Origin of the sequence: Rhabdaerophilum sp. SD176, assembly GCF_030143245.1 — a bacterium.
GTDB lineage: Bacteria > Pseudomonadota > Alphaproteobacteria > Rhizobiales > Beijerinckiaceae > Rhabdaerophilum.
Genome location: NZ_JARJNS010000003.1, coordinates 170334 through 285676, shown reverse-complemented (window position 1 = coordinate 285676; position 115343 = coordinate 170334). Strand labels below are relative to the sequence as shown.

Sequence of the window (115343 nt, the reverse complement as noted above, 5' to 3'; positions counted from 1 at the left end):
TCGAACAGATCATGCGCGGCATCACGATGCCCGGCCTTGGCGAGCCGGACGATATCCACCAGCATTTCCGGGAAGGCATAGCCGGTATTGGAGCCGTCAGCGCCGCGATCCATCTCGAAATCGAGAAAGAGACCACCATTGGCCGTCATGATCGAGACAGGCCTCAGACTGCCCTCTGCCTGCCATTTGCGCAGGGTGCTGATCTTCTCGAGGCCGGGCCAGTCCTCTGCCTTGAGCATCACGCAGGAGGGATTGTCGGTGATGATGCGGCGGATGACCCCCGGCGTCATGACGACATTGGTGATCAGCGGGTAATCCTGGATCACGAAGGGGATGTCGCGGCCGATCGCCTGCACGGCATCGGCATAATAGCCGACGATCTGGTCATCGGTGCGGAGCGTGTTCGGCGGCGCGATCATGACCGCAGCTGCCCCGGCCTCGACCGCTTCGCGCGCGAGCGCCCGCATGGCCGCGAAACCGGGCGCGGAAACGCCGACAATGATCGGCCGGCCAGCCATCACCGCCACCGTCCGGCGAAGCATCTCGAGCGATTCAGCCGCTTCGAGCTTGGGTGCCTCGCCCATGATGCCGAGGATGGTCACGCCCTCGGAACCGACGGCGAGGTAATGGGCGAGCAGCCGTTCGAGGCTGGCCCAGTCGATCTCGCCGCCGGGCAGGAACGGCGTCGGCGCGATGGGAAAGACCCCCGTGAAGGCCTCATGGGAGATCATTCGCCCCTCCCTTTCGTGGCCTCGTAGCGCGCCTTGGTCTCGGCATTCATCGGGTAGAGCCCCGGCAGCGGGATGCCCCTGTTCACCTCGTCCATGATCCAGGCTTCCATCCGCTCCTGCTCGACGGCGAGCGGCACGATGGCCTCGACCAGCGCCTCGGGGATCAGCACCGCGCCGTCATCATCGGCCACGATGACATCATTCGGGAAGATGGCGACGCCGCCGCAGCCGATCGGGCGCTGCCAGTCGACGAAGGTCAGACCGGCCACGGAAGGCGGTGCCGCGGCACCGCTGCACCAGACCGGGAGGCCCGTGCCGAGCACGCCGGCGAGATCCCGGACGACGCCGTCCGTGATGAGGGCCGTCACCTTGCGGTGCTGCATCCGGGCGCAGAGGATATCCCCGAAAATCCCGGCATCCTGCACGCCCATCGAATCCACCACGGCGATCACACCTTCCGGCATGGCCTCGATGGCGCCACGGGTGGAGATCGGCGAGGACCAGCTTTCCGGCGTGGCGAGATCCTCGCGCGCCGGCACGAAGCGCAGCGTGAAGGCGCGGCCGACAAGGCGCGGCTGGCCGGTGCGGATCGGCATGGCACCGCGCAGCCAGACATTGCGCAGGCCCTTCTTGAGCAGGATCGTGGTGAGGGTGGCCGTGGTGATGGCGGCAAGGGCCGTGCGGATCTCGGCCGCGAGCGGCTTCACGGCCGGCATGTCGAACGTAACGGACATCGGGTTTCCTGACATTCAGATGTTGGGGAGCGCGCCGCCATCAACCCGGATGACCGAGCCGGTGACGTAGGAGGCGCGCGGAGAGGCAAGGAAGACAGCCATATCGGCGAATTCGCGCGGGTCGCCGTAGCGGCCAACGGGGATCGTCGCCTGGCTGGCGGCCGAGACCTCCTCGACGGGGCGCCCTTCGCGCTTGGCCTGGCCGGCATCGATCGAGCGGACGCGGTCGGTGAGGATGCGGCCGGGCGCGAGCACGTTGACGGTAATCCCGTCCCGCGCGACCTCGCGGCTCAGTGTCTTGGACCAGCCGACGAGCGAGGCACGGAGCGTGTTCGACATGCCGAGATTGGGAATCGGTGCCACGACACCCATCGAGGTCGAGGTGAGGATCCGCCCCCAGCCGCGCTGTCGCATGCCCGGCAGCACCCGGTCCGTGATGGCCAGCACGCAGAGCACCATGGACTGGAAATGCGCCTGCCAGGTTGCGATCGACTGCCCGGCTGCCGGCGAGGGCGGCGGGCCGCCGGTATTGTTCACCAGAATATCGATCGGGCCCAGCTTCGCCTCGATCTCCGCAATGGCGGGCTCGATCCGGTCGAGATCGGCCAGATCCCAGACGAGCGGCAGCACTTCGCCGCCCTTTGCGCGGATCGCTGCCGCCGTGGCCTCAAGCTTGTCTGCCTTCGTGCCCGTGATCGCCACGCGGGCGCCTTCCTCCGCCAACACTTCGGCAATGGCGGCGCCAAGGCCGCCCGAGGCCGCGGTGACCAGAGCCACCTTGCCCTTCAATCCCAGATCCATGGAACATCCTTCCTTATTCCGCCGTAACGGCTTTCTGCCTTTCTAGCGGGCAGGCAGTGCCGCCGGAAAGGGCAAAACGCGAAATCCGCGCGGGCATTGGTGCCCGCGGGGCGCGCCTTTCGTTGCGGGAATCAATCAATTCCGGCCAAAATTGCCGGATCATGAGCCCGCAAGACCGGTTGTTGCAGACGAAACCGCCTCAACCCTGCCGGGAAGCGCGCATTTTGACACGGCACTGGCATGGCGATTGCCAGAATGAAAACCCGTGTCTAGTCTTTTGCCATCCGCTGCCGGGACAACAACAAAATCCCCGGTGGCCCGAATGTCCCGGCCCAGCCGGGTTGTCCAGGGGAGACCATCATGACGACGTTCCGCAAATCGCTGTGGCTTGCGCTCATCGCCTCGACCTTCGCAGTCGGCGTGGCCGAAGCCCGCACGCTCAAATGGGCCCGCTCGGGGGATTCGCTGACCCTCGATCCGCATGCCCAGAACGAAGGGCCGACGCATACGCTCAGCCACCAGATCTACGAGCCGCTGATCATCCGCGACCATACCGGCAAGCAGATGCCGGCGCTCGCGACCTCGTGGAAGGTGACGTCTGATCCGACAGTCTGGGAATTCAAGCTGCGCACCGGCGTGAAGTTCCATGACGGTGCCGATTTCGACGCGGATGACGTGGTGTTCTCGCTCGAGCGCGCCATGCAGCCGACCTCGGACATGAAAGGCCTGCTGACCTCGGTCGAGAAGGTCACCAAGGTCGACGCGCATACGGTCCATATCAAGACCAAGGCGCCGAACCCGCTGCTGCCGAACAATCTCGGCGACCTCTTCATGATGGACAAGGGCTGGTCCGAGAAGAACAACGTCACGAAGGTCCAGGACTTCAAGAACAAGGAAGAGAATTTTGCGGTCCGCAATGCGAACGGCACCGGCGCCTTCACGCTTGTGAGCCGCGAGCCGGACGTGAAGACCGTGCTGAAGCGCAACGACAATTACTGGGGCAAGAGCCAGGTTCCGCTGGAAATCACGGAAGTCGTCTACACGCCGATCAAGGCCGATGCGACCCGCGTCGCCGCCCTGCTTTCGGGCGAGGTGGATTTTGTGCAGGACCTGCCGGTGCAGGATATCGAGCGCCTCCGCAAGGATACGAAGCTGCGCGTCAATTCCGGCCCCGAGAACCGCACGATCTTCTTCGGCTTCAATATCGGCGACAAGGACCTGACCTCGGACAATGTCGAGGGCAAAAACCCGTTCGCGGATGTCCGCGTCCGCCAGGCCATGAACATGGTGGTCAACCGCCAGGCCATCCAGCGCGTCGTGATGCGCGGTGAGTCCGTGCCGACCGGCGTGATCGCCCCGCCCTTCGTCAATGGCTGGACGAAGGAACTCGACACACCGCCGAAAGTCGATGTCGCTGCTGCCAAGAAGCTGATGGCGGATGCTGGCTATCCGAACGGCTTCTCCGTGACGCTGCATTGCCCGAATGACCGCTATGTCAACGACGAAGCCATCTGCCAGGCCGCCGTGGGCATGTGGGGCCAGATCGGGATCAAGGTGAACCTTGTCAGCCAGTCGAAGTCGATCCACTTCACGCTGATCCAGAAGCAGCCGCCGCAGACGGATTTCTACCTTCTGGGCTGGGGCGTTCCGACCTTCGACTCGGACTATATCTTCTCGTTCCTCTATCATACCCGCGCCGGCAGCCGCGGCAGCTGGAACGCGACGCGCTACACCAATCCGGAAGTCGATGCGATGATCCAGACGCTCTCGGCGGAAACCGACCTCGCCAAGCGCAACGCGACCATCGCCAAGATCTGGTCGGTCCTGCACAAGGATGTCGTCTACATCCCGCTGCATCACCAGACCCTTGCCTATGGCATGAAGAGCGACCTCGATATCCCGGTCGATGTGTCGAACCAGCCGAAGCTGAAGATGATCTCGTTCAAGCGCAGCTAATCCTGCGGACAGGCGCGGCTCGCCCCGGGTGAGCCGCGCCGTTTTTTGAGAGTCTCATGTTTGCTTTCGCCATCCGCTCGCTGGCCCAGGGCGTGCTCGTCCTGGTCACGGTCGCGTTCATCGCTTTTTCCATGTTCCGCTTCGTGGGCGACCCCGTCGTCAACATGCTCGGCCAGGAAGCGACCCAGCAGGACCGACAGGAACTGACCGAAAGGCTCGGCCTTAACGATCCCTGGCCGATCCAGTTCGCTCGCTTTCTCGGCAACGCCGCGCAGGGTGAGTTCGGCGTCTCCTACCGGCAGGGCCGCAAGGTGTCGGACCTGATCAAGGAGCGCCTGCCCGCCACGCTGGAACTCGCCGTGCTTTCCGCCATCTTCGCCACCGGGCTTGGCGTGCTGCTCGGCGTCTATGCCGCCATCAATCGGACCGGCTTCGTCAGCAATGTGATCATGACAACCTCGCTGATCGGCGTGTCGCTGCCGACCTTCCTCATCGGGATCGGGTTGATCTACATCTTCGCGGTCGAATTACGCTGGCTGCCCTCGTTCGGTCGGGGGGATGTTGTCCGACTTGGCTGGTGGAGCACCGGGCTGCTTACGGAATCCGGGCGGAAATCCCTTATCCTGCCGGTCCTCACGCTGGGCTTCTTCCAGCTGACGCTGATCATGCGCCTTGTCCGCGCAGAGATGCTGGAAGTGATGCGGGCCGATTTCATCCGCTTTGCCCGGGCGCGCGGCATTGCCGACCGCTCCATTGAATTGCGCCATGCCCTGCGCAACACGCTCATTCCCGTGGTCACCATTGCCGGCCTGCAACTCGGCTCGGTGATTGCCTTCGCCATCGTCACAGAGACGGTGTTCCAGTGGCCGGGCCTCGGCGCGCTGTTCGTCAACGCCGTGCAATTCGCCGATGTGCCGGTCATGTCGGCCTATCTGATGTTCGTGGCCGCCGTCTTCGTCATCGTGAACCTGACGGTGGATCTCCTCTATTTCATCCTCGATCCGCGCCTGCGCTCCGGGCGCCGCGTGGCGAAAGGACATTGACCATGGCCGACATGCCCTCCCCCGCCACGCCCGATGATGGGATCGACCGCCGTTCTGCTTTCGCACGCTTTCTCGACAGCGACCTGTTCTTCGCCTTCAAAAGTTCGCCGGTGGCGATGGTCTCCTTCGTGGTGTCTGTCGTGATGATCGGCGCAGCTTTGCTGGCGCCGCTCATCTCGACGCAGAACCCGTTCAACCCGGCCGAACTGAACCTCATGGAGGGGATGACCAAGCCGGGCACGGCCAATGAATTCACCGGCAAGAGCTTCATCTTCGGCACCGATCCGCAGGGCCGGGACATGTATTCCGCCGTACTTTACGGAACGCGGGTCTCGCTCCTGGTCGGTGCGGCCTCGGTGCTGTTCTCGGCGACGATCGGTGTGTTTCTCGGGCTGATGGCCGGCTATCTCGGTGGCCGGACAGAGGCTGTGATCATGCGCGTCGCCGATATCCAGCTTTCCTTCCCGGCCATCCTGATCGCGTTGCTGGTCTTCGGTGTCGCCCGCGGCATCATTCCACCCGCGCAGCAGGAGGGGGCGACGCTGATCCTGCTGATTGTCGCGATCGGGCTTTCGAACTGGGCGCAATATGCGCGCACGGTGCGCGGCTCGACGCTGATCGAAAAAGGCAAGGAATACGTGCAGGCCGCCCGCGTGATCGGGCGCTCGCCGCTCGTCATCATGGTCCGCCATATCCTGCCGAACGTGATGGGGCCGGTGCTGGTGATCGCAACGATCAACCTGGCGCTCGCGATCATCGAGGAAGCCACCCTCTCCTTCCTCGGCGTCGGCATGCCGCCGACCCAGCCTTCGCTTGGCACGCTGATCCGGATTGGCCAGCAATTCCTGTTTTCCGGCGAATGGTGGATCCTGTTTTTCCCGGCGATGACGCTGGTGATCCTTGCCCTCGCGATCAACATGCTGGGCGATTGGCTGCGCGATGCGCTTAACCCGAGGCTGCAGTGATGGCGACGGGCGACACTGCAATGGAGCCAGTTCTCTCGGTCCGCAATCTCAGCCTCGAATTCGTGACGCGGCGCGGCGTGCTGCGGGCGCTGAACGAGATCTCTTTCGATATTGCCCGCGGCGAAGTGCTCGGCGTCGTCGGCGAATCCGGCGCCGGCAAGTCCCTGACCGGAACGGCGATCATCGGGTTGATCGACAAGCCTGGCCGGCTTTCGGGCGGCGAAATCTGGCTCAAGGGCCAGCGGATTGACAATATCGGCCATGACGGCCTGCGGAAAATCCGCGGGCGGCGGATCGGCATGATCTTCCAGGATCCGCTGACCTCGCTCAACCCGCTCTTCCGGGTGGGCGACCAGATTGCCGAAACCGTTCTCACGCATATGCCGGTCAGCAAGGCGGAAGCGCGGGCTCGCGCCCTGGCCCTGTTGACCGAAGTCGGCATTCCCGCGCCGGAGAGCCGGATCGATGCCTATCCGCATGAATTCTCCGGTGGCATGCGGCAGCGTGTGGTGATCGCGTTGGCGCTGGCGGCCGAACCGGATCTTATCATTGCAGACGAACCAACCACGGCCCTTGATGTCTCGGTGCAGGCACAGATCATTACCTTGCTCAAGCGTCTCTGCCGGACGCGCGGGACCTCCGTCATGCTGATCACGCATGATATGGGCGTGATCGCCGAGACCGCCGACCGGGTGGCGGTAATGTATGCTGGCCGGATCGTCGAGATCGGCCCGGTTGCGGATGTGATCCGCCAGCCGAAGCATCCCTATGCCACAGGGTTGATGGGGGCCATTCCCGCCCTCGGCGCGAAGGTTCAGCGGCTGACGCAGATTTCCGGTGCGATGCCGCGGCTCAACGCCATTCCGGCAGGCTGTGCGTTCCGACCGCGCTGCACCGAGGCGATCGGGAAATGCGCCGAAGCCGTTCCTCCGCTGGTGCCCGTCGGCGCCACATCAGCGCGGTGCTGGCTGCATGAAGCGCAGGTCGAGCGGAGTGCGTCCCATGGTTGAGCCCGTGCTCCGTGTCGAGAATGTTCGCCGGCTTTTCGATGTTTCGAAACCGTGGCTTGAACGGGTCATCGCGCGCGAGAAACCTCAATTCCTGCGGGCCGTGGACGAAGTGTCCTTCGAGATCCGCCCGGGCGAGACTTTTGCTCTCGTCGGCGAATCCGGTTCCGGCAAATCCACCGTTGCCAAGATGGTGGTCGGCCTGCTGCCGCCCAGCGAAGGTGCGGTGCATTTTTCGGCCTCGATGGGCGGCGCGCGGGTTCGACCCGGCGCGATCCAGATGATTTTCCAGGATCCCTATGCGAGCCTCAATCCGCGCTGGCGGATCCGCGATATCATCGCCGAGCCGATGGAAGCGTTGAACCACCCGGCCGACCCGGCCGCGCGGGCGGCCCGCGTTGCCGATCTGCTCACGTTGGTCGGTCTCTCCCCGCTCGACGGCGAGAAGTATCCGCACCAGTTTTCCGGTGGCCAGCGGCAGCGTGTTGCGATCGCACGAGCCCTCTCATCGGAACCGCAATTCCTGGTCTGTGACGAACCGACTTCTGCGCTCGATGTGTCGGTGCAGGCGCAGATCCTCAATCTGATGCGCGATCTGCAGGAAAGGCTGGGCCTGACCTATCTCTTCATCTCGCATAATCTCGCGGTGGTCCGGCACATGGCCCACCGGATTGGCGTGATGTATCTCGGCCGCCTGGTTGAAGTGCAGGAGACGGAGGCGCTTTTTGCCGCGCCGCGCCATCCCTACACGCGGCTGCTGATTGATGCGGTGCCGGATCTCGAGCAGATCGGCCGGGACCGGGTGCCCGTGCAGGGTGAGGTGCCGAGCCCGATCAACCCGCCTTCCGGCTGCACTTTCCACCCGCGCTGCCCGCTGGCGATGGAGATCTGCATGCGCGAAGTGCCGGGCTTTGACGGCTCGGTGGCCTGCCATGCCGCGAAAGGCCAGGCAATGGCCAGCAGCCCGCCGCTCTCCTGACGGCTCAGGGCCTGAGGGTGGCTTCGACCGCTGCGCCAAGGGCCAAGAGCCGCCGGTCCTGCATCGGCGCGCCGAGCAGCATCAACCCGACCGGCAGGCCGGAGACGGGCAAGGGCAGGGAAAGCGCCGGGCAATCGAAGAAATTGGCCGGGCTGGTATTGCGCAAGGCCAGCACGTTCTTGCGGGCGAACAGTTCCGGATCGGCTTCCAAAGCGGCGATGACCGGAGCCTGAAGCGCGCAGGTTGGCAGGATAAGCGCATCGAAGGGGGCGATTCGGCGAGCGAACTCGCCCTTGAGCCGGTCGCGCTCGCGCAGCGCAGTGATGTAAGCGGGCGCGGATATACTGGCGCCCGGCCGGATCCGCGCAAGGACCCGCGCGTCGAAATCCGCGGCCCGGCTCTGGAGCCATTCGTGGTGGATTTCGGCGGCCTCGCAGGCGGCAATCGGTGCGCCGGCAAGAACACCGCGCATGGCAAGAACAAGATCATCAATCGACAGTTCGCGCATATGCGCACCGAATTCACTGAGCCGGCTTATGGCTTCTTCGAAGGCATCTGCCACGGCCGGCTCGGTTTCCTCGAACAGGAGCCCGCGCGGGATGCCGAGCCGCAGGCCCATAACCGAAACGTCCGGCAAGGACTCGGGGTCGGCTCCGGCGAGGATTGCATCCATGGCGGCGCAGGTCGCGACATCCGGCCCCAGAGGACCGATGGAATCGAGCGTGTAGGAGAGCGGGAACGCACCGGCCTTTGAAACGCGGCTGCTGGTCGGCTTGAAGCCGACAATCCCGTTAAAGGCGGCGGGAATGCGGGTGGAGCCACCGGTATCTGTGCCGAGGGTGAGATCGGCCAGACCGAGCGCAACGGAAACCGCGCCGCCAGATGTCGAGCCACCGGGCACGCGGGCGGGATCAACCGCATTGCCCGGTGTCCCGTAATGCGGGTTCAGCCCGATGCCGGAAAAGGCGAATTCGCTCATATTGGTCCGGCCGATGAGGATGGCGCCGGCGCGCCGCAGGGCGGCCACCGTCGGCGCATCGGAACCGGCGGGCGCGTTGTCCTTCAGGATGACGGAGCCGGCGGTTGTGACCTGCCCGGCCATGTCGAACAGGTCCTTGATCGAGATGATCCGGCCATCGAGCGGGCCAAGCGCGATTCCGGCCTTGCGGCGCAGGTCCGCGGCATCGGCCTCGGCACGGGCACTGTCTGGCAGGAGCCGTGTGAAGAGATGGCGTGCGCGCGGTTCCGCGGCGGCCGCAAGTTTCTGTTCAAGGCGCTCGCGGTGAAGGGGGCTCGACATCGGACCTGCTCGGCTCGGGGGGAGGACGATCAGGCTATAGCCGATGGCGAGCCCCGGTTGAAGGCCCATCACAGGGCGGCGAGTCGGGCCTTCAATCCCTCGAAGCGGGCAAGCTGGTCCGGCAGCAGGTTCCGCTCGCTGTCCCGCCGGACAAAAATCTTGAACATGGCCTCGCCCTCGCCGTTGAAAAACTGGATCGAGCAAGAGCGCCGGCCGTGAAAGGCGCGGTCCACCAGATAGATGGCCCTGCAATTCGCGGCGCGGATATGCCCGCCGATCGGGCTGTCGCCATGGATGTTGTAATAGCCCTGGCCGAAGGTTCCGGCGGGCAGGCTGCCCTCGCATTCCAGCACGATATCGGCCGTATGGACGATGAAGAGGATCTCGCCCCAAGTGCCGACCTCGCGCCAGATTGCCTCGAACTGCTCGCTCGGGGCAAAGAGGCGCTGCGCCTCCGGCATGGCCTCAAGCGCAACCTGGGTCGGAACGCCGGCTTCGCGTGCCATGGCCTCGACGACACCATCCGGCTTCTTCGCGATCATGTCGCGCAGCAGGGCCATGCGATCCGCCATGTCAGCCGCTGCCGGCCGGAGAGGAGTGACATTGCTCATGAAGCTTACTCCGCCGCAGCGCGCGGGTTGCGGTTGTCATCCAGCAGGATAACCTCGAACCCTTCGAATTCCGGGTGGCCGATCGAGACCGGGCGGCCCTGCCCTGCGCGGGCATGGGCCTTGCGGAACTGCTCGGACTGGGTCCAGGCGGTGAATTCCGCCTTGCCTGCCCAGACCGTGTGCGAGGCATAGAGCGTGTGATCGTCCCGTTCGGGGCCCTTGAGCAGCGAGAATTCGATAAAGCCCGGCAATTCGTGGAGATAGCTCTCGCGCGAACGCCAGATGGTTTCGAATTCGGCCTCGTTGCCCTTGGCAACACGGAATCGGTTCATGGCGATAAACATGGCAGGTCCTTTCCTTGCTTCAGTGGAGTTCGTAGCCAATGGAAAGCCGGAAGCTGACCGTTGCAGGCCCCCCTTCCGGCAATGCGGGGAAGGGCTGCGCGCGGCGAACCGCGGCAAGCGTCGCAGCGTCGAGTACGGCATGGCCGGAGCCTTTGACGACAGCGACAGAGGCCACCCGCCCATCCCGCGAAATGACAAGGGCGATGGTTGTCCGGCCGGTCTGGCCGCGATCCTGCGCGGCCTCCGGATAGGATTTCTGCCGCTCGATCAATGCGCGCACGCGCGCTCCATAGGCTGCCGTCAAGGCCGATCCGGCGACACTTCCGGCACCACCAGTGCCCGCACGGCTTGCCGCCTGCCGGTTTGCGGCCTGCTGGCCGGCGCCTTCACGCCCCCGGCCCGGACCATCTACCGGGCGGTTGGCAACCGGCTGGCTGCGTTTCGGGTTGGGCACTGACGCGCGCTTCGGCACCACTGGCGGCTTGGCCTCCATTCTTGGCTTGAGTTCCGATCGCGGCCCCGGCGGGATGGCGATCTCGGCTGGTCCGACGGGCGGAGGCTCTGAAAGGACGATGTCCGGTGCGGACGGCACGGGCGCGAGGATCACCGGTTCCGGGACAGGCGGAACATCCGGCACCAGGGCTGGCGGCACAGGTTCCGGCAGAACGGTGTCGATCGCGGGCGGATCCGGCAGGGCCAGCAAAACCGGTTCAGCGCGCGCGCCTTCGACTGTCGCGAGTGCTTCAGCCTCGCCGACAAGGGTTACCTCCATCACAGCCGGCGCGCCGCCGCGCTCCGCTTCGTCAGCCGGCGGGACGGGCAGGATGATCAGTGCGGCAGCAGCCATGCCGGCATGGAAGAGCGTGGAAAGAACTAGCCCCAGCCCGGTGCGCCGGATAAGCCGTGGCACCGGGCAGGGCCTTTCCCGCGTCTCGGGCAGCGGTCCCGGCAACGGTTCCGGGAGGGGCTCGGGTTGACGCGCCGGCAGGATAGGCCAGGCGCAGCCCCCCCCTGGCAATGCCGGAGCCCGACGAAGCGCGAGGCCCGTCTCCGCTGCCAGAGCGAACGCGCCGCCTGTCATCTCACATCCCCAGCCGGGTGGAGAAGCCGAACTTGGCGACAAGGCCGGGGCTGCGATCGCTGTCGCGATAGCGCTTGTAGCGGACATCACCGATGTTATCGACTTGCGCGAAGGCACGCATATCCTTCGCGAACTCGTAGCTGGCGAAAACATCAACCAGCGCATAGGCCTTGCTGGCATTCGCTGCCACGGAGGCGGCCGGCAGGCGGCGTTGCTTGTCCACCAAAGTAAGCCGGCTTCCGATCAGGAGTTTTTCCTCAAGGAACCGCAGCCCGCCGCCGACAATGACCTTGTCGGGATAGACCGATTCCAGCGGCGTGTTCGCGCTGAGATTGTCGCCGCGGATGCTCGACCCGGCGAGCGAGACATACCAGCGCCGGGCATCATAGACGAACTCGCCCTCAATGCCGCGCAGGCGGGCGCGCGCCACATTCGAGTAGCGGAAGGTGGCATCCGCACAGCCCGCCGGAATGGCCGGGTTGCCGCAATCATTGCCGGGGTCGGAGAAGACGCCCTCGATGAAGTTCCGGACCCGGTTCTCGAAGATCGAGACCTTGCCGCGGAAGGCATCGCCCGGCAGGAAAACGTTGTCGTATTTTAGGTTGATGCCGGCCTCGAGGGTTCTGCCGATTTCCGGCCGGAGGTTCGGGTTCGGAATGAAGGTGAAGGTCGAAGGCGCCGGATGGGCACCGTTGACCAGCGTTTCGGTAATGGCCGGAGCCCGGTAGCCCTCGGCATAGGTGATGTAGGGCTGGATGCCTTGGATCGGCGTCACACCCACGGTGATCTTGGGCGAAAGACGCTGGCCATCAGACGCGTTTCCGCCACCGCTGAGGGAATAGCCATCATAGCGGAGCGCGGCGATCACATCGACAATCGACCAGGTGAAGTGGTTCTGGACGAAGCCGCCGTAAACCTGCCGGCGGCCACCAGGCGTCGTCTCGTCGCCGTTGGAGAACGGATCGAAGGTGCGGACACGGTCCTGGAACCAGTCGACACCATAGGTCGAGGCCAGCTTGACCGGCCCGACATTGAAGCGGGACGTGTTATGGGCGTCGATACCGATTGTCTCGATCTTGAAATAGCGCGCATTGCCGATCTGCGCTGGCGTGCCACTGATCCGGACCTGATCGGTATCCGTCGTCGTGCGGTAGATGGTCGTGCTGAGACTGACCCAGTCATTATCCGGCCGCGAGAACGTGTAGCGCGCGACGAGATTGGTGGTCTCGACATCATTGGTCCGGCGCGGCGCGGAAGCGGTGCCGAGACCATTTGCGAATTCGTATTTCTGATACTGGCCGGAGAGCTTGATCGTGTGCCCGTCGCCCGGAGTGAGGACGATCTTCGCAAGGCCGGAACCAAGATCCTGCCCGGAATCGCGGATCGAAAAGCCGCCACCATCCTTATAGGGATTGAGATCACGGAAGCTCAGGCCGATCAGCGCCGAGGCCCAGTCAACGGGGCGGGCAGCGCCGATCACCGAGCCGTAGACGCCATTCTGGCGGCCGCCGAGCAGGGCAGTGAAGCCCAGTTCTCCCGCAACCTTTTCACGCGGGCGGAGGATATCCCTGGGTTCGATCGTCTCGAAGGAAACCACGCCGCCGATGGCACCGGAACCGTAGATATTGGCCACCGGGCCGCGTGTGACATCGATGGTCCGGATAAAGGCCGGATCGAGGAAGAACGCGCCATTGGCATTGTGACCGGAGCGCTGGAAATTCTGGCGGGCCCCGTCCACTGTCACCGCAACGCGGCCAAAATCCTGCAACCCGCGCACATTGACCGCCGTCGCCGGATCATTCGGATTTTCCTGCGTCGTCACGCCCGGAGTCTGGCTCAGGATCGTCCCGATGCGCTGCGGGTTCTGGCGGCGGATTTCCTGCCGGTTGGTCACCGAAACGGAGGCGAGCGAATCCACCGCGCGCTCCTCCTGCCTTGTCGCTGTCACGCTGATATCATCCAGCGCTGTCGTTCCCGGCGAAGTGCCTTGCTGCGCCTGAACCGCCGGCGACGCCGCCACGCCGATGACGAGCGAAACCGAGGCCATCAGCCTCTGTCGAAATCCGAATCCCATCTGTCTGCCCCAAACCCGTTTCTGATGACGTCTGGCTGGCTGGCAGGCCGCATTCGGCGGGGCGCTGGCTGGCTGGTTGCGGCAGGTCTCATCGCCTCCGCTTGACCGGCTCTATATATTCTGACATCTGAAGTCAATTAATCTTATGATTTTCCTCATGTTTTGAGGATTTCTAAACTGCTTCCCACTCTGGAATACCTCCAAATGACCCAAAATCTTCTTGAATCTCATCCTGCTGAAAGAGCCGGCGCCGCGCCGCGCCGCGATCCGTTGCCGGTCGATCCCGTCTCCGGACTTGGCCTCGTCAATGTCGCCGACCTTCTCGGTGCCGAGCGGGAGGCCATCCTTCTCCATAATGGCGACCGCTATCGCCTGCGGATCACCGCCAATAACCGGCTCATCCTGACCAAGTGAGGCTCACCATGCGCGCCACTCTGCAGAAACACGCTCTCGCCCTTCTCGCCACGCTCGCGCTGGGCGCATCTCAAGTGGCAGCCGAGCCCAAGCGCATCGTCGCGGCGGGCGGGGTCGTTACCGAGACAATCCATGCTCTCGGAGAGGCTGGCCGGCTGGTCGGGGTCGATTCGACCTCGCTCTATCCGGCCGATGCGTTACAGCGCCTGCCGAATGTCGGCTATGTCCGCGCGCTTTCGGCCGAGGGTGTGCTTTCACTCAGGCCGGATCTCGTACTGGCCATCGACGGGGCCGGCCCGCCGGACGTGCTGGCATTGATCCGGCAGTCCGGCATTCCTGTCCAGCTCCTGACCGAGGAGCCCAGCGAGGCCGGCGTGCTCGCGCGGATCCGCATGATCGGCGCTGTGGTCGGACAGAAGGCTGCGGCCGATTCCCTGGCTGACCGGATCGCCCTTGGCTTTGCCCGGCTGGCAGAGGACCGCGCGCGGATCTCCCGGCCCAAACGCGTTCTGTTCGTACTGTCGATGCAGAATGGACGGGTGATGGTGGCCGGCCGCAACAGTTCCGCCGCGGCGATGATCGGCCTTGCCGGCGGCATCAACGCCGTCGAGACGCTGGAGGGTTTCAAGCCCGTCTCGGACGAAGGGATCATTGCCGCCGCGCCGGATGTCATCGTGATGATGCAACGGGGCGACCATGCTGTGGCCGCCGCCGATCTTTTCGCCCATCCCGCATTCCGGCTGACACCGGCGGCGGCTGATCGGGCACTGATTATGATGGATGGTCTCTACCTCCTCGGGTTTGGACCCCGAACAGCCGAAGCGGCCCGTGATCTGATGAGCCGGCTCTACCCGGCGGCCAATCGGGATCGTGCGGAAGCGGTTCCCCGGCCATGAGTGTGGGTCCGATGCGCAATGCTCTGGAGCCCGGGCGATCCGGTTCCGGCCGTGAAGGCGTCGTGGCCCTCCTTGGCACGGCCCGGCATCGCCGGGCGGTGCTCTGGGCGGCTTTCGGCGGCGCCGTGCTTGCGGGGCTGTTCTTCCTGTCCCTCTTCAAGGGCGCCGTGGCCCTGTCAGTCGATAGCCTGCTGAAAATTCTCGGCGGATTGATCGGCAACGGGAGCCTGCCCGACACGCGCGAGTCACTGATCCTTGCCAATATCCGTTTGCCCCGCGCCATGCTGGCCATGCTGGTCGGTGCGGCGCTTGCCGTTTCGGGCGCGATGCTGCAGGGGCTGTTCCGCAATCCATTGGCCGATCCGGGCCTGATCGGCGTTTCAGCCGGCGCTGCCCTTGCGGCCGGAATCACGATCGTTTTCGGCGAGAGGCTGCTGGCGCCCGCCTTCGGCAAGCTGCCCTTCGCGATTCTGCCGGTCGGCGCGTTTCTCGGCGGGCTCGGCTCGACCCTCGTTCTCTACGGGATCGCAACACGCGCCGGCCGGACTTCGATCGCGACCATGATGCTGGCCGGCGTGGCCTTGGGCGCATTGAGCGGCGCCATGTCCGGCTTTCTTGCCTATCTCTCGGACGACCGGCAATTGCGCGACCTCACCTTCTGGGCATTGGGCAGCTTTTCCGGCGCCAGCTGGACCAAGCTCGCCGCGGTCGCACCGGCCATGATCGCCATTCTCGTGGCAGCCCCCTTTCTCTCCCGGGGCCTCGACGCGCTGGCCCTCGGTGAGGCGGAGGCCTTCCATCTCGGGCTGCCGGTCCAGCGGGTGAAGGCGGCCGCCATCCTCATCGCCGCGGTGGCTGTCGGCACCTCGGTGGCAGTGGCGGGAATGATCGGTTTTGTCGGCCTTGTCGTGCCCCACATCCTGCGCCTGCTGCTCGGAGCCAGCCATCGCCTGCTCCTGCCCTTCAGCGCACTGGGTGGCGCGGTGCTGCTGCTCGCGGCGGATATCGTCGCACGGCTTGTCGTTGCGCCGGCCGAGCTTCCCATTGGCATCCTTACGGCGGCCATCGGCGCGCCGTTCTTCCTGTGGCTGCTGTTGCGGCGCCAAGCGAGGCCCTTCGAATGAACGCATGGCTGACAGCCGAGAATGCCGGCTACGCAACAGGGGGGCGCTGGCTCGTCGAGATGGCCGATCTCGCCTTGCATCCCGGGAAACTGACGGTCGTGATCGGCCCGAATGGCGCCGGAAAGAGCACCCTGCTCCGGCTGATGTCCGGCGAGCTGACGCCGCAGCGCGGCAGGGTTACCAGCCTCGGTGAGCCGATTGCGCAGGTGCCGGCCTGGCACATGGCGGCACGGCGCGTGGTGATGGCGCAGAGCGGGCGGCTTGGCTTCCCGTTCCGGGTGCACGAGGTTGTCGCCCTTGGCATCCTCGCGGTCGGCCGCCGGTTGACCCGGATCGAGCAGGATAATCTCGTCGAGGCGAGCCTCCGTTCGGCGGACATGCTTTCGCTTGCAGACCGGGATTTCCAGACGCTGTCGGGCGGCGAGCAGCAGCGCGTGCATTTCGCGCGGGCCCTCTGCCAGCTCGAGGCGGCCCGGCGGATCGAGACACGGCAGGTGCTGATGCTGGACGAGCCGATCGCCAGCCTCGATCTAGAACATCAATTTGCGCTGTTGGATGCCGCGCAAGCGCTGACGCGGCGGCCGGACAGCCCCGTGGCCGTGCTGGCCATCCTGCATGATCTCAACCTCGCTGCCTGCTATGCGGATCATCTCGTCGTGCTCAGGAGCGGGCGCATTGCCGCGCAGGGCCCTGCGTCCGAGATCCTGAACGAAACCCTGCTGGCGAAGGTGTTCGGCGTCCAACTGGACATTGCCTGGCATCATGGCCTCCCGGCGATCCTGCCGCAGGCGCGGCTCATGCCTGGCAATCCGGCCTAGGCTTCGAGGCGACGGCGCCCTTCATTGCTGAGGGAGGGGAGGTCGAGATCAGCCAAGGTCGTCGCCTCGAGCGGCTGGAAGAACCCACGATGGGCCTTGAAGAGCAGTGCCGAAATACCGGCGCTGACCGTGGAGGCGACGAGGAAGTTGACGGGACAATCCTTCGGCTCGAAGGCCCGGACAATCTCGCCGATATTGATCTCGTCTGGCGCGCGGGCGAGGCGGATGCCTCCATAACGGCCACGGCTGGTCTCGAGCAAGCGCCCCAACGCGAGGGCGTGGACCGTTTTCTGGATGTTGACGAACGATATCCCCGTGACATCGACCAGATCCGAAGCGCGGGTCAGGCGCGGCCAGCGCGTCGCCAGCTCGGCCATGATCCGGATCGCATCAAGCGTTTGCTGGTTGAGCCACATCGTTTCGCGATACCGCATAGCTATCGGAAACGGAAGCCGGAAGGGGCAGGAGAAAATCGTTCTCCGCAGGGCCCGAAGTTTGAAAGCCCAGGCTCCGGACCCCGAATTGGAAGAGAATGACGGGTATAGTATCCATTTTGTTCGGAATAACGAACAAATGCGCGGTCATTCCCGGCTGCGCGACGGACCCGGAACCCGCCATGTCCACGGCCAAGCTCCAACCCCTGCCAGCGATCCTGATCGCCAATGACCTGCTCACCGGGGACACCGTCTTCTTCACCGGTGATGGCTGGACCCGGCATCCAGGAGAGGCACTACTCGCGGGAGACGAAGCAGCGTCCATCCGGCTGGAGGCGGCCGGCCAAGAGGCGATGCAGCTGAACCGGGTGGTCGATGCCTATCTCGTCGATGTCGTTCTGTCCGAAGGCGGCATCCCCGTACCCCGCCATTTCCGCGAGCGTTTCCGCCTGCTCGGCCCGACGATCCGCCCGGATCTCGGCAAGCAGGCAGAGTTTCCTGGCCTTGCCGCGCAGGCCGGCCGCACGAGGTGACCCATGTATCGCTATGATGAGTTCGATGCCGCCTTTGTGCGCGATCGCGTGGCGCAGTTTTCGGCGCAGGTGCAGCGCCGTCTTGCGGGCGCGCTGACTGAGGACGAGTTCAAGCCGCTCCGCCTGCAGAACGGCGTTTACCTGCAGTTGCATGCCTACATGCTCCGGATCGCCATTCCCTATGGCACGCTCTCGGCGCGGCAGTTGCGGCAGCTCGCGCTGATCGGCGAGCGCTTCGACCGCAGCTATGGCCATTTCACGACGCGACAGAACCTGCAGTTCAACTGGATCCAGCTGAAGGACGTGCCGGAAATCCTGGCCCTGCTCGCCGATGTCGAGATGCATGCCATCCAGACCTCGGGCAATTGCATCCGGAATGTTACGGCGGACCAGTTTGCCGGCGTGGCGGCGGACGAGATCGAGGATCCCCGCCCGGTCGCCGAATTGATCCGGCAATGGTCAACCGCGCATCCGGAATTCAGTTTCCTGCCGCGCAAGTTCAAGATCGCGGTGACCGGCGCGGCCGAGGACCGGGCCGCCGTTTCCGTGCACGATATCGGGCTGCGCATTGTCCGGCATCCGGAAACCGGCGAAACAGGCTATGCAGTGCTGGTTGGCGGCGGTCTCGGTCGGACGCCAATGGTCGGCAAATGGGTGCGCGACTTCCTGCCGAAGCCGCATCTGCTCGCCTATCTGGAAGCGCTGATGCGTGTCTACAATGCCGAAGGGCGGCGGGACAACAAGTACAAGGCACGGGTGAAGATCCTCGTCCACGAGATCGGGATTGAGGCCTTCCGCGACAGGGTCGAGGCGGAGTTTGCACAGCTTGACCCGCTGCGGATCCAGGCAGATGCCGCAGAGGTTGGGCGGATCGAGCGGTACTTCGCACCGCCGGCCTATGCCGAGTTGCAGGACAATCCGCCGGCGCTCCGCCGGGCCCGGGCAGCCAACCCGGAATTCGATCGCTGGGTGGCGCAGAACGGTTTCCCGCACAAGGTGCCGGGCTATCAGGCCGTCACGCTTTCGCTGAAGGGCATCGGCGAGGCCCCGGGCGATATCACCTCGGCCGGGATGCGGCTCGTCGCCGAGCTCGCGGACCGCCATTCGTTCGGCGAGATCCGGGTCACACATGCTCAGAACCTCGTCCTGCCCAACGTACGACAGGACGAATTGTTCGACCTCTGGCATGCGCTGGCAGCCGGCGGCCTGGCCACGGCCAATGCGGGGCTGATCACCGATATCATCGCCTGCCCGGGGCTCGATTACTGCGCACTGGCCACAGCACGCTCCATCCCGATCGCTCAGGCGCTGGCGACACGGTTCGCTGCGCCGGATAGGCAGCAGGAAATCGGGCCGCTGGCCATCAAGATTTCCGGCTGCATCAATGCCTGCGGCCACCACCATGTCGGGCATATCGGCATTCTCGGGCTCGAGAAACGCGGCGAGGAATCCTACCAGATCACGCTTGGCGGCGATGCCGGCAATGCCAGCGCGATCGGCGAGATCCTGGGCCCCGGCCTCGGCGCCGACGAGGTTCCCGATGCGATCGAACGGCTGCTGGCGGTCTATCTCGACCATCGCCAGCCGGGCGAGCTCTTTGTCGATTCCGTGCGGCGGCTGGGCATCCAGCCGTTCAAGGCCGCCTTCAACGCGGAGTTGCGCCATGACGCTGCTTGACCGCCACGGGTTCCGGCCCGACCCTTTCCGGCGGCTCCCGGCAGCCGAGATTGCCGGCCATCCGGCGGTCATCGTGCCGCTGGCGGATGTTCAGGCGGGGCTGCTGGTCCGGGCTCTCGGCCAGCGCATCGGCATCGACATCGCCAACACGCTGCCTGCGGAGGACGCGACGGCGTTCGCCAACCAGGTCGACCTGATCGCCATTGCCTTTCCCGGCTTTGCCGATGGCCGCGGCTTCACACTGGCCCGGCGCCTGAGGCGCGCCGGCTTCCGCGGCATCCTCCGCGCTGTCGGCCCGCTCATTCCCGACCAGTTCGCCTATGCGATGGCCTGCGGTTTCGACGAGGTGGAACTGCCCGATGCGGTTGCCACCCGGCAGGGCGAGGCCGCCTGGCTCGCCGATCTGGCAATCTACAGCACCAGCTACCAGCGGGACTATGCGCGCGGGCAGAACATTCTCGAAGCCCGGCGTGAGGCCCGGACCGGCGGTGCGACATGACGGAGGCCAGCGCCAACCAACTGGCTCTCGCTCTGGGCGACCTGCCGCTTGCATCCCGGCTCAAGAGAATCCGGCAGACCTTCGAAGGCAAGCTGGTCTTCACCACCAGCCTTGGCCTCGAGGATCAGGTGCTCACCCATCTGATCTTCACGGAGGGACTCGATATCGAGGTGGCCACGCTCGATACCGGCCGGCTGTTCCCCGAAACCTACGCCCTCTGGTCCGATACGGAGATGCATTACGGGCGGCGGGTTCGTGGCTTTGCACCGGACCGGATCGCCATCGAGCGGCTGCTGGATGACCAGGGCATCAACGGCTTCCGTCTCTCGCCGGATGCCCGGAAAGCCTGCTGCCATGTGCGCAAGGTGGAGCCGCTCCAGCGCGTGCTGGCCGGTGCCGAGGGTTGGCTGACAGGCCTCCGCGCCAGCCAGTCCGCCTTCCGGCAGGGAACCGGCGCACTGCGTTTCGACCCGGAATTCGGACTCTGGAAAATCAACCCGCTTTTCGACCAGACGCGTGAAGACCTCGCCGAGCTCGCCGCGCGTTGGTCGATCCCCGTCAATCCGCTTCACGCGGCCGGCTTCCTCTCGATCGGCTGCCAGCCCTGCACCCGGGCGATTCTGCCAGGCGAAGACGAGCGGGCGGGCCGCTGGTGGTGGGAAGCGGATGCCAGCCGCGAATGCGGCCTCCATCTCGCACGGGCCAAACCCGACCCCGAAGGCCGGAGGGCCTGACATGCATGCGAACAGCCATCTGCGGCGCCTCGAAGCCGAGGCCATCTTCATTTTCCGCGAGGTCTTTGCCACCTGCGACAGGCCGGTCCTGCTCTATTCGATCGGCAAGGATTCGGCTGTGCTGCTGCATCTCGCGCTGAAGGCGTTTGCGCCGGGGCGGCTGCCCTTCCCGGTGCTGCATGTCGATACCGGCTGGAAGTTCCGCGAGATGATCGCCTTCCGCGACGAGACCGCAAGGCGCCTCGGGCTTGACCTGATCGTCCACACCAATCCGGACGGGCTGGCGGCAGGGATCGGCCCCCTCAGCCATGGGTCGGCTGTCCATACGGATGTGATGAAGACGCAGGCGCTGAAGCAGGCGCTGGACCGGCATGGCTTCGACGCGGCCTTCGGCGGCGCCCGGCGCGACGAGGAAAAGTCCCGCGCGAAGGAGCGCATTTTTTCGCTGCGCACGCCGGACCATCGCTGGGATCCGCGGTCGCAGCGCCCGGAACCCTGGCTGCTGTTCAATACCCGCAAGGCGCAGGGCGAAAGCTTCCGGGTCTTCCCGCTCTCGAACTGGACCGAAGCGGATGTCTGGGACTACATCGCGCTCGAAAACATCCCCGTCGTGCCGCTCTATTTCGCAAAGCCACGCCCCGTCGTGCAACGGAACGGCGCCCTGATCATGCGTGATGACGAGCGCCTGACGCTGTTGCCGGGCGAGGTGCTCGAAACCCGGATAATCCGGTTCCGGACTCTCGGCTGCTACCCGCTGACAGGGGCTGTCGAAAGCCGGGCGGACACGCTCGAGGCCGTGCTGGCGGAGATGCGCGAGAGTCGCGTTTCAGAACGGCAAGGCCGCGTGATCGACCATGATGCCACCAGCTCGATGGAAAAGAAGAAGCAGGAAGGATACTTCTGATGCTGCCCGCCATGCTTGCCGCGCGCCACCCCGAACCGGACATGCCGGACGTTGCCGCCGCGCTCCGCCCGGCCGAGCGCAGCCTGCTGCGCTTCATCACCTGCGGATCGGTGGATGATGGCAAGTCCACCTTGCTCGGCCGGCTCCTCTGGGAAACCGGCGCGGTCTACGAGGACCAGGCCGAGGCACTGGCGCGGGATTCCGAACGCTTCGGCACCGATGGCAAGAACCGTGATTTTGCACTGCTGGTTGATGGCCTTTCCGCCGAGCGCGAGCAGGGCATCACGATCGATGTCGCCTATCGCTATTTCGCGACGCCGCGCCGCGCCTTCATCGCAGCGGACACGCCCGGCCACGAACAATATACCCGTAACATGGCGACAGGCGCTTCGACGGCGGATGTGGCGATCCTGCTCGTGGATGCGCGCAAGGGGGTGCTGCCCCAGACGCGGCGGCATTCCTCTATCGTCTCGCTGGTGGGTGTGAGGGATGTGATCCTTGCCATGAACAAGATGGATCTTGTTGGCTTCGACGAAGCGGTTTTCCGACGGATCGAGGCCGAATATCGCGCCCTTGTCGCCCGGCTCGGCTTCCGTTCAATCCATGTCCTGCCGCTTGTCGCGCGGGATGGCGATACCCTCACCCGGCACTCCGGACGCATGCCCTGGTATGCCGGTCCGACGCTGCTCGACCTTCTGGAAACCCTCGAACCGGCGCTTCCGGTCGATGGCCGGTTCTTCCTCCCGGTCCAATGGGTGAACCGCCCGAATGCCGATTTCCGCGGCTTTTCCGGAACCGTCGCCAGCGGGCAGATCCGCGTCGGCGATCCCGTCACCATCCTGCCGCAGGGCCGGGCAAGCCGGATCGCGGAGATCCTGACGCCGGAAGGCGCCCGCAACGCGGCGAAAGCCGGCGAGGCTGTGACGGTCACCCTCGCGGACGAGACCGATGTGGCGCGCGGCGACGTGATCACGGTCGGGCATCGACCGCCTCATGGGACCGGAACGCTCACCGTGCGGCTGCTCGTTCTCGGCGAACGCGTGCTCGCGCCAGGCGACCGGCTGCTTCTCAAGCTCGGTTCGGCAACGGTTCCCGTCCGCTTCGAGGCCCTGACCCACGAACTCTCCGTGGAAGACCTGACGCCCCGGCCGGCCCGGCAGCTTGCCATGAACGGGATCGGCAAGGCCGTCCTCCGGCCCGAAGCGCCGCTCTTCGCCCTGCCCTACAATGAGTGCCAGCCGCTGGGCAGCTTCCTGCTGATCGATCCGATGACCCATGCCACTCTTGCCATGGGCGTCATCGAGACAGCATCCGGCCCTTCCCGCGAGGCTTCGCCGCGACATTCCGCGCCCGTGCATGCACTGCTGTTGCGGTTCTGGCCTTCGCACCGGCCGGAGCAGATCCGAAGCGCCATCACGATCCTGCTCTTCGCGCTGACAGGCTTCCTGTTGACGGGCACGCTGGCTGACGCGCTGATCCTCGCAGCCCTTGACGGGATCGGCCGACCGCTCCTCATCACGCTGCAGGAAAGGTTCTGGCCTCCCGGAGAAAAGCCGGCTCCTTCCATGGGTCCGGAGCCGGGCCTTGACGGAGGCGGCATATGAACCCGCCTCCCGCGCATCGCCACGAATGGGCTTTCCGCCTTCTCCTTCTGGCTCTCACGCTGCTCTGGCTGCTCCTCCCCTCCGCGCGGGCCTATGCTCTCGCGGCACAGGTGCTGGCATGATTCCGCACCGCGCCCCGACATCCCAGCCGCCGGCGCGGATTGCGCCGCTGGCGACGCTGCCGGTCTTCCACAAGCTGCAGGGCCGCTTCGTTGTGCTGGCCGGGCACTCGGACGGGGTGCGCTGGAAGGCGGAGTTGCTCGCTGCCGCCGGTGCTGAGGTGCGCCTGTTCGCGCCACCCGGTGCCTTTGCCGAGCCCTTTGCCGATGCGCGGATCCGCCTGCAGGACCGCCCCTGGAAGCCGGCCGATTTCGCCGGTGCTGCCCTCGCGATCGGGGATTTCGAGACCGATGACCAGGCCGGCGCCTTCGCCGCGGCTGCCCGGAAGGCTGGAATCCCGGTCAACCTGATCGATCGTCCCGCCTTCTGCGACTTCCAGTTCGGGGCGATCGTCAACCGCTCGCCGCTGGTCATCTCGATCTCGACCGACGGGGCGGCGCCCGTCTTCGGGCAGGCGATCCGCGCGCGGATCGAGGCCATGCTTCCGCCCGGCCTCGCCCATTGGGCTGCCGCTGCGCGAGACTGGCGGCGCTATGTCCAGGCCAGCCGCCCGGCCTATGCGCTCAGGCGCCTGTTCTGGGAGCGCTTCACCGAACGCGCCATGGCCGAGCCGGAGCGACGCCCGGATGCCGGTGACCGCCGCGACCTCCTGCGCGCCTTCGCGCGGGACAGGCAAGCCCCACCGGCCGGCCGGGTCAGCCTTGTGGGGGCGGGACCCGGCGATCCGGACTTGCTGACGCTGAAAGCGCTGCGTGCGCTGCATTCCGCCGACGTCATCCTGCATGACGATCTCGTCGCGCCGGAAATTCTCGATCTGGCCCGCCGTGAATCGGAACGGATCCGCGTCGGCAAGACCGGGCATGGCCCGTCTTGCCGGCAGGGCGACATCTCGGCGCTGATCGTGCGCGAGGCGCTGGCAGGCAAGCGCGTAGTCCGGCTCAAGGGCGGCGATCCGCTGATCTTCGGCCGCGCAACCGAAGAGATCGATGCCTGCCGCCGGGCCGGCGTGGCAGTAGACATTATCCCGGGGATATCCTCGGCACAGGGCGCGGCAGCGGTGCTCGGATTTTCGCTGACCGAGCGGAAAAAGGCGCGGCGGATCCAGTATGTGACCGGGCACGGAGAAGACGGGTTGCTTCCTGCCGACATGAACTGGGCCGCCATCGCCGACCCGGTTACCACAACGGTGGTCTACATGCCCCGGCGCACGCTCGAGGGCTTCGTCCGGGAAGCACTGGCCGCTGGGCTCGCCCCTGCCACCCCTGCCGTTGCTGTTGTCAACGCCACCCGCCCCACACAGATACATCGCTGCGCCCGGATCGATGCCCTGCCGGTGGCGCTCGGTGACTTGCCAGAAACCGGCCCGATGCTGGTGATGATCGGCGCTGTCATCCGGGAAATCCAATTGACCGATATTGAGATGAATCTCCCGCTTATTGCCGCTGAGTAGGGAATTTTTCTTATTATCATCAAAAATAACAGACAAAAAGGAAAAGCATTCCCTGATACATTCAGGCCCAAGAAGGGAGCCTGCCATGGATGCCATTGACCGGAAGATCCTCACAGTGCTCCAGGAGGATTGCACCGTCAGCCTTGCCGAGCTGTCGCACCGGGTCGGCCTGTCGCAGACGCCGTGCTGGAAACGTATTCAGCGGCTGGATGCGTCCGGGGTGATCACGCGGCGTGTCGCGCTGGTTTCGCCGGAGAAGATCGGCCTGGGCCTGACCGTCTTCGTGCAGATCGAGACCGGCGACCATTCCGGCCCGTGGCTGCAGAATTTCGCCCGCACCGTCTCCTCCATGCCGGAGGTGATGGACATCTACCGGATGGCCGGGGATGTCGATTACATGCTGCGCGTCGTGGTCCGCGACATGGCCGAGTTCGACGCCTTCTACAAGCGCCTGATCGAGGTGATCCCGCTCAAGAACGTCACCTCGCGCTTCGCGATGGAACGCGTGAAATCCACCACCAGCTACCGGGTGCCGGATCTGGCCTGACCTCGGGAAAGCCGGGGCGAAGCTGCCGCTGCGCCCCGGGGATCTCCCGTCATTCCGGCAGGATCCGGACGGCGCCCGTATCCGCACTCGACGCGAACAGGGCATAAGCCTTCAGCGCGGTTGTCACGTTGCGCTTGCGCGGCTTGGCCGGTTTCCAGCCGAGCCGGTCCTGCTCCGCACGCCGCGTGGCGAGTTCGGCATCGCTGACCTTGAGATGGATCGACCGGTTCGGGATGTCGATCTCGATGATGTCGCCATCCCGGACCAGCCCGATCGTGCCGCCCGAGGCCGCTTCCGGCGAGACATGGCCGATGGACAGGCCCGAGGTGCCGCCGGAGAAACGCCCATCTGTGACAAGCGCACAGGAGGTTCCGAGCTTCTTCGACTTGATGTAGCTGGTCGGGTAGAGCATTTCCTGCATGCCCGGCCCGCCCTTCGGCCCCTCGTAGCGGATCAGCACGACATCACCGGCCACAACGCCGCCATTGAGGATGCCGTCAATGGCCGAGTCCTGGCTCTCGAAAATGCGCGCGGTTCCGGAAAAGACCAGCACGGACGGGTCGACACCGGCCGTTTTCACGATGCAGCCTTTTTCGGCAAGGTTGCCGTAGAGCACGGCGAGGCCGCCATCCTTGGAGAAGGCGTGGCTGGCCTTGCGGATGACGCCCTTCTCGCGGTCGGTATCCAGTTCCTTCCAGCGGGCCGACTGGCTGAAGGCGGTCTGAGACGGCACGCCGCCGGGCGCGGCCTTGAAGAAGGTGGCCACGGATTCCGAATTCGACTGCGTGATATCCCAGCGGGCCAATGCGGCTGACATCGTTTCGGCATGCACTGTCCGGCACTCGCCGTGCAGATGGCCGGCCCGATGCAACTCGCCGAGGATGCTCATGATGCCGCCGGCGCGATGCACATCCTCGATATGGACATCGCCAACCGCCGGGGCGACCTTGCAGAGCACCGGCACTTTCCGCGAGAGGCGGTCGATATCCTTCATCGTGAAGTCGAGCCCGGCCTCGTGGGCCGCAGCCAGCAGGTGCAGCACTGTGTTCGTCGAGCCGCCCATGGCGATATCGAGCGTCATCGCGTTCTCGAATGCCTTGAACGTGGCGATATTGCGCGGCAGCACGCCTTCATCGTTCTGCTCGTAATAGCGGCGTGCCAGATCGACGATCAGGTGCCCGGCCTCGACGAAGAGGCGGCGGCGATCGGCATGGGTGGCGAGGACGGTGCCGTTGCCGGGCAGCGAGAGGCCGAGGGCTTCGGTCAGGCAGTTCATCGAATTGGCAGTGAACATGCCCGAGCAGGAGCCGCAGGTCGGGCAAGCCGATTGCTCAACCTTCTGCACGTCCTCGTCGGAGTAGCTGTCATCCGCCGCCCAGACCATGGCATCGACAAGGTCGACGGCCTTTTCCTTGCCCTTGACGGTCACCTTGCCGGCTTCCATCGGCCCGCCGGAGACGAAGACGACGGGAATGTTGAGACGTAAGGCCGCCATCAGCATGCCGGGCGTGATCTTGTCGCAGTTCGAGATGCAGACCAGCGCATCGGCGCAATGGGCATTGACCATGTACTCGATGCTGTCGGCGATGATTTCGCGCGAAGGCAGCGAATAAAGCATGCCGTCATGGCCCATGGCGATGCCATCATCGACGGCGATCGTGTTGAATTCCTTGGCCACACCGCCGGCCGCCTCGATCTCGCGCGCCACCAGCTGCCCGAGCGGATGGAGATGGACATGGCCGGGCACGAATTGCGTGAAGGAATTGGCGACAGCGATGATCGGCTTGCCGAAATCGCCATCCTTCATGCCGGTGGCGCGCCAGAGGCCGCGGGCACCGGCCATGTTGCGGCCATGGGTGGTTGTACGCGAACGATATGCGGGCATGGGGTTTCCTTCGTGAAGCAGGCCTTCGGGGCCGCTGGTCTTGTTTCACCCGCTTTAGGTGAAAAGCGGCCATCGGGCAATCTGGCGATCGGTTGCGCGGGTGCCCGAATCCCGCTACCCGGCCATCATTCACGACTTTGTTTTTGATTGGAGATTTTCAGAATGACATCTCACGCGCCGATCTATCTTTTCTCCTATGGCACACTGCAGACGCCGCAGGTCCAGATCAGCCAGTTCGGTCGCCTGCTTGCCGGCCAGCCCGACATTCTGCCAGGCTACCGCAAGGCGATGGTCGAGATTTCGGACCCGGCTGTGATCGCGGCGAGCGGCGAACGCTTCCATCCGATCCTCCTGCGGACAGGCCTTGAACTCGACGAAGTCACCGGAACGGTTTTCGAAATCACGGCCGAGGAACTTGCCGCCGCCGATGCCTACGAGGTCTCGGATTACCGGCGGATCGCTGTCCGCCTGCGTTCCGGCCTCGAAGCCTGGGTCTATGTAAAGGCCTGACTGTTCAGGCTGCTTTTGTCAGGCCACCTTGGGCTGGGCGAAGCCAAGCTTGCGGTTGAGCCCGTCGAGCAGCTTCTCGGCCGCGTCGGCGATGACGGTGCCCGGCGGGAAGATCGCCGCCGCCCCGGCATCGAGCAGGGCCTGGAAATCCTGCGGGGGGATGACACCACCCACCACGATCATGATATCGGGGCGGCCTTCCTTTTCCAGCGCGGCCTTCAGTGCCGGCACAAGGGTGAGATGCCCGGCGGCGAGCGACGAAACGCCGATAATATGCACATCACCCTGCACCGCCTGCGCCGCCGCTTCCTCCGGCGTCGCGAACAATGCCCCGATCTCGACATCAAAGCCAAGATCGGCAAAGGCCGAGGCAATCACCTTCTGGCCGCGATCATGGCCATCCTGCCCCATCTTCGCGACGAGGATCTTCGGACGCCTCCCGTCATTCTCGGCAAAGGCGCGGGTCATGCCCATGACACGCTGCACAGCGGCGTTCTTCTCACCGACAGCTTCACGGTAGATGCCTGAAATCGCCTTGACCTCGGCGCGATGCCGCGAGAAGGCGCGCTCAAGCGCAAGGCTGATCTCGCCGACCGTCGCCTTGGCTCGTGCGGCGGCAACGGCCAGTGCGAGAAGGTTGCCGGTCTTGCTGCGCGCCGCGTGTTCAAGGGCAGCGAGGCTCGCCCGGACGTCCTCGGGATTGCGCTCGGCGCGGAGCCGTTCGAGCTTGGCGATCTGCTGCGCGCGGACGGCCGCATTGTCGACCTTGAGCACGTCGATCGGCTTTTCATCGGTCAGAATGTACCGATTGACGCCGATGATCGTCTGCTCGCCGGAATCGATCCGGCCCTGTGTGCGGGCGGCAGCTTCCTCGATCCGGAGTTTGGGAATGCCGGCCTCGATGGCCTTCGCCATACCGCCGAGCTTTTCGACCTCCTCGATATGACCCCAGGCGCGGGTAGCAAGATCATGCGTGAGCTTCTCGACCATCCGCGAGCCGCCCCATGGGTCGATCAGGCGGTTGGTGCCGGCTTCCTGCTGGATCAGCAACTGGGTGTTCCGGGCGATGCGCGCCGAGAAGTCCGTCGGCAACGCGAGCGCCTCGTCGAGCGCGTTGGTATGCAGCGACTGCGTGTGCCCCTGCGTGGCCGCCATGGCCTCGATGCAGGTGCGGATCGCGTTGTTGAACACGTCCTGTGCGGTGAGGCTCCAGCCGGATGTCTGGCAATGGGTGCGCAGCGGCAGGGATTTCGGCGATTTCGGATCGAAACCCTTTACCAGCTTCGACCAGAGCAGGCGGGCGGCGCGCAGCTTGGCCACTTCCATGAAGAAGTTCATGCCGATGGCCCAGAAGAAGGAAAGGCGCGGGGCGAAGGTGTCGATGTCGAGCCCGGCTGCTCGGCCGGTGCGTATATACTCGATCCCGTCCGCCAGCGTGTACGCCAGTTCGAGATCCTGCGTCGCCCCGGCCTCTTGCATGTGGTAGCCGGAAATCGAGATCGAGTTGAATTTCGGCATATGCTCCGCCGTGTAGGCGAAAATGTCCGAGATGATGCGCAGCGAACCGTCCGGCGGGTAGATATAGGTGTTGCGGACCATGAACTCCTTGAGGATATCGTTCTGGATGGTCCCGGAAAGCTTCGCCGGCGCAACACCCTGTTCTTCTGCCGCCACGATGAACAGGGCAAGAACCGGCAGCACGGCGCCGTTCATCGTCATCGAGACGGACATCTGGTCGAGCGGGATGCCTTCGAACAGCGTCCGCATGTCGTAGATCGAGTCGATCGCCACGCCGGCCATGCCGACATCTCCCGCAACGCGCGGATGGTCGGAATCATAGCCGCGATGGGTGGCAAGATCGAAGGCGACCGACAGGCCCTTCTGCCCGGCCGCAAGGTTGCGGCGGTAGAAGGCGTTCGAATCCTCGGCCGTCGAGAAACCGGCATATTGGCGGATCGTCCAGGGCTGATTGACATACATGGTCGGATAGGGCCCCCGGACAAAGGGCGGCAGGCCGGGATGCGTGTCGAGGAAGTCAATCCCCGCCAGATCCGCCTCGGTGGTCAGGGCCGGGATGGCGATGCCCTCGGGCGTGAGCCAAGGCTCGACGGAAGCTGCCGGCGCCGGCTGGCCCGGGCGACGGAAGGCAAGGGAGGTGAAATCGGGCAGGCGGCTCATGGGTTTCTCCCTCAGGTGCCGATTGCATCGAGTGCAGCCTCGAGCGAGGCTAGCACATCACAGCCAACATACGAAAAGCCGCTGATCCCGGCGGCCCGGTAGGCAGCTTCGTCGGGTCCGGGGCGGCCGGCCAGCCAGACCTGCCGCGCACCCGCCGCATGCAAGGCCTTCGCCGCGGCAACGGCCAGGCTGTCCTCGCCGGCGTCTGACGGGCTGCGATAGACCTCATCGGACGAGGCAAGGCAGGCGAATGCCGCGCCGCTCGCCCGGAAGGCTGCGAGGAGCGCAGCGAGGTCCGTTTTCCCGCCCGCATCGGCAAAGCCGCCATTCCCCAGTCCCTCGATGCCGGCCACCTCGAAGAAGCTTTTTGCGAAGGTGGCGCGAGCCGTGAAATCGGCCACGCGCCCGAGATTGGCGAGGAAGACCCGGGGCGGCTTTCCATGCCCGAGCCGGATGGCGCGGTCTCTCAGATGTTCGAAGGGCTCGGCCAGCCGCAGGGAGGGCAACGCCCCCTCCGGCGCCGCATGCGGGCGTGCTTCCGCCAGGACAGCTGGCGGCGTTTCCGTGAGATCCGGGAACTCACTCACGCCGGTCAACGGCTGACGCCGGGTTGCCAGCAGCCGAAGCCGGGCATCGCGGGCATCACGCAGCATCTCGGCGACGAAGCCGTTCTCCAGCGCAGCAGGCATGCCGCGGAGCCGGTTGCCGGCCTGCCCTTCGAGAACACCGAAGAGCGACCAGGCTTTTTCGGCCAGCGCATCGGTCATCGCCTCGATGCTGCCCGCACCGGCTGCCGGATCCAGCATCCGGGCGAGGCTGGATTCGTCGAGCAGGATGAGGCTGGTATTCCGCGCGAGGCGGCGGGCTGCGGCATCCGCGAGCCCGAGCGGCGCGGTGAAAGGAAGGACCTCGATCGAATCCGCGCCACCGATCCCCGCCGCGAAGGCCGCAATCGTGTTGCGCAGCAGGTTCACATGGACATCGTGCCGCGTCAGCATTCGCCAGGCAGTCTCGGCATGGATGGCAACGGGTGCCGGGGAGAGCCCGCTGGCTTCCTCGATCCGGGCCCAGAGCAGGCGCAAGGCGCGCAGCTTGGCGATACCGAGGAAGAAATCATCATCGACGGCCAGCGTGAAGGAGAGCCAGTTGCTCGCTTCCTCAAGCGGAACGTTGGCCTCCTCGAGCGCGCGCAGATAGGTCACGCCCTGCGCAGCAAGAAGCGCCAGTTCCTGCGCCTCGGTGGCCCCAGCCTCGTGGAAGGGGCGGGAGTCGCACCGCAGGAAAGGCCCGGCAAAACCCTCCGCCCGACGCTGGCGGATGATCTCCAGCGCATTGGCCATCAACGTTCCGAAGGCCAGCGGGAAGTGCCCGAGCGCTGCAAAATCCGCCAGCGGCTGGAGACCGAAATCGACCTTGAGCGTTGCGCCCGGCAGGCGGCTGGCCTGGGCGAAGGCGGCGAAGGAATCAGCCAGCGCACGACCGCCGAACGGTGCCCCTTCCAGCCGCAGCGAAACGAGATCGCAATGAACGTTGCGCAGGGCCTGCGACCAGGTGGCCGGAGAGGGTTCACGCAGGCCGAAGCCGCGCGCCTGCGGAGAACCCGCGAGCGTCGCGGTAATCATATCCGCCCCGCCGAGCAGGTCCTCGTGTAGCAACCCATTGCCCCGATCGGCATCGGGATCGGCGATGCGGGCGGCAATCCGCCAGCGTTCGGCCCCGCGCGGGCCGGCAATGGCCTCGACATCCTTCCGCCGCGGATGCAGCGGAAGGACGGGCAAGCCATCCGATGTGCGCCCGACCATCACCTTCTCGAAATCGGCGCCCTTGAGCACCTGCTCGACCGCTTTGCGCCAGTCGGCTTCGGTTGTCGGCGGGAAGATGTTGTGGCGGGTTGCCGTCATGGGCTGTCTCCCTCGCGAGAAGGCTTAGCGATGCCAGCCCTTGGCTCGCGCAAAAGCGATGCCTGTGGCGACGACCAGAGCAGACTTGATGACCGTACCGACGAGGAACGGCATCAGCCCGACAGCGATGGCCTTCTCCATGCCGGTGAAGGTGGCGAGCCAGGCAAGGCCGCCGGCAAAGATCACGGCATGGGCAGCCAGCATCACCATGAAAGCGCTGAGGACATGGCGGGCCCAACCACGCTCGACGCACCAGCCGACCAGCATCGCCGCGAGCGGGAAAGCGGCGAGATAGCCGGCCGTCGGGCCGAGAAAGGGCTTCAAGCCGAAGGCACCTCCGGCGAGAACCGGCAGACCGGCCAACGCCTCTGCGAGATAGAGCAGGACCGAGGCACCGGCCAGACGCCAGCCGAGCAGGACGCCGAGCAGCAGGATGCCATAGGTCTGCATCGTCATCGGAACCGGAATCATCGGCACGCTGATCCACGAGCAGAGGGCGAGCAGGATGCTGCCGGCGAAAATGGCGGCGGCCTTCCGGAGCAGGGTGTAATCACCCTCGAAACGAAAGACGGGCATGGCAGCATGGGCAAGAGAAGATCGGGCATGCAAAGTCATGGTGAAATCCTTTCAGGAAATTGACGGCACAGGAGGCAGAAGCCGCGTGCCGGCAAAACCGGCAAGCGCGACCTGATCGCAGAGGTCATGCCAGGCGCAACCTGAACAGGCCGTGCGCAGCGTGCCCTCGGCAAAGGCGGCCCGCAATGCAGGCAGATGGTCGACAAGCCCGGGCAGTTCGGTGCCCGGCAGAAGCGCCTGCCCGAGGCAGGGCGCGAGATCGGCGGCGGCCTGCCGGTCGCGCCAGGCGATCCGGGGCTCTTGGCAATGGCAATCCGGTTCGCCGAGGCGCGGGCCGCAGATCGCGTCCGGCCCTTCGACAATACAGATCGGCGCACCCGCGGCGAGGCGTTCGATCACCCGGTCATAGCCGGCCACAAAAGCGGCGCTGTAGCCCTCCCCGCGGTAGGTGAGGCTGCACAGGAGATGGTGCGGCCGCAACGGGACGGGAGGCTGCACCGCAGCCATCAGGCAAATTCCATGATGACGGCATCGACGGCGAGGCTGTCGCCGGCCTTGGCCTTGAGCTTGCCGATTGTCACGTCCTTCTCGGCACGGAGAACATTTTCCATCTTCATGGCCTCGACGATGGCGAGGGTCTCGCCAGCCTTGACCTCCTGCCCCTCGGCCACGGCGATGCTCTTGACGAGGCCCGGCATCGGGCAAAGCAGAACCTTCGAGGTATCGGCCCCCTTCTTCTCGGGCATCAGCGCGGCAAGGGCGGCCTCACGCCGGGTGTACACACGGAAGGCCGCCGCGCCCCCCCCCTGCGCCAGCCGGACGCCGTTCGGAATCGGCGCGACATGCACTGCCAGTGCCTCGCCGTTGATCGTCCCGTTCCAGACGAGATCGCCCGCGCGCCAGCCAGAGTTGAGCGCCATCACCGTGCCGTCGTCAAAGCGGATGCAGAGCCCCTCACCCTGCGGCTCGACCACGAGATCGAGCCGGACGGCATCCGGCCCCTGCCCGACCAGCACGACACGGTCGGTCTCGAAGGTCACCGGGCGCATGGTCGACATCTGGCCGGAGATCTGCCGCTTGCGCGCGTTGAGCGCGTGGTCGATGGCCGCCGCGATCGCCGAAAGCCGGCGGGCGGCATCGCCCTGCGGCAGCGGGATCTGGAACCCTTCCGGGAATTCCTCGGCGATGAATCCGGTGGAGAGCGCGCCAGACTTCCAGCGCGGATGCGCCATCAGCGTGGCGAGGAAGGGGATGTTGTGCCGAATCCCGTCAATCGCAAAGCCATCCAGCGCCCGCGCCTGCGCCTCGATCGCCTCAAGCCGGGTCGGCGCATGGGTAACCAGCTTGGCGATCATCGGATCGTAGAACATCGAGATCTGGCCGCCTTCCTCCACACCGGTATCGTTGCGCACGGTCACAGGGCCGGTTTCGCCCTCCGCCGGCGGTCGATAGCGGGTGAGCCGGCCGATCGAGGGCAGGAAGTTGCGGGTCGGGTCCTCGGCATAGATGCGGCTCTCGACGGCCCAGCCCTGCAGGCGGACATCCTCCTGCCGATAGCGCAGGGCCTCGCCATAGGCGACGCGGATCATCTCCTCGACAAGGTCGAGCCCGGTGATCATTTCCGTCACCGGATGCTCCACCTGAAGGCGCGTGTTCATTTCGAGGAAGAAGAAGCTGCGGTCCTGCCCGGCGACGAATTCCACCGTGCCGGCGCTGTCATAGTTCACGGCCCTTGCAAGGGCGACGGCCTGAGCACCCATCTTCGCACGGGTCGCCTCGTCCAGCAGCGGCGAGGGCGCCTCCTCGACAACCTTCTGGTTGCGGCGCTGAACGGAGCATTCGCGCTCGCCGAGATGGATCACGTTGCCATGCTTGTCGCCGAGAACCTGGATCTCGATATGCCTGGGATTGACGATGAATTTCTCGACGAACATCCGGTCATCGCCGAAGGAGGATTTCGCCTCCGACCGCGAGCGCTCGAAGCCCTCGCGCACCTCGTCGGCATTCCAGGCGATGCGCATGCCCTTGCCACCGCCACCGGCCGAGGCTTTCAGCATGACAGGATAGCCGATCTCGTCGGCGATTTTCATCGCTTCCTCGGGCGTCTCGATCGTGCCGAGATAGCCGGGAACCGTCGAGACGCCGGCCGCCGCCGCCGCCTTTTTCGATTCGATCTTGTCGCCCATGGCCGCGATGGCATGCGGGTTCGGGCCGATGAAAGTGATGCCGGCTGCCTTCAGCGCGTGAGCGAAGGCCTCGCGCTCGGAAAGGAAGCCATAGCCTGGATGGACCGCCTCGGCGCCGGTCTTCCGGCACGCCTCGATGATCTTGTCGATGACAAGATAGGATTCGCTCGCTGCCGGCGGGCCGATATGGACGGCCTCATCCGCCATGGCCACATGCATGGCGTCCTTGTCGGCATCGGAATAGACCGCAACGGTGGCGATGCCCATCCGGCGCGCCGTCTTGATGACCCGGCAGGCGATTTCCCCGCGATTGGCGATCAGGATCTTCTTGAACATTCCCAAACTCCGAGGCCGCCCCGGCCTGCAAGAAATCTATTTCTCGTTCGCATTGGCTTTACGCGAACCGGTTCCTACTTCACTCGCCAATGCTCACAGCGGCATGTTGTCGTGCTTGCGCCAGGGCTGCTCGACCTTTTTGGTGCGCAGCATGGCGAGTGCCCGGGCGATGCGCGGCCGCGTCGAATGCGGCATGATCACCTCATCGATATAGCCGCGCTCGGCGGCAACGAAGGGCGAGAGGAACCGCTCTTCATATTCGCGGGTGCGCTTCTCGATTTCTTCCGGTGTCTGGCCGCGGAAGATGATCTCCACCGCGCCCTTGGCGCCCATGACGGCGATCTGCGCCGTCGGCCAGGCATAATTGACGTCGCCGCCAATATGCTTGGAGGCCATGACGTCATAAGCGCCGCCAAAGGCCTTGCGGGTGATGCAGGTAACGAGCGGCACCGTGCATTGGCTGTAGGCGAAGAGCAGCTTCGCGCCGTGCTTGATCAGCCCGCCATATTCCTGTGCCGTGCCCGGCAGGAAGCCCGGCACATCGACGAAGGTGACGATGGGAATTTCGAAAGCATCGCAGAAGCGGACGAAGCGCGCGGCCTTGCGGCTGGCATCGCTGTCGAGCACGCCGGCCAGCACCATCGGCTGGTTGGCGACAACGCCCACGGTGCGCCCCTCGATCCGGCCGAAACCGGTAATGATGTTGCCGGCATGCTTCTCCGAGATCTCGAAGAAATCGCCCTCGTCGACAACCTTGAGGATGAGCTCCTTCATATCATAGGGCTGGTTGGCATTGTCCGGAACCAGCGTGTCGAGGCTCATGTCGCGGCGAAGCGGATCATCCGCGCTCGGCCATTCCGGCGCGCCTTCCTGGTTGTTGGCAGGCAGGAAATCGATCAACCGGCGGATCTGCAGCAGGGCCTCGACATCGTTGTCGAAGGCACCGTCGGAGATCGAGGATTTCGTGGTGTGGACCGAGGCACCGCCCAGTTCCTCGTGGGTGACGATCTCGTTCGTCACGGTCTTCACGACATCCGGTCCGGTCACATACATGTAGGAGGTATCGCGGACCATGAAGATGAAGTCCGTCATGGCGGGGGAATAGACATCGCCGCCGGCACAGGGGCCCATGATCACCGAGATCTGCGGAATGACACCCGAAGCCGTGACGTTGCGCTTGAAGATGTCGGCATAGCCGGCGAGGCTCGCCACGCCTTCCTGGATGCGGGCGCCGCCGGAATCGTAAAGGCCGATGATCGGGGCGCGCATACGCAGGGCGAGTTCCTGGATCTTGCCGACCTTCTGGGCATGGGTCTCGGAGAGCGAGCCGCCGAGAACCGTGAAATCCTTCGCAAAGACGAAGACCTTGCGGCCATTGACCGTGCCCCAGCCGGTCACCACGCCATCTCCGGGCGGGCGGGGCTGCTTGTCCATGCCGAAATCGACGCAGCGATGTTCGACGAACATGTCGAATTCCTCGAAGGAGCCATGGTCGAGCAGCAATTCAAGCCGTTCGCGCGCCGTCAGCTTGCCCTTGGCATGCTGTGCCTCGATGCGCTTGAGGCCACCGCCGAGGCGGGCCTCCTGGCGGCGGGACTCGAGCCTGTCGAGGATTTCCTTCATGAACCTTCTCTCCCACGGCACAATCCGATGCCGGCAACCGATAGCAGGGTGCCGGCATCGGTCAATTCGGTCTTTTGACCAAGGTCAGCGCGGTTCGAGCGCAAAAACGACGAATTGCGTCACCTGGCCGTTGCGGTTGAAGTTGTTGTCAGAGGCAAAGACAAGAGTCTGTCGCCCATCCAACATTGGGCCGAGGGCAAGCGCCTCGATATTGTCGAGATCGAGCCCGAAATCACCCTCGCGCAGTGTCATCAACAATTCCTTGGCCAAAGGGATGACAGGCTCGCCCTCTTTCAGGCTGGCGCGGCCGAGCACATTGGTGCCGCCTTCTGGCCGGACACGGAAGAGGTGGATCATGTTCCCGGCGCCAAGGGCAAAAGTCCGCTCGACGACAATCAGCTGGCCATCCGGCATCATCAGGATCTCGGAGACGCCGTTATCCTCGACCGGAGGATTGCGCGTCGAAGCCAGACGGACGGGCTCGGTGCGGTAGGCGTATTCCGCGAGAGGCTGGCCGCTGGCGAAATCGAGCACCAGCAACCGGGAGAGCGAGCCTTCCTGCCGGTTGGCGACCGGGCCATCCTGCGCGAGGGCGTTCTCGGTGAGCGCGTAGAGACGGCGGCCATCGGGCGAAAAGGCGAGGCCTTCATGGGCGAGATTGCCAACCACACCACGGGTCTTGCCCGGATCGGGCATGTAGTAATCCGGCAGAGCGAACCGGCGAAGGGCACGTCCGTTCCTGTCCGCCTCGAAAAGGGCCGGCCGGCCCTGCTGGTCGCCCTCGGAGGCCCAGACCAGATTGCCGTTCGGCGCAATGCGGATGGCTTCCGGATCTGTCGCAAGGCGAGGGAACGGCTTGCCCGCCTCATCCGTCAATTCGATTGTCCGGAGAATTTCGAGCTTCGCGATCCCCCGGGCATCAATGCCGATATCCATCTCGTAGAGCCGGACGGGCCCACGCTCGGCGCGATCATCCGATAGCGCGAGATAGCGGCCGGTAGCCGGATCGCGCTCGAGGCCGGATATGCCGCCGAACTCGATTCCGCCGATATGGAGCCCGGTCGATATCCGGAACTCGCCGATCCGGCGCAGCGGTCCGGGGTTCTGAGCCAGCGCGAGGCCGGCGGTCAGCAGGCCGAGAGCCAGAACGGCCAGTTTGATTCCACGACGCATCGCGCCCTCCCCCGAAGGATTGAGAACCGGAGCGGGAACCGCGTCAGCGCGGAGCCTTGCCGGGCGTCCCGTTGAGGAACGTGACGATGGCCGAGAAATCGAGGCCGCCATGTCCCTGGGCCGCGAACAATTCGTAAAGCTGCGCCGCCGCCGCGCCAAGGGGCGTGACAGCTCCGCTGCCCTGCGCCGCCTGCTGGCTGAGCTTGAGATCCTTCAGCATCAGGTCGGCTGCAAAGCCGGGCGCATAGTCGCGGTTGGCCGGGGAAGTGGGCACAGGCCCCGGCACCGGACAATAGGTGTTGAGCGACCAGCATTGCCCGGACGAGGTGGAGGCCACATCGAACAGCGCCTGATCGGACAGGCCGAGCTTGCGCGCCAGCACAAAGGCCTCGCCGACACCGATCATCGAGATGCCGAGCAGCATGTTGTTGCAGATCTTGGCTGCCTGCCCGTTCCCGGCTCCGCCGCAATGGACGATCTTCTTGCCCATCGCCTCGAGGACCGGCTTCGCCCTGGCGAAAGCATCCGCACTTCCGCCGACCATGAAGGTCAACGTCCCGGCGGCTGCCCCGCCGACGCCCCCGGAGACCGGCGCATCGACTGCCAGCATACCGGCTGACGAGGCAGCCTCGCTCGCGGCACGGGCCGAGGCAATGTCGATCGTGGAGCAATCGATAAAGAGCGTGCCCCGCGCAGCCTTTGAGAGCAGGTTCATACGGCCGGAATAGGCATCGAGCACATGCTTGCCTGCCGGCAGCATGGTGACGACGATATCGGCCTTGCGCACCGCGACGTCCGCGTCGCCGGCGACGGTCAGCCCGACGGCGCGGCTGGCTTCGCAGGCCTCGGGGGAGAGGTCGAAACCGATCACCTCATGGCCGGCCTTCACCAGGTTGAGCGCCATCGGACGCCCCATATTGCCCAGACCCAGAAACCCGATCGTTGCCATGCATTCCTCCGCTCTTATGCCTGCTGGGCGATGAGGCTGCGCGCCACAATCAACCGCATGATTTCGTTTGTTCCCTCGAGGATCTGGTGAACCCGCAGATCCCGCACGATCTTCTCGATGCCGTATTCCGAGAGATAGCCATAGCCGCCGAGGATCTGCAGCGCACCATTGGCGACGTCGAAGCCCGTATCGGTGACGAAGCGCTTGGCCATGGCGATGCGGCTCGTCCGGTCGGCATCGTCGCGGTCGTAGGAAGCCGCAGCGGCATAGAGGAACAGCCGGGCGGCCTCGAGTTCGATGGCGAGATCCGCCAGCCGGAACTGGAGCGCCTGGAATTCGTTGAGCTTGCGCCCGAACGCCTTGCGCTCGCCCGCATAGGCCAGCGCCTTTTCGAGCGCCGCCTGGGCACCGCCGACCGAACAGGCGGCAATGTTGAGCCGCCCGCCATCGAGGCCGGACATGGCAATACGAAATCCGTCGCCTTCCTCGCCCAGCCGGTTGGCAGCCGGGATACGGCAGGATTCAAAAATGACCGCCCGGGTCGGCTGGGCGTTCCAGCCCATCTTGCGCTCGTTGGCGCCGAAACTCAGGCCGGGCGTGCCGCCTTCGACGACGAAGGTCGAGATGCCCTTTGGCCCGTCGGCCCCGGTCCGCGCCATGACCACGTAAAAGTCGGCCTCATTGCCGGCGCCGGAAATGAACTGCTTCTGGCCGTCGAGGACATAGTGATCCCCCTCGCGGCGGGCGCGTGTCGAGAGGGCGGCGGCATCCGAACCGGCGCCGGGCTCCGTCAGGCAGTAGCTCGCGCAGCGCTCCATGCTGACCAAAGCCGGCAGCCAGGCCTTGCGTTGGGCATCGTTGCCGTAGGTGTCGATCATCCAGGCGCACATATTGTGGATCGAGATATACGCGGCGACGGTGGGGCAGCCAGTCGACAGCGCCTCGAAGATGACGGCGGCGTCGAGCCGGGTCAGCCCGGATCCGCCGACATCGTCGCGGACATAGATTCCGCCCATGCCGAGCGCGGCAGCCTCGCGCATCACGTCAATCGGGAAATGCTTCTTCTCGTCCCATTCGAGGGCATGCGGCGCCAGTTTTTCCGCTGCAAAGGCCCGGGCCATATCCTGGATGGTGCGGGCATCGTCACTCAACTGGAACATGCAAGCCTCCCGATGGCGGTTGGCAAGGCTTACAAACTGCGAAGATCGAACGAAAGAGGGAAATTCGGCGAGCCGGCTCTGCAAAATTCGATATTTCGTCGCAGAAGCCGGGCCGTTCCGATCAAGCCGTCAGGGACTTCAACGCGAATCCCTCGTCGAGCCAGCCGGTCACGCCGCCGATCATCACCTTGACGCGGCAACCGAGTTCACCGAGCCGCAAGGCGGCCTTGTCAGTGCCGTTGCAATGCGGGCCGGCACAATAGACCACGAAAAGCGTGCTTTCCGGCCATTCCACCATTTTCCGGGCCGTCATCTTGCCACGTGGCAGGTTGATCGCACCCTCGATATGGCCGTTCGCGTACAGGGCAGGTCCGCGCACATCGAGCAGGACGAAGCCGGGTTCGGCCGACTGGAGGGCGTCATGCACGTCCCAGCAATCGGTTTCGAAGCGCAGCCTTTCGGCATAGCGGGCGCGGATCTCTTCGGGGCTGGCCACGGGAATTTCGGTCACGGCGCTCATCGCATTCTCCATCGGGTTCAGTTGCCCCGTGTATGCCGCGGAGGCTCCGTCCGGACGACTGGCCGGAGAGCCAAGCTGCGTCAGGATTCAGCCAAATTCCATCACGCCGCACGGGACGGTTGCCGGTCGCGAAAAAAACGGTCCCGGTATTGTCCGGGGCTGACCCCGAGGCGAAGGCGGAAATGATGACGCAGGGCCGCAACCGTGCGGAACCCTGTCGCCTCGGCAATGTCATCCAGCGAGCGGTCTTCGGGCGCCTCCAGCAATTCGCGCGCCCGGGCCAAGCGGAGTTGCAGCAGCCAGCTTCCCGGCGGCAGGCCGGTGGTTTCCTCGAACCGGCGTTGGAAGGTGCGAATGCTCATCCCGGCTCGGCTCGCGAGATCAGGCACTTTCTGATCCTCGTCGAGATGGGCCTGCATCCATTCCATCAACGCCGAGAGGCGCGCGCCTTCGCGCGGCTTCGGCACCGGGCGTTCGATGAACTGTGCCTGCCCGCCTTCCCGATGTGGCGCGACGACCAGTCTCCGCGCGACGCGATTGGCGACCTCCGCGCCGAAATCACGCCGGACGAGATGCAGGCAGAGATCGATGCCAGCCGCACTGCCGGCGGCCGTGAGGATGCGGTCCTCCTCGACATAGAGGACATCAGGCTCGAGGCGGGCCGCAGGAAAATGGTCGGCCATGGCGTCGAAATAACGCCAATGCGTCGTGGCGCGACGGCCATCCAGCAGGCCCGCCGCACCGAGGACGAAAGCGCCGGAGCAGAGCGAGGCGATTGCCGCGCCTCTCGCATGGGCCTGACGCAGGGCCTCGAGGAGCGGGCCGGGAACCGGCGCGGCAATGCCGCGCCATCCGGGGATGATGATGAGATCAGCTTCGGCGAGAATCTCGAGACCCGCAGCCGCCTCGACGACAAGGCCACTGGCGGAACGCAGCGGCCCCGGCTCGACGGCGCAGGGGCAGTAACGGTACCAGCCCGGCCCCATTTCCGGCCGCGGCAGACCGAAAACCTCGTATGCGATCGCGAATTCGAACGCGCACAGGCCGTCATAGGCCAGAACGGCAACCAGCGGCGATCGAGGCGTAACGGTCATGCGGATTCTCCTGACTGCTGGCGCTTTATGCCTCTTTGTCAGGATCCTGCCAAGCTTCGTTGCGCCAACCTTGCCGTGTCCGGGCCACTGTGACAGGCTGGCCTTCGAATCCGGAGATTTGTCAGCCCCATGTTTGAACAGAATGCGATCCTGGCGCATATCCGCCGCTGGGTGGAGATCGAGAGCCCGACGGAACGCCCCGATCAGGTCAACCGCCTCGTGGACATGGTTATGTCGGATCATACCGGCCTCCCAGTCACGCTCGAGCGCGTGCCCGGCACCGATGGCTGCGGCGACCACCTTATCGTCCGGTCGAACTGGGGGCAGGACAAGCCGGGCATTCTCGTGCTGAGCCATCTCGATACGGTGCATCCGATGGGCTTCCTCGCCGGGCGCCTGCCGTGGCGGGAGGAAGGGCCGATCGCCTTTGGTCCTGGCATCTACGACATGAAGTCCGGCGCCTGCATTGCCCATCACGCGCTGCGCGCCGCGGCGGCGGCCGGTGGCGGCCCTCTGGGGGTGACGCATCTCTATGTGTCGGACGAGGAAATCGGCAGCCCGACCTCCCGCTCGCTGATCGAGGCTTTGGGCCGGCAGGCGAAATATGTCCTTGTCACCGAACCCGCCCGCGATGGCGGCAAGATCGTCACGGCACGCAAGGGCGTCGGACGGTTCGATGTCCATATCCGCGGCCTGGCCTCACATGCCGGCGCGAAGCCGCATGAGGGCCGCAGCGCGATCCGTGAGCTGGGCCATGTGATCCTGGCACTGGAAGGCCTGTGCGACGAGGCGCGCGGCGTCACCGTCACCGTTGGCGTGGTCCAGGGTGGCACCAAGGCAAATGTCATTCCCGAAGAGGCTGTTGCTGCGGTCGATCTCCGTGTTCCCACCGCCGAACTGGCGGAGGAGCTGTGCGGAAAGATCCTCGGCCTGAAGCCGAAAACCGAGGGCGTGACGATTACCGTGACCGGCGGCATGAACCGCCCGCCCTTCGAACAGACGCCGGCAGCAAAAGCCCTGTTCGAGCATGCCGCACAGCAGGCGGCGGAGATCGGCTTCGAGCTGATCGGCATTCATACCGGCGGCGGTTCGGATGGCAATTTCACCGCACCGATGGCGGCAACACTCGATGGCCTCGGCGTCGATGGCAAGGGTGCGCATACGGATTACGAACAGATCGACTGCCGGACGATCGTGCCGCGTGCGGAATTGCTGCGCCGGCTTATGATGACGTTGGCCTGAGCGCAGCAGTGCCGGTTGACCCTGCCTACAGGCCGGAGCAGATCCATGCGGAACTTGGCGCCGCGTTCGCGGATCCGGTTAAGGCCGCGGATTTTCCGGCTACGATCCTGCGCTACCGGAATGATCGCTGGGCGCGGCGGGTCGGGCTGGCCGGGCTTGATGATGCGGAATGGATCGGCCATTTCGGCCGCTTCGATCCCCTGCCAGGCAGTTTCACCGCGCCGCTTGCCTTGCGCTATCACGGCCATCAGTTCCGAAGCTACAATCCCGATCTCGGGGACGGGCGCGGCTTCCTGTTCGCGCAGCTTCGCGATGATGCCGGCCGCCTGCTCGACCTTGGCACCAAGGGCAGCGGAACGACACCCTATTCGCGCCGTGGCGACGGACGGTTGACACTCAAGGGGGGCATCCGCGAAGTGCTGGCCACCGCCATGCTGGAAGCGCTCGGCGTGGAAACCTCGAAGAGCTTCTCGCTGATCGAGACCGGCGAGGCCCTCCACCGCAACGACGAGCCCTCCCCCACCCGGTCAGGCGTGCTCGTCCGGCTCTCGCACGGGCATATCCGGATCGGGACCTTCCAGCGCCTGCTGGCGGAAGAGGATACGGAAAGCCTCGCGCGGCTCGTCAGCCATTGCACGCGCCATTACCTGCCCGAGGCGCGGCGCGAGACCATGGCAGAGGAAGCCCTAGTCCTGTTCGACAGCGTCGCCGGCCGGACCGCACGGATGACCGCACAATGGTTCGCCGCCGGCTTCGTGCACGGGGTGCTCAATACCGACAACATCAACATTACCGGCGAGAGCTTCGATTACGGGCCCTACCGGTTCCTGCCCTTCTACGATCCGGGTTTCACGGCAGCCTATTTCGACCAGACCGGGCTCTATGCCTTCGGCCGGCAGGCCGACACGATTGCCTGGAATCTTGCTCGGCTGGCGGAATGCCTGATCCCGCTTACGCCGCAACCGGGGCTGGAGGCCGTGCTCGACACGTTCGGCGAACGCTTCTGGGACGAGCTTCGCGAGGCGCTGTTTCGCCGGCTTGGAATCGTGGTGGGCGACAGGGAGTCCGACACGGTACTGATCCGCACCCTGTTCACCGCCCTGCGCCAGACGCGGGCGCCCTTCGAGGCCGTGATGTTCGACCTCTATGGTGGGGCATCTCGGCTGGAGAAGGCGCTCGGCGGTCCCCGCGCGGCGCTCTATGCCGGGGCGGAGTTCGCCCCTGTCATCGCGCTCTGGCGCGACCGCGCTGCAGCGCCGGATGCCCGCTTGGAATCGGCCTATTTCGGTGCGGACGAGCCGGAGAGCCTGCTCTATGACGAGATCGAAGCCCTATGGGAACCGATCGCCGAGCGCGACAGCTGGATCGGCTTTGCGGCCAAGCTGACCGGGATCGAGCGCGTCCGCCTGGCCTATGGGTTTGCGCCCGACCCCTGACGATCAGGCGAGGCCTCGCAGGTGGATCAGTTCCCGCGCGGAGCGGAGATCTTCCGCGTAAAGAACGAGCGGCTGGCCGAGGCCGGCCCGCTGGAACATCTGCCGCACCTGCGCATTCGCCCCTGTGATCACAAAGACCGCACCGGCCTTGTGCAGCCGGTGGGCGAAGCGTTCGAGGCTCTTCGCGGCACTGGAGTCGGCGAGGGGTACATCCCGGAAATCGAAAATGAAGGCGCGCGGCGGGATGGGCAAGCGTTCGAGCAGAACCGACACATTGCCGGCCGCAGCAAAGAAGAAAGCGCCGGTCAACCGGTAGACCAGCACGTCGCCCTCCGGGAATTCCGGTTCGACAGGGTCTGCGCCGTCCTGCTCCGACGGTGGCGCGAGCCCCGCGACCTCAACTGATGTCGCCATGCGATGCATGAAAACGAAAGCGCCGAGCACGACGCCGACTCCGATGGCGATCGTCAGGTCAACAAGGATCGTCAGGACGAAAGTCGTCAGCAGGATCACCGCATCGGCCCGCGATGTCCGGAGCAGGGCAGCGAATTCGTGCTTCTCGGCCATGTTCCAGGCGACCACGGCCAGCACGGCGCCGAGGGCGGCGAGAGGGATATAGGCGGCGAGCGGCGCCGCGACGACCATGAAGGCCAGCAGGTAGACGGCATGGAGCATGCCGGAAACCGGGCCGCGGGCACCGGCGCGGACATTGGTTGCCGTCCGGGCGATCGTGCCGGTCACCGGCACGCCACCGAACAGGACGGAGGCGATGTTGGCTGCGCCCTGCGCGATCAGCTCCATGTCGGAGCGATGGCGCCCTCCGCTCATTCCGTCAGCGACAACGGCACTCAGCAGGGATTCTATCGAACCGAGCAGCGCGATGGCCAGGGCGGCGGGAAGCAGTTCGGCAAGGCGGGCCAGGGAAACCGGTGGCAGGGAGGGGCTGGGCAGGCTGCTGGGCACGCCGCCGAAGCGGCTGCCGATCGTGCCGATATCCAGCCCGAGAAGCCAGGCGACGAGGGCTGCCACCGCCACGGTAATCAGCAGGCCCGGCCAGCTGGGCCGCCAGCGCCGGAAGGCGAGGATCATCAGCACGGACAGCCCGGCGACCAGCATGGTCGGACCGCTGGCCGTGGGCAGGCTCGACCAGATGGCGGCGAGCTTGGGCAGGAGTGCCGCCGGCTCCTTCTCGATGGCCAGACCCAGCAATTCCTTGATCTGGCTGGCGAAGATGATCACGGCAATGCCCGCGGTGAACCCGACAGTGACCGGGAACGGGATGTAGCGGATGTAGCCGCCGAGGCGCAGGAACCCAACCGCGATCATCATCAGGCCGGCCATGATCGTGGCCAGGACAAGGCCGTCATAGCCATGGGCCTGGACGATGCCGGCGATCAGCACAATGAAGGCGCCGGCGGGGCCCCCGATCTGGTAGCGGCTGCCGCCAAGCGCGGAGATCAGGAAGCCGCCGACAATGGCAGTGTAGAGCCCGCGATCGGGGGAAAGGCCGCAGGCAATGGCAATGGCCATGGAGAGCGGCAGCGCGACGATGGCGACAGTGAGACCGGCAATTGCGTCGGCCCGGAAATCACGGGCGCTGTAGCCCTCACGCAGGACGGTCAGCAGCTTCGGCGTCAATGAGGGCAGAGCGGGGGCCTCGCGCCCCTCGATGGGGCTCATGAGGCAAGCCCGGCCTTGACCCGGAGCTGATGGGCGAGGCGGTTATGCTGCTCGACCTGTTTGGGAAGGTCGATCGTCTGCATCTCGCCCTTGCGGACGATAAGCCGGCCATTGATCATGCTGTAGCTCACCTTCGGTGGTGTGCAGAAGACCAGAGCTGCAACCGGATCGGCCTGTGCGCCGGCAAAGTCGAGACCGGTCACGTCGAAAGCGACGAGATCCGCCGCCATGCCGGGTGCCAGCGCGCCGATATCGTTGCGGCCGAGCACCCGCGCGCCGCCCAGCGTCGCAAGTGCGAGCGCCTCCCGTGCCGACATGGCGGCCGGGCCGAAACCGACCCGCTGGAGCAGCATGGCCTGTCTCGCCTCCGCCAGAAGATGGCCGGCATCGGCCGAGGCGGAGCCATCAACACCAAGGCCAACCGGCACGCCGGCCGCGCGCATCTTTCCCAGCGGAGCGATGCCGGAAGCGAGACGCATGTTCGAACACGGGCAATGGGCGACGCCGGTCCCCGTCCGACCGAAGAGACGGATGGCCTTGTCGTCGAGCTTGACGCAATGGGCATGCCAGACATCCGGGCCGACCCAGTCAAGGCTCTCGACATAATCCGCCGGATCCTTGCCGAAGACCTCGAGGGAATAGGCAATGTCGTTGTCGTTCTCGGCCAGATGCGTATGCAGCGACACGCCATAGTGCCTCGCCAGCTTCGCGCTTTCGCGCATCAGGTCCTCGCTGACGGTGAAGGGCGAGCAGGGCGCGATCACGATGCGCAGCATCGCAAAGCGCGAGGCATCGTGGTACTCCTCCACGAGGCGCTGCATCTCGCGCAGGATGGCGGGTTCCTCCTCGACAACATGATCAGGCGGCAGGCCACCCTTGGATTCGCCGACGCTCATGGCGCCACGGGCGGCGTGGAACCGGATGCCGACCCGGCGTGCCGCCGCGATCGCATCATCGAGCCGCGAGCCATTGGGATAGATGTAGAGGTGATCCGACGAGGTGGTGCAGCCCGAGAGAACCAGCTCTGTCATCGCCGTCACAGCCGAGACATGGATCATCTCCGGCGTCAGATGGGCCCAGATCGGGTAATGCGCCTTCAGCCAGCCGAAGAGCTCGGCATCCTGCCCGCCGGGCGTGGCCCGCGTCAGTGACTGGACCATATGGTGATGCGTATTGACGAGGCCCGGCAGCACGACATGCCCGGTCAGATCGATGACTGTTCCTGCTTCCGGCAGGGGCTCATCCGCCGCCCCGACCTGAATGATCTCCGGCCCATCAACAAGGACAAAGCCTCCCGGCAATTCCCGTCTTTGCGCATCCATCGTGGCGATGACCTGCGCATTCCTGAAGAGGATCCGACTCATGGTTCAACGCCCCCCGGCGACTCTTGCTACCAGAATGTCTGGTTCGCCGGCCAAGGTCCAGCATACTGATCGAGGATGATTCGCGAGGGATGATGCCAGTGACAGGGATAATCCGTGCCGTCGGCGCCATCAGCGGCACCTCGATGGACGCGATCGACGTGGCCGTGCTGGAAAGCGACGGACTTTCCCGCGTCCACACGCTCGGCGGCGGCGCCATGCCCTATCCACAGGATCTCAGGGCGAAGCTGCAGGCGGTGATCGCCGATCCCGCCCGCGCCGAAACCGGCAATCTCGATGCCCTCGAAGCCGAGGTAACCGAAGCCTTTGCCGGCGCGATCCGGGCGGTTCTGGCGCAGAAGGGGTTAGATCTCGGCACTGTCGATCTTGTCGGCCTGCATGGGCAGACGGTGTTCCATCGGCCGGAGAGACGTTTTACCCGCCAACTCGGCGATGGCGCGAGACTGGCGCATGCGCTCGAGCGGCCGGTGGTCAACCGCTTCCGGCACGCCGATGTCGCCGCCGGCGGCCAGGGCGCGCCCCTGGTGCCGCTCTATCATGCCGCGCTCGCAGCAGGCCTGGAACACCCGCTCGTGGTCCTCAATCTCGGCGGCGTGGCAAACATTACCTATCTCGACGGTGAAACGGTTCTCGCCTGCGATACCGGCCCGGCCTCGGCCCTGATCGACGATGCGATGATGCATCATTTCGGCGAGCCGTATGACCGGGACGGCGCGGTGGCACGCGGGGGGCGCGTTGAGGCGGCGCTGCTTGCCGACTGGCTGCAGCATCCTTTCTTCGTGCAGCCGCTGCCGAAATCGCTCGACCGCAACGATTTCCATCGCCTGACCAGGGCAGCCCGCGACCTTGCGCCAGCGGACGAGATCGCGACGCTGACCGCCTTCACCATCGCCGCAACGGCGGCCGTGGTCCGGCATCTGCCGAGACCGGCGCTCCGATGGCTGGTCACCGGCGGCGGCCGGCATAATCCCGTTTTCATGCGCGGCTTTGCCGAGCAGCTCGGCGTTCCCGTGGAACCGGTGGAGGCCGCAGGCTGGGATGGCGACCTGCTGGAGGCGGAATGTTTCGCCTATCTCGCGATCCGCTCGCGGCTCGGGCTTCCGTTGAGTCTGCCGGGAACAACGGGCGTGCCGGAACCGATGCCGGGCGGCGCGTTCTGGCCAGCCTGACTACCCGGCCCGGCGGACGCGCGGGCCGATCACATCGCGGATATGCCGGTCGATCATGTCACGGACGCGGCGATAAGCCTCGAGGCGCTGATCGCGCGTGCCTGTCTCTTGCGTGGCATCCTCGATCGGCCAATAGAGCAGTTCAACGGAGGTCGCGCGCAGAAGTTCCCGGGCGCGGGCATGGGCTTCCGGGGACAAGGCGACCACCAGATCGAAGCCTTCGCAATCGATCTCGTCGAGCGTGTGAGGTTCGTCACCCTCGAAATCGATGCCGAGCTCGCGCAGGGCGGAAAGGGCGAAACCGTCCCGATCGGCTTTCGAAAGGCCGGCGGAATCGACATACAGCGTGCGGCCGTAGCGCATGCGCGCCAACCCCTCGGCCATAGGCGAGCGGACGGCATTCATGGAGCAGACGAAGAGGACCGCCTGAATCGGTTGGGCTGTGGGTTCGCTCACCGGTCCTGCCCCTTCCAGGACAGGGCCGCGATCAGGGTAAAGAGCCGTCGAGCCGTCTTGTGGTCGATCTCGATCTTGCCTTCGAGCCGCTCGATAACGAGGCCTGCCCCTTCGTCATGGACACCCCGACGGCCCATATCGATCGCCTCGATCCGCTCCGGTGAGGCGGAGCGGATGGCCTCGTAATAACTCTCGCAGATCAGGAAATAATCCTTGATCACCTTGCGGAAGGGCGAGAGCGACAGCAGATGCGCCACGACCGGGCTGGCATCCTCACGCCGGATGTCAAAGGAAAGCCGGTTGGCCACCAGGCCAAGGGACAAGGTGTAGGGGCCGCCGGCATCGCCGGGGATGCCGAACACATTTTCCTCGACCAGGTCATAGATGGCGATGGCGCGCTCATGTTCCTGATCGGGCGTTCCGCGCTCGATCGAGGCCTCGTCGAGCGTGACCGCAACCAGGCGCCGCATGTCGGACCCTTCAGCGCCCATCACTCACCGCCGGTTCAGCCGGATCGCCACGGACCGGGCATGGGCATCAAGGCCCTCGGCCTCGCCCAAGGTGATGGCGGTCGGGCCCAGAACCGCCAGCTGGTCAGGACCGCAGCGGAGGATCGAGGAGCGCTTCATGAAGTCGAGCACGCCGAGCCCCGAGGCGAAGCGCGCGGAGCGGGCCGTCGGCAGGACATGGTTCGAGCCACCGACATAGTCGCCGATGGCTTCGGGCGTGTAGGCGCCGAGGAAGATTGCGCCGGCCTCGCGGATGCGAAGGGCAACGCCCTCCGGATCCCGCGTGTGGATCTCGAGATGCTCGGCGGCGAGGCGATTGGCGACGCGGGTTGCGTCGACCATGTCCTCGACAAGGATGATCGCCCCGTTGTCGCGCCAACTCGCCGCCGCGATATCCTTGCGGGAGAGCGTCGCAAGCTGGCCATTCACCGCGACGATCACCTCCTCGGCAAGATCGGGCTCGTTGGTGATCAGGATCGACTGCGCGGCGGTGTCGTGCTCCGCTTGGGCGAGCAAATCGGCGGCGATCCATTCGGCATTGGCGGAACGATCGGCGATGATCACTACTTCGGACGGGCCGGCGATCATGTCGATGCCGACCTGGCCGAAGACCTGGCGCTTCGCGGCGGCCACATAAGCATTGCCGGGCCCGACAATCTTCGAGACCGGGCGGATCGTCTCGGTTCCGTAGGCCAAGGCGGCAACCGCCTGTGCCCCGCCGATCCGGTAGATCTCGTCCACGCCGGCAAGCTGGGCGGCGGCAAGAACCAGAGGCGAGAGGTTTCCACGCGGCGTTGGCACAACCATCACCACCCGGTCCACACCGGCCACCTTGGCAGGGATGGCATTCATCAGCACCGACGAGGGATAGGAGGCCGAGCCGCCGGGCACATACAGGCCCACGGCCGCAATCGGCGTCCAGCGCCAGCCGAGTTTCACACCGAGATGATCCTCGAAAACGTCGTCGCGCGGGACCTGTCGCTCGTGGAAGGCGCGAATGCGCCGGGCCGCAATCTTCAACGCGTCGAGATGCGCGTTCTTGCACTGGTTGACCGCTTCTTCGACCTCCGCCTCGGTGAAGCGGACGCCGGTGCCGCGCAGGTCGATCCCGTCGAACCGGAGCGTGAAATCGCGGACAGCGTTGTCGCCACGCAATTTCACATCCGCCAGAATACCCGCGACGACCTTGTCCACATCGGCAGCAACCTCCCGCTTGGAGCCGGCCATGGCCACGAAACGCCGCTCGAAATCGGCATCGGCCGTCGAGAGGCGCCAGCGCGGCGAGACTTCGCTACCTGTCAGCCGGGGGGAATGATGCACCAAGGACGGGCCCTCGCTCGAATTCGACTTCTTCGTTGTTATCGACCCTCCGGCGTGGCTGCAACGGTCTCGATACGACTTTATCGCGGTGCGACAAGGACATCTCCATTCTGTTGCATCGCTGGGCCCGAATCCGGCTTGGGTTTGCACGCAATCTGGCCTAGCCTGTTCGGGTTGCTGTCTTTCTTCCGAGGTCATCCATGACACATTCCCGTTTCCTCCGGTCGCGGCTCCAGGCGTGGATCGCCGGATTTCTCCTGATCCTCGGCATGGCGGCCCATGCCGAGGCGCAGTATTACGAACGCGGCCCCTCGATCTGTGTGACGTCACGCGGGAATTGCTCGGCCGGCTATGCCCCGATGGGCGCGGGCTGCTATTGCAATATCCCCGGTTTTGGCCGCAAGGCCGGCAATGTGCGCGCCTTCGCTGGCGCCCCCCGCCCCCGGTATCGGGATGACGGCTATTACCGGGGTCCGCGGCGCTACGAGGACGACTACTATCCCGCGCCGCGGCGTCGTACGGCGATGGGCTCGGTCTGCGTGACCTCGCGCGGGAATTGCTCGGCCGGCGGCGTCGTGCCCATCATGTCCGGCTGCTATTGCTTCATCCCGGGCTTTGGCCGCAAGGCGGGCAACGTCCGCTACTGACACCTGCTGGCAAACAGGCGCATCCGCGTCAGGCGCGGATGCGCTCCACATTTGCACCGCAGCGCGAAAGCTTGGCTTCGAGCGATTCGAATCCGCGATCGAGGTGATAGACCCGGTTGATCATCGTCTCGCCTTCTGCGGCGAGGGCCGCGATTACCAGGCTGACGGAGGCGCGGAGATCGGTCGCCATGACCGGCGCGCCTTTCAGTGTCTGGATGCCCTCGACAATCGCCGCATCGCCGTCGAGCCGGATCCGCGCCCCGAAACGGGCAAGTTCCTGCACATGCATGAAGCGGTTCTCGAAAATCGTCTCGGTAATGCGCGACGTGCCTTCTGCCCGCGTCATCAGGGCCATGAACTGCGCCTGAAGATCGGTGGGGAAACCCGGGAAAGCTTCCGTCGTCACGTCGACCGGCTGGATACCATGGCCGTTGCGACGTACCCGGATGCCCTCATTGGTGGCGATCACCTCCGCCCCGGCCTGTTCCAGCTTGTCGAGCGCCGCCTGCAGGTGATGCGGGGCAATGCCCTCCAGCATGACATCACCGCCAGCCATCGCCGCTGCAAAAGCATAAGTTCCCGCCTCAATGCGGTCCGGAAGGACGCGATGGGTGGCGCCGTGAAGGTTGGCCACGCCCTCGACCTCCAGTTCCGCCGTGCCGATTCCCTTGATGCGTGCCCCCATCTTCACGAGGCATTCGGCGAGGTCGGTCACTTCCGGTTCGCGGGCGGCATTGCGGATCAGCGTGGTGCCCCGGGCCAGAACCGCGGCCATCAGGGCCGTATGGGTGCCACCGACCGTGACCTTCGGGAAATCGATCTCGCCACCAGTCAGGCCCTTGGGCGCCCGCGCAATGACGTAGCCAGCATCGATCTCGATCGAAGCGCCGAGTTTCTCGAGCGCCATGAGCAGCAGGTCAACCGGCCGGGTGCCGATGGCGCAGCCACCCGGCAGAGAGACCTTGGCTTCCCCCATCCGGGCCAACAGCGGCGCAACAACCCAGAAGCTGGCCCGCATCTGCGAGACCAGTTCATAAGGTGCAACCGTGTCGACGATCGCCGCAGCTGAAAGGCGGACAACCTCGCCATCCTCGCCCGTTTCGCCGATGCGCTTGCCGGCAACGGTAACATCGACGCCGTGATTGCCGAGGATCCTTTTCAGCATCCGCACATCGGAGAGGCGGGGCACATTCTCAAGAACAAGCGTGCCCGGCGTCAGCAGGCTCGCGATCATCAGCGGCAGAGCGGCGTTCTTGGCGCCTGAGATCGGAATGCTGCCCCGAAGCGGGCTGCCGCCGACGATCTTGATGCGATCCATGGATGATCTCGCTTTTTTTGGCCATCCCGGACAGGACGGCAGGACGAACGCGGTGCTTTGCCATGCCGCAGCCGGCAAGGCAAACGGGTTCAGCGTGTGGTCTCGGGCGTGCCCGGGCTTTGTGGCGGTTTCTCGGCGGATGTGGTCCGGGAACGCTGCCTCGCCTGCTGCTTGCGCCGCTGAAGATTGGCACGCAGCGCTTCGGCGAGGCGCGCCTTGCGATCCGGATCGGGCGGTCTCGTGGTCATTTCGGCTCCAATGGCAGGGCAGACCTATTGTCGCAATGGCAGATTTGCTTCATGCCTCTAAATGGCAATATATGGCAAAACCGGCATGTGTGGTGCGGTATCGCACGTTCCGGTCCAGTCAAGACGGGAAAAGCGGATGTTCGACTACCGGAAAGCGTTCGAAGCGGTCACCACAGGCCTCAAGGCCGAGAACCGCTACCGCGTCTTCACGGAAATCGCCCGGGATCGCGCCCGCTTCCCCCGCGCCACCTGGCATGCCGGCGCTGAGCCGCGCGAAGTCACGGTCTGGTGCTCCAATGACTATCTCGGGATGGGCCGCCATCCGGATGTCGTTGCCGCGATGGTCAATGAGGCGGAATCCGGCTCCGTGGGTGCGGGCGGCACGCGGAACATTTCCGGCAACAGCCATGCCGTGGTGGGGCTCGAACATGATCTCGCCCGGCTTCATGGCAAGCAGGCGGCGCTGGTATTCTCTTCCGGCTACGTCGCCAACCAGACGGCGATCGCCACGCTCGCGCAATGCCTGCCCGGCTGCCTGATCCTGTCGGATTCGGACAACCATAATTCGATGATCGACGGCGTGCGCCGCGCCGGCTGCGAGAAGGCCGTGTTCCGGCACAACGATGTCGCGCATCTGGAAAACCTGCTGCGCGCGGCCGATCCCGACCGCCCGAAGCTGATCGTCTTCGAAAGTGTCTATTCAATGGATGGCGATGTCGGGCCGATCGAAGCGATCTGCGACCTCGCGGAGCGTTACGGCGCCCTGACCTATCTCGACGAGGTCCATGCCGTCGGCCTCTATGGTGCGCATGGCGCCGGCTATGCCGAGGAAATCGGCGCAATGGCGCGGGTTGACGTGATCCAGGGCACGCTCGGCAAGGGCTTCGGTTGCTTCGGCGGCTACATCACAGCGCGCCACGAAATGGTCGATGCCGTCCGCTGCAATGCCCATGGCTTCATCTTCACCACGGCCCTGCCACCGCCGCTGGCGGCTGCCGCGCGCGCCTCGATCCACCACCTCTCCGGTTCGCAGGCCGAACGGCAGCAACACCGCGCCCGGGTGGCGGCGGTCAAGCGGGCGCTCGGCGAAGCGGGGATTCCCGTGCTCGACAATCCGACGCATATCGTGCCGGTGATGATCGGGGATCCGGCCCTTGCCAAGGCGGCGAGCGACAGGTTGCTGGAGCGGCACGCCATTTATGTGCAGCCGATCAACTATCCCACCGTGCCGCGCGGGACCGAACGGTTGCGCATCACACCGACGCCGTTTCATGACGAGGCGCTGACCGAAGAACTGGTCAGCGCCCTGGTGGAAACTTTCGGAGCTCTCGGCCTGCAGTTCCGCAACGCGCCGCCGCTTGCCGCCGAGTGAGCATCCGTTCCGGGTGATCAGCCCTTTTTCGGGCGGGTCGCCTTGGTGACGGCGGCGACGCCCTCTTCCATGGCGGCTTTGGCCTTGGCCTGCGCCTTGGTGGCCTCACCCATCATTTCGGTAGCCATGGCCTGGCCCTGCTTCTGCATCTCGGCGCCGGCCTGCTGCATATGGCTGCGGAAGGTCTCGAACTGACCTGACATGAACTCGGTCTGCAGCCGGACGATCTCCTCGATGCTTCTGGCCGAGACCATTTTCTGCGCCAGGTCGAACGCAGCATTCATGCTGGACTCGGTGAGGGCGAGGCCCTTGCGGCGCAGTTCGGCAGCCTGGGCGGCCGCGGCATCCGATTTTGTCTCGATCGAGGCGGCCGCTTCACCCGCCGCGCCGAGGACCTTGCCGAACCCCTCGCGGGCCTGGCTGACGCCCTGATCGATCATCGACCGGATCTCTTCCGGCATCGGAAACGGACTGGTCGGCTTGGTCATCGGCGATCTCCCCTCGCATGCGCCGCGTGATACGGCCGCATCCGGAGATTAGGCTCTTCATGGCTCATGGCAAGCCGGTCAAGCGGGTGGCTGTTAAGGTTGATTTCCGGTTAATTCCCGTCAGGCCTGCTGGGTGATGGACGCAGCGCGCCTGGCGACTTATTGATACTTCCTTACCGGACCGTCCCAAAAGGAGACATCCTGACGGGCGCCCGACCGTGTTTCCGAGGCGTATCATGGCTGCTTACACCGCCAATCAGGCTGCCGAAGCCCTCCTCCACGCTGGCCTGCTCGATGGCGAGGCCAGGCAAACGCTGCTGCGTTCGCCGACCCCAGCTTTCCTGCTCGATGCTGCGGAAGGCACGGTCCTTTGGTCAAGCCACGCGGCCGCGCGGCTGCTCGGCCATGGCGATGGCGCAGCCCTGATGCGCGCCGGCCTGCCCCGCCAGGCGCCGGGCACACAGCGGCTCCGGCAGCTCGCGGTCGATGGCGGCAGCCCCGGCAGGCTGGAGCGGTTGCGTTTCACTATTGCCTTCCGCTCGGTCATCGTGATGGCCCTTTGCACACCGCTGACCCTTGCGGATGGCCGCTCGGCACTGGTTGTTGCCCTGCCCGAAGCAACCCCCGCCGACGGAATGGTGGAGCCGGCTCCGGCCCTCCCCAGCGAAACGCCAGCGCCAGTTCCTGCCCCTTCCGCGGTGGAGCCTCAAGGGTTGCCCGAGGGCGCCCCGGACGTACCCGCCTGGCTCGGCACAGCGGCTGATGAACGGCCGATGATCCGCTTCGTCTTCAGCCTCGACAGGGATGGGATCGTCGAACGGGTGACACCGCCATTGGCCGAAGCGGTCGGCGTCCAGCAGGCCGATCTCGTCGGCCAGAGCCTGGCCGGTTTCATCCAGCGTTTCGATACCGAAGCTGGCGAGGCCATCCGCGTCGCTGTTCTTTCCGGCGAGACCTGGCCCGCCATCCGGACGCTGTGGCCCGTCAGCGGGTCGGGCTGGCAGGTCCCCGTCACGCTCACGGCGCTGCCCCTCGTGGTGGCGGAAGAGGGGCTGGCTGGCTTTTCGGGTTTCGGGCGCTGCGACCTCCGCACCGCTCGGGAAGAGACCCAGGTGCCGGCGGATGACGAACATGCGGAAACGCAGGCGCCGGCCCAAATGGTCGATGCCGCGGAAGAGGTCGAAGCCGCCAATGTGCCCGCTGCGATGGATGCAGTTGCGCCCGGCGAGGTTGAGACTGCCGATCCGGCCGTGCCGGTCGAGGCGCCCGTCAGCGGACAATCCGAACCGGATCCGGTGACCCCGGAAGAGGACGATGCGACGCGCGAGGCGCAGGAAACGGCAGATCTTATTGCCGCCCTCGAGGCCTTCGGGGCGGCCGAAGCCACTGACGGGCCCCTGCAGTCGGAGAGCCCGGCCGTGGGCACCGAAACCCTGCCTTCTTCGGACGATCATGTTCCTGTCGCCGACAATGATCCTGCGGGCGACAATGCGGATACAACGCTGCGGGCCAGCGCATTGCCCGACTGGACAAGCCTTGACGCGCGGGCCATTGCCGCCGAACTCGACAATGTCGTCTCGCTCCGGCAGGGCCCCGTCGTGGTGCCGCCCGGTTCCCGGCCCGGCCTGTCCCTGTCGGAGAGGAACGCGTTCCGTGAGATTGCCAAGGCGCTCGGGGCCAAACTCGATGCCGATCTCGACGCCCAGATTCCGGCGCAGGCCGAGGCGCGGCCGACCGATTCAGCGCCGACTGCACCCTTGGCTGAACCGGCAAGCCGCGCCGCCTCTCCCATCGTATCGGGTGAAGCCGGTATTCTTGACCGTCTGCCGATCGGTCTTCTTGTGACACGCGGCGAGGAGACCCTCTTCGTCAACCGGACGCTGCTCGACCTGACGGGCTATCCCGACGCGGAAACCTTCCGCATGGAGGGCGGGGCACAGGCCATCTTCCGGAAAAGCTCAATGCCCAGTGACCGGGAGGCAGGGTTCGACACGGTTGTTCTGACCGGCCGCGAGGGCGAGATGATGCCCGTCGATGCCAGCCTGCAGCGGATTGACTGGCAGGGCGAGCCGGCGAGCCTCGTCTCGCTGCGGCGGGCCGTTGAACTGGAACAGGGCAAGGCGCTGCGCAGCGTGGCCCTTGATCTCAAGCGGGTGCGGGCGGAGGCCAGCGAACTCCGTTCGGTGCTCGACACGGCGACGGATGGTGTGATCACGCTTGATGACCGCGGCCTCATCCTGACGCTGAACGGTGCTGCGGAGGCATTGTTCGGCCTCTCGCAGAACGAAGTCGCCGGCGAAAGCTTCACGGTGTTGCTGCACAATGACAGCCATGCCGATGCGCTGGATTATTTCGAGGGTCTGCGCAGCAATACCGTGCGCTCGGTTCTCAATGACGGCCGCGATGTTCAGGGCCGCGAGAAGAAGGGCGGGCGGATCCCGCTTTTCATGACGCTCGGGCGGATCAGCGAGAACGAGCCTCGCCGGTTCTGCGCCGTCCTGCGCGACCTGACCGCCTGGAAGCGCGCGGAAGCGGAGCTCACGGAAGCGCGGCGGGCGGCAGAACTGGCAAGCGCCAAGAAGAGCGACTTCCTCACCAAGATCAGCCACGAGATCCGGACCCCGATGAATGCCATCATCGGCTTTGCCGAGGTGATGCTGGAGGAGCGGCTCGGGGCGATCGGGAACCCGAAATACAAGGAATATCTCGGCGACATCCGCACATCCGGGCAGCATGTCGTCAGCCTCGTGAACGACCTGCTCGACCTCGCGAAGATCGAGGCGGGCCGGATGGAGATGCGGTTCGGGGCAACAGATCTCAACAGCATCGTTTCGAGTTGCGTCGGCATCATCCAGCCGCAGGCCAATGCCCATCGCGTGCTGGTCCGCACCCAGCTGGCGCAAAGGCTGCCGGCCGTGGTGGCCGACGAGCGCTCGATCCGCCAGATCATCCTCAACATGCTGTCCAACGCCACCCGCTTCACCGAAAGCGGCGGGCAGGTCATCGTCGCCACGGCCCTGCTCGATACCGGCGAGGCGGTGATCCGCATCCGCGATACGGGGATCGGCATGACGGCGACAGAGATCGAACAGGCTCTTGAGCCGTTCCGCCAGGTCGGGACGCGGCGTGACCATGGCGGTACCGGCCTTGGCCTGCCGCTGACAAAAGCGCTCGTCGAGGCCAACCGGGCGAATTTTGCCATCCGCTCGACCCCGGGCGAAGGAACGATGGTGGAGATCACCTTCCCGTCGACGCGGGTTCTCGCGGAGTGATCACGGGTCGATTCGCTGGACCGGCGGCCTGAAGGCGGCCGCAGCGCGGGCGCTGAGGCCCGTCGCATCAAAGCTTTCCGGGCGGGGCTGGGTGTCCGGGACAGGCCGGGCATCCGCGCTCCGGGCCGGCGGCGCGGGAGCCGGCGAGGGCGTCACGCCCGGGGGCTGCGCGATCCGTGGCGGCGGATCGGCCGCATCCGGAGCCTTTGCCGGCGGCGCCCCATCACGTCCATAGATGTCCGGCCGGAAATGGACGGCTCCATCCGGGGTGACGTACCCGGTCAGGTAGGTCCAGATCACGGGGATGGGCTGGGCCGGGCGAATATCGCGGCGCTTGCCGTCCTGAATCGCGGCATCGAGCGCCGGCCGGTCCCAGCCACGCTGCCCTTCGAGAATCCAGACTGCGAGGTCGCGGACATTCTCGACGCGCACACACCCAGAGGAATGGTAGCGGTCATCGCGCAGGAAAAGCCGCTTTGAAGGCGTGTCGTGCATGTAGACAGCGTCACGGTTCGGCATGTCGATCCGCAACTGGCCGAGTGCGTTGCCGGCGCCGGATTCCTGGCGAAGGGTAAAAGCCGTCGCCCGCTCGGTCTTCCAGTCGATCAGGCGGGGATCGATCTCGCCGCCGCTGGCACCATAGATCCGGATCTTCGACTTCGCGAGATAATCCGGATCCTTCTGCATCTTCGGGATGATATCCTTCTTGATGATCGAGACCGGCACCGTCCAGGTCGGGTTGAGATTGACGTTGGTGATCCGCGTCTCGACCTCGGGCGAGGCCCGGTCCTTCTTGCCGACCACGGCGATGAAGCGCTTCTCGACAACACCGTTTTCAATGGCCTCAACCGAGGCCGAGGGAATGTTGACCACGACATAGCGGGTGCCAAAGCCGAAGCTGCGGGAGGCAAGACGATCAGCACTCTCGGCGAGCTGGAGGGCGCGATCCTGCGCCGGCACGCGCAGCGCCTTCAGCGTCGGGCCCAGGACGAGGCCGTTCTGGGTGTGGCCATGCCGGGCCTGGAACCGCTTCACGGCCGCAGCAAGGGCTGGATCGAAAACAGGGTTATCCTTCTCGGCCAGCGGAAGGTCGCCCTCCGCCGCGAGGCGGGCGCGCAGCTGGAGCACGAGGTCGCCCTCGTCTCCTGGCCTGAGGCTGGCCTTCGCGGGAAGGATCGGCCAGCCACCGGCTTCGGCGATCTCCCGGTAGCGTCGCGCCGCCTCCGTCATCATGGTCACGGATTCGGGATGGACCGTCGGCCGGCGGTCATTCCGCGCGACAACCTGTTCATGCACAACAGGTGCGGGCGGCGTTTTGGCTTTGGGCCGCGGCGGCTGTTCCGGCACCGGGAGCCTGGCGGGAAGGGGTGCCTGAAAGCTGCCGACCGGTGGTGGTGGCGGGCCGAGCCCCTGGGCCATGGCGCCGGACAGGGCAACAAGCAGAAAGCCGGCACCGAGGCCATGCCTCGAGGAACGGCCCAGCATCCGGCTCCCTGCCATGCACCTGCCACGCGTCACGCTACCGTCTCCTGCTTGCAGCGACCCGTCGTCGATAGCACGCAAAAGAGAAGAAAGTGTTGTTAACCACGATGCCGCAGGCCGGCTTTCAGAACCCTGCCTGCCGGATGGCGATGGCCAGCCCGAGGGCAACGCAGAGGGCCATCAGGTCACTCTTGCCGGCACGGGCCATCAGGACAGCGACCCCGATCGCGATCAGGGCGGACAGGCCATCCTGCACGACCAACGGCGCGAAAGTGGCGGCGGCGACCGCCCCCGGAAGCGAACGGAAACCGGCCTCGAGGCGGGGTCCGACCGGCATGAAGCCCATCAGGAAGAAGCCGAATATCCGCACGAAAACCGTGACCGCGGTCATGGCGAGGATCGCCAGGAGTGTCCAGAGACTGGCATCGAGGATCATCGGCCGGCCTTCTCCCTCGCTGCAGGCGTAAGCAGGGCCACGACAATCATGCCGGCCAGTGAGCCGACCACAACGTGAACCGTTCCGCCCTGCCAGCGCTGCACGGCTAAGCCGACCAGCCCGGCGACCAGCCAGCCGAGGCTGTCGCTCCGCCCCTGCCAGAGGCGGGCGACCATGGCCGAGAAGAAGACCGGCATCACGAGATCGACACCGAAGGCGCGGCTGTCCTCGATGAGGCGGCCGGCAAGATAACCGGGGATCGGCGCGACGATCCAGACCACCCAGAGCAGCAGCCCGGCCCCGATGAACATGCCGAGATCCCGCCCGCCTTCTGCGTAGTAGCGCTGGCCGGCAATGTAGTTCGCGTCGGTCAGCGTCAGCAGCGCACCATAGGCGATGACCGGGTTGGCCGGGCCGAACCAGGGCCGGAAGGCGGCGCTCATCAGCAGGAGCCGGGCATTGACCGTCAGCGTAACCAGCGCGACGGCCATCAGGGCCGAGCCATTCCATTGCTCGGGCCAGAGGCCGAGAGCCACCAGCTGGGAAGCCCCGGCATAGACCAGCGCATTCATCAGGCTCAGCTCAACGAGCGTCAGGCCCTTCTGCGCGGCCACGGCACCTACGGCGAGACCGAAGATCGAGACCGGAAGAATGAGCGGCACCATCCAGCGGGCACCGGTGACAAGTCCCGCCCGGGTGACGGTCGGGCGGGCGGGAGGAGGGACAGGAGGATGGACAGGAGACATAAGACCCTCTCATCCGGGCAGCCCGGAAAGGGCGCCGGCGGATGAAGACCATGTTGGATTCGGCCGTGACACTGGCATGATCAGGCGCATGACAGCAAGCGAATCGCTGCTCCCGGCAACAGATGAACCCGTTTTCGCCGCCGGCCTGCTCGCCTGGCCGGATGCACCGGCGATACGCGAACGCTGGCGCGCCGATGGGTATGTCGCGGCGATCCTGGACAAGCAAAGGCCGCCCGAGCTTCCACCGGTCCTGCAGGAGGAAGCGGGCAGCGTGCTGAACCATGCCGACCCGGAAGGATACCTCCTCCGCCGCCGGGCCATCCGGGCGCTTGCGGGCACTGTTACGGGACGGGCACCAAGCGCATTCCGGATCATTCCTTCGGCAGCGGGCGCGCCCGGCCTCGCCGGAACGGGCCTGTGGATCAGCTTCTCCGGCAGGCCGCCCTACAGCGCGGTGCTGATTGCCCGGGCTCCGGCGGGGATCGACCTTGAAGACCTCATCCCCGCCGATGACATTCCCTGGAACATCCTGTGCGAGAACGAGCGCAGCCATCTCCAGGCGCTTCCTCCTCCCGCACGGGGCGAGGCCTTTACGCGCCTGTGGTCAGCCAAGGAGGCCTATGCCAAGGCGCTCGGACAGGGTTTCCGGCTTCCGCCGGAAAGCCTGCTGGTTGATCGGAATGGCGACGCCCGCTTCGTGCCGGCTGCAGGGCAGAGCCCGCTGCCGGACGGGAGGACAAGGACCGCGAAAGGTCAGACCGCTACGGGCAAAGCCCTGATCATCGCCATGGCGCTATTGTCATCCTGACGACAATCGTTCATGGACTGGCAACGGTTGAAGAAAGAGTGCCGCCATGGAATTCATATCCCCCTATATCGTGCCGATCCTGCAGATCATCTGGATCGACCTGCTGCTCTCCGGTGACAATGCTATTGTCATTGCGCTGGCCTGCCGGCAATTGCCGGAGAAGCAGCGCAAGCTCGGGATGCTGCTCGGGGCAGGCACGGCTATCGGGCTGCGGATCATCTTCGCGATCTTCGTGACCTATCTCCTTCAGGTCCCGTTCCTCAAGGTCGTCGGCGGGCTCCTTCTGCTCTGGATCGGCGTCAAGCTGGCCGTGGGCGAGGATGACGGGGGCCATAATGTCGAATCGAGCGACAATATGTGGCGCGCCGTCCGCACCATTGCAATTGCGGATGCCGTGATGAGCCTCGACAATGTCATCGCGATCGCGGCGGCGGCCGGCGGCAATATCTGGCTCTTCATCTTCGGCCTGCTGCTCTCGATCCCGCTCATCATCTTCGGCTCGACGCTGCTCTCGACCATCATGGATCGTTTCCCGATCATCATCTGGGCAGGTGCGGCCCTGCTGGGCTGGATCGCCGGCGAGATGATCGTTTCCGATGGCTTCGTGATGGAATGGCTGCGCAGCATCAATGCGGGCTTCATCACAACCGGCAGCGCTTCGGACGGCCATGGCGGGACGGTGGCGATCACCAAGCCAGTGGCAGCCATCTATTACGGCGCTGCTGCCGTCGGGGCCGCCGTCGTCGTGGCGATCGGCTATTTCATGAAGAAGCGCGAAGCCCATGCGGGCTGAGCGCTGATCCAGCCTCCGGAAACAAACAAGGCCGCCCGAGGGCGGCCTTTTTGTTGGGCTTCACGATCCTGGAGAGATGGTACAGTCGGGTGGGCTCGAACCACCGACCTTCGGTGCCACAAACCGACGCTCTAACCAACTGAGCTACGACTGCGGATCGGAGCCAGCGTCCTATCCGCTCTTGCGCAGGATTTCAAGGCACGAATTGCAGGGTCCGGCCGGAAGCGACATGGCCGGTTCCCGCGCCGGAGCGCCCAGCAAAAAGGGCGCCCCGCAGGGCGCCCTTCGAATGGCAGGCGGTGGTTTCGCCGCGATCAACGCTTGAACGGCAGGACGATCGAGGCCTTCACCGGCTCGACAACGTCCGTCGCAACCTTCTTCGCCAGTTCAGCGAGGCTCTTGGTGCTGGTCTGGATGGCTTCAACCTGGACCTTGGCAAAATCCTGCTGCAGCTTCACCGCATCGGCGAGCGTCTTGGCGCCGAACAGGGCCTGCAGATGATCGAAACCAGCCGTGGTCTGGGCACGGAACAGTTCGAATACCTTGGCGTTGAACTCGCGCGTGCCGGCCTGGGCGGCGGTCATGCTTTCCTCGAGCTTGCCGGTGGCAACCTCGGCATTGCCCTTCAGCGTGGTGTACTGCGTGCGCATCTGCTCGATGGTCTTTTCGGCCTGGGCGCGGAAGTTTTCCTGCATGTCGGCGAACGGCTTGATCTCACCGAAAGGCTTCATTTCGGCGAACGGCTTCATCATTTCGGTCGCGGCCGAAACAACAGCTTCCGTGTTCGCCTTGGTGGTTTCGACAACCTGCTCGACGGCCGCTTCGATCGTGGCCGGGGTGGCAGCGGGGGCAGTCTTCTTGGCAACAGCCATGGTAAACTCCTGTATGTTGGCTCGATGCCGATGCATCGATACCGGTGAGGTGAAGGGAACGCGGGACACGACCCTGAAGATGACGAAATCCTTGTAACCGAATTTATGCTGCGCTGCAACAATTTTGTGCGGCGCACAATTTCTGGAAAACTCGCCCCTGCCCACGCCAAGGCGGCTTGACCTGCCGGAACGAGCATGGCAGAGGCACAACCCCGTGCTGCTGTAGCTCAGTGGTAGAGCACTCCCTTGGTAAGGGAGAGGTCGAGAGTTCAATCCTCTCCAGCAGCACCAGTCTCCCGATCATCACCTGCGTTATGGCAATTGCGGCATGGCGCTCACCCCGCGCCATAGAGCCAGGTCGTGACCTGATAGAGCAGCGGCAGCCCGATCAGCATGTTGAAGGGGAACGTGACGCCCAGCGAGGCTGTGAGGTAGATGCCGGGATTGGCCTCCGGCAATGCGGCCCGGCAGGCGGCAGGCGCATCGATATACGACGCGGAAGCCGCGATCGCGCCCAGCACGAAGGCGCCGCCCAGCCCGAGGCCTGCCAGCTGTCCGAGAAGCACACCCACCACGCCCCAGACGATCGGCGAGAGGATGGCAAAGGCCGTCATGAAGCCGCCCACGCCGGCATAGGCCCGGGTATGGCGTGAGGCGGTCATGCCCATTTCCAGCAGGAAGAGCATCAGGATGCCCCGGAAAAGATGCTCGTAAAACGGGGCGATCTGGCCCCATTGCGCGTCATTGGCGAGGAAGCCGATGGTCATGCCGCCTGTCAGCAGCAGGATGCCCCGGCCCCGGAGCGTATCCGCAACGATGGCGCCGATGCGGCCCGCCTGCGACTGGCGCCCCTTGGCGACCCGCGCGATCAGCAGTGCGACGATGACGCCCCATTCCATCAGCACGACGATCGCACTCACATACCCTTCGGCCGGATTGCCCATGGCACGGGTGAAGGTGAGTGCGGCAAAGAAAGTCACAGACGAAACCGAGCCGTAATGCGCGGCGATGGCGGCGGCATTGGCGATATCAAACCGGCCGAACCGGCGGAGGATGAGGTAGCTCACGATCGGGATCGCGAGGGTCAACACCGCCGCCACGGCAAAGACGCCAAGAAGCGCCCCGGGCTCTGCCCGGGCCAATTCTCGCCCGCCCGTCAGGCCAATCGAGAAGAGCAGGTAAATCGAAATGAGTTTCAGAACCGCCTCGGGCAGTTCAAGCTCGGAGCGGATGAACCCCGCGACAAGGCCCAGCACGAAGGCGAGTACGATCGGCGAGAGGAGATTGGTGAGAAGCAGGTCGAGCCCCGGCATTTTCGTCCCCATCTGATGAAATGACGGGCTGGTGATGGCAGAGGGTTATTGATGATTGAAATTCATTCTCTAGGTAGCTGCCATTGCATTTATCAATGACAGCGCCATGCACCGCCCTCCTGCACCGCCGATCCAGACCCAGCTAGACCTCGACCTTGTGCGGACCTTCGTGACCATTGCGGAAGTCGGCGGGATGACGCGGGCGAGCGAGCGCCTGCTCCGTTCGCAATCGGCGATCTCGCTCCAACTGAAACGGCTTGAGGCCCGGATCGGCCATCGCCTGTTCGACAGGACACCGCGTTCGCTGCGCCTGACGCTGGAGGGCGAACGCCTGCTCCCGGAGGCACGGGCGCTGCTGGCGCTTCATGATTCCATACTCCAGCGCAACACCGACTCGCCGGTCGAAGGTGTGATCAGGCTCGGCACGCCGGAAGATTTTGCGACGACGCATCTGCCGCTGGTCCTGTCCCGCTTCGCCCGCAGCCATCCGCGACTGACGCTGGAAGTCACCTGCGACCTGACGCTGAACCTGCTCGAGCGATTCCGTGAAGGGGAGTTCGACCTCGTCCTCGCCAAGCGCGAGATCGGCCGGATCGCGGATGGCGTCCGCGTCTGGCGGGAGCCGCTGGTCTGGGTGGCGGCAGAGGATTTCATCCCGCCGGAGGAAGGGCGCTTGCCGCTGGTCGTTTCCCCCGCGCCCTGCGTCTACCGGAAACGGGCGACAGAATCACTCGAGCGGGCCGGCCGCGACTGGCGGATTGCCTATACCTGCGGATCGCTTGCAGGGACGCTGGCGGCGGTCAAGGCTGCATTGGGCGTGGCGGTGCTTCCGAAGGAGATGGTCCCGTCGGGCTTTCGCATCCTGCCGGACAGCACTTTGCCGGATCTGCGGGATACCGAGATCGCCCTGCTCACAGCCCCGACGCATAACCGGGCCGTCCATCGACTTGCCGAGCATATCGTCCGGAGCCTCGAACGCCGTCCGGCATGAGCACTCAGGCCTGCGAAGCCATGCCCGAATCAGGTTCAGCCGCCCTCCGCTTCCGCCGGGCCAGCCGGTCGAATGCCAGATAGATGGCCGGTGTGGTGTAGAGCGTCAGGACCTGCGAGACGAAGAGCCCGCCGAGAATGGTCAGGCCCAGCGGGCGGCGCAACTCGGCGCCGGGCCCTTCCCCGAATGCGAGCGGGAGCGCGCCGAGCATCGCCGCGAGCGTTGTCATCAGGATGGGGCGGAAGCGCTCGCACGCAGCCCTGACGACCGCATCGCGCGCGGCAAGGCCCTGATGGCGCTGCGCATGCAGGGCGTGATCGACCAGCATGATGCCGTTCTTCTTCACGATGCCGATCAGCAGGATGATGCCGATCATGGCAACGAGGGTCAGGTCCTGCCCGCTGAATTTGAGAGCGAGCAGCGCGCCCAGACCTGCGGAAGGCAGTGTGGAAAGGATCGTCAGCGGGTGGATCAGGCTTTCGTAGAGAATGCCGAGCAGGATGTAGATGGCCAGCAGGGCAGCGAGGATCAGGATTGTCTGGCTGTTGGCGCTGCGGTTGAAGGCCGCCGCATCACCGGCGAATTCGGCCTGCACCGTTTCTGGCAGCCGCATCTCGGCTACCGCGCGGCGGATGGCCTCCGTTGACTCGCCGAGCGAGGCGCCCGGCGCCAGGCCGAAACTGATCGTGATGGCCGCGAACTGGCCCTGATGGTTGACCGCCAGGGGCGCGACCGAACGTGCATGGGTGACGAGGCTGGCCAGCGGAACCTGCCTCCCTCCCGAGGCGGGAACATAGATGCGCTGGAGATCCACGATGTCGCTGCCTTCACCCTTGGCGACCGAGAGCACCGCCCGATACTGGTTGCGCTCACCATAGATGGTCACAATCTGGCGCTGCGAGAAGGCATTGTTGAGCGCCGTCCCGATACTGGCGATGGTGACACCGAGCCGCGCGGCCATGTCGCGGTCGATCCGGATATCGAACTGGAGCCCGCCCTCCTCCTGGTCGGTCGAGACATCGGTGACATTCGTCACGCCGCGGATGCGCTGCACCACGCGCGGCGTTACCTCGCGCAAGCTGGCGAGATCCGAACTCCAGAGCGTGAACTGGTAATCCGACTTTCCCTGCCTTGCGCCGACGCGGACATCCTGCGTGGCGACAAGGTAAACCGAGAGGCCGGCGATCCGCGACAGGCTCAGCCGAAGCCGTCCGACAACCTGCCGGGCGCTCATCCGCCGTTCGGCCAGCGGTTTCAGCGCCACGAAAAAACGCCCGTTATTGACCGTGCCCGAACCGCCGCCGAGGAAAGAACCGACATGGGCAACGGCGGGATCCGCCTTCAGCAGGGCGGCTGCCCGGTCCTGCAACTGGCGCATCTGGTCGAAGGATACATCGGGCGCGGCTTCGCTCCAGCCGAAGAGAAGGCCGTTATCGTCCTGCGGGAAGAAGCCCTTGGGGATGACGGAGAACAGATAGACGGTCAGGCCGATCGCGCCCAGCGTCAGGCCGATCATCAACCAGAGCCGCTTCAGGGCCCAATCCAGCGAACGGGAATAGGCAGATATGATCGCCGCAAGGGCGGCGTTGACCCGGCGTTCGAAGCGCCCCGGAGGTCGGACGACGAGATAGCGGCCGCACAGCATCGGGGTGACGGTCAGGGCGACGATTGTGGAGACGAGGATCGCAAAGGCGACCGTGACGGCGAATTCCTGGAAGAACTTGCCGACAATGCCCCCGATAAAGAAGAGCGGCATGAAGGCCGCGACGAGGCTCAGGCTGATCGAGATCACGGTAAAGGCGATCGCGCCTGCTCCCTCGATGGCGGCGCGGACCGGGGAAAGGCCGCGCTCGATGCGCTCGATCACGCTTTCGATCACCACGATCGCGTCATCCACGACGAAACCGACGCTGATCGCCAGCGCCATCAGCGAGAGATTGTTAAGGCTGAACCCCATCGCCCACATGCCGAGGAAAGTCCCGGCAAAGGCGAGCGGGATCGTCACACCTGCAGCCAATGCGGGAACGAGGCGCCCGAAAAAGAAAAACACGACCAGCATGACAAGCCCGACCGAGAGCAGCAGCGTGAACTGCATGTCCTCCAGGCTCGCGCGGATGGTCGTGGTGCGGTCGAACATGATCTCGGTCCGGATGTCAGCCGGGAGCCAGCGCGACAATTCCGGCAGAAGCGCGCGGATGCGGGCGAGAGTCTCGACGACATTCGCGTTGGCCGCGCGCGTGATGGTGACGATGACCGCAGGCTTGCCGTCATAGCTGCCGGCGGAAAGCGTGTTGCGGACGCCGTCATAGACGCGGGCGATGTCCGTCAGGCGCATCACGCGGCCATTCGCGGCGCGGATGACCAGCTGGCGGTATTCCTCCGCGCTGCGCAACTGAGCGTTGAGGGCGATGACCTCGCTCTGGTGGCGCCCCTCGAAGGCCCCCAGCGGCCCCAGCGCATTGGCGCCAACCACCGCGAGGCGGACCTGCTCGAGCGTCAGCCCGGCCTGCGCGATGGCCGCAGGGTCAAACTCGATGCGCACGGCGGGCTGCTCGGCTCCGCTGACATTGACATCGGCGACGCCGTCGATCTGCGACAGGCGCTGGACGAGCACGGAATCCGCGGCATCGTAGATTTCGCTGTTCGGCAGGGTCGGCGAGGTCAGGGCGAGCACGAGAATGGGCTGCGCGGCCGGGTTGGCCTTCCGGAAACGCGGCAGCAAGGGCATGTCGGAGGGCAGGTCAGCCATGGCGCCGTTGATCGCGGCCTGCACATCCTGCGCTGCCTTGTCGACCCTGCGGGCAAGATCGAACTGGATGGCGATGCTGGTATTGCCCTGCGTGGAGGTGGAGGTGATTTCGGTGACACCGGCGATCGCGCCGAGTCGGCGCTCGAGCGGCGCGGCCACGGTGGCCGCCATGGTCTCCGGGTCGGCACCCGGGCGACTGGCCGAAACGCGAATCGTCGGCATGTCGACCGAGGGAAGGCTGGCAACGGGTAATTCCCGATAGGTGGCGAAACCAAAAATCAGCAGCCCCATTGCAAGCAGCGTCGTGCCGACCGGCCGCCGGATGAAGGGCGCACAGAGGTTCATGATGACGCATCCGGCGCTGGCACAATGGCCTCGGCTTCGCCGGTTCTACCCCTTAGGCGATCCAGCGCGAGATAGACCACCGGCGTTGTGTAGAGCGTAAGAAGCTGGCTCAGCAGCAGGCCGCCGATGATCGAGACGCCAAGCGGCATGCGCAGTTCGGCACCGGGCCCGGTCGCGAGGGCCAGTGGCAAGGCACCGAACAAGGCGGCAAGCGTCGTCATCATGATCGGCCGGAACCGCAGGGCGCAGGCCTCGATGATCGCCGCCTCCGGGGAGAGGCCACGATGCCGCTCGGCATGCAGGGCGAAATCGATCATCAGGATCGCATTCTTCTTCACGATGCCCATCAGCAACACGATCCCGATCACGCCGATGATCGTCAGATGCTCGCCGACCATCGCCAATGCGAGGAGCGCGCCGATCCCTGCCGAGGGCAGGGTCGAAAGGATGGTCAGCGGGTGGATATAGCTCTCGTAGAGCACGCCGAGCACGATATAGATCGCGAGAATCGCCGCGAGGATCAGCCAAGGCTGGCTCGCGAGCGAAAGACGGAATTCCTCGGCCTCGCCGGAGAAGGAGCCGGTCACCGCGCCGGGCATGCCGATCTCGCGTTCCGCAGCTTGGACGGCCCGGACGGCATCGCCGAGGGACTGCCCATCTGTCAGGTCAAAGCTTATCGTGAAGGCCGGGAACTGCTCCTGGTGGCTGATGGCCAGAGGCGCGGTGCCGCGCTCGATCCGGGCAAAGGCCGGCAGCGGCACCTGGACGCCGCCAGCACCGGTAAAGCGCATGGTCTCGAGCTGAGAGGGGTCACTGCGATAGCGAGGCTCGACTTCCAGCACCACGCGATACTGGTTGGCCTGGCCATAGATCGTGGAGATCTGGCGCTGGGCGAACGCATTGTTGAGCGCATCGCTGACGGCTTGCAGCGACACGCCGTACTGGCCCGCCCGGACACGGTCGACCACGATCCGCGCCTCGAGCCCCTCATCATCCTCGATCGAGGCGACATTGGCGAAGCCGGGCTCGGCTGCCAGCCGGCGCAGCAACAGCCGGCCCCAGCGCCGCACTTCCGCGCCCTCGGCACCGACCAGCGTGTACTGGTACTGACTCCAGCTGGCTCGGGTGGCAATCTGCACGTCCTGGACGAGCTTGACGATGGCCGTCACGCCCGGCAGCCCGCGAAGTACCGCCTCGAGGTCCGGCACGATTGCCGTGGCGTCACGCCGCCTTTCGGCATGGGGCCGCAGGGTGATCGACAGGGTCGCGATGTTCGGTGTCGGATTGGTGAGTCCGGTGCCGACAACCGCAACGATATCGGCAATTTCCGGCACCGCGCGGAGGGCCGCGCCGGCCTGTGCTTGCAGGCGGGTCATCTCCTCGAAGGACACGTCCGGCGCCGCCCGCAGCGTGACACTGAACAGCCCGGTATCCTGCACGGGCAGGAAGCTCTTCGGCATGACAACATAGAGCCAGATTGTCGCGATCACCGTGACGATGGTGACCAAGAGAGTCAGCCCCCGATGGCGCAGGACGACAGCGAGCGAGCTCGCATAGAACCGGGCAAGGCCGTCGCCGATCCCGTCGGACAGGCGGCCCAGCCAGCCGGGCTTGCGGTCGTATGCGCCGGAATGGACCGGCTTCAGCAGCCGGGCGCACATCATCGGGGTCAAGGTCAGCGAGACAATGGCCGAGACGACGACGGCAATCGAGAGCGTCACCGCGAATTCGCGGAACATGCGCCCCACCAGCCCGCTCATGAACAGCAGCGGGATGAAAACCGCCAGCAGCGACACGGTCAGCGAGATGATCGTGAAGCCGATCTCCGCCGAGCCCCGCCGGGCGGCCGCATTGCCATCGCCGCCCTCCTCGCGGTGCCGGGCGATGTTTTCGATCATCACGATGGCATCGTCGACAACGAAGCCTGTCCCGATGGTCAGGGCCATCAGCGAGAGATTGTCGAGCGAGTACCCAAACGACCACATCACCGCGAAGGTGCCAATCAGCGAGAGCGGCAGCGTGACCCCGGCAATGATGGTCGCGGCCCAGGTGCGCAGGAAGAGAAGCACGACCATGATGACCAGCCCGACCGAGAGGGCAAGCGTGAACTGGACATCATGGATCGAGGCCCGGATGGCCTCTGTCCGGTCGGCGACGACATCCAGCGAGACGTCCGCCGGCAGCGCCCGGGCGAGGCGCGGCAATTCTGCGCGGATCCGATCGACCGTAGCGACGACATTCGCCCCGGGCTGGCGCTGGATGTCGAGCACGACAGCCGGGCGAGCCTGCCGCCACGCCCCGACGCGCTCGTTCTCGAAGCCGTCTGCAATCGTTGCCACATCGCGCAGGAGTACCGGCGCGCTATTGCGGAAGGCGATGGTGACAAGCGCATAGTCCTTCGCAGAGGTGATCTGGTCATTCGCAGCAATGGAATGGCTCTGGACCGCGCCGTCGAGAGACCCTTTGGCGGCCGAGACATTGGCGGCCGAAACGGCGGTGCGAAGATCCTCGAGGCTGAGCCCCTTGGCCGCCAGAGCCGCGAGATCAGCTTTCACACGGATGGCCGGCTTGGAGCCTCCCTGCACGGCAACCCGCCCGACGCCGCCGATCTCTGCCAGGCGCTGGGCGATCAGCGTATCGGCCAGATCGGCCATGGCCCGGACGGGCGTGTTGGGTGCAGTCAACGCGAGGGTGAGGATCGGCGCATCTGCGGGGTTGGCCTTGGTGTAGGTCGGCGGGTAGGGCAGCGTTCTCGGCAAGGCCGAACCGGCGGCATTGATCGCCGACTGCACATCCTGTGCCGCGCCGTCGATATCGCGATCGAGCGCGAATTGCAGCGTGATCTGGCTGAGGCCGAACGAGCTGGTCGAGGTCACCGTGGTCAAGGCGGGGATCTGGCCGAGCTGGCGCTCAAGCGGCCCGGTAACGAGCGCCGCCATGGTCTCCGGACTGGCACCCGGCAGGTTGGTGGTGACCACGAGGGTCGGGAAATCGACCTGTGGCAGCGACGAGACCGGCAGCGCCCGATACCCCATCAACCCGATGATCAGCACCGCCACGGCCAGGAGGGACGTGGCGACCGGCCGGGCAATGAAGGGGGCAGAAACATTCATGCGTGGCCTCGCTCAGGGCCGGGTTGCGGGAGGGACCGCACCTGGCGGCGGCGCACCCGGCGGCGGCGAGCCGGGTTGGTTGCTTCCGGGCTGCGCGGCATTCCGGCCGCCGGTCGGGCGCTGGCGGGAACCCGGCCCGCCGCGCTGGCGCTGGGCCGGGGCAACAGGCAAGACTTCGGTGCCTGAGGAATCGGGCAGCACGGTTACTTCGCGGCCTTCCGTGAGACGCGGGAACCCGGCGGTGACCACGTGTTCGCCAGGTTCGAGACCGCGGACAATGACGACACGCTCCTCGTCCTGCGGACCGGTCACGACCGGCCGGGCCGCTACTTTCCCGCCCTCGCCGATGACATAGACGAAGGGGCCAGCGGGGCCGCGCCGCAGGGCTGGCGTCGGCACCGTCCGCGCGCCGGCCATGGCGCCAACACGGACCCGGACCGAGACGAACTGCCCCGGCCAGAGCCGGGCATTCTCGTTGGCGAAGCTCGCCTTCAGCCGGATTGTCCCGGTCGTGATATCGACCTGGTTGTCGACTACATCCAGTTTGCCGGTGGCGAGGATGGACCTGCCATCCGCGTCGATGACATCAACCGGAACGAGCCCTCGCGCAAGGGCCTCAGGGACCACGGCGAGATCGCGCTGGGGCAGCGTGAAGACCACCGCGATCGGCTGGACCTGGGCGATCGTGACAAGCCCGGCCGCATCCCCGGCCCGGATGATGTTGCCTGCATCCACCTGCCGCAGGCCCGCGCGCCCGTCGATCGGCGAGGTGATTGTTGTGTAGCCGAGGCTGGTGCGGGCGCTGGCAATCGCCGCATCGTCGGCACGAAGCTGGGCTTCGAGCTGTTCGACAACCGCCTTTTGCTGGTCCGCCTGCTGACGCGGCCCGGCATTGGTGGCGGCGAGGCGTTGGTAGCGCTCGAGATCAAGCCGGGCATTTGCGAGGTTGGCCTGGTTCTGGGCCTGTTTCGCGAGAGCCTGATCCAGCTGCGCCTGCGGTGCGGCGGGATCGATCCGCGCGAGAATATCTCCGGCTTTGACCATCTGCCCCTCGCGGAACTCGACCGAAAGCAGCTTGCCCTCGATCTGGGCCCGCACGGTCACAAGGGCATTGGCCTGGACATTGCCGATCCCCTCGCGCAGAAGCGGGACATCCTCAACCCTGACCGCACTGGCAGACACTGCGACGGGGCCTTCCAACGCGCCGCCGCGGCGCCCGCCCGTTTGCGGAGCCTCGGCCTGCCGGGCCAGCCATTGCTTCCAGCCAAAATAGCCGCCGCCGGCGGCGCCGATCAGGAGCAGGAAGAGGACAATCCGGCCGCGTGTCATGGCGCTTCCTCGACAACCGGCGTGACCGCAACCCGGACTGGGGCATGCGCGGCATTGAGCGAAGTCCCGCCGACAAAGTCCCCGCCGAGGGCCTGAAACAGACCGACAGAGGCCTGAAGCCGTGCCAGTCGCGCCTGAACCAGCCCGTCCTGCGTCTGGAAGAGTGTCGACTGGGTGTTGAGCAGGGATTGCAGATCGATGGTCCCCTCCCGGAATCGTTGTTCGGCAAAGCCGAAAGCCTCACGGGCGCGGGCTACCGCCACCGCCTGCGCCCGCTCCCGCGCGGCGCTTTCACGCACAGCGACAAGGGCGTTCTCGACATCGACCAGCGCGGAAACGATGGCCTGGCGGTAGGCTTCCAGCAACTCCTGACGCTGCGCCTCGCTCAAGGCGACTTCCGCCCTCAAGCGACCGCCATCGAAGATTGGCTGGGTGACCCCTGCGGCGAGCGACCAGATGGCGGATTCCGGCCGAAGGATCAGGTTGAGGGCGGCACTCTGCAAGCCCGCCTGACCCGTCAGCTGGATTGCGGGCAGCAGGGCCTTCCGGCTGGCTTCAACATTGGCATCGGCTGCAGCCAACTGGGCTTCGGCCAGCCGGAGATCGGGGCGGCGGAGCAGCAAGTCGGCAGGCAGGCCGGGCCGGGCCACGGGCGCCTGCAGGCTCCGGAGGCTGGCCGAGGCCACCGAGAACCCCTCTGGCGGCCGACCGAGCAGCAGTGCGAGCGTGTTCCGTGACGTATCGAGATTCTGCCGGAGCGGCGGGATGGTGGCCCGCTGCTGCGCGACGAGCCCTTCCTGCTGTGCCCGGTCGAGCGCGGAGGCCGTTCCGGCACCGACTCGATCCCGGATGATCCCGAGGATGCGCTCGGCGCTGCCGACATTACCCTCGGCAATGGACAGCCTGTCCCGTGCCGCGGCAAGCTGGAGATAGGCATTGACGACCGCAACCTGCGTCGAGAGCCGGACGGTATCGAATGCAAAGCGCGCACCGAGACTCTGGGTCTCCGCCGCCCGCAGCAGGTCCCGGTTGCGGCCCCAGAGATCGAGCTGGTAGCTGGCGGCAAGGCTGCCCGAGTAGCTGCTTCCGATCGAGGGCGAGACAACACGGCCGCCGGTCGTTCCCGAGCGCTGCGACCGGCCGGCATCCGCTGCAGCGGAAAGCGCCGGCAGGAGGGAGGCGCCGGCAATGCGGGCCTGGGCATCAGCCTGCTCGATCCGCGCTGCGGCAGCCGCAACGTCGAAATTGTCGGCATCCGCGCGATCGACCAGCCCTGTCAGCGCGGAGGAGCCAAACCGGGTCCACCAGCGCGTGATGTCCGAGGCCGGGCGCGCGGATGCGCCATCGAAACGGGCGGGGAGCGGAATGCCGGCTTCCGGCTGGGGCATGGTGCTGCATCCGGCCAGCAGCCATCCCAAGCTCGCAAGCCACAGGAGGCGCGATCCCCGCCTTGCCTGCGGCCCTGCATCGGGGGCTGAACGAGGGAGCAGGAAAACCATGCCGGGAATGGGCCTCTCGCTTGCAGGGCGGCACCATTTGCCCGCAACACGCGCGAAGGATGCTTACCGCCGGCCGGAACCCTTGCCGGGGCCCGGACCAGTTTCTGGATAGGAGAGATGGGCAGAGGCCGCAAGTTAACATGCGGCAATCTTCAAGAACGATCGACGCGCGCGGACGAAGGAACGGGCCCTGGGCGGGTGGTCAGTGGTGCAGCCGCATGTTGAGTGCGCCCGGCGCGTTGCGCTTTGCCTCGATGAAGCGATGGAGATCGGGCAGCGGCATCGGCTTGGCAAAATAGAAGCCCTGGAAGTGATGGCAGCCTGCAGCACGCAGGAAAATGTGGTGTTCCAGGGTCTCGACCCCTTCGGCATGAACCGTCATGCCGAGGGAGCGGCCGAGCGAAACGACGCCGTGGATGATGGCTGCCGAGCCATTCGAACGGCCGAGATTGCGGACGAAGGCCTGGTCGACCTTGAGCTTGTCGAAGGGGAAGCGCCGGAGATAGCTGAGGGAGGCATAGCCGGTGCCGAAATCATCCAGCGCAACATGGATACCGGCGCCACGGAAGCCATTGATGATCGCGATAGCGGTCTCGGCATCCTCCATCAGCACGCCCTCGGTGATCTCGATCTCGACGCGCTTGGCCTCGACACCGGATTGTCCGATGATGCTCAACATGTGATCGAGGAATTCCGGGCGGCGGAACTGCACCGGCGAGACGTTGATCGCCATGTGAATATCCCCGAGATCGAGTGCATCATTCAGGGCGCGGCGCATGGTCCATTCGCCGATCTCGACGATGAGGCCGGATTCCTCGGCCAACGGAATGAACACACCCGGCGAAATGATGCCCTCATCCGGGTGAACCCAGCGCAGGAGCGCTTCGACGCCTACGATGTTTTCGCCATCCGAGGCCATGTAGGGCTGATACCAGACCTGGAGCTGGTTGCGGCCGATGGCATGGCGCAGCTCGCCTTCGAGGAATTTGCGGCGACGAAGCTCGTCTTCCATGCTCGCGTCGAACCGCAGCGCCTGGCCACGTCCGGCTGCCTTGACGCGATACATCGAGATGTCGGCCCGCCGGACGAGAACGGTCGATTCGATGCCGTCCATCGGGGCGACAACCATCCCGACAGACCCCCCGATCGACAATTCCGTCGAGCCGATCAGGAACGGCTGCCCGAGCACGCTGCTGATGTCATGGCCAAGCTGCTCGATCTGCTCGGGCGTCCGCCGTCCATAAACCACCATCGCGAATTCGTCGCCGCCAAGGCGGGCGATTTCGGCCTTCGGGCCCGCGAGATTTCGGAGGGATTCGGCTACGGCGACCAGCAGCTGGTCCCCCATCTCGTGGCCGAAGGTGTCGTTGACGTCCTTGAACTTGTCGAGATCGATATAGATCACGCCGAGGATGGCATCATCCGCCCGGTTCTCGAGGGCATCATCCAGCCGGGTCTTGAAGCCGGAGCGGTTATGCAGGCCCGTCAGGGGATCGCGCATGGCACGGTCCAGCACGATCGCCTCGATCCGCCGCACCGTAGCGACGGTCCGGCGGGAATGCGCGATATTGTTGAACGACGCGCTGATCGCGATGACGAGCGAGACCAGCAGGGCGCCGAAGGCGAGCTGGAAGAGGGTGCGGTCCGTCAGCCAGTCGCCATCGATGCCAAGCTGGACAGCCAGTGCGCGGAGATCGATCAGCCCGGTCGCGCCATGCCCGGCAAAAATGCCCATGGCCAGCAAGGCGAAGACAATCCCGAATCCGTTGGCAATACTCAGGAAGAACTGATGGCGCTGGGCAAGCTCTCCCGCAGCGCTTTCGATCAGGTCATCATGCTTTGTCGGATTCGACACAACCGCTGCCCCATTTTGCGGGCGCCGGCGACCCGACGCAGTCCCCGGATAGCATCGAACCTCCTAACGTTTGATGAGGCCCGGCGGTTGCCTTCTCTTCGAGTCCCTCAGACGGGCAGTCCGTGGACTTGCACGAGCGTCCGGACTTCTGCCGGAGACAGGAGATCCTGCAACTCAACGAGATAGCCCTTCGCGGATGTCTTGCCGATGCGACCCCGGAGTTCGTGTTCGCCGAAGCGGACCATCACCTCTGCGTCCGTCCGATCGAATATGTACCGGGAGCCCTGGCGGAAGATCAGACAATCCTCGGCGATCTCAAGGACCAGTCCGTCAAGGGCCAGCGCGCGATCGGTCAGGATCAGGACGGCAACGACGCAGCAGGGCCGCAGCGCTTCATCCTGCCCATGCCGGCGGCGCGGCCACAGCCGGGCGAGCCAGCCTTGCCGGGCCGGCGCCTGCCGCGGTTCCTCCTCCGCGCCACGGCCAATGCGCAGACCGATCTCCTCGCGCATTTCGGCCGGCGTCATGCGGCGACGCGGGTCCTGGGCCACCCCTTCGCGCGGAGCCTCCGGATAGGCCTGATTGTCCTCGTATGGCGACATCACGATCCCTGCTCAGTTTGTCTGGATGCGGCGATTCAGAGCCGTCACGAAAAGCCGCTGGCGCAAGGCATCGTGGTCGTATTCGGGGCCGGCATTCTGCGCCTGGCGACGCTCGTGTTCCGGCAGGACGACGCCGGCACTGCCGGGCATCGCGACCGGCGCGGGCGCGCCGTCTTCGGCCGCGATCGCGCTCTGCATCATCGCGCGGTTGAGGATGGTCGAATAGGCGGCGAAGACCGTCTCAAACGATCGCGAGACCTCGCTGAAGCCCGAAGCCAGACGATCCTCGAATTCCTTGGACAGCCCGACCTGGCTCGATCCGAGGCCTCCCTCCCGAAGGGCCTCCTTGAGATCGGCATGATCCTGCGCCATCCGCTGCATCGACGTTTCGATGGACATCGACGTGCGCTCGAGCAAGGTGGCGAGGCCACCGAAACCGTTCTTGACTTTCCCCTCGATGCCCACGGCAATCTCGGTGATCCGGTCGCCGGCTGCTTTCACGTCAAGCAGCTTGGCCAGACGGGCATTGGTCTCGTAGTTCTCCGAAGTCAGCCGACGGAGGCCATCAAGATAGGCCTGACCCGTGACTTCCATGATATGGGCCATGCCATTGAAGCCGGAAGTCAGCCCTGTCTCGGTCTTGCGCTGAACGTTGATCAGCTCCTGCAGATATTCGGCATTGGCCGCCTGGGCCGCAACCAGCATGCTCATCTGCTCGCGCATTTCGCCTGTCTCCGCCGCGATCTTCGAGACCGCGCCAAGCATGACCCTGATCATCTCCTGGTTGCTGGCCTGCAGGCTCACAATATCGGGCAGCGTATTGTTGACCGTGTCCATACCCTGGTTCATGCGGCCGAAGCCCTGCGCCATCGTGGCGACAACGCCGACATCCGAAATGCCGCCGGCAGACCCCGCTCCCTTGCCTCCGCCGCCGCCGGAATCGGCGAGGTTCGTCGCGATGAGACGGGCCAACTCGCCGGCTTCGCTCCGGCTGCCGCTGCCCATATGGGACATGCCGGCGAGCCAGCCGGAAAATTCGTCCTTCAGGATATTCAGCCCGTGGCTGCCGAAGCGCGAGAGGATGCCGAGGATCAGCGATCCGAACAGCCCGAACAGCGAGGAGGAGAACCCTGTCGCCATGCCGGTGAGCGGCACCTGGAGGTTGGTCAGCAGGCGTTTCATCGCATCGCCGGACGGCGCGTCGGTGCCGCCAAGGCTGCCGATGATGCCGCCGACCGAGCCGACCATTTCCATCAGGCCGATGAAGGTGCCGATGAGGCCAAGGAAGATCAGCAGGCCGGCAAGATAGGTGAGCTGGTTGCGTTCGTCGGCCAGCTTCTGCTCGATCCCCATGACCACGTTCTGCATGGTCGAGACCGAAATCGATAGATTTTTGGCCCGGTAGAGTTCGTCATAGGCTACCTCGAACATGTGCCCGAGGGATTTGGGCCGCGAGAACACGATTCCGGGGTCCAGCGCCCGGTAATGGCGCCAGTAGGGGTCGTCCAGCGTCTCCGTCCGTTCACGCCGGGAATCGTTGAACGCTTCCTGCAAGGCCTCGAAGGCGATGGCATCGGCGCGGATCCGGAGGACACGCTGGAACGCCAGGACCGTGCCGAAGGCGAAGGCCGCGATGATCATGCCGTTCAGCCAGGGATTGGCAACAAGGCCCTGCCAGACAAAGTGACGCCCGAGCATCACGGCCAGCCCGACCGCACCCATCACGATAACCATGCGGAGCAACTGGGCGTGGATCGTTTGCCTCAAGGCATTCTGGCGGTCAGGCAGAGGGCTCTTCATGGTGGACGGCGAATCCTGTTGGGGTCAGGATCACAATCGCTGATTATAGTTAGCAACTTGCAAACATCTGCGGGGCCGGATACCGCCTTCAGCGTCCGTCGGAACCGGAATCGCCAGCCATGGCCCGGATCTCGATCCGGTCAGCTGCGGTCCCTTCCCGGCTGTCCACGACCCTGACCTGGATGTTCTGGGCCGGAATGCCGCTGGCGATGAGCTGTGTCCGCGCCGAGAGCGCCCGGTAGAAAGCCACGCGCCGCGCATCGGAGGCGTTGCCGAGTTCGAGGCCTGCAAGGGCCATGATCTGGAAATGGGTCGCCTTGCCGCGATGCCCTTCAACGAAGGCACGAACCTCGCTGCCGGCATTTCCGTCAATGCTTGTGCCCCGGGACGGGAAGGTCAGCGTGAGGACAGCCTCGGATTGCCGGGCCGCTACATCCCCACGCGGCACGAAGGCCTTCTGGGCCTCACCGGCATGGACAATGCGATCCTGCCCTTCGAGAGGCACCGCCCTGTCCTCCGAGAGCTTGGCGACCGGCGGGTTTCGCCGCTGGTATTCGAGAGCCTCGGTAATCTGCCTGGCCATGGCCTCGGTATCGGCCTGACGCCCCTCGACCGGCAGGCCGGCGGCATCCGCGATCTTCTCCACGATAGAGCGCGATGCATTCTGGGTGATGCCGAAAAGGGCGATGGCGAGAATCATCATCACGAAGACGAGCATCATCGTCATCGTGGTCAGGGCATCGACATAGCCCGGCCAATGGTTCTCGTTGTCCCCACCCTCTGTCATGAACCCAAAGTTGCCTTCCCCTGCCCGGCCATCCGGTCATACATCGGTGATGGCTTCGCTTTGGTTAAGCCGCAGCCGGGCCGACCCCGAAGCGCTTGAGGATCTGGTCTTTCGGCCCGTCCGCGACAACCCGGCCCTGATCGAGCCAGATGATCCTGTCAACCATGGCCAGCACGGGCAATCGGTGGGTCGCGACGATGATGCCCATGCGCTCCGTTTCCAGCTTGCGCAAATCGGCGATCACACGGGCCTCAAGGCCGTTATCCATCGCCGAGGTCGGTTCATCCAGCAGCAGGACGGTGGGGGCGCCCATCAGGGCGCGCGCCAGCGATACGGATTGCCGCTCGCCCCCCGAGAGGCGTTGGCCGCCGGGGCCTACCTCCAGGGTGTAGCCGGCCGGGTGGAGGCTGGCGAAATCCGCGACTCCGGCGAGCCGGTTGACCTGCTCGAAATAGGCGGGATCGACATCCGGCAGCCCCGCCATGAGATTGTCATGCAGCGTGCCGTCGAACAAAGTCGAATCCTGCGGCATGAGGGCCAGATGGGCCCGTAGCCAGGCCGGGTCATACTGGCCGATCTCCTGTTCATCGAGCAGGATGCGGCCATCCTGCGGCTCGACAAGGCGGGCGAGTACGCGCAGAAGCGTGGACTTGCCCGAACCGGCCTTGCCCACGAGGGCGACACGCTCGCCCGGGGCGATGGAAAGCGTGACATCCCTGAGGCAGGGCCGCAATTCCCCCGGATAGACCACAGTGAGCCGATGCAGGTCGATCTTGCCGCGGAGCCCCTGCCGGATCGGGCGGACCCGATCCCCCGCCTGCTCGATCGGCTCGACGAGGAATGGCGCCAAAGCCGACAATGCGCGGACATTCTGCAATGCCCGGAAGACCAGCCCCGCAAGGATCGAGATCGGCATCATCGAACGGTTGACGAGCAGGATCACCGCCGAGAGCGCGCCGATCGTCATGCTCGCATCCTGGATGCGGTAGGTGCCGATGACCAGAGCCGCCACGATCGAGACCTGAACGATCACGGCAGCAAGCTGCGCGGCCATGCCGTTCCAGTAGCGGGCGAGATGGCCGGTATAGCCGGCCTCGTCCGAGACCTGTTCCCAGGCGGCCATGCGGGAGGGCGCAGCATTGGTGATCCGCAGCCGCTCGATGCCGCCCACCATGTCCATCACCTGCTGGACCTGCTTGCCCTGTGCACCCATCGCCTCGCGCAACGCACGGCGCGACATCACATGGGCCGCGACATGGCAGAGCACCACGAGGAAGGTGGCGACGAGCGGCGCGAGCACAACGGGGCCGCTGATCGAGAAAATGAAGAGCATCAGGAAGATGAAAAAGGGCAGATCGATCGCGACGCTGGCGATGAGTTGCGGCATCAGGCGACCGGACTGTTCCATTTCCTGGATCAACGGCATGATCGGGCCGATCTGGCGCGGCACGCGTTGCGCCCGGGCGAAAAGCAGGCGGCGGACAAAGCGGGCCTGAAGGACATGGCTCGCCTCATGGCCGACGGCGTCGCCGAGCTTCAGCCGCGCATGCCGCAGGACGGTTTCAAGGCCGAGTGCGAGGATCGCGCCAATCGACAGGGCCCAGAGGGTTTCGTTGGCGCCGTGCGGAATCACCCTGTCAAAGACGGCCATCGAGAAGAGCGGCAACGCCATGCCAAGCAGGTTGATGAGCAGGCCGCCGAGGCAGAGATAGGCAATCCGCCCGCCCTGCCCTTCCAGGGCGAGGCGCAGAAGGGAGAGCACATCCGGCGCCGGTTCCATGGCCGGTTCGGCGTTTGTCGGTTCGGGCCTCGCCGCGCGGTTTCCGGGGACAGCCGGATCTGGCCTGGCCGGGTCTTTCCGGGAACGCTCCTCCTGCGGCCGGGGGCTCGGCCCGACTGGGTCCGCAGCGCGATCCGCCGTCGAGGTTGGGTTGTGCGGGGGCTGTCCGGGTGACCCCGAAGACCTGGCCGGCGCCTGCGGAATGGCCCGTTGTGCTTCCGACCGTGCTTCCGGCGCAGCGACTGCGCCCGGCATGGGAAGCGGTGGCGGGGCAGGGCCGCCCGGCGCGGAGCCTGCTGATGGCTCCTGCGGCACGGGATCCGGGGCCGCAACCGGCCGGGGCGTGGGGCGTGCGAGGTCGATCACGCGGAAGATCGAACTGCTGGCCGCCCGGTCGAGCCCGTCGATCCCGACATCATAAGCGCCTTCCGGCCCGAGAAGACGGAAGTGGTTTTCGTCGGTCCGCCCGATCACCAGGCGGCTGGAGCGATCCCGCAGCATCACGACAGCCGGCAGGAGGCCCGAGTCGAGCTGCCGCAGCGACATCGCCTCCCAGATCACCGAGAAGCCCAGCTTGTCGGCGATCAGGGCCAAGGTCGCCGGGCCCGGTATCGAGGCCGGCGGTGCATCGGGGACCGGCTCCTCGACCGGCCGGCCGCATAGCCGGGCGAGGCGCTGGAGATCGGCAACGGGGTGGCTGGCCGGCCCGAGTTCGGCTGTCACGCCCTGCGCAGTCTCGTTCATGGAGCGGAAGCGTTCCCGCAGCCGTGCAACGGTCTCGCCGAAGGGCGCTTCCCCTTCGGACCCGGCGGGCTCCGATTGCTGCCTGGCGCTTTCGCTCATCCTGCCGATGCCTATGGTGATGGGAAAATGATCCTTCCCCCTTACGCATCGCGCAACATGCTTAAGGCGCCGTAAACAAATTGGTGCGAGCGTCTCTCTGCTGCATTGAAATGGAGATTCCCTTGCCTGGACCGGAAGGAGCGGCCGGAGCACCGACGCGGCTCTGCGCAAGCATTGCGCGGCGCAGCCATCACCACATGATCCTCGCCATCTTCGGCGGTGTCGCCGTCTTTATGGTCTGGGCGACTCTGACATCAATCGACCGCGTGACCCGGGGCTCCGGCCGCATCGTCTCGCAGACGCGCAACCAGTTGGTCCAGCATTTCGAAGGGGGCATCGTTACCGAGATCCTTGCCCGGGAGGGCGAGAATGTCCGTGCCGGCCAAACGCTTGTCCGCATCGAGAACTCGTTCGCCAAGGCGGAATTGCAGAACAACCAGCTCGAACTCTATTCGAAGCTGATTGCCTGGAACCGGCTCGATGCCGAGGCCCGCGGCCTGCCGGGCTTTGACGAGCCCCCGAATGAAGGGCTCGACACACAGCAGATCTTCGAACAGGAACATTCCCTGTTCCGGGCCCGGAAGGACGGGCTCCAGGCCCAGATCGCGGTGATCGACGAGCAATTCAAGCAGAAGCAGCTTGAACTGGCAGAAACCCAGACCCGCTGGACTTCATCGCAGCGGGAGCGCGAGATCGTCACGCCGCGCGTGGAAAGCCTGAGGCGCCTTGTCCAGATCGGTGCCGTAAGCCGGAATGAATTGATCGAGAATGAACGGTCGCTCCAGCAGGTCGAGGCGCGATTGGCAGGGCTCATCCATGAGATTGCGCGACTGGAAGCCGCCGTGGTGGAGTTGAGCCGGCGGCGCGAGGAAGTGACCCTTCGCTTCCGCGCCGAGGCGGAGAAGGACCAGCGCGAGACCTCGGTCCAGATCGCCAAGCTCAAGGAGAGCATCGCGGCGATGCGCGACCGGTCGAACCGGTCCGAGGTCGTTGCGCCGGTCGCCGGCACGGTCAACAAGCTCTTCGTGGACACGATCGGCGGCGTGGTGAAACCGGGCGATCCTCTCGCGCAGATCGTGCCGATGGATGCTTCGCTGATCGTGGAGGCCCGCATCCCGCCGAGCAGCCGCGCCCAGATCTGGCCGGGCCTGCCAGCGATCATCAAGGTTTCCGCCTATGATTTCGCGGTCTATGGCGGGCTGAAGGGCAAGGTGATCGATGTTTCGCCCGACGCCTTGGCCGACGAGAAGGGCGACCCCTATTTCCGCGTTCGCCTCGCCACGGAATCGCGGGGATTTGGCCCAGGCCAGCCGGTCATTCCTGGCATGATCGCGCAGGTGGACATCATCTTGGGCCAGCACACGATCATGAGCTACGTGACCAACCCGATCAACAGGATGGCGAGCGAAGCGCTCCGGCAGTGATCCCGATCAGACAATCGAGACCTTGGCGAGTTCGGTCGTCAACGTCCCGTCCGTGAAGAAGGTGTATTCCGAGCCCGACTGGGTGAAATGCTCGCCCGCCGCAACGGTAAAGGTGTCGTTGCCGTCCATCTTGAAGGTCAGCGTGTTGCCAGGACCGCTGGTGCCAAGCACGTCGGTGGCATGGGTGGCGGTGAAGTTGGTGAAGTCCGCCGCCACGCCGGCCGCCTCGAAATCGATTGTCTCGACATTGGTCATGAAGGACAATTGTCCGAGGGTCAGCGTGCCAGTGCCGACGAGATTGACCGCGTCCTGATCCGCGCCGCCGTCAATGGTCAGCGAGGTCGACTGGACGTCGAGATCGAGGATGAAGGTGTCGTTGCCGGCATTGCCAAAAAGCTGATCAATACCACCATTGCCCCGGATATTGTCGTTGCCAGCACCACCCCAGATTACGTTCGCATCGCCGTTGCCGTTCAGGTTGTCGCCGCCGCTGCCCCCCCGAATGTTCTCGATATCAAAGAACGTGTCGCCGACAGCAAGAACGTTCCCGGTGGCGGTATTGTTCTGCAGACTGATCGTGACGGAGAAGGGGGCCGCCGAATAGTCTGCGGTGTCGATCCCATTGCCCCCATTCATGATATCGGCCTGCGCCGAGCCGAAGAAGACGTCATCCCCATCAAGACCGTTCATGATGTCGTCTTCGCCCGTGCCGTTCAGCGTGTCGTTGCCTGCGGTGCCGTTGACCGTATTGGTCTGGTTGGTGACGGTGATGGCCACGGCTTGCGTGGTTGTGGCTCCCTGCCCGTCCGTGACAGTAACGTCGATGTTGTAGACGTTGTTGGCGCCGGCATCGGCCGGGCTTTCGAAGTCCGGAGCGGAATTGAAGGTCACTTCGCCTGTTGTCGAATTGATCGTGAAGAGCGATGCATCCGCCCCGCCGGTAATCGAGAAGCCAAAGGTCGGGCTGGAATCGGGGTCGGTCGCTGTGACGGTAAGGACCGAGGTTCCGTTCTCGACAACGGAAACCGTCGCCGCGGATGTGATCGTCGGAACCTCGTTCTGGTTGGTCACGGTAACCGCGATGTCCTGCGCCGTGGTGCCGCCGATACCATCCGAGACCTGGACCCGGACATCATAGACATTGTTGCCGCCGGCATCGGTGGGCGCTTCAAAGTCCGGAGCAGCGAGAAAGGTCAGGACCCCGGTGGTGGCGTTGATGGCGAATTTCGACGAATCCGCGCCGCCGATGATCGAATAGGTCAGACTCGCGCCAGCATCCGGATCCGTTGCAGCAACCGTCAGGATCGCAGTGCCATTCTCGGTAACCGAGGCCGTTGCCGAGGAGGTGATGGCCGGCGCCTCGTTCTGGTCGGTCACCGTGACAGCAATCGATTGCAGCTTCGTGCCGCCAAGGCCATCGGCCACCTGAACCTGGACATTATAGACATTGTTGAGGTTCGAATCGGCGGGGTTCTCGAAATCCGGGGAAACCTTGAACGTGAGCACGCCGGTCACGGCATCAATGTCAAAATCGGCCGCGTCCGAGCCGCCGACAATCGAGTAGGTCAGGCTCGCCCCGGCATCCGGGTCGGTTGCCGTCACGGTTGTCACCGGCAACGTGATCACGCTGTTTTCAGCGAAGTTCACGCTGGCTGTTGCCCCGCCACCATCTGAGGTGATCGTCGGCGCCTCGTTCTGGTTGGTAACGGTGACGGCAATATTCTGCGTGGCCGTGCCGCCGAGGCCATCAACGACCTGGACCTGCACATCATAGACATTGTTGCCGCCGGCATCGGTCGGCGATTCGAAGTCCGGAGCCGACACGAAGGTCAGGACGCCGGTGGTCGCGTTGATCGCGAACTTTGCCGAATCCGCGCCGCCGACAATTGAATAGGTCAAGCTCGCGCCGGCATCGGGGTCGGTGGCCGTCACTGTCATCACCGCTGTCCCGTTCTCCGATACCGAAACGGTCGCCGCCGAGGTGATGCCCGGCGCTTCGTTGACGTTGGTCACCGTGACGGCGATGTTCTGCGTATCGATGCCGCCGAGCCCATCCGAGACCTGAACCCGAACATTGTAGACGTTATCGCCGCCCGCATCGGTCGGCGATTCGAAGTCCGGGGCCGCGACAAAGGTCAGCGCGCCAGTCGTCGCGTTGATCGCGAATTTGGTATGATCGCCAATGCCCGAGACGATCGAGTAGGTCAGGCTTGCACCGGCATCCGGGTCGGTGGACGTAACTGTCGTGATCGCTGTAGTACCTTCGAGAACATTGATCGTCGCGTTTGTTCCGCCGCCATTGGACGTAATGCTCGGGTCCTCATTGCCGTTGGTCACGGTGACGGCGATGTTCTGCGTCATGGTACCGCCAAGACCGTCGGCGACTTCGACCTGCACATCGTAGACATTGTTGCCACCGGCATCGGTCGGCGCTTCGAAGTCCGGAGCTGACACGAAGGTCAGCACGCCGGTCGTCGCGTTGATGGCGAACTTCGCCGAATCCGCGCCGCCGACAATTGAATAGGTCAGGCTCGCGCCGGCATCGGGGTCGGTGGCCGTCACTGTCATCACCGCCGTCCCGTTCTCCGATACCGAGACGGTCGCCGCCGAGGTGATGCCCGGCGCCTCGTTCTGGTTGGTGACGGTGACAGCAATGTTCTGTGTCGATGTGCCGCCAAGGCCATCGGCCACCTGCACCTGCAGATCATAAACGTTGTTGCCGCCGGCATCGGTCGGCGATTCGAAGTCCGGCGCTGTCACAAAGGTCAGCGCGCCGGTCGTCGCGTTGATGGCGAACTTTGCCGCATCCGCGCCGCCGACAATCGAATAGGTCAGGCTTGCCCCGGCATCCGGGTCGGTGGCCGTAACGGTCAGCACCGAGGTGCCGTTCTCCGCTACCGACGCTGTCGCAGCCGACGTGATGCCCGGCGCTTCGTTCTGGTTGGTCACGGTAACAGCGATGTTCTGCGTCGTGGTGCCGCCGAGGCCATCGGCCACCTGCACCTGCAGGTCATAAACGTTGTTGCCGCCGGCATCGGTTGGCGATTCAAAGTCCGGCGCTGTCACAAAGGTCAACGCGCCGGTCGTCGCATTGATGGCGAACTTTGCCGCATCCGCACCGCCGACGATGGAGTAGGTCAGGCTCGCGCCGGCATCCGGATCCGCTGCCGTTACCGTCATCACTGCCGTACCATTCTCGGCTGCCGACACGGTCGCAGCCGATGTGATGCCCGGCGCCTCGTTCTGGTTGGTCACGGTGACGGCGATGTTCTGCGTCGTCGTGCCGCCGAGGCCGTCCGAAACTTCGACGCGGACATCATAGACATTGTTGCCGCCAACGTCGCCGGGCACGTCGAAATCAGGCGGGGAGACAAAGGTCAGCACGCCGGTTGTGGAATCGATGGCAAACTTCGCCGCATCGGCGCCGCCAACAATCGAATAGGTCAGAATGGCCCCGGCATCGGCGTCGGTCGCGGTGACCGCGAGGACCGAACTGCCATTCTCCAGGATCGAGGCTGCCGCTGCCGAGGTAATCGTTGGAGCCTCGTTGGAATCGCTGATCGTCACATTGATCGTCTGGGTGTCAGCCCCACCAAGACCGTCCTGCACGCGGACAACAACCATATAGACATTGTCTGCACCTGTATCGGTGGGAGCCTCGAAATCCGGGGGCGCGATAAAGGTCAACTCCCCGGTCGCTGTGTCGATCGCAAATTTCGATGAATCGACACCGCCGGACAGGCTGAAGATCTTGATCGCCCCGGCATCCTGGTCATTGGCGGTCACTGTGGTGACGAGGCTGGTTCCCTCGTTGAGTGTGATATTGGCCGTTCCGCCACCCCCGTTGGATGAGATGGTCGGGTTCTCGTTCACATTGTTGATGACGACAGCGATCGCCTGGGTGTCGACCGCACCCTGGCCATCCGAGACCTCGACAATGACGTCGTAGACGTTGTCCGCCCCGAAATCGGAAGGGCTCTCGAAGTTCCGGCCGGACGATAAGCGCAGCGCTCCTGTCGTCGAGTTGATCGTGAACCGGGCCGCATCCGTTCCGCCGACAATAGAATAGGTGAAGGAAGCGCCGGCATCCGGATCGGTTGCGGTCACGGTTGTGAAGACGGCGCTCGAGTTCTCGTTGACAAAGACGATGGCTTTATCGCCACCGCCATTCGAGGTGATGATCGGCGCTGTGTTGTTGTCGATGACGTTGATCGTCAGGAGTTGTGTGTCAGCCAGCAGGCCATCGCTGGCCTGCACAATCACTTCGTAGGTTCCGTCCAGATCGGCATCCGTCGGCGAGAAGAAATCCGGAGCGGCGATGAAAGACAGCGCGCCAGTCACAGCATCGATGGTGAACAGCGCGGCATCCGCTCCACCGCTGATGCTGTAAGTCACGACATTTCCAACATCCGGATCCGTGGCCGAGACGGTTGTGGCGAAGGTCCCCCCTTCGACATGGTTAAAGGTGGCAGCGATCCCCCCGCCATTCGATGTGATTTCCGGCGCCTGATTGATGTCGACAACTGTGATCGTGAAAATCTGGTCGGTCGAAAGGCCAAAGGAGTCCGTAACGCGAATGACGACCGAATAGGACGGCGTGAGATTGAAATTGATTGTTGAATTGTCGGCAACGCTGAGTGCCCCTGTCGAGGGGTCGATTGCGAAGATGCCGTTCGGATTGCCGCCGGGCGCGAAGCTGTAGGTGATCGTATCGCCGGCATCCTGATCAGCCGCCTGGATCGTGCCGATCACCGCGCCGATCGCGGCATCCTCCGGCAGGGTGAAGCCCGTGATGCCGAGGAAATACGGGGCTTCGTTGACGCCGGTAACCGTGATCGCGAGGTTCTGGATGTCGATGCCGCCGGCCTGATCCGTTGCCTGGACAACGATATTGTAGACATTGTCCGCTCCGGCATCGGCCGGAAGCTCGAAATCCGGGTTGCTGACGAAAGTCAGGGTTCCCGTCAGGGCATTGATCGTGAACCGTGCGGCATCGGGACCGCCGATGATGGAATAGTTGATTGTATCGCCGACATCCTGATCGATGGCCGTGACACTGAGGACCGAGTTCGCGTTTTCCGGCACGACCAGCGCACCATTGTCCCCTCCACCATGGGAGACGATGACCGGCGCGTCATTGCCGTTCTGAACGGTCAGCAGGAATGGCTGGTCGAAGAACAGGCCACCCTGGTCGGTGACACGAACGACTACCAGCTGCTGGGGGCTGGCTTCGAAATCGACCAGATCACCCCGGATGACAGTCAACTCGCCCGTGGTGGGATCGATCGCAAAACGACCGCCCGCATCGCCGCCCGGCGCGAAGCCGTAAGTCAGCGTGGTTCCGCCGTCGAGATCAGTGCCGGTCACCTGGCCCACAAGAGTGCCGAGCGCGGTGTTTTCCACGAGTTCAGACGCGGTGATGGCCGCCGAGATGGGGGCTTCGTTGGCATCGCCAACGGCGACGTAGATCTACTGACGGTCCTGACCCTGACCGTCGGAGGCAACGACCTGAACCTCGTAGATGTTATTGCCTGCCGCCGAATTCGCCGATTCGAAATCCGGCGGATTGAGGAAGTAGAGCTTGCCGGTCACGCCGTCGATGACAAAGCGGCTCGCATCGGCGCCGCCGGCAACCGCGAAAAAGACGTTCTCGCCATTGGGATCGGTAGCGGCGATCTGCCGGATGAAGGTCGCATTCTCGAGCGAGTCGACAGTCAGCGAATCAACCCCGTTATCCGAGGTGATCTGCGGGGTCGGATTCTCGGGTTCCGGTGCCTTGCCGGCGCGGTCGGAACGCTCGACGAGGGCACCTTCACTGCGCAGTTCCTCGGCGGGCGACGTAACAACACGTTTGCCGAATTCCGAAGCGGGCCTCGCCACCGACGGATCGCCGGTCGGGTCTGAAAGGACAGCCCGCTGTAACGGCAAGGGGGTGCTGGCAAATTGCTGCGCCGACGGGAGTTGCACAGCCTGTGGCGTGCCGCTCTGGTTTCCATCGCCGCCTGCCGGTGCACGACGCGGGTCCGCCACCGCCATCTGGGGGATCTGCTCGAAGAACCGAACATCGCCGACATTGGCCAGCAGCGCTTGCGGGTCAACCGGCGCGTTGTTGAACTGGATCAACGGCGGGCGGTCCGAGACCATCTGCAATGCAAAAGACGGCATGATGATCCTGCCGCCATCCGGGAAGGTCAGGACAGCATCGACATCGAGGATCGACACGGAGACGTCGGCCAGCGAAAACGCGAACCGGAGTGTCCGCGCATCAATCACATCGACAATGCGTACTTCACCGGATGCGGGACGATCGATCTGCTGGTCTGCGCCGGGCATCAATGCGGGGGGCGGCGCGGGTATCGTCGCTGCCTGCGCTAGCATTCCCTGGCCGCTGTTACGCTCGCTCACCCTACACCACTCAGATCGGTTTCCGCCTTGCCGGTCACTGGATGGATCGGGCTGACGGGTTGACGCCAGCGAGGAGGCTAAACAGATATTGTCTAAATGTAATTTAAGTGACTTGCTTCAAATTTGCCTGATCGGGTGCTTCGCCGCCGGGCTTCTTCAATATTGTTTATAAATCACTGTTTTGTTGCGGCAGCGACCGATGCCGGCGCCTGCCCCTTCCCCGCCAGCACCGAAGCCAGCGCCCCGGTATAACGCAGGATATCGACAACAGCCTTCTGCCGTTCGAAGCGGCTCTCGATCTGTGCGCGGCGGGCGGTGTAGACCGCCATCTGGCCATCGAGAAGCTCGAAGACGGTTCGCTTTCCGGCCTTGAACTGCTCGAGATAGAGTTCCTCGGCACGTCGGGCCGCCCCCACGCCCTCGTCAAGCAGGCGGGCCTTTGCGCCGGCACTCTGGATCGCGCGATAGGCCTGGCGGATATCGGCCTCAAGCTGCTGGCGCTCGTTGATCATCGTCAGTTCGCTGGTCTCAATCCGATTCCGGATCTGGCGCTCCTGCGCCTCGGCCAGCCCGCCATCCATCAGCTTGAAGCGCATGGCCAGCATGGCACGTCCTTCGATCTGTGTCCGTCCGCCCTTGCCGGACCGGAAGTTCTTCGACTCGGTATCGAGCTCGAACGTGAATTTCGGCTTGTTGGAGGCGCGCTGGGCATCAAGCTCGCTTTCGATCGACTGGGTTGTCGCACGCAGCGAAGCCAGCCGCGGGTTCTTGGCGAGCACAACGGAAATGGCGGCTTCGGGACGCGCCGGAATCCTTGCCCTGAAATCGGGAACGGCGATCAGGCGGCCTGCCCTTTGCTGGGTCAGGCGTTCGAACTGATCCTCCGCGCCGCCGAGCTGCAGGGACACATCGGAACGGACAGCCGAGATGTCATTCAACCGGGACCGGATACGGCTGGAATCCGCGCTGGTCCCATGCCCTTCGGCTTCCTGGGCCGCCACGATCTTCAGCAGGCGCATATGCGCCGCGATCGTCTCGTCGATCAGGGAGACCAGCGCGCGATACTCGAGAATCTTGAGATAGACCTGGGTTGTCCGCCAGGCGATCTCGTCGATCTTCTCATACAGGCGTTCCTGTTCGGCACTGGACAGCAGGCGGGCGCGGGCAATATCGGCCCTGGCAGCGCCGAAATCCCAGACCAGCTGGCGCAGGATAATGCCGCCATCGAACCGGTTATCGCCCGCGTTGTTGGCGACATTGTAGGGCACCGCCTTGCCTTCATAGGAGCCGGAAAAATTCCCGCCCGCTGCAAGGCGTGCATCGGCGGATGGATAGAGGGCAGAGCGCGCGATATCGATCCCCGCCTTCGATTCCAGAAGTCTCGTCTGGTTGATCCGGATCTCCGGGTAGGTCAGGACCGCCCGCGCGACGGCATCCTCCAGCCGAATCACGCCATGCTGGGCCGGTGGCCGTGACGGCGATTCCGGAGCAAGGCCAGCGCGCGTGGCAGAGCGCGGCGGGTTAATTGAACCGGTCACCAGAGATGTCTCGACGGGAACCGGTTCAGCAAGGGTTACGGATGGCTCCGCAGGCATTTCGGGCGCGACCGACCGTTGGGGCGGCACCGGCGCTGTCGCGGCGCTTGACCGGAGCGGGCTGGCCAGAACCTCAGCCGGAATGACCGATGCCGGTCGGCGCATCGCGGTCGTCGGAGCCATGATCACGCCTTCGGCGAAGGGCCGCTGCGGCGGCACGGGCATTGCCAGCGCCGTCATATGCGACAGGGCCGGCACTGCCTGGATCGTTGTAACTGCGGGTGCGAGCGGGCCGCTTGGGCCAGCACGTTCGGCCGTACCGGAGGCTTGGCAGGTTGCGACCGGGTCAGGTTGATCGCCGGGCATGTGGCCGCATGACGCCAGCGGTTTGAGCTTCCACATGGCGCGCAACTGCGCCGTTGCCAGAAATTCGGAAGCGATGCCCTGATAGGAGCACCCGGAAAGAAGGATAGCGAGAAGGATCGCCCCTGCTGTCTTCGGCCGTACCCAACACTGGATTACTGGCACCCCTGCCATCGGGAACTCATTTCTAGAACGTTAATATCAAACGATTATATTCAATCATCCTTTCCGTTCGGTTAAATACTGCCGATACAGGGAGCAGGCCGCCACCACCTCGAGGCGGGCGCCGGCGGAAGCCGCTTTGCGAACCGCGCGGTTAAAAGCGGCCGCAAGGCAAGGAGCGGCTGTCCTTTTTCGACGCGCATATCGGCGTGTTTTCGCTATTTGCGCTTCGCCTTGGCGGGCTTTGCCGACATCGGAACCACGTTCGCGACATTCAGATGCGCAATCGCGCCGAGAATGGAAGCGGGTTTGCCGAGGAGGTAGCCTTGACCTTCAGTGCAGCCCAGCTTGCGCACGAGATCGAGTTGCTCCTCGGTCTCGATGCCTTCGGCTGTCGTCGACATGCCCAGCCGTGTCGCCAATTCGACGATGGAACTGACAATGGTCGAACAGTCGCTACGGAAATTGGCCTCGGCGATGAAGACCTTGTCGATCTTGATTTTCTGGAACGGAAACCGGCGGAGGTAATTCAGCGAGGAATAGCCGGTGCCGAAATCATCCAGCACAATCCGGACACCGGCATCGCGAAGCTGATGGAGGTTCTGGACGATCCGTTCGTTTTCCTCGAGCAGCGCCGTTTCGGTAATCTCCAGTTCCAGCCGGTCGGCGGGCATGCCGCTGGCTTCCAGCGCCGACAACACGTTCTGGACAATGCCATCACCTTTCAGCTGGACCGGCGAGAGATTGACCGCAACCTTGCCCGAGCCCGGAATCCGGGCAATGTCGGTGCAGGCACGATGCAGCGCCCAGGCACCCATTTCATGGATTGCACCGGAGGCCTCGGCCAGCGGAATGAACTCCATCGGGCCGAGACGCCCGCGCGTCGGGTGGTTCCAGCGGATCAGCGCCTCGAAGCCGATTGTCCGGTTGCCGGCAAGCTGGACGAGAGGCTGATAGGCCAGTTCGAACTGCTCGCGCCTGACGGCATCCCGCAATTCGCTTTCGATCTCGACACGGCGATGCAGCCGCGTCGCCATGTCCGGCGTGAAGATCCGGTAGGTGCCGCGGTTTTCGTCCTTGGCCTGGTAAAGGGCCAGATCGGCATTCTTGAGGAGGGTGTCAGGGTCGGCCAAATCGTCATTCGCGATGGCCGCACCGATGCTGACGCCGATCGTCACCGGCTGGCCGGAGAGATCATAAGGTGCCGACAGTTCCGCAATGACGCGGTCGCTGAGGGTGCGCACCCGTTCCTCGATCCGCGGTGCGCAGACGAGAATGGCGAATTCGTCGCCGCTCAGCCGTGCCACGACATCGGTATCACGCAGGCAGGTACGCAGGCGCATGGCTACCGCTTCGAGCAGTGCATCCCCGACCGGGTGGCCGAGCGTATCGTTGACATCCTTGAACTTGTCGAGGTCGAGGTAGAGCACACCGATCCCGCATTCTGCGGGTCGACGGATCAGTGCCTCATCCAGCTTGGAGCGGAACAGGACCCGGTTGGGAAGGCGGGTCAGGGCGTCGAAATGCGCCATGTTCCAGATCCGACGTTCGGTCTGCTGGCGTTCGGTCACATCCTCGTAGATCGCGACGAAACCGCCGCCCTCCATGGGCTGCTGCGTCACGGAGAGGGCTCGTCCGTCGGTGGCTTCCGTGATGAGGCTGCCCTGGATTCCCGCTTCGGCGCGCTCGGTCTGCCAGCCCCTGATCCGGGCCACCATCTCGCGCGGGTAGCTCACCCCGACACTCTCGATGCGGGCGAACAGATTCTCGATCGGCTGGCCGACTCCCGCGCCCTGATCATCGATGCCGAACAGCTCCATGAAGCGACGGTTGCAGACGATCAGCCGGCCCTGTGCATCTGCCATGATCAGGCCATGCGACATGTTGTTCAGGGCGGCGTCGAAAAGGACGTTCTGCTTGCGCAGATCCAGATCGCGCTGGAGCAGGACGGCATTCTGGCGCTGGACTTCGCCGACGGCCTCGCGGGCCCGGCTGTTCGCAATCGCGAGTTCGTCGAGGGTCTGCCGCATCGTCGAGATGTCCGTCCGGATGCCCACAATCCCGCCGGAGCGCGTCCGCCGCTCCTGGATGAGGATCCAGCGGCCATCCGGCAGCAGGCGCTCGATCGACCCCTCGCAGGTCTTGTGCCAGCGCGTGATTTCATCGATGAACTTCTCGATATCGTTGCCAGCCTGGGGATACTGGCCGTTTTCCGCACCCTTCCGCATGATCTCGCCGAAATGCGCGCCGGGGTAGATGAACTCCGCGCTCTTCGCATACATCTGCTTGTAGCGCGTATTGCAGGTTACGAGGCGGTCTTCCTCGTCCCACATCACGAAGCCATCGGACATGGCCTCGATTGCGTCTTCCAGCCTCGCCTGGGCCTGGTGCCGTTCGGCCTGCAGTTTCTCCTCGCGCCGCGCCATGATGACCAGCCCGATTGCGAAGGCTATCACGACCAGGGCGAAGACCGCGGCAACCGCCCGGACGCGCTGGAGGTCATTGCCCCAATCCGCGAGGGCCAGTTCCCGATCCAGAAGCAGGACCACGCGGATATCCGGATAGGCCGACGGCCGGACCACTCCGAGCATGCTCTTGCCACCCTCGCGCGGCTCGAAGGTGAAGACGCTGCCATCCATCGCCGGATAGGCACTGCCCGCCTGCCCGATCTGGCCGATATGCAGTTCAGCATGCGGGAAGCTGGCCAAAAGCTGGCCGCTATCCCGCTCAAGGCGGATCTCGAGGCCGGGGAAGTCATCGATGTAGGACAGCGCCGAGCCGAAGATCGAGACCGGCAACTCGGCGGCGGCCAGCATGTTGCCCTTGCCGGGGACAAGAATGGTCCGGACAAGGTACCAGGTCCAGTCGCCGGTGAGCGTGTTCCGGACCGGACCGACCACCCGCTGGCGGCCGGCGACCCCTTCCGGCAGGGCTGGGTTGAAGGGTACGGTCCAGTGCGCCGGCCTGACCTTGCCGGCAGCCCAGATATGGCCTTCCGGCTCGATGATCATCAGGTCACGGAAGGCGAAGGTCTGGTAGTTCAGGCCCTGCAGCACCCGGTTGGCGGCGGCCTGCGTCAGAACAGCCTCTCCTCGGCGGGAGGCTTCGGCCAGCAGCATCGGAACGCGCGAGAGGGCGGCATCGGCCTGGACGAGTTGCCGGTTGACCGAGTTCTCGACATTCCGCGCCGTCCGGTCGAGCTGCTGCTCGGTGGCCTGGAGCGTTGTGCGATAGGTCCGCTCGAGAACGAAGGCCGCACCAGCAGCCAGTGCCCAGAGCATCATGGCCGCGCCGAGAATGATGTAGGGAGTAAGCTTTCGAACCTTCATCATACGCTCTGTCTGGTTGGCTTCGGGAAAACCGCCGGAGGCGCGCTTCGGCAATCGTCAGCGTTGATTGGGGGTATCCGACACCTTGCGGATCAGGACGCGGTTGTTGTCCTCGACCATCATTCCGATGTCCGGGCCGACATAGCGGTTCCAGGCGGTGCGGCAGGGCTCGCCGCACCGCTTGAGCCACCCTGGAAGGACGTGATCGACGAAGAGGCGCCGGAAATCGGCCGCGTCCTTCTCCGTCACCGGGACCAGCGACATCGAGCCCTTCCGCGCGCCCTGGCACGTGTCGGCGCCGATGTTGCAAGCCAGCCCGTTGACTGTCTCGCGCTCGGCCGCATCCCAGATCCGCGCCTCAAGGGTCGCCACAGCCTTCTGGAGGGTCTGCTGAAGATCCGGCTGCAGGCTCTGCCAGAGGTCCCGGTTGACGCCAAAGATGGAGATGCCGGCATTGATGGCGAGGGGGTGGATATGCGTGGCGACATCGATCAGCCCGATCTCGTTGCCGCTCAGGGTGCCGGTGATGGCACAATCCACGACACCGCGCCTGAGCCCCCCGGCCACCTCGGCAAAGGCCATCTTGACCGGGATCGCGCCGACAGCCGTCATCATCTCCGACTGGCTGACCGAGGATGTCCGGACGCGGAGCCCCTGGAGGTCACGCAGGCTGGAAAAGGGACGGGCGCAGAAGACGACCTGCTGCGGATAGGTGTAGATGCCCAGCAATTCAACGTTGTAACGTTCGCGCAGGATGCTCTTCAGGTGCGGTCGATAAAGGGTATTGACGCGGCGCAGTGTCTGGAAATCCGGGCTCAGGCCGGGCTGGTCGATTCCGTTGAGTTCCGGGTCGTCTCCGGCGGACAAGGCCAGAAGGGCGGTTCCGAACCCGACCACGCCCGTCTGCATCAGTCCAAGCATATCAGCTCCGGGGAAGCCGGACCGGTCAAATGGGTGGACGGTGGCGATCACACGACCGCCGGTCATCTCGGCGATCTCGTTCCGCCAGAACGGCTCCTCGAGCCTGGTGAACTGATTGACGCCACCAAGACCGCCGATGATGTTCAGGCGCAAGGGTTCATTCGCGGGTGCTGCCGGGGCCGGCAAGGGAAAGCTGCACAGGCTTGCCATGAGAGCAAAGCCGAGGCTCAGTCCCTTCCAGTCTGACGTCGTTGCCGGTGCCATGACACCCTCCCGCAATCGCTTCCACGCCAAGGCAGGCTATCGACCAGACGGTTAATTTTTGTGGCTATTCCCGTCTAAGTTGTATTTCGAGCCGATGCAGGCGCCGGGTTTCCCGGAAGAAGGTTAAAAAGCGGTAAGTGGCTCTCCGGCCTCCGGATGGAAGCGTCGCCGAAAGGCATGGGTGCTCGGGCCCGCGCTCCGTCGAAAAGGCGGTAACGAAACGGATCCCTGATCAGGAGGAAGCGCCCGTGTTCCGGGTCAGCAGGCGCTCGGCAATATGCGCAGCAATCGGCAAGGCCGAAGTCGCCGCCGGGGACGGCGCGTTGCAGACATGGAGGCTGTTCCGGCTGTCGACGAACAGGAAGTCATCGATGATCGATCCGTCGCGCGCGACGGCCTGCGCCCTGACGCCGGCGCGATAGGGGACAAGATCCTCGAGGCGGATATGCGGGCAGTACTTCTGTACCTTCCGCAGATAAAGGCCCTTACTGGCGGAAGCCGAAAGCTCCGAAATGGCAGACCGGAAATTGCGCCGGAGCAGGCGCCAGAATCCGGGATAGGCAAGGCTCGAAGCGAGATCGCGCAGGTCAAGATCGGTACGCTTGTACCCTTCCCGCTTGAAGGCCAGCACGGCATTCGGCCCGACGGTGAAACCCCCATCCATTTTCCGCGTCAGATGGACCCCGAGGAATGGACGCTCCGGGTCCGGGACAGGGTAGATGAGATGCCGCACCAGATCGGGGGGCTGGTTGGCGATCCGGAAATATTCGCCACGGAACGGCACGACCCGGAAATCAACCTCGGCGCCGAACTGCCTTGCAAGGCGATCGGACATCAGGCCCCCACAGAAGACAACCCTTGCCGCCGAGATCTCGCCGGCTGTGGTGTGCAGCGTCACGTCATCCGTTCGCTCAGCGCCGCCGGTCACGGCCGTGCCGCATCGGATGGCTCCGCCACGGGCTTCAAACAATCCGGCCATCCGGCGGGCGACAAGGCCGTAATCGACAATGCCCGTGCTGGGCGAAAGCAACGCCGCGACTGACCGGACACGCGGCTCGAGCTTGCGCGCCTCGTCGCCGGACAGCCGTTCGATCGGGATGCCGTTTGCCCGGGAACGGGCTTCCAGCGCTGCAAGCTTTGCCGCCTCGGCCTCGTCGGTCGCCACAATAAGCTTGCCGCAGATCTCGAACGGAATGCCATGTTCGGTGCAGAACGCCTTCATGGCATCCTTGCCTTCGCGGCAGAACCTCGCCTTCAGGCTGCCGGGAGCATAATAGACGCCGGCATGGATCACGCCGGAATTGCGCCCGGTCTGATGCAGGGCGACTTCCGGTTCCTTCTCGAGGATCGTGACCCGCGCGCCCGGCATTCGCTCCTGCAGCGCAAGGCCTGTCGCGAGACCCACGATCCCGCCGCCGACAATGACAATATCCGATTTGCTCTGCGCCATGGCTGTGCGGTGAACGATCAGACCTCCGGGGTCAAGCCCCGTTCAACGACTCACGCAACGCGATGCATCGTTCTGGCCATGCCGAGGGCGGGGCCGAACTCGGCGATGATTTCCGCTTCGGGGCGTGGCCGACCGAACAGGTAGCCCTGCACATAGCGGCAGCCTTCGTAGATCAGCATGTCTCGCTGGGTCTCGGTCTCGACCCCTTCGACGATGACATCGATCCCGATATCCTGCCCCAGGCTGAGAATGGCGCGGCGGATGGCAGTGTTCATGGTGCCATCCTCGTTGTTCTGGACGAAGGACTTGTCGATCTTGATCTTGTTGAACGGGAATTTCTGGAGATAGCTGAGCGAGGAATGGCCGACTCCGAAATCATCCAGCGCGATGCGCACACCCAGCATGCGCAACTGCCGAAGGATGTCGACGGTCCGGTAATCGTCCGCCATCAGGACGGATTCGGTGATTTCCAGAACCAGCCGGTGCGGCGAGAGGCCGGAGGCGGCCAGCGCGTTGACCACCGACACGGCAAGCTGGTGGTTGCGGAACTGGATCGGCGAGAGGTTGACCGAAACCGAGACGTCGCTCGGCATCCGCGCCATGGTCTCGCAGGCCTGGCGGAGGACAAGTTCGCCGATCTGCAGGATGAGACCGCTCTCCTCGGCGATGTCGATGAAATAGGCCGGCATGAGCAGGCCCTTCTGCGGATGCCGCCAGCGGATCAGGGCCTCGAAGGCGTGGGGCCGGTTCACTTCGAGATCAATGATTGGCTGGTAGTGAAGTTCGAATTCATTGTGCGCGATGGCGCGGCGAAGATCGACCTCGATCTCCCGACGCGCGAGGATCGCGGCCGTCATGCCCTCGTCGAAGCAGGCATAGGTCCCGCGACCATCCCGCTTGGCGCGGTAGAGAGCAATGTCGGCCTTCTTGAGCAGGTCATGCGCGTCGATCCCGTCGCCCGGTGCAACCGCAATGCCGACGCTGGCCCCGACATAGACCCGGGTTCCCCGGATCCGGTAGGGCTTCGAGAGCAACTGGACGATCTGGCGGGCGAGGGCCACCACGGAATCCCGATCGCGGACATCGGGCAGGATCAGGGCGAATTCGTCGCCACCGAAACGGGCGGCCATTCCGCGCTTCGGCAGGGTCCGCATCAGCCTCCGCGATGCCATACGCAGCAGGATGTCGCCGCAATCATGGCCCATCGTGTCGTTGACATCCTTGAAGTGATCAAGGTCGAGGCAAAGCACCGCGATTTCATGGCCACGGCGATTGTCCTCGAGTGCCGTGGACAGGGTGTTCAGGAACAGTGACCGGTTGGGCAACCGGGTCAGCATGTCATGCAGGGCGAGATGGGCGATTTCGGCCTCGGTGCGCATGCGCTCGGTGGCGTCGATGACCATGCCCTCGTAATAGGCGGGCTTGCCATCCTTGTCGCGGATGAGCCACGAGGCCTCGGAAACCCAGATCCGCTCGCGCGTCTTGTGGCGATAGACCTCGGAGACGAAATCGGTCGTCCGGCCCTCGCGCTCCATGATCTCGGTGAATTCCTCGCGCCGCCTCGGATCGACATACCATTCCTGGGCGATATCGTTGACGGCCCTCAGCATCTCGTCTTCGGATTCGTAGCCGTTCATCCGGACAAGCGCCGGATTGGCCCGCAATTGCCTGCCATCGAGCGTGGAACGGAAGATGCCGACCGTCGAATTCTCAAAAAGGCTGCGATATTCCTCGTGCACCCGGGCAATTGCTTCCTCGCGGGCCCGCGCCTCGGTGATGTCGGTGAATGTCCGGACGAAAGACCCGTCCTGCAGGCGGATCGTGTTGAACTGGATGATGGTCCCGTTCGGCCGGCGCCGCGTGTAGCAATCGAGTTCCGGGCCTGGATCCCCCTCCTGAACGCGTTTGAGCACGTCGTCCGGCTGGCCTTCGAAATCGCCGGATTCGTATTGCCAGCGGACCAGCTCGCGGATCGTCACCCCTTCCTTCATCAGGCCATCCGGGAAGCCGAGCAACTCGACAACGCGCCTGTTGAAGAACAGAACCTTGCCGCCGGCATCGACCTTCATGATGCCCTGGGTGACATTGTTCAGCGTCATTTCAAACATGTCGCGCGTCGCCCGGAGTTCATCCGACTTCCGGACATGCGCCGTCACATCCGACAAGGTGCGAACCTCGCCGCCATCTGGCATCGGCAAGGCCTGAACCTGCAGTACCACGCCATTGGGCCGGATGCGCTGGTACGAAACCGGGCCACGCCGGGTACCCTTGCGCATCACCCATGTCTTGAAAGAGCCACCCATCGGATCGAATTCGCCGGCTTCGAGCATCCGCTCGACGATGGAGCGGAAGCGCGGGCTGCCCTCGAAGGCCGCACGCGGCAATCCGGTCATCTCGACGAATTTCTCGTTGAAGACCGCGATACATCCATCGGGATCGATCATCACGATCCCCTGATCGACATTCTGCAACGTCGCTTCGAGCCGGCGGTGCAACTGCTCGAGTTCATCGGTCCGGCGGGCAACAACGTTCATCAACCGTGCATTGAACTGGTCCAGTTCCTCGACCATCAAGGCAATGGAGCGATCGGTCCGGCGACGCTCGAGATCGGACTCGGCATAGGCTTCGGAAACCAGGCGCGTCAGATGGTCAACGTCGAGATGTCCGTCTTCCCGGGTCGAGCGTTCGATCTGTTTCTGAAGCAATCGATGGACGGTGCTGTTCATCCGCTCAGGGACCTTTCGCGGACAGACAGGACTGTCATCGTCTGGTTATGCAGCTGCAACTTGCGCGAGGCGGTGTGCGGGGAAATCTCGCCATAGGAATAGAACCCGACCAAGGCGTGACGGCGGGCGATTTCATCCGCAGCCGCCGTGACCTCGTCGATCGCCCGCTGGCCCATCAGGAGGCGGCGCCCGATACAGGAGACCAACAGGGCGAATCCGCCCTCGCTATCCGGAGGGGCGCCCGCATTCCGGGCCGCCTGGGCCGAGCCTTCGACGATGCGGTCGAAGCTGCCTCGCATCAGCTGTGCCGTCCAACGCATCGGCATGTCGCCGGCAAAGATCATGGCGCGGCGATCGCGGTCGATCCCGAGAACCGTCCGGACGACGTCCGTGCCGGGCCTCTCGGGATCCTCGATACGCAGCGGAAAGCAGAGAGCGGAGGCGGGAAGGTTCCTGCTTTCCTCCTCACCGAGATAACGCTCGTAGAGATCAAGCGCCGGAAGGCCGTCGAGATCGTACAGGATGTTGTCGACAGCGCGGGTGATCGTCCGCCGGGGGCCGAAAGCATCCCAGCCACCAGCCGAGCCGGCGCTGACATCCAGCGCCTTTCCGTAGAGCCCGATCGCCGCAACGATACCACTGCGTGCGGGCCCATCGGCAAGGATGCTCGTCTCGCCAAATTGCTGGCCATCGCCGGCAAGCCCGCCGGCGACAAGCACATCGGGACCGAGAGCCGCACTCAGGCCGTTCACAAGGCGCGAGCCGTTGACGCGGATTCCGTCGGCCAGCACCATGACGGCGCGGAGGTCATCCTCCAGCAAGGCCTTGCCGATCGCCTCGCCGGCGGGGAACGAACCGTTGCTGTCCTTGATTTCGCTTGTGGCAAGCCGGACGCGGGCCGAATCGAACGAGACCGCGAGACCACAGACAATGTCGTCTTCGATCCGCTGCCGGTCGAACTGGCCGGCTGTCGAACAGCCCGCGAGAACTGCACCGGGGAAGCACTGGCGGATGGCGGGGAGAAAGTCCGGCTGGGCCAAGGCAGCCCGCGCACCGAAAACAAGCACGAGCGCAGGTGGGCCGACATCCCTCGCCGAAGCGAGATGGATGCCAGTCGACCGTGACCAGCTGAACTCGCGTGCGTGCACTCTTTGCCCCTTGCAAAATCGCAATATCGGCAAAATAGCGGCCAAGACTTAACAAAAACCTTGCCGTTTTCAGCGGTCCGGATCGGCGGTCACAGACGGGTCAACAGGATGCTCGTCTCCGAATGGGAGACACCGACAATGTCGCGGATCCGGCCGAGCACAGTATCCAGCTGGGCAAGGTCTTCGGTGACCAGCTCCACCACAACATCCCACCGGCCATTGGTGGAGTAGATCGCAAGGGCTTCGGGAATGCCCCGCAGCGCGGCAACGACCTGGCGGATATCGCCGGAGCGGATCTCGATGCTGGTCAGGGCCCGCACCACCTGTCGCTCGCTGCCGGGATCGAGGCGGAGGGTGAAACCGAGGATCACCCTGTCGCGGACGAGGCGCTCAATCCGGTTCTGCACGGTGGCCCGCGAAACGCCGAGGCGCCGGGCCAGCTCAATGGCGGTCTGCCGGGCATCATTCCGGAGGAGAGCGACCAGACGGGAATCGACGTCATCAAGGACCCGGTTTGGCATTATGATCAGTCTTTCTGGCATTATGCAGCTTATGCTGTCTTATTATCACACTTCTTGTTCTTGATGTTGGCATTCTTCGGCCTCATCACTGGGCCTCGCAAGGAGCCCGCCATGACCCGCACTGCCATGACCCGCCTGTCTTCCGTGCCGACCGCCGATGGCGTGCATGCGGCCGGCCCACAGCACAGCGTTGCGATGCGGACAACCACCGCTTTCGGTGTCCCGTGTGGGGCGGGGGCCGGCGTCCCGGGTACGGAGCTGGGACCGGCAGCCGCCCGGCTGGCCGGGCTTCCGGCTGCGTTCGAGCATCTGGACCTCCCATTCCGCGATGACGGTGACCTCATGCCGCAGGCTCTGGCCCCGCATCCTCGCCGGGAAGCACTCGGGCATCGCGCCGAAACTGTCGCGGGCTGGATCCGTGCCGTGCATGATCGCAGCCACGAACTGCTGGAACAGGGCGCCTGCCCGATCATGCTGGGCGGCGACCACGCGCTGAGCATGGGATCTGTCAGCGCGGCCGCCCGGCATGCGCGGGAGCAGGGCCGCCGATTCATCCTGCTCTGGATCGATGCCCATGCGGATTTCAACTCGCCGGATACTTCGCCCTCGGGCAACCTGCATGGCATGTCGCTGCAATTCCTCGCCGGGCACCAGGAGCTGGCCCATCTGCTGCCAGGCCGGACTTTCCCGGCCCTGCGCATGGCGGATGTCCATCTGATCGGCGCGCGGTCGCTCGATCGCCGCGAGCGTGAGGCCGTGGCGGAAGCCGGCATCCAGTGCCATGACATGCGCGCCATCGACGAGTTCGGCGTCTGCGCCCTTCTGCGCACAATCCTTGACGGCCTCGACCCCGCCGATGCCCATCTCCATGTCAGTTTCGATCTCGACGTTGTCGATCCGGGATTGGCGCCCGGTGTCGGCACGCCCGTCGCCGGCGGGCTGTCCTACCGCGAGGCCCATCTCCTGATGGAAATGCTGCATGAAAGCGGGCTCGTGCGGTCCGTCGATTTTGTCGAGCTCAACCCGATGCTGGACCATGCCGGACAGACGGCCCGGTTGCTTGTCGACCTCGCGGCCAGCCTGTTCGGCAAGACGATCAGCCTGCGCTAGCCGCAGAGGAGGCAGACTGGCGCCGGCAGAACAGGTCCCGCCCAAAATGCCGGCAGCCCGCTCTCAAAACGGCCATGGGCTGCCGCGTGGACTAGACAAATCACGCGATTAATTTGTCTAGACATAAAATCGGGCCGATGCTTCAATCCTCCTCGGGATAATCACAATCACGGGGAGTTCGTCATGCTGTCGCGCCGCCTTGCCACCCTTGCTCTTGCCGGCTCCGTGCTGGCCGGCTCCACCTTCGCCGCGCTGGCGCAGGACACCAAGGTCTCGATCGGGATTTCCGGCTGGACCGGCTTTGCCCCGCTGACCCTGGCCAAGGAAGCCGGGATCTTCGCGAAAAACGGTCTTGATGTGACGATCAAGAAAATCCCGCAGGCGTCGCGCCACCTCGCCATCCTCTCCGGCGATATCCAGTGCGCGGCGACCACGGTGGAGACCTGGATTGTCTGGAATGCCAATGGCGTTCCGACCAAGCAGATCTTCCAGCTCGACAAAAGCTATGGCGCCGACGGCATGGCGGTTCGCAACTCGGTCAACAAGATCACCGAACTGAAGGGCAAGACCGTCGCCGCCTCGGCGCCGGGCACCGCGCCCTATTTCACGCTGGCCTGGTTCCTCAAGAAGAACGGCCTGTCGATCAAGGACGTGACAGTGGTCAACATGGAGCCCGGCCCGGCGGCCCAGGCCTTCATTGCCGGCCAGAACGATGCGGCCATGACCTATGAACCTTTCCTATCAGCTGTCCGCGGCGCGCCGCAGGCCGGCAAGATCATCGCCACGACGCTCGATTATCCGATGGTGATGGACACGTTCGGCTGCTCGAATGATTTCCTCGCCAAGAACGAGAAGGCGGCGCAGGCGCTGACCAACAGCTATTTCCAGGCGCTGGAAATGATCGCCAAGGAGCCCGAAAAGGCGAATACGATCATGGGTGCGGATGTGAAGCAGACCGCCCAGGCCTTCGCCAAGTCTGCGGCCTATCTCCGCTGGCAGGACAAGGCGGCAAACCAGAAGTTCTTCGCCGGCGAGCATGCGGCTTTCTCGAATGAGGCAGCCGATCTGCTGCTCGAGCTGGGCATCATCAAGCAGAAGCCGGATATGTCGGCCCTGACCGATACCCGCTTCATCAAGTAATCTGACCGGGGCGCCGTGCGGGCGCCCCCCTTTCCGCTGGATCGGACATTCCGGATGCGCCCGCTCGAGCCGATTTCCCAGAAGGCCAAGACGGTCCTGGGCTTCAGTTTCTTCGTGCTGTTCTTCATGGCCTGGGCCATCGCCACTTTGGGCGGGTTCGTGCCGAAGATCTTCCTTGCCGACCCGCTGACCATGGTCAGCGATGGCTGGCGCCTGCTGACGACCTTCAATTTCGGTATCGATATCCTGATCACGATCTGGCGTGTCGTCGGCGGCTTCATCCTCGCGGCCATCGTCGCGGTGCCGCTTGGGATTCTCATGGGCGCCTACAAGCCGATCGAGGCCTTTTTCGAGCCCTTCGTCTCTTTCGCGCGTTATCTGCCGGCCTCTGCTTTCGTGCCGCTGCTGATCCTCTGGGCCGGGCTGGGCGAAACCCAGAAGCTGCTTGTGATCTTTATCGGCTCCGTCTTCCAGATCATCCTGATGGTGGCGGTGGTGGTCGGGCAGACGCGCCGCGATCTCGTCGAGGCGGCCTACACGCTCGGTGCGGGCGATGATGGCGTCGTGCGGCGGGTGCTCATCCCCATGAATGCGCCGGAAATCGCCGAGATCCTTCGCCTCGTGCTTGGCTGGGCCTGGACCTATGTCATCGTGGCCGAGCTGATCGGCTCCTCCACCGGGATCGGCCATATGATCATTGACAGCCAGGCCCTGATGGCCACGGGGCAGATCATCTTCGGCATCATCGTGATCGGGCTGATCGGGCTGGTCTCGGATTTCGCGTTCAAGCTCGTCAATCGCCGGCTTTTCCCCTGGAGGCTGGCATGAGCAAGCTCGTGATCGAGAATGTCTCGCGCGTTTTCCCCGGCGTGCATGGCGGCGCGCCCGTCACGGCCCTGCAGCCGACGGACCTGACGATCGGCGACAATGATTTCGTGACGATCCTCGGCCCGTCGGGCTGCGGGAAATCGACGCTCCTGCGCATGGTGGCAGGGCTGGACCGTCCCTCGACCGGCACGATCTCGCTCGATGGAGAGGCGGTGACACGGCCAGGGCCGGATCGCGGCATGGTGTTCCAGAGCTACACGCTGTTTCCGTGGCTCACCATCGCCGAGAACATTACCTTCGGCCTGCGCGAGAAGGGCGTCGGCGAGAAGGAATCCCGCGAGATCGTGGCAGCCTATATCGACCGTGTCGGCCTGCGCGGTTTCGAGAACCACTGGCCGAAGCAGCTCTCCGGCGGCATGCAGCAGCGGACGGCGATTGCGCGCGCGCTGGCCAATGATCCGGCCGTCCTGCTGCTGGACGAACCGTTCGGCGCGCTCGACAACCAGACCCGCGCGCTGATGCAGGAATTGCTGCTTGGCATCTGGGAGCGGGACAAGAAGACCGTACTCTTTGTGACGCATGACATCGAGGAAGCGATCTTCATGGCAACCCGCTGCCTTGTGATGTCGGCCCGGCCGGGACGGATCAAGGCCGACCTGCCGATCGAGCTGCCGTATCCTCGGCATTATACGATCAAGACCTCGCCGGAATTCTCGGCCCTCAAGGCCCGGATGACCGAGGAGATTCGCGCTGAAGCGGTGCTCGCGGCTGCGCATTGAGCGCTACGGGATGAGGGGCCCGCCCGGTCGGAAATGGCTGGTCAGCTGGTGGCGATCGCCGGGATAGGTCAGACGCACCCAGGTAATCGTTGCATCGCCCTGCCAGGTCCGGCGCTCGATGGCGAGACAGGCCGACTTTTTCGGGATGCCCAGAAGCGTGGCGATCCGCTGGTCCGCCAATTCCGCCTGGATGACATGCTCGGCATTCGTCCAAGGCACCACATCGAGGAGCCAAGTTCCAGGCGGCGAGACCACGAACCGCTCCTCGCGAGCGGCCGGCACGATGGCCAGATTCATCAGCCGATCCTCGACCACGAATGGATGTTCGTTGGCAAAATGGCGAACGGACAGCGCGAGAACCCGCCCCCCGGGAGTCACACGCAACTGGAGCGCATCATCGGTTGTCATCGCCCGTTCCTGCCGGGTCAGGATCTCGAACCGGTAGGCCTTTCCCTTGGCGAGGATCTCGGCCTTGATGTCCTGGATGTTGAGGATCGTCTCCTGCGAGCGCGGCATGGCCACGAACGAGCCTGACCGCCGCCGACGGATGATCAATCCGGCCTTGGCCAGCGCGGAGAGCGCCTTGTTCACGGTCATCCGGGAACAATGATACTGAGCCTGCAATTCATGCTCGGCAGGCACGCGCGAGCCGGGAATCCATTGGCCCGAGGCAATGCGGGCCTGCAGATCGCGCTGGATCTCGAGGTAGCGCGGCAGGGGCGAAACAAGTTCGGACACGCTTTCAGCCTTCCCCTTGGCCATGGCAAGCCTTACCGCGTGGCCAACTTGCGGATCACCTGCTTATAGCGGCTTGCCAGCTTCGCGTGATCCCTGTGCCGGCCGCCTTCCACAAGGCACTGTCCGCCGACATAGACATGATCGATCGCCGCACGACCCGCACAAAAGACATAACCGTCGATCAAGCGGTCGCCCGATGCCGCGGCGAGATCGGGATGATCCGCCGAGAGGCAGACAATATCGGCGCGCTCGCCGGGCTCGAGGCCGGCGACAGGCTGGCCGAGGGCCTGCGCACCGCCCGCAAGTGCGGCTCGGTAGAGGGCGCCACCGGTCGATTCTCCCTCGGCCTGCGCGCTGACATTCCGCGCCCGATGCGCGAGGCGCTGGCTGTATTCGAGCTGGCGCAATTCGCCCGGAGCGGAGATCTCGACATTCGAATCCGTGCCGACGCCAAGGCGGCCGCCCTGCGCCATAAATTCCGCCAGCCCGAATGTGCCGTCGCCAAGATTGGCTTCGGTGATCGGGCAGAGGCCGGCCACGGCGCCGCTTTCCGCGAGATGACGGGTTTCGGCCTCATTGAGATGCGTCGCATGGACAAGGCACCAGCGGGAATCGACGGCGACGTGGTCGAAGAGCCACTCGACCGGGCGCCGACCGGACCATGCAATGCAATCCTCGACCTCCTTCATCTGCTCCGCAATATGGATATGCATGGGCCCTTCCGGCCATGCCTCCAGCAGCGCCTGCAACTCCTCGGGGGCCACAGCGCGAAGCGAATGCGGTGCGATGCCAAGCCGGGCGCCGGGCAGGGCCGCAAGCGCGGCGCGGGCCCCCTCCACGAGTCGGTGGAACCCGTCCAAATCATTGAGGAACCGGCGCTGCCCCTCATGTGCCGGGACGGCACCGAAGCCGCCATGGGCATAGAAGACCGGCAGCAGCGTCAATCCGATACCGGATGCGCCGGCCGCTGCAACGATACGGCCGGCAAGCTCGGCCCTGTCAGCATAGGGTTGGCCGGTGCGGTCGTGATGGAGGTAGTGGAACTCGCCGACCGAAGTGAAGCCGGCTTCCAGCATTTCCATGAAGGCGAAGGCCGCGATGGCCTCCACCTCCTCCGGGTCAAGCAGGCCGAGGAAACGGTACATGACCTGCCGCCAGGACCAGAAGCTGTCGCTCGAAGGGCCGCGTGTTTCCGCGAGGCCGGCCATCGCCCGCTGGAAGGTGTGGCTGTGCAGGCTTGCCAGACCCGGCAAGGCGATAGCACCGGAAATGCCTCCGGGCGGAGGCGGGGCATCGCGCCGGACCGTGCGGATCACCCCCTGATCGCAGGTCAGGAGCACGTTGTCGGCCCAACCGTCGGGCAGCAGGGCCCGGGTGAAGAACAGGGTGTCGGCCATCCGGAAACTCCCGTCGATCAGCTCTCCAAAAACCTGCTGGACAATAGCGCGGCTCGCCTATTATGTATAGACAAATTAACCGATCACTTGAGAGGCCCCCATGCAGATGGATCGTCTCTGGCGGCATGTGAACCTCGCCACGATGGCGGGGGGCGGGCCCCTTGCGCAAACTATCCGGGAGGCCTGCCTCGGCGTGAAGGACGGGCGGATCGTGCATATCGGCCGCGACGCCGATCTCCCGGCCGGCTTCTCCACAGCCGAGGAAATCGACTGCGAGGGGCGCTGGATGACGCCGGGCCTCATCGACTGCCACACCCATCTTGTGCACGGTGGGACCCGTGCGCGGGAGTTCGAGATGCGCCTCGACGGAGCGACCTATGAGGAGATCGCCAAGGCCGGTGGCGGCATCCTCTCTACCGTGAAAGCGACACGCGCCGCCTCCGAGGATGAACTGGTCTCGAGTGCCCTGCCCCGCCTCGATGCCCTGCTGGCTGAAGGCGTGACGACCGTGGAGATCAAATCCGGCTATGGGCTGGATCGCGCCACCGAATGGAATTGCCTCCGCGCAGCACGAAGGCTCGGGAAGGAGCGCCCGGTGGGCGTGCGAACGAGCTATCTCGGCGCGCATGCCATCCCGCCGGAATGGCGCGACAACCGCGCCGGCTATGTCGCCTTCATCGTCCGCGAGATGCTGCCGGCCCTTGCGGAAGCCGGTCTTGCCGATGCGGTGGATGCCTTCTGCGAGGGCATTGCCTTCACGCCGGACGAAACCGCCGCGATCTTTGCCGAGGCCCGCCTCCTTGGCCTGCCGGTCAAGCTGCATGCTGACCAGCTCTCCAATCTGGGCGGGGCCGCGCTTGCTGCCGCGCATGGCGCGCTCTCCGCCGATCACTGCGAGTATACCGATGCACGAGGTGCCGAAGCGATGGCGAAGGCCGGCACCGTGGCCGTGCTTTTGCCGGGCGCCTTCTATTTCCTGCGCGAGACGCAGAAGCCCCCGGTCGAGGCATTCCGCGCGGCCGGCACGCGGATCGCCTTGGCCACAGATTGCAACCCGGGCTCCTCGCCGCTGACCTCGCTTCTGCTGACCATGAACATGGCAGCAACCTTCTTCCGGATGACCGTCGGCGAATGCCTCGCCGGCGTCACGCGGGAAGCTGCCCGCGCGCTGGGGCTCCAGCACGAGACCGGAACGCTTGAGCCCGGCAAGCGGGCGGACCTCGCGATCTGGTCGATCTCCGACCCGGCCGAACTCGTTTACCGGATCGGCTTCAACCCGCTGCATCAACGGATATGGAGGGGCGCATGACGCGCATCGTTCTCAAACCCGGCGCGGTTTCGCTGGCCGAATGGCGGGCAATCCGGGATGGCGCGGGCGTGACTGTCGACCCAGCCAGCCTGCCGGCCATCGACAGGTCTGCCGCAGCGGTGACAGCGATCCTTGCGAAGGGCGAGCCGGTCTACGGGATCAATACCGGCTTCGGAAAGCTGGCCATGGTCCGGATCGCCGATGCCGATCTCGCGCGCCTGCAACGCAATATCGTGCTCTCGCATGCCGCCGGGACGGGCGCGCCGATGCCGGCGGGAATCGTCCGCCTGATGATGGCGCTGAAGCTGGCGAGCCTGGCGCAAGGCGCATCCGGCGTCAGCCGCGCGACGGTGACGATGCTGGAAACGCTGCTCAACCGGGACATCATCCCGGTGGTTCCGCAACAGGGCTCGGTCGGCGCCTCGGGTGATCTGGCGCCGCTCTCGCACATGACCGCGGCGATGATCGGCGTCGGGCAGTTTCTTGTTGGCGGGACGCCAGTCGAGGCAGAAAAGGCCCTGCAGGATGCCGGGCTCGCCCCGCTGGTGCTTGGTCCCAAGGAAGGGCTGGCCCTTCTGAACGGCACGCAATTCTCGACGGCCTATGCGCTGGCCGGCTTGTTCGAGGCGGAAGCGCTGTTCCAGTCCGCCCTTGTTACCGGTGCTCTGTCTACCGATGCCGCCCGTGGCTCCGATACGCCCTTCGACCCACGCATCCACGCGTTGCGGCGGCATCGTGGCCAGATCGAAACGGCAGCCGCCTTGCGCATCCTGATGGAGGGTTCCGCGATCCGGGCCTCGCATCTCACCGGCGATGATCGCGTGCAGGACCCCTATTGCCTGCGCTGCCAGCCGCAGGTGATGGGCGCGGTGCTTGACCTGCTCCGGCAGGCGGCCACAACACTCGCCACGGAAAGCAACGGCGTTTCCGACAACCCACTGATCTTCGCCGAGACGGGTGAAGCCCTTTCCGGCGGGAATTTCCATGCCGAACCGGTTGCCTTTGCGGCAGACATGATCGCGATGGCGATCTGCGAGATCGGCTCGCTGGCCGAACGCCGGATCGCCATGCTGGTTGACCCGGCCCTGTCAGGCTTGCCCGCCTTCCTGACCCCGAAGCCGGGCCTGAATTCGGGCTTCATGATTCCGCAGGTGACCGCCGCCGCGCTCGTTTCCGAAAACAAGCAGCGGGCCTTCCCGGCCTCGGTCGATTCCATCCCGACCTCGGCGAACCAGGAAGACCATGTCTCCATGGCCGCCCATGGCGCCCGGCGGCTGATCGAGATGGCGGCCAATCTGCGCGCCATTCTCGGCATCGAATTGCTGGCCGCAGCGCAGGGCTGCGATTTCCACGCACCGCTTGCCACCAGTCCCGCGCTCTCGCCTGTTATGGCGGCTCTGCGCGCCCGCGTGCCGATGCTCGAAGATGACCGCCATTTTCACCCGGACATGGAAGCAGCCATCGACCTTGTGGGGCCGGACCTGCCCCGCCTCACCGGCCTCGCCCTGCCCTCGAGCCTGGAGCCTGCCGCATGATTGACCATCCCGACTGGCTGGAGATCCGGGAAGGCACAGCGCCGCTGATCCTGAGCCTGCCGCATACCGGCACGGAAATTCCTGCCTCGCTCGAGGTGGAACTCATGTCGCCCTGGCTGGCCCGCAAGGACGCGGACTGGTGGATTGACCGGCTCTATGGTTTTGCCGAGAGCATGGGCGCCACGATGATCCGGACGCGGATCTCGCGGACGGTCATCGACGTCAATCGCGATCCCTCCGGCCAGTCCCTCTATCCCGGCATGGCCACAACGGAACTTTGCCCGACCACGACATTCGATGGCGAGCCCCTGTATCGGGACGCGGGGCCCGATACCGCCGAGATCTCCTGGCGGCGCGCGGCCTATTTCGACCCCTATCATGACGCGCTGGCGGGCCAGATCCGCCGCCTCCGGGCGATGCATCCGGCGATTGCCCTCTATGATTGCCATTCGATCCGCTCGGTGATCCCGCGTCTCTTCGAGGGCACGTTGCCGCATCTCAATCTCGGGACCAACAGCGGCAAGGCCTGCGCGCCTACGCTGGAAGACCGGCTTGTGGCCATCGGCACCGCTTCGCCCTTCGAGTTCGTCGCCAATGGCCGCTTCAAGGGCGGCTTCATCACGCGCCATCACGGCCATCCGGCGGATGGTGTCCATGCGATCCAGATGGAACTCGCCTGCCGCGCCTATCTCGACGAGCCGACAGGTGCGGTCAGCGAGGCCAACTGGCCAACGCCCTTTGACGACGCCTATGCCGCCCCGATCCGGGCAACGCTTCGTGCCATGCTCGAAACCTGCCTCGATTTTGTCCGTCCCTCGTGAGGAACACGCCATGAATGCGCCTGCGCCCCGTCTCGACAATTCCCGCATCATCCGCGCGCCGCGCGGCACCGACCTTTCCGCGAAGAGCTGGCTGACCGAAGCGCCGCTCCGGATGCTGATGAACAATCTCGATCCGGATGTCGCCGAGAAGCCCGGCGAGCTGGTCGTCTATGGCGGAATCGGCCGCGCCGCGCGCGACTGGGAAAGCTTTGACCGCATCGTCGCGGCTTTGAAGCGGCTGGAGGCCGACCAGACGCTGCTGGTCCAGTCCGGCAAGCCGGTCGGCGTCTTCCGTACCCATTCTGATGCGCCGCGCGTGCTGATCGCGAATTCCAACCTCGTGCCGCATTGGGCGACGTGGGACCATTTCCACGAACTCGATCGAAAAGGGTTGATGATGTACGGCCAGATGACGGCCGGCTCGTGGATCTATATCGGCAGCCAGGGCATCGTGCAGGGCACCTACGAGACCTTCGTGGAGATGGGCCGCCAGCATTACGGTGGTGATCTTTCGGGGCGCTGGATCCTCACGGCCGGGCTCGGTGGGATGGGCGGCGCGCAGCCGCTGGCCGCCACGATGGCCGGCGCATCCTGCCTCGCCGTGGAATGCCGGCCCTCCTCGATCGAGTTCCGCCTGCGGACCGGCTATGTGGATGTGCAGGCCAAGGATCTCGATGAGGCGCTGGAGATCATCACCCGCTCATGCAGCGAGAAGAAGCCGCTCTCTGTCGCGATGCTAGGCAACGCCGCCGATGTTTTTGCAGAACTTGTTCGCCGGGGCATCCGCCCGGATTGCGTGACCGACCAGACCTCCGCGCATGACCCGCTGAATGGCTATCTGCCGCAGGGCTGGACGCTGGCCGACTGGGAGACCAAGCGCGAGAGCGATCCGAAATCGGTGGTCAGCGCCGCCAAGCATTCCATGGCCGCGCATGTCCGGGCGATGCTCGATTTCCACCGGATGGGCGTGCCCACCGTCGATTATGGCAACAATATCCGCCAGATGGCGCTCGAGGATGGTGTGGCCGATGCTTTCGATTTCCCGGGATTCGTGCCGGCCTATATCCGGCCGCTCTTCTGCCGCGGGATCGGCCCGTTCCGCTGGTGTGCCCTGTCGGGCGATCCCGAGGATATCTACCGCACCGACGCGAAGGTGAAGGAGCTGCTTCCCGACAACAAGCATCTTCATCGCTGGCTCGACATGGCCCAGCAGCGGATCAAGTTCCAGGGCCTGCCGGCCCGGATCTGCTGGGTTGGCCTCGGGGACAGGCACCGGCTGGGCCTGGCCTTCAACGAGATGGTGGCGCGCGGCGAACTCAAGGCGCCGATCGTGATCGGGCGCGACCATCTCGATTCCGGGTCGGTTTCCTCGCCGAACCGCGAGACCGAGGCGATGAAGGATGGCTCGGATGCCGTGTCCGACTGGCCGCTGCTGAATGCTCTCCTCAATTGCGCGAGCGGCGCGACCTGGGTGTCGCTGCATCATGGCGGCGGAGTGGGGATGGGCTTCTCGCAGCATTCCGGCATGGTCATCGTCTGCGATGGCACCGAGGATGCGGCACGGCGGCTTGAACGCGTGCTCTGGAACGATCCGGCCACCGGCGTGATGCGCCATGCCGATGCCGGCTACGATCTCGCTGCGGATTGCGCGCGGCAGCACGGCCTCGACCTGCCGAGCCTTTGAGGCGCGTGGCCATGCCTGTCCGGATGCTCGATCCCGCCACGTTCCGCCGCATGCCATGGAAGAATGGCGGCGGCGAAACCATCGAGATGCTCGCGCATCCGGACGGGGCCGATCTCGCCACATTCGACTGGCGGATCAGCATGGCCCGCGTGGCCTCGGACGGGCCATTCTCGCAGTTCGAGGGGATTGACCGCACGCTGAGCGTGCTGGAGGGCGGACGGCTCGTCCTCGATTTCGGGACGGTCCGGACCGTGCTCGATCCGCATACCGAACCGTTCTCCTTTGCCGGCGATGCGGCGGTGAGCGGCGCGGTGACGGACGGCCCGATCCTCGACCTCAACGTGATGACAAGGCGCGGCCGGTTTGCCCATCGCGTCCTGCGCCTCGTGGATGGACGATCAGCGATGGCCGGACCGCACCCGTTCATTACCTTCGCACATCGGGGCGAAGCCTGGCTCGAACAGGACGGCAGGCGGTTCGACATTCCGGAGGGGCATGCCGCGCATGTTGAAGGCGGGGGGCCGGCAAGGCTCAATGCCGTGCCCGCCGGAATCGCCTATCTGATCGAGATCCGCGCGGCTGGCAGGGCCTGATCAGAGCAGGCCGCGCCGCGCGAGATTGCGCATCAGCGCTGTGGTGCCGAATTGCCAGGGCGGACATTCATCCGATGGCGCCATCTGGTTGACGAGGGCGCCGAGTTCGGGCGCCGCGACGACAACGATATCGCCATAGGCGTGCGTGAAGCCCTTGCCCGGCGCGCCGCGATCCTGGACCGGCGCGAACAGGGTGCCGAGGAACAGCACCGCCCCGTCCGGATACTGATGATGCGGGCCGAGCATCTGGCTGGCCAGATCGGCCGGATCGCGGCTGATCTTCGCCATGTTCGAGGCGCCCTTCATCACAAAGCCGTCCGGCCCGGTCACGTCGAGGCTGAGCTCCATCTTCCGGACATGGTCCAGCGTGAAGCCGGCATCGAACAGGCGGATGAAGGGCCCGAGCGCGCAGGAGGCATTGTTGTCCTTCGCCTTGCCGAGCAGCAAAGCGGAGCGGCCCTCGACATCGCGCAGGTTCACGTCATTCCCGAGCGTGGCGCCAACGATCCGGCCATCCGGGGCCACCACGAGGACGACTTCCGGTTCAGGGTTGTTCCAGGTGGAAGCGCGGTGCAGGCCGGCCAGCATGCCGGTGCCGACCGAGGCCATGGGTTGGGCCTTGGTGAAGATCTCGGCATCGGGCCCGATTCCAACCTCCAGATACTGACTCCAGACGCCCTGACGGATCAGCACCTCCTTCAGGGCCATTGCCTCCGGCGAACCAGGCTTGAGCCGCGACAGGTCATCGCCGACAAGGCGCACGATCTCCGACCGGATGGCCGCGGCGGCGCCGGCATCGCCGCGGGCGCGTTCCTCGATCACCCGTTCCAGCATTGAAATGGCGAAGGTCACGCCAGCCGCCTTCACGGCCTGCAGGTCAATGGGCGGGAGCAGCCAGGGCCGGTTCCTATCGCGGGTTCCCTCCGGCGTATTGAGCAGGATGGAGTCCAGCGGGCCGAGATCCGGGCCATCAAGCTGTGACAGCCGGGCGATCAGGCCGGAATCCGC

93 protein-coding genes and 2 tRNA genes (2 of these 95 cut by a window edge) are annotated in these 115343 nt (G+C 64.9%); 39 read left to right on the top strand and 56 right to left on the bottom strand.

Annotation, left to right across the window (positions count from 1 at the left end):
• The 3 genes in view from P0652_RS08035 to P0652_RS08025 are tightly spaced (at most 33 nt apart) and all read right to left on the bottom strand, a layout consistent with a single transcriptional unit that may run on beyond the window.
• Positions 1-731 carry the 5' portion of a dihydrodipicolinate synthase family protein gene (locus tag P0652_RS08035; protein ID WP_284178267.1) on the bottom strand. Its footprint begins 205 nt before the window's first position, so 731 of the gene's 936 nt are visible here — the first part of the coding sequence; its start codon is at positions 729-731; its stop codon lies beyond the left edge, outside the window.
• Positions 728-1447, bottom strand: coding sequence for a ribonuclease activity regulator RraA (locus P0652_RS08030; protein WP_284178571.1), 720 nt, complete (start codon positions 1445-1447; stop codon positions 728-730). Before P0652_RS08030 ends, P0652_RS08035 begins: the two co-directional genes overlap by 4 nt.
• 33 nt (positions 1448-1480) lie before the next feature.
• Positions 1481-2266, bottom strand: coding sequence for an SDR family oxidoreductase (locus tag P0652_RS08025; protein ID WP_284178266.1), 786 nt, complete (start codon positions 2264-2266; stop codon positions 1481-1483).
• A gap of 360 nt (positions 2267-2626) precedes the next feature.
• On the opposite strand from P0652_RS08025, the gene P0652_RS08020 reads away from it, so the two are divergent.
• The 5 genes from P0652_RS08020 to P0652_RS08000 are packed head-to-tail and all read left to right on the top strand — an operon-like array spanning position 2627 to position 8216.
• A complete protein-coding gene (locus tag P0652_RS08020) occupies positions 2627-4222 on the top strand; it encodes an ABC transporter substrate-binding protein (RefSeq protein WP_284178265.1) in 1596 nt (531 codons plus the stop codon).
• Between the two features lie 56 nt (positions 4223-4278).
• Positions 4279-5265 (top strand): ABC transporter permease, encoded by a 987-nt coding sequence (locus tag P0652_RS08015; protein ID WP_284178264.1) that lies wholly within the window; start codon positions 4279-4281, stop codon positions 5263-5265.
• Between the two features lie 2 nt (positions 5266-5267).
• The gene (locus tag P0652_RS08010) at positions 5268-6230 is read left to right on the top strand and encodes an ABC transporter permease (protein WP_284178263.1); all 963 of its coding nucleotides are present in this window, start codon (positions 5268-5270) and stop codon (positions 6228-6230) included.
• Entirely contained in the window at positions 6230-7240 is a 1011-nt protein-coding gene (locus tag P0652_RS08005) for an ABC transporter ATP-binding protein (protein ID WP_284178262.1), read from the top strand. The genes P0652_RS08010 and P0652_RS08005 overlap by 1 nt, the downstream gene beginning before the upstream one ends.
• Positions 7233-8216 (top strand): ABC transporter ATP-binding protein, encoded by a 984-nt coding sequence (locus P0652_RS08000; protein WP_284178261.1) that lies wholly within the window; start codon positions 7233-7235, stop codon positions 8214-8216. Before P0652_RS08005 ends, P0652_RS08000 begins: the two co-directional genes overlap by 8 nt.
• A gap of 4 nt (positions 8217-8220) precedes the next feature.
• Here the strand turns inward: P0652_RS08000 and P0652_RS07995 are convergent, their stop codons facing one another.
• The 5 genes from P0652_RS07995 to P0652_RS07975 form a co-directional block, all read right to left on the bottom strand.
• Entirely contained in the window at positions 8221-9516 is a 1296-nt protein-coding gene (locus tag P0652_RS07995) for an amidase (protein WP_284178260.1), read from the bottom strand.
• A 68-nt stretch (positions 9517-9584) separates the two neighbouring features.
• Positions 9585-10127 (bottom strand): heme utilization cystosolic carrier protein HutX, encoded by a 543-nt coding sequence (hutX, locus tag P0652_RS07990; RefSeq protein WP_502947491.1) that lies wholly within the window; start codon positions 10125-10127, stop codon positions 9585-9587.
• 5 nt (positions 10128-10132) lie between these two features.
• Positions 10133-10471 carry a heme-degrading protein HmuQ gene (gene hmuQ / locus P0652_RS07985; RefSeq protein ID WP_284178259.1) on the bottom strand — a complete coding sequence of 113 codons (339 nt, stop codon included), beginning with the start codon at positions 10469-10471 and terminating at the stop codon, positions 10133-10135.
• Between the two features lie 19 nt (positions 10472-10490).
• On the bottom strand, positions 10491-11381 hold the full coding sequence (locus P0652_RS07980) for an energy transducer TonB (protein ID WP_284178258.1): 891 nt from the start codon (positions 11379-11381) through the stop codon (positions 10491-10493).
• Positions 11382-11553: 172 nt separating this feature from the next.
• Positions 11554-13599, bottom strand: coding sequence for a TonB-dependent hemoglobin/transferrin/lactoferrin family receptor (locus tag P0652_RS07975; RefSeq protein ID WP_284178257.1), 2046 nt, complete (start codon positions 13597-13599; stop codon positions 11554-11556).
• Positions 13600-13830: 231 nt separating this feature from the next.
• Here P0652_RS07975 and hemP point away from each other — a divergent pair, with 231 nt between their 5' ends.
• From hemP to P0652_RS07955, 4 genes are read left to right on the top strand one after another with little or no spacing between them, the layout of a single operon-like run.
• Positions 13831-14040 carry a hemin uptake protein HemP gene (gene hemP / locus P0652_RS07970; protein WP_284178256.1) on the top strand — a complete coding sequence of 70 codons (210 nt, stop codon included), beginning with the start codon at positions 13831-13833 and terminating at the stop codon, positions 14038-14040.
• 8 nt (positions 14041-14048) lie between these two features.
• Positions 14049-14936, top strand: coding sequence for a heme/hemin ABC transporter substrate-binding protein (locus tag P0652_RS07965; RefSeq protein ID WP_284178255.1), 888 nt, complete (start codon positions 14049-14051; stop codon positions 14934-14936).
• Positions 14933-16060, top strand: coding sequence for a FecCD family ABC transporter permease (locus P0652_RS07960; RefSeq protein ID WP_284178254.1), 1128 nt, complete (start codon positions 14933-14935; stop codon positions 16058-16060). Before P0652_RS07965 ends, P0652_RS07960 begins: the two co-directional genes overlap by 4 nt.
• Positions 16057-16878: a heme ABC transporter ATP-binding protein gene (locus P0652_RS07955; RefSeq protein ID WP_284178253.1), complete on the top strand. Its 822-nt coding sequence runs from the start codon at positions 16057-16059 to the stop codon at positions 16876-16878. Before P0652_RS07960 ends, P0652_RS07955 begins: the two co-directional genes overlap by 4 nt.
• Here the strand turns inward: P0652_RS07955 and P0652_RS07950 are convergent.
• Entirely contained in the window at positions 16875-17312 is a 438-nt protein-coding gene (locus tag P0652_RS07950) for an Rrf2 family transcriptional regulator (RefSeq protein ID WP_284178252.1), read from the bottom strand. The genes P0652_RS07955 and P0652_RS07950 overlap by 4 nt on opposite strands.
• Before the next feature lie 182 nt (positions 17313-17494).
• Here P0652_RS07950 and P0652_RS07945 point away from each other — a divergent pair, with 182 nt between their 5' ends.
• From P0652_RS07945 to P0652_RS07905, 9 genes are all read left to right on the top strand, one after another.
• Complete coding sequence (locus P0652_RS07945; RefSeq protein ID WP_284178251.1) at positions 17495-17845, top strand: DUF2849 domain-containing protein; 351 nt, start codon at positions 17495-17497, stop codon at positions 17843-17845.
• A gap of 3 nt (positions 17846-17848) precedes the next feature.
• Positions 17849-19522 (top strand): nitrite/sulfite reductase, encoded by a 1674-nt coding sequence (locus P0652_RS07940; RefSeq protein ID WP_284178250.1) that lies wholly within the window; start codon positions 17849-17851, stop codon positions 19520-19522.
• A complete protein-coding gene (locus tag P0652_RS07935; RefSeq protein WP_284178249.1) occupies positions 19509-20021 on the top strand; it encodes a DUF934 domain-containing protein in 513 nt (170 codons plus the stop codon). The genes P0652_RS07940 and P0652_RS07935 overlap by 14 nt, the downstream gene beginning before the upstream one ends.
• Positions 20018-20755, top strand: coding sequence for a phosphoadenylyl-sulfate reductase (locus P0652_RS07930; protein WP_284178248.1), 738 nt, complete (start codon positions 20018-20020; stop codon positions 20753-20755). Before P0652_RS07935 ends, P0652_RS07930 begins: the two co-directional genes overlap by 4 nt.
• Positions 20688-21659 carry a sulfate adenylyltransferase subunit CysD gene (cysD, locus tag P0652_RS07925; protein ID WP_502947490.1) on the top strand — a complete coding sequence of 324 codons (972 nt, stop codon included), beginning with the start codon at positions 20688-20690 and terminating at the stop codon, positions 21657-21659. Before P0652_RS07930 ends, cysD begins: the two co-directional genes overlap by 68 nt.
• Complete coding sequence (locus P0652_RS07920) at positions 21659-23263, top strand: sulfate adenylyltransferase subunit 1 (RefSeq protein WP_284178246.1); 1605 nt, start codon at positions 21659-21661, stop codon at positions 23261-23263. The genes cysD and P0652_RS07920 overlap by 1 nt, the downstream gene beginning before the upstream one ends.
• Positions 23260-23385, top strand: coding sequence for a hypothetical protein (locus P0652_RS07915; protein ID WP_284178245.1), 126 nt, complete (start codon positions 23260-23262; stop codon positions 23383-23385). The genes P0652_RS07920 and P0652_RS07915 overlap by 4 nt, the downstream gene beginning before the upstream one ends.
• A complete protein-coding gene (cysG, locus tag P0652_RS07910) occupies positions 23382-24833 on the top strand; it encodes a siroheme synthase CysG (protein ID WP_284178244.1) in 1452 nt (483 codons plus the stop codon). The genes P0652_RS07915 and cysG overlap by 4 nt, the downstream gene beginning before the upstream one ends.
• Before the next feature lie 85 nt (positions 24834-24918).
• Positions 24919-25380 carry an Lrp/AsnC family transcriptional regulator gene (locus tag P0652_RS07905; protein WP_284178243.1) on the top strand — a complete coding sequence of 154 codons (462 nt, stop codon included), beginning with the start codon at positions 24919-24921 and terminating at the stop codon, positions 25378-25380.
• A gap of 49 nt (positions 25381-25429) precedes the next feature.
• Here P0652_RS07905 and ilvD read toward each other — a convergent pair whose 3' ends face one another.
• Entirely contained in the window at positions 25430-27265 is a 1836-nt protein-coding gene (gene ilvD / locus P0652_RS07900) for a dihydroxy-acid dehydratase (protein ID WP_284178242.1), read from the bottom strand.
• A gap of 162 nt (positions 27266-27427) precedes the next feature.
• Here ilvD and P0652_RS07895 point away from each other — a divergent pair, with 162 nt between their 5' ends.
• Complete coding sequence (locus tag P0652_RS07895) at positions 27428-27775, top strand: gamma-glutamylcyclotransferase family protein (RefSeq protein ID WP_284178241.1); 348 nt, start codon at positions 27428-27430, stop codon at positions 27773-27775.
• 18 nt (positions 27776-27793) lie between these two features.
• Here P0652_RS07895 and scpA read toward each other — a convergent pair whose 3' ends face one another.
• From scpA to ftrA, 11 genes are all read right to left on the bottom strand, one after another.
• Positions 27794-29953, bottom strand: coding sequence for a methylmalonyl-CoA mutase (gene scpA / locus P0652_RS07890; protein WP_284178240.1), 2160 nt, complete (start codon positions 29951-29953; stop codon positions 27794-27796).
• An 11-nt stretch (positions 29954-29964) separates the two neighbouring features.
• Entirely contained in the window at positions 29965-31854 is a 1890-nt protein-coding gene (locus tag P0652_RS07885; RefSeq protein ID WP_284178239.1) for a methylmalonyl-CoA mutase family protein, read from the bottom strand.
• Between the two features lie 24 nt (positions 31855-31878).
• Positions 31879-32469: a biotin transporter BioY gene (locus P0652_RS07880; RefSeq protein ID WP_284178238.1), complete on the bottom strand. Its 591-nt coding sequence runs from the start codon at positions 32467-32469 to the stop codon at positions 31879-31881.
• Positions 32470-32481: 12 nt separating this feature from the next.
• Complete coding sequence (locus P0652_RS07875; RefSeq protein ID WP_284178237.1) at positions 32482-32937, bottom strand: DUF1284 domain-containing protein; 456 nt, start codon at positions 32935-32937, stop codon at positions 32482-32484.
• Positions 32937-34952 carry an acetyl-CoA carboxylase biotin carboxylase subunit gene (locus tag P0652_RS07870; RefSeq protein ID WP_284178236.1) on the bottom strand — a complete coding sequence of 672 codons (2016 nt, stop codon included), beginning with the start codon at positions 34950-34952 and terminating at the stop codon, positions 32937-32939. The genes P0652_RS07875 and P0652_RS07870 overlap by 1 nt, the downstream gene beginning before the upstream one ends.
• A gap of 93 nt (positions 34953-35045) precedes the next feature.
• A complete protein-coding gene (locus tag P0652_RS07865; RefSeq protein ID WP_284178235.1) occupies positions 35046-36575 on the bottom strand; it encodes an acyl-CoA carboxylase subunit beta in 1530 nt (509 codons plus the stop codon).
• An 84-nt stretch (positions 36576-36659) separates the two neighbouring features.
• Positions 36660-37748: an esterase-like activity of phytase family protein gene (locus tag P0652_RS07860; protein WP_284178234.1), complete on the bottom strand. Its 1089-nt coding sequence runs from the start codon at positions 37746-37748 to the stop codon at positions 36660-36662.
• Positions 37749-37791: 43 nt separating this feature from the next.
• On the bottom strand, positions 37792-38697 hold the full coding sequence (mmsB, locus tag P0652_RS07855) for a 3-hydroxyisobutyrate dehydrogenase (protein WP_284178233.1): 906 nt from the start codon (positions 38695-38697) through the stop codon (positions 37792-37794).
• A gap of 14 nt (positions 38698-38711) precedes the next feature.
• Entirely contained in the window at positions 38712-39857 is a 1146-nt protein-coding gene (locus tag P0652_RS07850; protein ID WP_284178232.1) for an isobutyryl-CoA dehydrogenase, read from the bottom strand.
• A gap of 121 nt (positions 39858-39978) precedes the next feature.
• On the bottom strand, positions 39979-40377 hold the full coding sequence (locus P0652_RS07845) for a rhodanese-like domain-containing protein (protein ID WP_284178231.1): 399 nt from the start codon (positions 40375-40377) through the stop codon (positions 39979-39981).
• A 101-nt stretch (positions 40378-40478) separates the two neighbouring features.
• Positions 40479-41471, bottom strand: a complete 993-nt coding sequence (gene ftrA, locus P0652_RS07840; protein WP_284178230.1) for a transcriptional regulator FtrA — start codon at positions 41469-41471, stop codon at positions 40479-40481.
• A gap of 129 nt (positions 41472-41600) precedes the next feature.
• On the opposite strand from ftrA, the gene P0652_RS07835 reads away from it, so the two are divergent.
• Together P0652_RS07835 and P0652_RS07830 are read left to right on the top strand one after the other, a co-directional pair.
• Positions 41601-42713: a M20 family metallopeptidase gene (locus P0652_RS07835; RefSeq protein WP_284178229.1), complete on the top strand. Its 1113-nt coding sequence runs from the start codon at positions 41601-41603 to the stop codon at positions 42711-42713.
• An 8-nt stretch (positions 42714-42721) separates the two neighbouring features.
• Complete coding sequence (locus tag P0652_RS07830; protein ID WP_284178228.1) at positions 42722-44149, top strand: protein adenylyltransferase SelO; 1428 nt, start codon at positions 42722-42724, stop codon at positions 44147-44149.
• Positions 44150-44152: 3 nt separating this feature from the next.
• Here the strand turns inward: P0652_RS07830 and P0652_RS07825 are convergent, their stop codons facing one another.
• Both P0652_RS07825 and P0652_RS07820 read right to left on the bottom strand, forming a co-directional pair.
• A complete protein-coding gene (locus tag P0652_RS07825; protein ID WP_284178227.1) occupies positions 44153-45829 on the bottom strand; it encodes a SulP family inorganic anion transporter in 1677 nt (558 codons plus the stop codon).
• Complete coding sequence (locus tag P0652_RS07820; protein WP_284178226.1) at positions 45826-47193, bottom strand: 8-oxoguanine deaminase; 1368 nt, start codon at positions 47191-47193, stop codon at positions 45826-45828. The genes P0652_RS07825 and P0652_RS07820 overlap by 4 nt, the downstream gene beginning before the upstream one ends.
• Before the next feature lie 107 nt (positions 47194-47300).
• Here P0652_RS07820 and P0652_RS07815 point away from each other — a divergent pair, with 107 nt between their 5' ends.
• Entirely contained in the window at positions 47301-48380 is a 1080-nt protein-coding gene (locus P0652_RS07815; RefSeq protein WP_284178568.1) for an anhydro-N-acetylmuramic acid kinase, read from the top strand.
• Here P0652_RS07815 and P0652_RS07810 read toward each other — a convergent pair whose 3' ends face one another.
• The 3 genes from P0652_RS07810 to hisD are packed head-to-tail and all read right to left on the bottom strand — an operon-like array spanning position 48381 to position 50572.
• On the bottom strand, positions 48381-48836 hold the full coding sequence (locus P0652_RS07810) for an arsenate-mycothiol transferase ArsC (protein WP_284178225.1): 456 nt from the start codon (positions 48834-48836) through the stop codon (positions 48381-48383). It lies immediately after the preceding gene.
• A complete protein-coding gene (locus P0652_RS07805) occupies positions 48833-49327 on the bottom strand; it encodes a UPF0262 family protein (RefSeq protein ID WP_502947487.1) in 495 nt (164 codons plus the stop codon). The genes P0652_RS07810 and P0652_RS07805 overlap by 4 nt, the downstream gene beginning before the upstream one ends.
• A 3-nt stretch (positions 49328-49330) precedes the next feature.
• A complete protein-coding gene (gene hisD / locus P0652_RS07800) occupies positions 49331-50572 on the bottom strand; it encodes a histidinol dehydrogenase (RefSeq protein ID WP_284178567.1) in 1242 nt (413 codons plus the stop codon).
• 293 nt (positions 50573-50865) lie between these two features.
• Here hisD and P0652_RS07795 point away from each other — a divergent pair, with 293 nt between their 5' ends.
• Positions 50866-51312, top strand: a complete 447-nt coding sequence (locus P0652_RS07795; RefSeq protein WP_284178223.1) for a hypothetical protein — start codon at positions 50866-50868, stop codon at positions 51310-51312.
• 28 nt (positions 51313-51340) lie between these two features.
• Here P0652_RS07795 and murA read toward each other — a convergent pair whose 3' ends face one another.
• Both murA and P0652_RS07785 read right to left on the bottom strand, forming a co-directional pair.
• Positions 51341-52630 (bottom strand): UDP-N-acetylglucosamine 1-carboxyvinyltransferase, encoded by a 1290-nt coding sequence (murA, locus tag P0652_RS07790; protein WP_284178222.1) that lies wholly within the window; start codon positions 52628-52630, stop codon positions 51341-51343.
• Between the two features lie 89 nt (positions 52631-52719).
• Positions 52720-52878 (bottom strand): hypothetical protein, encoded by a 159-nt coding sequence (locus P0652_RS07785; protein ID WP_284178221.1) that lies wholly within the window; start codon positions 52876-52878, stop codon positions 52720-52722.
• A 136-nt stretch (positions 52879-53014) separates the two neighbouring features.
• Between P0652_RS07785 and hemA the strand changes: the two genes are divergently transcribed.
• Positions 53015-54250, top strand: a complete 1236-nt coding sequence (gene hemA, locus P0652_RS07780; protein ID WP_284178220.1) for a 5-aminolevulinate synthase — start codon at positions 53015-53017, stop codon at positions 54248-54250.
• A 17-nt stretch (positions 54251-54267) separates the two neighbouring features.
• Here the strand turns inward: hemA and P0652_RS07775 are convergent, their stop codons facing one another.
• Positions 54268-54738, bottom strand: a complete 471-nt coding sequence (locus tag P0652_RS07775; RefSeq protein WP_284178219.1) for a phasin family protein — start codon at positions 54736-54738, stop codon at positions 54268-54270.
• Between the two features lie 236 nt (positions 54739-54974).
• On the opposite strand from P0652_RS07775, the gene P0652_RS07770 reads away from it, so the two are divergent.
• On the top strand, positions 54975-58010 hold the full coding sequence (locus P0652_RS07770) for a PAS domain-containing protein (protein WP_284178218.1): 3036 nt from the start codon (positions 54975-54977) through the stop codon (positions 58008-58010).
• On the opposite strand, the gene P0652_RS07765 is transcribed toward P0652_RS07770, so the two are convergent.
• From P0652_RS07765 to P0652_RS07755, 3 genes are all read right to left on the bottom strand, one after another.
• Positions 58011-59528 (bottom strand): L,D-transpeptidase family protein, encoded by a 1518-nt coding sequence (locus P0652_RS07765; RefSeq protein ID WP_284178217.1) that lies wholly within the window; start codon positions 59526-59528, stop codon positions 58011-58013.
• 88 nt (positions 59529-59616) lie between these two features.
• A complete protein-coding gene (locus P0652_RS07760) occupies positions 59617-59928 on the bottom strand; it encodes an AzlD family protein (RefSeq protein ID WP_284178216.1) in 312 nt (103 codons plus the stop codon).
• The gene (locus P0652_RS07755; RefSeq protein ID WP_284178215.1) at positions 59925-60674 is read right to left on the bottom strand and encodes an AzlC family ABC transporter permease; all 750 of its coding nucleotides are present in this window, start codon (positions 60672-60674) and stop codon (positions 59925-59927) included. Before P0652_RS07755 ends, P0652_RS07760 begins: the two co-directional genes overlap by 4 nt.
• An 88-nt stretch (positions 60675-60762) precedes the next feature.
• Here P0652_RS07755 and P0652_RS07750 point away from each other — a divergent pair, with 88 nt between their 5' ends.
• On the top strand, positions 60763-61482 hold the full coding sequence (locus P0652_RS07750; RefSeq protein WP_284178214.1) for a 4'-phosphopantetheinyl transferase family protein: 720 nt from the start codon (positions 60763-60765) through the stop codon (positions 61480-61482).
• Positions 61483-61528: 46 nt separating this feature from the next.
• Positions 61529-62275, top strand: coding sequence for a TerC family protein (locus P0652_RS07745; protein ID WP_284178213.1), 747 nt, complete (start codon positions 61529-61531; stop codon positions 62273-62275).
• Between the two features lie 77 nt (positions 62276-62352).
• On the opposite strand, the gene P0652_RS07740 is transcribed toward P0652_RS07745, so the two are convergent.
• A tRNA-His gene (locus P0652_RS07740) sits at positions 62353-62429 on the bottom strand.
• A gap of 160 nt (positions 62430-62589) precedes the next feature.
• Positions 62590-63147 (bottom strand): phasin family protein, encoded by a 558-nt coding sequence (locus P0652_RS07735; RefSeq protein ID WP_284178212.1) that lies wholly within the window; start codon positions 63145-63147, stop codon positions 62590-62592.
• Between the two features lie 216 nt (positions 63148-63363).
• On the opposite strand from P0652_RS07735, the gene P0652_RS07730 reads away from it, so the two are divergent.
• Positions 63364-63438, top strand: a tRNA-Thr gene (locus tag P0652_RS07730).
• A gap of 44 nt (positions 63439-63482) precedes the next feature.
• Here P0652_RS07730 and P0652_RS07725 read toward each other — a convergent pair.
• Positions 63483-64460 carry a sodium-dependent bicarbonate transport family permease gene (locus P0652_RS07725; RefSeq protein ID WP_284178211.1) on the bottom strand — a complete coding sequence of 326 codons (978 nt, stop codon included), beginning with the start codon at positions 64458-64460 and terminating at the stop codon, positions 63483-63485.
• Between the two features lie 106 nt (positions 64461-64566).
• On the opposite strand from P0652_RS07725, the gene P0652_RS07720 reads away from it, so the two are divergent.
• Positions 64567-65451: a LysR substrate-binding domain-containing protein gene (locus P0652_RS07720; protein WP_284178210.1), complete on the top strand. Its 885-nt coding sequence runs from the start codon at positions 64567-64569 to the stop codon at positions 65449-65451.
• A 4-nt stretch (positions 65452-65455) separates the two neighbouring features.
• On the opposite strand, the gene P0652_RS07715 is transcribed toward P0652_RS07720, so the two are convergent.
• From P0652_RS07715 to P0652_RS07675, 9 genes are all read right to left on the bottom strand, one after another.
• Positions 65456-68545: an efflux RND transporter permease subunit gene (locus P0652_RS07715; RefSeq protein WP_284178209.1), complete on the bottom strand. Its 3090-nt coding sequence runs from the start codon at positions 68543-68545 to the stop codon at positions 65456-65458.
• Positions 68542-71658 (bottom strand): efflux RND transporter permease subunit, encoded by a 3117-nt coding sequence (locus P0652_RS07710; RefSeq protein ID WP_284178208.1) that lies wholly within the window; start codon positions 71656-71658, stop codon positions 68542-68544. Before P0652_RS07710 ends, P0652_RS07715 begins: the two co-directional genes overlap by 4 nt.
• A 12-nt stretch (positions 71659-71670) precedes the next feature.
• The gene (locus P0652_RS07705; RefSeq protein WP_284178207.1) at positions 71671-72987 is read right to left on the bottom strand and encodes an efflux RND transporter periplasmic adaptor subunit; all 1317 of its coding nucleotides are present in this window, start codon (positions 72985-72987) and stop codon (positions 71671-71673) included.
• Positions 72984-74486 (bottom strand): efflux transporter outer membrane subunit, encoded by a 1503-nt coding sequence (locus P0652_RS07700; RefSeq protein WP_284178206.1) that lies wholly within the window; start codon positions 74484-74486, stop codon positions 72984-72986. The genes P0652_RS07705 and P0652_RS07700 overlap by 4 nt, the downstream gene beginning before the upstream one ends.
• A gap of 202 nt (positions 74487-74688) precedes the next feature.
• The gene (locus P0652_RS07695) at positions 74689-76341 is read right to left on the bottom strand and encodes a putative bifunctional diguanylate cyclase/phosphodiesterase (protein ID WP_284178205.1); all 1653 of its coding nucleotides are present in this window, start codon (positions 76339-76341) and stop codon (positions 74689-74691) included.
• Positions 76342-76448: 107 nt separating this feature from the next.
• Positions 76449-76943 (bottom strand): hypothetical protein, encoded by a 495-nt coding sequence (locus P0652_RS07690; protein ID WP_284178204.1) that lies wholly within the window; start codon positions 76941-76943, stop codon positions 76449-76451.
• A 12-nt stretch (positions 76944-76955) separates the two neighbouring features.
• Positions 76956-78743, bottom strand: coding sequence for a hypothetical protein (locus P0652_RS07685; protein ID WP_284178203.1), 1788 nt, complete (start codon positions 78741-78743; stop codon positions 76956-76958).
• 88 nt (positions 78744-78831) lie between these two features.
• Entirely contained in the window at positions 78832-79530 is a 699-nt protein-coding gene (locus P0652_RS07680; RefSeq protein WP_284178202.1) for a hypothetical protein, read from the bottom strand.
• Positions 79531-79594: 64 nt separating this feature from the next.
• On the bottom strand, positions 79595-82153 hold the full coding sequence (locus P0652_RS07675) for an ATP-binding cassette domain-containing protein (RefSeq protein ID WP_284178201.1): 2559 nt from the start codon (positions 82151-82153) through the stop codon (positions 79595-79597).
• 122 nt (positions 82154-82275) lie between these two features.
• Between P0652_RS07675 and P0652_RS07670 the strand changes: the two genes are divergently transcribed.
• Positions 82276-83577 carry an HlyD family type I secretion periplasmic adaptor subunit gene (locus P0652_RS07670; RefSeq protein ID WP_284178200.1) on the top strand — a complete coding sequence of 434 codons (1302 nt, stop codon included), beginning with the start codon at positions 82276-82278 and terminating at the stop codon, positions 83575-83577.
• A 6-nt stretch (positions 83578-83583) separates the two neighbouring features.
• On the opposite strand, the gene P0652_RS07665 is transcribed toward P0652_RS07670, so the two are convergent.
• The 9 genes from P0652_RS07665 to P0652_RS07625 form a co-directional block, all read right to left on the bottom strand.
• A complete protein-coding gene (locus tag P0652_RS07665; RefSeq protein ID WP_284178199.1) occupies positions 83584-88980 on the bottom strand; it encodes a cadherin domain-containing protein in 5397 nt (1798 codons plus the stop codon).
• Positions 88981-89046: 66 nt separating this feature from the next.
• Positions 89047-89982, bottom strand: coding sequence for a cadherin repeat domain-containing protein (locus tag P0652_RS07660; RefSeq protein ID WP_284178198.1), 936 nt, complete (start codon positions 89980-89982; stop codon positions 89047-89049).
• Positions 89983-90155: 173 nt separating this feature from the next.
• A complete protein-coding gene (locus P0652_RS07655) occupies positions 90156-91700 on the bottom strand; it encodes a TolC family protein (protein WP_284178197.1) in 1545 nt (514 codons plus the stop codon).
• A gap of 560 nt (positions 91701-92260) precedes the next feature.
• Complete coding sequence (locus P0652_RS07650) at positions 92261-95371, bottom strand: EAL domain-containing protein (protein WP_284178196.1); 3111 nt, start codon at positions 95369-95371, stop codon at positions 92261-92263.
• 57 nt (positions 95372-95428) lie between these two features.
• On the bottom strand, positions 95429-96556 hold the full coding sequence (locus tag P0652_RS07645) for a TRAP transporter substrate-binding protein (RefSeq protein WP_284178195.1): 1128 nt from the start codon (positions 96554-96556) through the stop codon (positions 95429-95431).
• A 232-nt stretch (positions 96557-96788) separates the two neighbouring features.
• Positions 96789-98006 carry an L-2-hydroxyglutarate dehydrogenase gene (gene lhgD, locus P0652_RS07640; RefSeq protein ID WP_284178194.1) on the bottom strand — a complete coding sequence of 406 codons (1218 nt, stop codon included), beginning with the start codon at positions 98004-98006 and terminating at the stop codon, positions 96789-96791.
• A 50-nt stretch (positions 98007-98056) separates the two neighbouring features.
• Positions 98057-100732: an EAL domain-containing protein gene (locus tag P0652_RS07635; RefSeq protein WP_284178193.1), complete on the bottom strand. Its 2676-nt coding sequence runs from the start codon at positions 100730-100732 to the stop codon at positions 98057-98059.
• The gene (locus P0652_RS07630; RefSeq protein WP_284178192.1) at positions 100729-101880 is read right to left on the bottom strand and encodes an FIST signal transduction protein; all 1152 of its coding nucleotides are present in this window, start codon (positions 101878-101880) and stop codon (positions 100729-100731) included. The genes P0652_RS07635 and P0652_RS07630 overlap by 4 nt, the downstream gene beginning before the upstream one ends.
• A gap of 89 nt (positions 101881-101969) precedes the next feature.
• On the bottom strand, positions 101970-102401 hold the full coding sequence (locus P0652_RS07625) for an Lrp/AsnC family transcriptional regulator (protein WP_284178191.1): 432 nt from the start codon (positions 102399-102401) through the stop codon (positions 101970-101972).
• Between the two features lie 195 nt (positions 102402-102596).
• Here P0652_RS07625 and rocF point away from each other — a divergent pair, with 195 nt between their 5' ends.
• The 4 genes from rocF (at position 102597) to P0652_RS07605 (ending at position 106258) form a co-directional block, all read left to right on the top strand.
• Positions 102597-103511 (top strand): arginase, encoded by a 915-nt coding sequence (gene rocF / locus P0652_RS07620; RefSeq protein ID WP_284178566.1) that lies wholly within the window; start codon positions 102597-102599, stop codon positions 103509-103511.
• Between the two features lie 183 nt (positions 103512-103694).
• Positions 103695-104651: an ABC transporter substrate-binding protein gene (locus P0652_RS07615; protein WP_284178190.1), complete on the top strand. Its 957-nt coding sequence runs from the start codon at positions 103695-103697 to the stop codon at positions 104649-104651.
• 54 nt (positions 104652-104705) lie between these two features.
• On the top strand, positions 104706-105479 hold the full coding sequence (locus tag P0652_RS07610; RefSeq protein WP_284178189.1) for an ABC transporter permease: 774 nt from the start codon (positions 104706-104708) through the stop codon (positions 105477-105479).
• Positions 105476-106258 (top strand): ABC transporter ATP-binding protein, encoded by a 783-nt coding sequence (locus P0652_RS07605; RefSeq protein ID WP_284178188.1) that lies wholly within the window; start codon positions 105476-105478, stop codon positions 106256-106258. The genes P0652_RS07610 and P0652_RS07605 overlap by 4 nt, the downstream gene beginning before the upstream one ends.
• A 3-nt stretch (positions 106259-106261) precedes the next feature.
• On the opposite strand, the gene hutC is transcribed toward P0652_RS07605, so the two are convergent.
• Both hutC and P0652_RS07595 read right to left on the bottom strand, forming a co-directional pair.
• Entirely contained in the window at positions 106262-106996 is a 735-nt protein-coding gene (gene hutC / locus P0652_RS07600; RefSeq protein WP_284178187.1) for a histidine utilization transcriptional repressor HutC, read from the bottom strand.
• Positions 106997-107028: 32 nt separating this feature from the next.
• On the bottom strand, positions 107029-108393 hold the full coding sequence (locus P0652_RS07595) for a formimidoylglutamate deiminase (protein ID WP_284178186.1): 1365 nt from the start codon (positions 108391-108393) through the stop codon (positions 107029-107031).
• Positions 108394-108493: 100 nt separating this feature from the next.
• Here P0652_RS07595 and hutI point away from each other — a divergent pair, with 100 nt between their 5' ends.
• Genes hutI through P0652_RS07570 form a run of 5 tightly spaced genes read left to right on the top strand, consistent with a single transcriptional unit; the run spans position 108494 to position 114335 of the window.
• Positions 108494-109702, top strand: a complete 1209-nt coding sequence (gene hutI, locus P0652_RS07590) for an imidazolonepropionase (protein ID WP_284178185.1) — start codon at positions 108494-108496, stop codon at positions 109700-109702.
• Positions 109699-111237, top strand: coding sequence for a histidine ammonia-lyase (gene hutH / locus P0652_RS07585; protein ID WP_284178184.1), 1539 nt, complete (start codon positions 109699-109701; stop codon positions 111235-111237). Before hutI ends, hutH begins: the two co-directional genes overlap by 4 nt.
• Complete coding sequence (gene hutG, locus P0652_RS07580) at positions 111234-112058, top strand: N-formylglutamate deformylase (protein ID WP_284178183.1); 825 nt, start codon at positions 111234-111236, stop codon at positions 112056-112058. Before hutH ends, hutG begins: the two co-directional genes overlap by 4 nt.
• Positions 112059-112068: 10 nt before the next feature.
• A complete protein-coding gene (gene hutU, locus P0652_RS07575) occupies positions 112069-113742 on the top strand; it encodes a urocanate hydratase (RefSeq protein ID WP_284178182.1) in 1674 nt (557 codons plus the stop codon).
• An 11-nt stretch (positions 113743-113753) separates the two neighbouring features.
• The gene (locus tag P0652_RS07570; protein WP_284178181.1) at positions 113754-114335 is read left to right on the top strand and encodes a HutD/Ves family protein; all 582 of its coding nucleotides are present in this window, start codon (positions 113754-113756) and stop codon (positions 114333-114335) included.
• Here P0652_RS07570 and P0652_RS07565 read toward each other — a convergent pair whose 3' ends face one another.
• Positions 114336-115343, bottom strand: the 3' portion of a protein-coding gene (locus P0652_RS07565; RefSeq protein WP_502947485.1) for a fumarylacetoacetate hydrolase family protein. Its footprint extends 180 nt past the window's final position; only the last 1008 of its 1188 coding nucleotides appear in the window; its start codon lies beyond the right edge, outside the window — the gene reads right to left on this strand; it ends in the stop codon at positions 114336-114338. It abuts the gene before it with no gap.

What these genes read in the sequence shown, in the direction of transcription:
- P0652_RS08030 (WP_284178571.1), bottom strand. Translation starts at nt 1,447, where the DNA reads ATGCCGGCCGTGAAGCCGCTCGCGGCCGAGATCCGCACGGCCCTTGCC.
- P0652_RS08025 (WP_284178266.1), bottom strand. Translation starts at nt 2,266, where the DNA reads ATGGATCTGGGATTGAAGGGCAAGGTGGCTCTGGTCACCGCGGCCTCG.
- P0652_RS08020 (WP_284178265.1), top strand. Translation starts at nt 2,627, where the DNA reads ATGACGACGTTCCGCAAATCGCTGTGGCTTGCGCTCATCGCCTCGACC.
- P0652_RS08015 (WP_284178264.1), top strand. Translation starts at nt 4,279, where the DNA reads ATGTTTGCTTTCGCCATCCGCTCGCTGGCCCAGGGCGTGCTCGTCCTG.
- P0652_RS08010 (WP_284178263.1), top strand. Translation starts at nt 5,268, where the DNA reads ATGGCCGACATGCCCTCCCCCGCCACGCCCGATGATGGGATCGACCGC.
- P0652_RS08005 (WP_284178262.1), top strand. Translation starts at nt 6,230, where the DNA reads ATGGCGACGGGCGACACTGCAATGGAGCCAGTTCTCTCGGTCCGCAAT.
- P0652_RS08000 (WP_284178261.1), top strand. Translation starts at nt 7,233, where the DNA reads ATGGTTGAGCCCGTGCTCCGTGTCGAGAATGTTCGCCGGCTTTTCGAT.
- P0652_RS07995 (WP_284178260.1), bottom strand. Translation starts at nt 9,516, where the DNA reads ATGTCGAGCCCCCTTCACCGCGAGCGCCTTGAACAGAAACTTGCGGCC.
- hutX (WP_502947491.1), bottom strand. Translation starts at nt 10,127, where the DNA reads ATGAGCAATGTCACTCCTCTCCGGCCGGCAGCGGCTGACATGGCGGAT.
- hmuQ (WP_284178259.1), bottom strand. Translation starts at nt 10,471, where the DNA reads ATGTTTATCGCCATGAACCGATTCCGTGTTGCCAAGGGCAACGAGGCC.
- P0652_RS07975 (WP_284178257.1), bottom strand. Translation starts at nt 13,599, where the DNA reads ATGGCCTCGGTTTCGCTCGTCATCGGCGTGGCGGCGTCGCCGGCGGTT.
- hemP (WP_284178256.1), top strand. Translation starts at nt 13,831, where the DNA reads ATGACCCAAAATCTTCTTGAATCTCATCCTGCTGAAAGAGCCGGCGCC.
- P0652_RS07965 (WP_284178255.1), top strand. Translation starts at nt 14,049, where the DNA reads ATGCGCGCCACTCTGCAGAAACACGCTCTCGCCCTTCTCGCCACGCTC.
- P0652_RS07960 (WP_284178254.1), top strand. Translation starts at nt 14,933, where the DNA reads ATGAGTGTGGGTCCGATGCGCAATGCTCTGGAGCCCGGGCGATCCGGT.
- P0652_RS07955 (WP_284178253.1), top strand. Translation starts at nt 16,057, where the DNA reads ATGAACGCATGGCTGACAGCCGAGAATGCCGGCTACGCAACAGGGGGG.
- P0652_RS07950 (WP_284178252.1), bottom strand. Translation starts at nt 17,312, where the DNA reads ATGCGGTATCGCGAAACGATGTGGCTCAACCAGCAAACGCTTGATGCG.
- P0652_RS07945 (WP_284178251.1), top strand. Translation starts at nt 17,495, where the DNA reads ATGTCCACGGCCAAGCTCCAACCCCTGCCAGCGATCCTGATCGCCAAT.
- P0652_RS07940 (WP_284178250.1), top strand. Translation starts at nt 17,849, where the DNA reads ATGTATCGCTATGATGAGTTCGATGCCGCCTTTGTGCGCGATCGCGTG.
- P0652_RS07935 (WP_284178249.1), top strand. Translation starts at nt 19,509, where the DNA reads ATGACGCTGCTTGACCGCCACGGGTTCCGGCCCGACCCTTTCCGGCGG.
- P0652_RS07930 (WP_284178248.1), top strand. Translation starts at nt 20,018, where the DNA reads ATGACGGAGGCCAGCGCCAACCAACTGGCTCTCGCTCTGGGCGACCTG.
- cysD (WP_502947490.1), top strand. Translation starts at nt 20,688, where the DNA reads ATGCCAGCCGCGAATGCGGCCTCCATCTCGCACGGGCCAAACCCGACC.
- P0652_RS07920 (WP_284178246.1), top strand. Translation starts at nt 21,659, where the DNA reads ATGCTGCCCGCCATGCTTGCCGCGCGCCACCCCGAACCGGACATGCCG.
- P0652_RS07915 (WP_284178245.1), top strand. Translation starts at nt 23,260, where the DNA reads ATGAACCCGCCTCCCGCGCATCGCCACGAATGGGCTTTCCGCCTTCTC.
- cysG (WP_284178244.1), top strand. Translation starts at nt 23,382, where the DNA reads ATGATTCCGCACCGCGCCCCGACATCCCAGCCGCCGGCGCGGATTGCG.
- P0652_RS07905 (WP_284178243.1), top strand. Translation starts at nt 24,919, where the DNA reads ATGGATGCCATTGACCGGAAGATCCTCACAGTGCTCCAGGAGGATTGC.
- ilvD (WP_284178242.1), bottom strand. Translation starts at nt 27,265, where the DNA reads ATGCCCGCATATCGTTCGCGTACAACCACCCATGGCCGCAACATGGCC.
- P0652_RS07895 (WP_284178241.1), top strand. Translation starts at nt 27,428, where the DNA reads ATGACATCTCACGCGCCGATCTATCTTTTCTCCTATGGCACACTGCAG.
- scpA (WP_284178240.1), bottom strand. Translation starts at nt 29,953, where the DNA reads ATGAGCCGCCTGCCCGATTTCACCTCCCTTGCCTTCCGTCGCCCGGGC.
- P0652_RS07885 (WP_284178239.1), bottom strand. Translation starts at nt 31,854, where the DNA reads ATGACGGCAACCCGCCACAACATCTTCCCGCCGACAACCGAAGCCGAC.
- P0652_RS07880 (WP_284178238.1), bottom strand. Translation starts at nt 32,469, where the DNA reads ATGACTTTGCATGCCCGATCTTCTCTTGCCCATGCTGCCATGCCCGTC.
- P0652_RS07875 (WP_284178237.1), bottom strand. Translation starts at nt 32,937, where the DNA reads ATGGCTGCGGTGCAGCCTCCCGTCCCGTTGCGGCCGCACCATCTCCTG.
- P0652_RS07870 (WP_284178236.1), bottom strand. Translation starts at nt 34,952, where the DNA reads ATGTTCAAGAAGATCCTGATCGCCAATCGCGGGGAAATCGCCTGCCGG.
- P0652_RS07865 (WP_284178235.1), bottom strand. Translation starts at nt 36,575, where the DNA reads ATGAAGGAAATCCTCGACAGGCTCGAGTCCCGCCGCCAGGAGGCCCGC.
- P0652_RS07860 (WP_284178234.1), bottom strand. Translation starts at nt 37,748, where the DNA reads ATGCGTCGTGGAATCAAACTGGCCGTTCTGGCTCTCGGCCTGCTGACC.
- mmsB (WP_284178233.1), bottom strand. Translation starts at nt 38,697, where the DNA reads ATGGCAACGATCGGGTTTCTGGGTCTGGGCAATATGGGGCGTCCGATG.
- P0652_RS07850 (WP_284178232.1), bottom strand. Translation starts at nt 39,857, where the DNA reads ATGTTCCAGTTGAGTGACGATGCCCGCACCATCCAGGATATGGCCCGG.
- P0652_RS07845 (WP_284178231.1), bottom strand. Translation starts at nt 40,377, where the DNA reads ATGAGCGCCGTGACCGAAATTCCCGTGGCCAGCCCCGAAGAGATCCGC.
- ftrA (WP_284178230.1), bottom strand. Translation starts at nt 41,471, where the DNA reads ATGACCGTTACGCCTCGATCGCCGCTGGTTGCCGTTCTGGCCTATGAC.
- P0652_RS07835 (WP_284178229.1), top strand. Translation starts at nt 41,601, where the DNA reads ATGTTTGAACAGAATGCGATCCTGGCGCATATCCGCCGCTGGGTGGAG.
- P0652_RS07825 (WP_284178227.1), bottom strand. Translation starts at nt 45,829, where the DNA reads ATGAGCCCCATCGAGGGGCGCGAGGCCCCCGCTCTGCCCTCATTGACG.
- P0652_RS07820 (WP_284178226.1), bottom strand. Translation starts at nt 47,193, where the DNA reads ATGAGTCGGATCCTCTTCAGGAATGCGCAGGTCATCGCCACGATGGAT.
- P0652_RS07805 (WP_502947487.1), bottom strand. Translation starts at nt 49,327, where the DNA reads ATGGGCGCTGAAGGGTCCGACATGCGGCGCCTGGTTGCGGTCACGCTC.
- hisD (WP_284178567.1), bottom strand. Translation starts at nt 50,572, where the DNA reads ATGGCCGGCTCCAAGCGGGAGGTTGCTGCCGATGTGGACAAGGTCGTC.
- P0652_RS07795 (WP_284178223.1), top strand. Translation starts at nt 50,866, where the DNA reads ATGACACATTCCCGTTTCCTCCGGTCGCGGCTCCAGGCGTGGATCGCC.
- murA (WP_284178222.1), bottom strand. Translation starts at nt 52,630, where the DNA reads ATGGATCGCATCAAGATCGTCGGCGGCAGCCCGCTTCGGGGCAGCATT.
- P0652_RS07785 (WP_284178221.1), bottom strand. Translation starts at nt 52,878, where the DNA reads ATGACCACGAGACCGCCCGATCCGGATCGCAAGGCGCGCCTCGCCGAA.
- hemA (WP_284178220.1), top strand. Translation starts at nt 53,015, where the DNA reads ATGTTCGACTACCGGAAAGCGTTCGAAGCGGTCACCACAGGCCTCAAG.
- P0652_RS07775 (WP_284178219.1), bottom strand. Translation starts at nt 54,738, where the DNA reads ATGACCAAGCCGACCAGTCCGTTTCCGATGCCGGAAGAGATCCGGTCG.
- P0652_RS07770 (WP_284178218.1), top strand. Translation starts at nt 54,975, where the DNA reads ATGGCTGCTTACACCGCCAATCAGGCTGCCGAAGCCCTCCTCCACGCT.
- P0652_RS07760 (WP_284178216.1), bottom strand. Translation starts at nt 59,928, where the DNA reads ATGATCCTCGATGCCAGTCTCTGGACACTCCTGGCGATCCTCGCCATG.
- P0652_RS07755 (WP_284178215.1), bottom strand. Translation starts at nt 60,674, where the DNA reads ATGTCTCCTGTCCATCCTCCTGTCCCTCCTCCCGCCCGCCCGACCGTC.
- P0652_RS07750 (WP_284178214.1), top strand. Translation starts at nt 60,763, where the DNA reads ATGACAGCAAGCGAATCGCTGCTCCCGGCAACAGATGAACCCGTTTTC.
- P0652_RS07745 (WP_284178213.1), top strand. Translation starts at nt 61,529, where the DNA reads ATGGAATTCATATCCCCCTATATCGTGCCGATCCTGCAGATCATCTGG.
- P0652_RS07735 (WP_284178212.1), bottom strand. Translation starts at nt 63,147, where the DNA reads ATGGCTGTTGCCAAGAAGACTGCCCCCGCTGCCACCCCGGCCACGATC.
- P0652_RS07725 (WP_284178211.1), bottom strand. Translation starts at nt 64,460, where the DNA reads ATGCCGGGGCTCGACCTGCTTCTCACCAATCTCCTCTCGCCGATCGTA.
- P0652_RS07720 (WP_284178210.1), top strand. Translation starts at nt 64,567, where the DNA reads ATGCACCGCCCTCCTGCACCGCCGATCCAGACCCAGCTAGACCTCGAC.
- P0652_RS07715 (WP_284178209.1), bottom strand. Translation starts at nt 68,545, where the DNA reads ATGAACCTCTGTGCGCCCTTCATCCGGCGGCCGGTCGGCACGACGCTG.
- P0652_RS07710 (WP_284178208.1), bottom strand. Translation starts at nt 71,658, where the DNA reads ATGAATGTTTCTGCCCCCTTCATTGCCCGGCCGGTCGCCACGTCCCTC.
- P0652_RS07705 (WP_284178207.1), bottom strand. Translation starts at nt 72,987, where the DNA reads ATGACACGCGGCCGGATTGTCCTCTTCCTGCTCCTGATCGGCGCCGCC.
- P0652_RS07700 (WP_284178206.1), bottom strand. Translation starts at nt 74,486, where the DNA reads ATGGTTTTCCTGCTCCCTCGTTCAGCCCCCGATGCAGGGCCGCAGGCA.
- P0652_RS07690 (WP_284178204.1), bottom strand. Translation starts at nt 76,943, where the DNA reads ATGTCGCCATACGAGGACAATCAGGCCTATCCGGAGGCTCCGCGCGAA.
- P0652_RS07685 (WP_284178203.1), bottom strand. Translation starts at nt 78,743, where the DNA reads ATGAAGAGCCCTCTGCCTGACCGCCAGAATGCCTTGAGGCAAACGATC.
- P0652_RS07680 (WP_284178202.1), bottom strand. Translation starts at nt 79,530, where the DNA reads ATGACAGAGGGTGGGGACAACGAGAACCATTGGCCGGGCTATGTCGAT.
- P0652_RS07675 (WP_284178201.1), bottom strand. Translation starts at nt 82,153, where the DNA reads ATGAGCGAAAGCGCCAGGCAGCAATCGGAGCCCGCCGGGTCCGAAGGG.
- P0652_RS07655 (WP_284178197.1), bottom strand. Translation starts at nt 91,700, where the DNA reads ATGGCTCCGACGACCGCGATGCGCCGACCGGCATCGGTCATTCCGGCT.
- P0652_RS07650 (WP_284178196.1), bottom strand. Translation starts at nt 95,371, where the DNA reads ATGAAGGTTCGAAAGCTTACTCCCTACATCATTCTCGGCGCGGCCATG.
- P0652_RS07645 (WP_284178195.1), bottom strand. Translation starts at nt 96,556, where the DNA reads ATGGCACCGGCAACGACGTCAGACTGGAAGGGACTGAGCCTCGGCTTT.
- lhgD (WP_284178194.1), bottom strand. Translation starts at nt 98,006, where the DNA reads ATGGCGCAGAGCAAATCGGATATTGTCATTGTCGGCGGCGGGATCGTG.
- P0652_RS07635 (WP_284178193.1), bottom strand. Translation starts at nt 100,732, where the DNA reads ATGAACAGCACCGTCCATCGATTGCTTCAGAAACAGATCGAACGCTCG.
- P0652_RS07625 (WP_284178191.1), bottom strand. Translation starts at nt 102,401, where the DNA reads ATGCCAAACCGGGTCCTTGATGACGTCGATTCCCGTCTGGTCGCTCTC.
- rocF (WP_284178566.1), top strand. Translation starts at nt 102,597, where the DNA reads ATGCGGACAACCACCGCTTTCGGTGTCCCGTGTGGGGCGGGGGCCGGC.
- P0652_RS07615 (WP_284178190.1), top strand. Translation starts at nt 103,695, where the DNA reads ATGCTGTCGCGCCGCCTTGCCACCCTTGCTCTTGCCGGCTCCGTGCTG.
- P0652_RS07610 (WP_284178189.1), top strand. Translation starts at nt 104,706, where the DNA reads ATGCGCCCGCTCGAGCCGATTTCCCAGAAGGCCAAGACGGTCCTGGGC.
- P0652_RS07605 (WP_284178188.1), top strand. Translation starts at nt 105,476, where the DNA reads ATGAGCAAGCTCGTGATCGAGAATGTCTCGCGCGTTTTCCCCGGCGTG.
- P0652_RS07595 (WP_284178186.1), bottom strand. Translation starts at nt 108,393, where the DNA reads ATGGCCGACACCCTGTTCTTCACCCGGGCCCTGCTGCCCGACGGTTGG.
- hutI (WP_284178185.1), top strand. Translation starts at nt 108,494, where the DNA reads ATGCAGATGGATCGTCTCTGGCGGCATGTGAACCTCGCCACGATGGCG.
- hutH (WP_284178184.1), top strand. Translation starts at nt 109,699, where the DNA reads ATGACGCGCATCGTTCTCAAACCCGGCGCGGTTTCGCTGGCCGAATGG.
- hutG (WP_284178183.1), top strand. Translation starts at nt 111,234, where the DNA reads ATGATTGACCATCCCGACTGGCTGGAGATCCGGGAAGGCACAGCGCCG.
- hutU (WP_284178182.1), top strand. Translation starts at nt 112,069, where the DNA reads ATGAATGCGCCTGCGCCCCGTCTCGACAATTCCCGCATCATCCGCGCG.
- P0652_RS07570 (WP_284178181.1), top strand. Translation starts at nt 113,754, where the DNA reads ATGCCTGTCCGGATGCTCGATCCCGCCACGTTCCGCCGCATGCCATGG.